A 114124-nucleotide genomic window follows, 5' to 3' on the forward strand; every position below is an offset into this window, starting at 1 on the left:
GCCAGGCGTTGCGGTGACCACGCCGTCTTTCCAGCTACTCGGATTGCGATCGCCTTCGACATTCAGCGGCGCCAGCACTTCGCTGCACAGTTTCGCCGACTCTTCGAGCACGGCCTGCGCGGTGTCGAGGTTCGCATCTTCGAAGCCCGGCAGCGTCGCGATGTGTTCGAGACCGGCCAGTTCTTTCATCACGAACAGCATGTCCTTGATGGGTGCCGTATAGCTCATTTCCGTCTCCTCCCGCCGTTGATATAAAAAAAGGACGCTGGACTTGATCGGTCCCGCGCCCTTCCTGTACTGCAAGACGCCTTTTTTAAGGCGTTACGGCGCTTAACCGAGCTCGCTAACGAGTTCGGGCACGACCGTGAACAGATCGCCCACCAGACCGTAATCGGCGACGCTGAAAATCGGCGCTTCCGGGTCCTTGTTGATCGCGACGATCACTTTGCTGTCTTTCATACCAGCCAGATGCTGGATCGCGCCGGAGATGCCGACCGCCACATACAGTTGCGGCGCGACGATCTTGCCGGTTTGGCCGACCTGATAGTCGTTCGGCACGAAGCCCGCATCGACTGCGGCACGCGATGCGCCCAGCGCTGCGTTCAGCTTGTCGGCCAGCGGTTCGAGCACCTTGGTGTAGTTCTCGCCGTTGCCCAGACCCCGGCCACCCGAGACGATGATCTTCGCCGACGTCAGTTCCGGACGGTCCAGCTTCGTCACTTCACGGCTGACGAACTGCGAGATACCGCTGTCCGCTGCCGCTTCGATCTTCTCCACCGAGGCGCTGCCGCCTTCGGCCGCGACTGCGTCGAAACCGGTCGAGCGCACCGTGATGACCTTGATCGGGTCAGCCGATTGCACTGTCGCGATTGCGTTGCCGGCGTAGATCGGGCGCTCGAACGTATCGGCGCTATCCACTGCCGTGATGTCGCTGATCTGCGCAACATCGAGCTTTGCGGCGATGCGCGGTGCGATGTTCTTGCCGTATGCCGTCGCTGGCGCGAGGATGTGCGTGTAGTTCTTCGCCGGGTCTTTCACAATCGTCAGCACCGTCGCTTCGACGTTTTCTGCCAGGCCCGCTTCGAGTTGCGGTGCGTCGGCCAGCAGCACTTTGGTCACGCCTGCAATCTTCGCTGCCGCATCCGCAGCAGCTTGTGCGTTATGACCGGCCACCAGCACGTGAATATCACCACCAATCTTCTGTGCCGCTGCGATCGTGTTCAGCGTCGCGGCCTTGATCGACGTGTTGTCGTGTTCTGCTATTACCAGATTCGTCATTTGCTCTGTCTCCGCGTTCTACTTAAAGCACCTTGGCTTCGGTCTTCAGCTTCTCGACCAGTGTCTTCACATCCGGCACCTTCACACCGGCGGAGCGCTTCGGCGGCTCGACAACCTTCAACGTTTTCAGGCGCGGCGTGACGTCGACACCGAGATCTTCCGGCTTGATCGTTTCCAGCGGCTTTTTCTTCGCCTTCATGATGTTCGGCAGCGTCACATAGCGCGGCTCGTTCAGGCGCAGGTCGGTCGTGATGACTGCGGGCAGCGTCAGCGACAGCGTTTCAGCGCCGCCATCCACTTCACGCGAAACCGTCGCCTTGCCGTCAGCCACGACAACCTTCGAGGCGAACGTCGCCTGCGGCAATCCGGCCAGCGCCGCCAGCATCTGGCCGGTCTGGTTCGAATCGTCGTCGATAGCCTGCTTGCCGAGAATGATCAACTGCGGCTGTTCCTTGTCCACCAGCGCCTTCAGCAGCTTGGCAACCGCCAGCGGTTGCAGCTCTTCGCCCGACTCGATCAGGATCGCGCGATCCGCGCCGATCGCCAGCGCCGTGCGCAGCGTTTCCTGCGATTGCGTGACGCCCGCCGACACGGCGATCACTTCGGTCGCCACGCCTGCTTCCTTCAGACGCACCGCTTCTTCAACCGCGATTTCATCGAACGGATTCATCGACATCTTCACGTTCGCGATGTCGACGCCCGTGCCGTCCGACTTCACCCGGACTTTCACGTTGTAATCGACCACTCTTTTGACTGGCACCAGGATTTTCATGCACACGCTCCAAAGTTACGAATACGTCAACCCAGCGAGCATTATAACGACTGCCCTCGCGGCAGCCCTGTCGCGGGCGCTTTAGCAGGAGGATATCGCTCCTCAGCGGCGTGACGGCAATATCGAACGGTCGTTCTATTTTAATCTCGAAAAAACCCGGGAGACAACCCCGGGTTCCGACCTACGACTCTAATTTTGCATTGCCGTCCTGTCTTGCTTGTTCCGCAGGCTGCCGGCTCACCACGCGGTGATCACCGACCCGCCGAATTTGCTTTCAACGAACTGCTTCACTTCCGGCGAATGATACGCCGCGACCAGTTTGGCGACCCACGGCTTATTCCTGTCCGCCTCGCGGATCGCGATGACGTTCACATAAGGGCCCTTCGGATCTTCAATCGCGATGGCATCCTGCTTGGGCTTCAGACCCGCTTCCATCGCGAAGTTGGTATTGATCGCGGCAGCGTCCACGTCGTTCAGCGAGCGCGGAATCTGCGCGGCGTCGAGTTCGACGATCTTCAGCTTCTTCGGGTTGTCGACGATGTCGAGCGGCGTCGCCTTCAGCCCCGCATCGGCGCGCAGTTTCAGCAGGCCCTGCTTTTGCAGCAACAGAAGTGCGCGGCCGCCGTTGGTCGGATCGTTCGGCACCGCGATCTTCGCGCCCGACTGCAACTCGGCGAGCGACTTCACTTTCTTCGAGTAGATGCCCATCGGGTACGTCACCGTATCCGCGACGCGGATCAGCTTGTAGCCGCGGTCCTTCACCTGCGCCTGCAGATACGGGTCGTGCTGATAGCTGTTGGCGTCCAGATCGCCGCCGGCGAGCGCGGCGTTCGGCTGCACGTAGTCGGAGAATTCGACGACTTTGATGTTCAGGCCGTTTTTCGCCGCGACCGTTTTCACGACTTCCATGATCTGCGCATGCGGACCGCCGGTGACGCCGACCTTGATCGTGTCTTCAGCGTGAGCCATGCCGGTGGCGAACAGTGACGCGGCGCCGAGTGCGGCGGCCAGTTTCAGAATGAGACGACGTTGCATGTTGGACATTCCCGAATCTATCGATTTTGTTGTTTTACTTATGGCTCAAGCGACGCACGAGCCAATCCCCAAACGACTGCACCAGTTGCACGAAGACGATCAGAATCACCACGACCGTCAACATCACTTCCGGCAGGAAACGCTGATACCCATAGCGAATGCCGAGATCGCCCAGACCGCCGCCGCCGATCGCACCGGCCATTGCCGAATAGCCGACCAGCGAGACGAAGGTGATGGTCAGGCCGGCGACCACGCCCGGCAGCGATTCCGGCAACAACACCTTGAAGACGATCTGGCTGGTGGTCGCGCCCATTGCCTGCGCGGCTTCGATCAACCCTCGATCCACTTCGCGCAGCGCGGTCTCGACCAGACGCGCGATGAACGGCGCGGCGGCGATCGTCAGCGGCACGACGGCGGCCGCCGTACCGATCGACGAACCCACCACGAGGCGCGTGAACGGAATCACGGCCACCAGCAGGATGATGAACGGCGTCGAACGAACCGCATTGACGACCACACCCATCACGCGATTCACCGCGATGTTCTGCAGCACGCCCTGGCGATCCGTCAGATACAGCAGCACACCGAGCGGCAAACCCACCAACGCGCCGACCAGTCCGGAAATGCCCACCATCACGAGCGTTTCCCAGAACGACTGGACGAACATATCCAGCATTTCACTCAACATACGAGAGCTCCTCCACCACCACACCCTGTTCACGCAGATACGTCAATGCCTGCGCCACCTTCGCCGGTTCGCCGCCCGCCAGCACCGCGAGCGAGCCGAACGCCTGCCCCTGGATCTCGTCGATCTGGCCGTGCAGGATGTTGAAGTCGAGTTCGTAACGGCGAATGGTTTCCGACAGGATCGGCTGATCGACGCCGGAGCCGGTGAACGCGAGCCGCAGCAAATGGCCGCTGCCCGTCTTGAGCCGCTCCGCGACGCGTGCCTTCATGGCGGGCGGCAGTTCCTGCGCGATCACGTCGCCGATCAACGCGCGCGTGACTTCATGATGCGGTTGCAGGAACACGTCGATAACCTTGCCCTCTTCGACCACGCGGCCCGCATCCAGCACCGCGACGCGGTCACAGACCTGCTTGATCACGTCCATCTGGTGCGTGATCAGCACGATCGTCAGGTTCAGTTCGCGATTGATACGCCTGAGCAGGTCGAGGATCGAGCGCGTGGTTTCGGGATCGAGCGCGGACGTTGCCTCGTCGGAGAGCAGCACTTTCGGCTTGCTCGCCAGCGCCCGCGCGATACCGACGCGCTGCTTCTGGCCACCGCTGATCTGCGCCGGATAGCGATCCTTCTGCGCCGTCAGGCCGACCAGTTCGAGCAGCGGCAACACGTTCGCTTCGATTTCATCGCGCTTCATGCCGGCCAGTTCGAGCGGCAGCGCGACGTTCCCGTACACCGTGCGCGACGACAGCAGGTTGAAGTGCTGGAAGATCATGCCGATCTCGCGACGCGCCTCGCGCAGCTGGGCGGCCGGCAGCGTTGTCAGATCGCGGCCGTTAACGACGATGTTGCCTTCGCTCGGGCGCGTCAGCAGGTTGATGGTGCGCACGAGCGTACTCTTGCCCGCGCCGCTGCGGCCGATGATGCCGAACACCTCGCCCGCCGGAATTGACAGATTGACGTTGTGCAGCGCCTCGACCGAGCCCCGGGGCCCGGCGAACCGCTGGGAGATATTGCGTATTTCGATCATGGAAAAACGAAACGGCGGAGACTGTCAGCGCGCGTCTTGCGCTCGCGACAAGCGGCCGCCGTTGCTTTTATTGGGATTTGAGCCGGCAATTCTACCGCAGCGCCGACATTCCCTTTAATAATCAATTACGATCTTTTCATAACCGGTTGGAATTAGAGGCCTGCCCGGTGCGAGATGCTCGCGCGCGCGACGGCGCTGCGTCTATGATCGGGCGGAACAAAATCAACATCAGAATCAGGATAAACGGCAGTCATGGAGACATCCCCAGGCAGCATCATGCAGCCCGTCGCGGGCAAGCGGAACGCCGGCGAGCCGCTGCGCTCGTCGGTCACGGCCGGCGACGGCGTGCAATTGCCGCTATACCGCTGGCCGGCCGCCGCGCCGACGCGCGCCACCGTGGCGCTGATCCACGGGCTGGCCGAACACGCCGGCCGATACGCGGCGCTGGCCGGGCGGCTGAACGCGGCCGGCATCGAACTGGTGGCGATCGATCTGCGCGGCCACGGCCACGCGCCCGGCAAGCGGGCCTACGTGAGGCGCTTCGACGACTATCTGCTGGACGCGCAAGCCTTGCTCGATGCCGCGGCGCAAAGTTGCGCGCCGCTCTTCCTGATGGGCCACAGCATGGGCGGCGCCGTGGCCGCGCTGTATGCGATCGAGCGCCTCGAAGCGAGCGGCCGGCGCCTGAACGGCCTGATCCTGTCGAGCCCGGCGCTGGCGCCCGGCCGCGACGTGCCGCGCTGGATGCTCAAGCTAAGCCAGGTGATCAGCCGCCTCTACCCGAGCTTCCCGGCGATGAAAATCGACGCCGCGCTGCTCTCGCGCCTTCAACCCGTGGTGAACGCCAATCGCGCCGATCCGCTCGTGCATCACGGCGCGATTCCCGCGCGCACCGGCGCGGAACTGCTGCTGGCGATGGCGCGCATCGAACGCGGCCGGGCGGGCTTGCGTGTGCCGCTGCTGGTCTATCACGGCACCGCCGACAAGCTCACCGAACCCGAAGGCAGTCGCGACTTCGGTCAGCACGCGGGCTCGCCGGACAAGACGCTCACCCTGCACGAGGGCAGCTATCACGAGACGATGAACGACATGGACCGCGATCGGGTGATCGGGGCGTTGATCGAGTGGATCGAAAAACGGCTGGTGGTTAGAACCTGAACGGCGCCTTGAACGACGCCGCTAGCCTGCGTCCCGTTTCCAGTCGGGCGGCCGTTTGTCAATGAACGCCTGCACACCTTCGAGCGCCGACTCATCCATCATGTTGCAGGCCATCGTCTGGCCGGCGAGCTGGTAAGCCGCTTCGATACCCATCTCCAGTTGCCGGTAGAAGAGACCTTTTCCGGCGCTCACGGCTTCGACGGGTTTCGCGCAGATGCTGGCGGCGAGCCGCGCGAGTTCCGCGTCGAGCGCATCCGCCGGGACCACGCGGTTCACGAGACCTTCCCGCTTCGCGCCCACGGCGTCGATAAAATCGCCGGTGAGCAGCATTTCGAGCGCCGCCTTACGCGACAGGTTGCGCGACAGCGGCACCGACGGCGTCGCGCAGAACAGCCCGAGATTCACACCCGAAACGGCAAAACGCGCCGTGTCGGCCGCGACCGCCAGATCGCACATTGCGACGAGCTGGCAGCCGGCCGCGGTGGCAATGCCTTGCACGCGCGCGATCACCGGTTGCGGCAGGCGCTGGATCGTCATCATGAGCTTCGTGCAGCGGGCGAACAGCGCCTGGTAGTACGCGAGCGACGGCGCCGCGCGCATTTCCTTCAGATCGTGTCCCGCGCAGAACGCCCGGCCCGCGCCGGCGATCACAACCACGCGCGCGTCCGACCGGCCAATCTCGCTCAATGCCGTTTGCAGGTCGTCGAGCAGGGCTTCGGAGAGCGCGTTAAAGGCATCCGGCCGGTTCATCGTCAAACGCACGACGCCCGGCACACCGTACGCGCCGTGTTCGATCTCGACCAGTGAAGCGTTGCGCGCCTCGGCGTTCATGACTCACTCCTCATTGGGTGGATGGCGAGCGCGCGCGGTGCGGCGGCTCAGATCCCGGCCAGCGAGCGCATGTGGGCAACCACGCTGCGCCCGAGCGCGGACAGGTTATAGCCGCCTTCGAGACAACTGACGATCCGCCCGCGCGAATAGCGCTTCGCGATCTCGCGCATCTGATCGGTGATCCACGCGTAATCGTCTTCGACGAGACCCATGTTGCCGAGATCGTCCTCGCGATGCGCGTCGAAGCCGGCCGAGATGAACAGCATCTCCGGCTTGAATTCATGCAGGCGCGGCAGCCACAGCATGTCCACCGCCTCGCGCACCGCCATGCCTTTCGAGCGCGCCGGCAGCGGCACGTTGCACATGTTGGGCGCCTGGTTGTCGGCGCCGGTGAACGGGTAGAACGGATGCTGGAAGAAGCTGCACATCAGCACGCGCGAGTCGCCCGAGAACGCCGCTTCGGTGCCGTTGCCGTGATGCACGTCGAAGTCGATGATCGCGACGCGTCCCAAGCCGTGCACTTCGAGCGCATGACGCGCGGCGATCGCGATATTGTTGAAAAAGCAGAAGCCCATCGCGCGCGCCGGCTCGGCATGGTGACCCGGCGGCCGCACGCTGCAGAACGCGTTGTCGTAACGGCCTTCGATCACCGCATCGGTCGCGGCTACCGCAGCACCCGCCGCACGCAGCGCGGCTTGCAAGGTGTGCGGGTTCATCGTCGTATCGGGATCGATTTCGGCCATGCCTTCAGGCGGTGACCGGCTGCGGATGTAATCGATGTGGGCTTGCGTATGCACGCGCAGCAGCGCGGCTTCGTCGGCAAGCGGTGCCGACTCGCGCTCGATCAGCGAATCGATGCGGCTCGCGATCAATTGGTCTTCGATTGCCTGCAGGCGCGCTGGGCACTCGGGATGCCATTGCCCCATATCGTGCAGCAGACAGTCGGCGTGGGAATAAAAGCCAGTTGCCATGATTCTTTTCTGCGGCGACGCACCTTGTGGCGCGTGCGGCGTGTCTCCATCCAGGGGTGCGCCCCCTCGGCGCGCCAACATTCATCAAGTTACCACACGATGCGGCTGTGACGCGTCAGGCATAGTTTTGCAGGAGGCGTCGGGTATACTGCCCCGATCGGTTTTTTCCCCCGTCTTTCCCTTGTCCCTTACGCACTGCGCCCCTTGCTCACTATGACCGTCAAGCTTGCTCTGTCTGCACGAAACCGGCTACGCACCAGAAGCCTGGCCGCCGCACTGTCCGTCGCATCGTGCATGTTCATGGCAACCAGTCCCGCGATCGCGCAAAGCGTCGGCAAAAAGCCACCTGTGCTGCTCGCGCAAAGCCAGCCGCAACCCGCTGTGCCGCAAGGGCAAACGTTTGAAGAAGAGATCATCCCTCAGCGCTACGCGAACAATCCCAATGTGGACGCGTTCATCAACGACATGACCGCGCGTTACGACTTCGACGAGGCCGCACTGCATGCGCTCTTTGCCGGCGTGAGTTATTCGGCAACCGCGGTCAAGCTCGTAACGCCGTCACCCTCGCCGTCGGTGAAGAACTGGCGCGTGTATCAGTCGCGCTTTCTCGACCAGGTCCGCATCAATGCCGGCGTGCGTTTCTGGCGCGCGAACCAGGCCACGCTGCAGCGTGCCTATGAGGAATTCGGCGTGCCGCCGGAAGTGATCGTCGGCATTATCGGCGTGGAGACGATCTATGGGCGCTTCATGGGCAACTTCCGTGTGCTCGACGCGCTCACCACGCTCAGCTTCGATTATCCGAACACCGCCAATCGCGCGGATCGCCAGGCAACCTTCCGCAAGAATCTCGAAGACTACCTGGTGTGGACGCGCGACTCGCAGATCGACCCGACCTCGGTGCTGGGCTCGTACACCGGCGCGATCGGCATTCCGCAGTTCCTGCCGAGCAGCATCGTGCAATACGCGGTGAGCTACGACGGCAACCGGCAGATCGACCTGCGCACGAGCCAGGCGGACGCGATTGGCAGCGTGGCGAATTATCTGCGTCAGAACGGCTGGGAAAGCGGCCGGCCGGTGGTGTGGAAGATCGGCTCGGACGCCGGCAGCCTGGGCGTCGCGCAAGCAGCCGCCGACGGTCAGCCGGAGCCGCACTGGCCGCTCGATCAATTGCTGCGCGCCGGCTTGCTGCTGAACGAGCCCGGCGTGGATATCGCGTCGGAAGCGGGCACGCCGGTGACGGTAGTGGATCTGCCCTCGCCGGGACGCGGCACCGAGTTCGTGCTCGGCCTGAAGAATTTCTATGTGCTGACGCGCTATAACCGCAGTTTCTTCTATGCGCTCGCGGTCTACCAACTGGGCCAGCGCGTCAAGGCGCAGATGGAAGCAAGCGACGCCGCAAACGCCGGCAACGGCGCGGCAGCGCCGGCTGGCGCATCGCAATAGACGGATCAGACGCTAGCGGGCGCGACGAGCCCGCCTCACGGGTGGACATGAAAAAAGCGCCGGTTGCGAATCGGCGCTTTTTTCATTGACGGACGAGAAACGCCGCAGAGCGTTTAAGCGGGAAACACACCCGTGGACAGATAACGGTCGCCGCGATCGCAAACGATGAACACGATGGTCGCGTTCTCGACCTGCCGCGCGACGCGCAGCGCCACTTCGCACGCGCCGCCCGACGAGATGCCGGCAAAGATGCCCTCCACCGACGCCATACGGCGCGCCATAGCCTCGGCGGCGGCCTGGCTCACGTTCTCCACACGATCCACGCGGCTGCGATCGAAAATCTTCGGCAGATAGGCTTCCGGCCATTTGCGGATGCCCGGAATGCGCGAACCCTCTTCGGGCTGCGCGCCGATGATCTCGATCGCCTGGTTCTGTTCTTTCAGATAGGTGGACACGCCCATGATCGTGCCGGTCGTGCCCATCGACGACACGAAGTGGGTAATGCGCCCTTCGGTATCGCGCCAGATTTCCGGCCCCGTGCCTTCGACGTGCGCGGCCGGATTGTCGGGATTGGCAAACTGGTCGAGGATGATGCCCTTGCCTTCGCGCTGCATCTGCTCGGCCAGATCGCGTGCGTACTCCATGCCGCCCGTGACCGGCGTGAGCACGATCTGCGCACCGTATGCGGCCATGCTCTGACGGCGTTCCACCGACAGATCTTCCGGCATGATCAGCACCATCTTGTAGCCACGGATCGCGGCCGCCATAGCCAGCGCGATGCCGGTGTTGCCGCTGGTCGATTCGATCAGCGTGTCGCCGGGCTTGATGCGCCCGCGCGCTTCCGCTTTCTTGATCATCGACAACGCCGGGCGATCCTTCACCGAACCCGCGGGGTTGTTGCCCTCGAGCTTCGCAAGGATCACGTTGTTGCGGCTGCGGATCTCGTCGTCGGGGAGCCGGACGAGCTGCACGAGCGGCGTATTGCCGATCGTGTCTTCAATCGTTTTGTAAGCCATATCGGTTCGGGTGCTGTCGGTGCGCGAAGTCTTGATCCGTCGATTCTAAACCACCGTGCCCGCACCTGCCGCGCGGCCCTTCTGTGCGCATGGATGCAGGCGCCCGTCAGCGAGCGCCCGCAACGCAAAAAGCCCGCGGCTGAGAACCGCGGGAGCCAGTCATCTGCATGACAGCTGAAGGAGTGTTCGTGACGACTCCGACCATGAAGGAAAACTGCACGGCGGAGCGGGCGCGCGACTATCCGGCCCACGCGCCCGCTCCGTGTCAGGCTATTTCTTCACCGCCACCGTTGCACTGTTCTTCGGCGCGTTGGCCGGAACGGCCGCGCCTTTGGTCTGTGCAGACGCCGCAGCCTGCGCGTTAGCAGCCGCGCCAGCCGGACCGACAGCGAGACCCTCCGCCTGCAGGCGCTCGACGGTATGCCCGCCCATGCCCTTGACGCGCTTGCCGAGATCGGCCGGGTCCTTGAACGGACCATGCGCCGCACGCTCGTCGAGAATGGCTTTCGCTTTGGCAGGACCGATGCCCTTGATGCCGCGCAGCGCGTCCTCATTAGCCGTGTTGACGTCGACCGCCGCATAAGCGTGGCCGAAAGCGGCGAGCATGGCCGCGGTAACCAGAATTTTTCGAAACATATGGAATCTCCCTCGTACAACCGGTTGGCGACCATCACCAACCGGGAGATTCCAGTTTAAAGAGGGATCCGAATTATTTACACCTGGCCGAACAGCCAACGTACGTAACGATCGACACCTTCCTGTACGCTCAGGAACGGCGCGTCGTAGCCGGCCGCGCGCAACTTCGACTGATCCGCCTGCGTGAAGCACTGGTATTTGCCGCGCAACGCATCGGGGAACGAAATGTATTCGATCAGCCCGCGCTGCACCTGTTCCGCGAGCGACAGCGCCGGTTCGTTGTTCAGCGAGCGCAGCGTGTTGACCACCGTGCTGGCGATGTCGTTGAACGGTTGCGCGCGGCCGCTGCCCAGGTTGAAGATGCCCGACTTGTCCGGATTGTCGAAGAAGAACAGGTTGACCTTCACCACGTCTTCAACCGAAACGAAGTCGCGCGTCTGCTCGCCCGCCGCGTAGCCGTTGTATTCGCCGAACAGCTTGACCTTGCCCTCGGCGCGGAACTGGTTGAAGTTGTGAAACGCCACCGACGCCATGCGCGCCTTATGCGTTTCGCGCGGCCCGTACACGTTGAAATAACGGAAGCCGGCAATCTGGCTCTTCGCCGTGGGCAGCACGCGGCGGATCACCTGATCGAACAGGAATTTCGAGTAGCCGTACACGTTCAGCGGCTGCTCGACTTCGCGCTCTTCGACGAAACGGCTCGACCCGCCGTACGTCGCCGCCGAGGATGCATACAGGAACTGGATGTTCTGCGCGAGGCAGACGTCGAGCACCTCGCGGCTATAGCGGAAGTTGTTGTCCATCATGTAGCGGCCGTCGGTTTCCATCGTGTCCGAACAGGCGCCTTCGTGGAAAATCGCGCGCACCTTACCGAAGTCGCCGCGCCTGAAGCGTTCGACGAACTCGGTCTTGTCGAGATAGTCGTCGATCTCGCAGTCGACGAGGTTTTTGAATTTGTCCGCGCGCGTCAGATTGTCCACCGCGATGATGCGCTGTTCACCGCGCTCGTTGAGCGCCTTCACGAGATTGCTGCCGATGAAACCGGCCGCGCCGGTGACGATGAGGGTCATGATTGATGATCCTGCGGTAGTGAGCTTTGCATGGGATCGGAGTCGGCGCTCTGTGCCGACTCCGATCGACAGGTTCAGTTGACGTTCCGCGGATCCCTCTGCACGCCGTTCATGACTCAAGCGCAGCGAGAGACCCGGCGGTTCGCGTCAATGAAAAAGTTCGTCGTAGTCGACGGTGGCGGTGCCGAGTTTGCCGACCACGATGCCGGCCGCGCGATTCGCGAGCGCAACCGCCTCGACCAGCGTGAGACCCGCGCCGAGCATGGCGGCGAGCGTGGCGATCACGGTGTCGCCGGCGCCCGAGACATCATACACTTCGCGTGCGACAGCCGAAGCGTGCAGGACGCCGTCGTCCGAGAAGAGCGTCATGCCCTCTTCCGAACGCGTCAGCAGCAGCGCCTTGAACTGCAGTTCGGCGCGTAGCTTCGTCACGCGCGCGAGCAGATCTTCTTCCGATTTCCAGTGCCCGACCACCTCGCGCAACTCGGCGCGGTTCGGGGTGATCAGAGTGGCGCCGCGATAGCGTTCCCAGTCGTCGCCCTTCGGATCGACCAGCACCGGCTTGCCCGCCGCATGGGCCTTCGAGATCATCTGCGTGACGTGGGTCAGGCCGCCCTTCGCGTAATCGGACATCAGGATCACGTCGTGCGATGGCAGCAGTTCGTCGAATCGCGCGAGACCCGCGAGCAGCACTTCGTGCGCCGGCGAGTTTTCGAAGTCGACGCGCAGCAACTGTTGCTGGCGTGACAGCACACGCAGCTTGATCGTGGTGAGGAGCGCCGGATCGCGTTCGAGATGCGGCTTTACGCCGCTCTCGTTCAGCAACTGCACGATGCGCTCGCCGGGCTCGTCATGGCCGACCACGCATAGCAGGCCTGCTTGCGCACCCAGCGCGACCGCATTGCGCGCGACGTTCGCCGCGCCGCCGAGGCGGTCTTCCTGACGCTGCACCAGCACGACCGGCACGGGCGCTTCCGGCGAAATGCGGTCCACGTCGCCGAACCAGTAGCGATCGAGCATCACGTCGCCCACCACCAGCACGCGCGCCGCGGCGAGCTGTTCGCGCGGCACGCTGGTGAGCTGCGGCGCGGGCGTGGACGGAGCGGCGCCGGGCGCGATCTCAGACATCGGCCGGAAGTTCAGAGGGTTGGGCATAAGGGCGTCCAATCGAGTGATAGTCGATGCCGAGCTCGGTCATCGCGTCCGGTTCATACAGGTTGCGTCCGTCGAAAATCAGCGGCGATTTCAGCACCGATTTCAGATGGACGAAGTCCGGGCTCTTGAATTCTTTCCATTCGGTCACGATCACGAGGGCGTCGGCGCCCGTGAGCGTTTCGTCCTGCGTGGTCGCGAAGGTGAGACGCGCGAACTGCTCCGGTGCGTCATGCAGGTCGATGGCGAATACGCGGCGCGCTTCGGTCACCGCGACCGGATCGTACGCGCGCACATGCGCGCCGCGCGCCAGCAGTTCCGCGATCAGGCGGCGGCTCGGCGCCTCGCGCATGTCGTCGGTATTGGGCTTGAACGCGAGACCCCACACCGCGAACGTGCGGCCGCTCAGATCGTTGCCGAGCTTGCTCGTGATCTTGTGCACCAGCACGTCTTTCTGCCTGTCGTTCACTTCTTCGACCGCTTCGAGAATGCGCAGATTGTGGCCGCTTTCGCTGGCCGTGCGGATCAGCGCCTGGACGTCTTTGGGGAAGCACGAGCCGCCATAGCCGCAACCGGCATACAGGAAGTGATAGCCGATCCGTGGATCGGAACCGATGCCGCGGCGCACCGCCTCGATATCCGCGCCGACGCGGTCCGCCAGATTCGACATTTCGTTCATGAACGAGATGCGGGTGGCGAGCATCGCATTCGCCGCGTATTTCGTGAATTCGGCCGAGCGCACGTCCATGTACAGCGTGCGTTCGTGATTGCGGTTGAACGGCGCGTACAGACGCTTCATCAGTTCGCGCGCGCGCGAGCCGGCTTCGTCTTCGTCGAGGCCGATCACGATGCGGTCGGGGCGCATGAAGTCGTCGACCGCCGCGCCTTCCTTCAGGAATTCGGGATTGGACACCACCGAGAAGCCGTGTTGCGCGCTGCCGGCAAGTCCGCGTTTGGCCAGCTCTTCTTCGACCACCGCGCGCACGCGCTGCGCGGTGCCGACCGGCACCGTCGATTTGTCGACGATCACCTTGAAGCCGTTCATGGTGCGGCCGATGTTGCGGGCCGCTTCGAGCACATATTGCAGATCGGCCGAACCGTCTTCGTCCGGCGGCGTGCCGACGGCGATGAACTGCACGTCGCCGTGCGCGACGCCGGCTTCGACATCGGTGGAAAACGTGATGCGGCGCGCCGCGCGTGTGCGGGCGATCATCTCCTGCAAGCCCGGCTCGTGAATCGGCACGCCGCCGTTATTGAGGATTTCGATCTTGCGCGGATCGACGTCCAGACAGAAGACGTCGTGGCCGATCTCGGCGAGACACGCGCCAGTGACGAGACCCACGTAGCCCGTGCCGATAATGGTGATTTTCATACGCTATCCGGTAGAGGGTTCCGGTGATGATTCCCGGCGATGAAGCCGGTCACGAACATGTTGCAAATTCCGCCCGCGCAGGGGCAGTTGCCGTGCGCGGCGCAACCGCGCGGCCGAAGCCGGCGTCGCCGCGCGCGTCAGTTCGATGCGGTGATCGGCTCGACGCGGCGCGGCGCATAGGTTTCCCAACCGCTGCAACCCGGGCACTGCCAATAGAAAAGCCGCGCCCTGAAGCCGCAATTCTGGCACGTATACCGTGGCAGATTTTTGGTGCGCTGGCGAATCAGCGTGCGCATCAATTCGAGTTCGCTGCGCCGCGGTTCTTCCGCGACGGCTTCCTGCGCCTCCAGCAGCCGCGTCATGCCCGCCAGATTCGGCGACTTCTGCATTTGCGAACGCGCCAGCGTATGCGCGGCCTCGGGTCCGCGCAGAGATGCGACGTGCTGATAGGCGACATCGAGCAGATCGTTGGTCGGATAGCGGTCCACCCACGTGGTAAGCAGATCGGCGCCATCTTGCGGGCGGCCGAGCGCCTCGTAGGCTTTCATCAGCTTTTCGGCGACCAGCGGAAGATACGCCGGGTTCTGCTCCTCCACGCGCCGCCATTGGGCAATCGCAGCTTCCGGCGCGCCGCCGGCCGCGTCGACGTCGCCGAACAGGATCGTGGCGCGCACGTTGGTCGGGTTCGCCTTCAGGGCGAAGCCCAGTTGGCGGCGGGCCTCGTCCGGCTTCTTCTGCTGTAGCGCTTCCTGCGCGAGTTCGCAGTGGAACTGTGCGATTTCCTTGTCGAGCGACTCCGCGCCCATCGTTTCCAGATGACGGGCCGTGTCGATCGACTTGACCCAGTCCTTCTCGATCTCGTAGATGGTGAGCAGCGCGCGCTGCGCGCCCAACGCGTAGTCACCGGTTTCGAGCGAGCGGAAGGTTTCCTCCGCGCGATCGAGCAGACCCGCTTTCAGGAAGTCCTGCCCCAACTCGTAAAGCGCGTGATCGCGCTCGCTGACCGGCAGATCGGCGCGGCTCAACAGATTCTGATGCACGCGAATCGCGCGGTCGGTTTCACCGCGGCGACGGAACAGATTGCCCAGCGCGAAGTGCAACTCGACCGTTTCGGGATCGAGCTTGACCACTTCGATGAACGCATCGATCGCCTGGTCCGGCTGTTCGTTGAGCAGGAAATTCAGGCCGCGAAAATACGAGCGCGGCAGATTGGCGCTTTCGGACAGCAGCGTCTTGAGGTCGTAGCGCGCGGCCATCCAGCCGAACGCAAAAGCGACGGGTATGACAAGCAGCCACCAGAAGTCTAGATCCATGCGATTAATGCAAATGTGCGCGAAAGCGAAAACGGGAAGCCACGCTCAAAATGCGCGGCAGGAGAAATTCAGATCAGCGGCGGCATGGGCGGTTGTTCGACCACGACTGGGGTTTCGCGCGCCACGCGCAATTCGCGCTTGAGCCGGCCATTTTCCATACGCAAGCGCAGCATAGCCGGCACCGACGACACCAGCCCCGCCAGCAACCCGACCACGAAGAAAACGAGGCCGATCAGGATCAAGGGCTGCGACCACGTGTAACCACCGGGGAATCTCAGCGTAGCAGGATCTGTGTTGGAAAGCGCCAGCACCAGCAGCAGCACGAACACCAGCACCCGGATCAGCCAGACGATAAATTTCATGAATAGGTCTCTTGACGGCAGTTGCGGGGTGACGCCGGCTTGATGACGCGTCGCGCCACGGTGTTGCCCGCGCCGAAGTGACCCGTATTGTAATTGAAGCCTTCGCGGCTGGGCAGGAACTGGCGGATTGCGGGCGGCCGCCGCTGTGTCGCGCCGCATCTTGCCGCAAGCGGAGACGCGGGCGGACACGTCGGTTTTCCACGGTTCGCTGTTATGTAAGCCGGGCTGTGCGGGTATGCGCCGCGTCGATGGGGGCGAAAACACGCAAAACAAAACACGCAAACGACAGGCGAAAAAAAAGCGCCCGAAGGCGCTTTTTCTGGTCTTTTGCCGACTGGCTTTGGCCGCTGACGCTACCTATGCCACACTGCAAACGGCACAGCGAAGCATTTACAGGTCGTCATCCGGATCTTCGGCCTTCAGCGGCTCGCCCGCGCGACGATCTACCCGCTCACGCAATTCCTTGCCTGGCTTGAAGTGCGGTACGTACTTCTCAGGTACCAACACCTTCTCGCCCGACTTCGGATTACGCCCGACGCGGGAGGGACGGCGGTTAAGGCCGAAGCTGCCGAAGCCGCGAATTTCAATGCGATGACCGTTGGCAAGCGCCTCCGACATCGCATCAAGCATCGTCTTCACCGCGAAATCCGCATCTTTAAGAACAAGTTGCGGAAATCGCGTAGCCAGCTGGGCGACCAATTCCGATTTGGTCATACTGCAGCAGACCTCTCAAGAAAACGCCGGGCCGCCCCCAAGTTTTCCTGGCCCCCTTGGGGGGCCTGGCGCGAAGCGACAGGTTTGGGGGCGCTCCTCAATTACTGGTTCTGGCCGTCGAGCTTGGCCTTCAGCAGCGCGCCGAGGTTCGTCGTGCCGGTGGCAGCCGAGCTCGAGTCCGACGAAGCCAGGCCGCGGATCGCTTCCTGTTGCTCAGCCGAATCCTTGGCCTTGATCGACAGGTTGATACCGCGCGACTTGCGATCGATGTTGATGATCATCGCATTGACCTTGTCGCCGTCCTTCAGCACGTTGCGAGCGTCTTCCACGCGGTCTTGTGCGATTTCCGAAGCGCGCAGGTAGCCTTCGACTTCAGCCGACAGCTGAACCACGGCGCCCTTCGCGTCCACCGTCTTGACCACGCCGTCGACGATCGAACCCTTGTCGTTCATGGCAACGAAGTTGCTGAACGGGTCGCCTTCGAGCTGCTTGATGCCCAGCGAAATGCGTTCCTTCTCGACGTCGATGCCGAGAACGATCGCTTCCACTTCGTCGCCCTTCTTGTACTTGCGAACCGCTTCTTCGCCCGTTTCCGACCACGACAGGTCCGACAGGTGAACCAGACCGTCGATACCGCCCGGCAGACCAATGAAGACGCCGAAGTCGGTGATCGACTTGATTGCGCCTTGCAGCTTGTCGCCCTTCTTGAAGTTGCGGCTGAAGTCGTCCCAGGGGTTCGGCTTGCATTGCTTCATGCCGAGGCTGATACGGCGGCGGTCTTCGTCGATTTCGAGAACCATGACTTCGACTTCGTCGCCCAGTTGCACAACCTTCGACGGTGCAACGTTCTTGTTCGTCCAGTCCATTTCCGACACGTGAACCAGGCCTTCGATGCCCGATTCGACTTCGACGAATGCGCCGTAGTCGGTGATGTTGGTGACCTTACCGAACAGGCGCGTGCCCGACGGGTAACGGCGCGAGATACCTTCCCACGGATCGTCGCCCAGTTGCTTGATGCCCAGCGAAACGCGGTTCTTTTCTTGATCGAACTTGAGGATCTTAGCGGTGACTTCCTGGCCAACCGACAGCACTTCGCTCGGGTGACGCACACGACGCCATGCGATATCGGTGATGTGCAGCAGGCCGTCGATACCGCCGAGGTCCACGAACGCGCCGTAATCGGTGATGTTCTTCACCACGCCTTCCACGATCGCGCCTTCCTTCAGCGTTTCGAGCAGCTTTGCGCGCTCTTCGCCTTGGGTCGCTTCGATCACGGCACGGCGCGACAGCACGACGTTGTTACGTTTGCGGTCGAGCTTGATGACGCGGAATTCCAGCGTCTTGCCTTCGTACGGGGTCGTGTCCTTGACCGGACGCGTGTCGACCAGCGAACCCGGCAGGAACGCGCGGATGCCGTTGACCATGACGGTCATGCCGCCCTTGACCTTGCCCGTGATCGTGCCGGTCACGAGTTCGTTGTTGTCGAGAGCCTTTTCCAGCGACAGCCACGAAGCGAGGCGCTTCGCCTTGTCGCGCGACAGGATCGTGTCGCCATAGCCGTTTTCCAGCGCGTCGATCGCGACGGAAACGAAGTCGCCCGCCTGCACTTCTACCTCGCCCGCGTCGTTCAGGAACTCTTCGAGCGGGATGTAGGCTTCGGACTTGAGACCAGCGTTGACGACCACGAAGTTGTGGTCAACACGCACGACTTCGGCGGAGATCACTTCGCCGGCGCGCATGTCTTGCTTGGTCAGCGACTCTTCGAACAGAGCCGCAAAAGATTCGGTATTCGGGGTAGAGGTTTGCAGGTCGGACATAAAAATCAAAATTTGCATGGTTCTCGCGGTGCCCGGCTGGCCGGACGGTCAGCAATATCGGCAAGAATGCGAATGCCACGCGGGGTTAAGGGGTTAACACAACGCCTCGCGACGACGCGCGAAGCACCTACTGACAACGAACTTCTACTGCGCCCGCCGCTGATGCACAACCAGTACTTTCATCAGGCATGCGGGACTAAAGCTTCATACCATTGCACCACCTGCTCGACCGCCTGGTCGACCGACAATGCGGAGGTATCGAGCAGCTTTGCATCCGCTGCAGGCTTGAGCGGCGCGGCTACGCGCTGACTGTCACGCTCGTCGCGCTCACGCAAATCCCGGAGCAAGTCATCTATATTAGCAGAAAATCCTTTTTGGATCAATTGCTTATGCCGCCGCGCCGCGCGGGCCTCGACGCTGGCAGTCATGAACACCTTCAGCACGGCATCCTGGAAGATGACCGTGCCCATGTCGCGGCCGTCGGCAACCAGCCCCGGTTCCTTACGGAACGCCCGCTGGCGCGCCACCAGCGCGGCGCGCACGGGCGCGTGCACGGCGATCGCCGAGGCGCGGCTGCCCACTTCCTCGGCGCGAATTTCGGCCGACACGTCGACGCCGTCGAGTTGCGCCAGCCCTTCGCGAAAAGTGATATGCAGATCGTCGATCAGCTTTACAAGGGCGTCGACGTCGTGCGCCTCAATGGTGTAGCGCAGGCTGGCAAGCGCGGCGAGACGGTACAGCGCGCCGCTGTCCAGCAAATGGAAGCCGAGGCTCGCGGCAACCAGCGCGGCCACGGTGCCTTTGCCGGAGGCACTCGGGCCGTCGATCGTGATGACGGGCGTCTGGTGAAAGGGACGGGTCGGTTTCATCGAAAAAGTCGCACGTCGGTCGATTCGGGGTCGAATCAGGGTTGAGCAAGCGCAATGAAGCGCTCGAAATAATCGGGAAAAGTCTTGCCGACGCACTTCGGGTCGTTGATACGGACCGGTACGCCGCCGAGACTCACCAGCGAGAAGCACATGGCCATGCGGTGATCGTCGTAGGTGTCGATGGCGGCGTTCGGAATCAGCTTTTCAGGCGGCTCGATGATGATGAAGTCCTCGCCTTCCTTCACCTTGGCGCCGACCTTGCGCAGTTCGGTCGCCATTGCGGCGAGCCGGTCGGTTTCCTTCACGCGCCAACTGGCGATATTGCGCAGCGTGGTGGCGCCGTCCGCGAACAGGGCCGCGACAGCGATCGTCATTGCAGCGTCGGGAATCAGGTTGCAGTCCATGTCGATCGGCTCGAGCTTGCCGCTGTCGTGGCCGACGCCGCGCACCTCGATCCAGTCGTCGCCCATCTGCAGGTTCGCGCCCATCCTGATGAGCGCATCGGCAAAGCCGACGTCGCCCTGGATGCTGGCCCGGCCGACGCCCTCCACTTTCAGCGGCCCGCCGCCGAGCGCGCCGGCCGCGAGGAAATACGAAGCGGACGACGCGTCGCCCTCCACCATGATGCTGCCCGGCGACTGATAGCGCTGCCCCGCCGGCACGACGAACTGATGCCAGCCGTGGCGTTCGACCTTGATGCCGAAGCGCTCCATCAGCTTGAGGGTGATCTCGATGTACGGCTTCGAGATCAGTTCGCCGTCCACCTGCACGGTGCTCACGCCGCTTCCGGTCCGCACGAGCGGCAGCGTCATGAGAAGCGAGGTCAGGAACTGGCTCGACACGTCGCCGCGCACGGTGATCGGCGCGTCGGCATTGATCTGCCCGGGGCGAATCCGCAGCGGCGGATAGCCTTCGTTCTCTTCGTAGTCGATCTTCGCGCCGAGTTGGCGCAGGCCGTCGACCAGATCGCCGATCGGCCGCTCGTGCATGCGCGGCACGCCGTGAATCCGATAGTCGCCACCATTGACCGCCAGCGCCGCCGTCAGCGGACGCACCGCCGTGCCGGCGTTGCCGAGAAACAGATCCGCCGTGCGCGCCGTGAATGCGCCGCGCGTGCCGGTCACGACGCAGGTGTCGCCGTCGCGCTTCAGACGCACACCGAGTTTTTCGAGCGCGTCGAGCATCACGCGGGTGTCGTCGGAGTCGAGCAGGTTCGTGATCGTCGTTTCGCCTTCGGCGAGCGCCGCGAGCAGCAGCACCCGGTTCGAGATGCTCTTCGAGCCAGGCAGACGAATCGTGCCGGACGCGCGAGAGAACGGTCCGAGATCGAGGAATTCCATGATTGAGTCCAGTTTCCGGTTATTTCGACGCGTCGCCATTGGCGACGCCGCCAGCGCGCTGTTCCTGCCATTCGGTGCGCGCCACGCGCGAGCGTGCGAACACGGTTTCGAGAGCGGCGCCGTCGGCGGCTTCGATTGCCGCGCGCAGGCGGGCAAGTACCGCCGTATACGCATCGAGTTCGTCGAGCAGCGCGACCCGATTGGCCACGCAGACGTCGCGCCACATTTCCGGGCTCGACGCGGCTATGCGCGTGAAGTCGCGGAAGCCGCCCGCCGCGAACGAAAATTTCAGCGCCGCATCGGGTGAATTGAGAATCTGCTCGACCAGCGCGAACGAGAGCAGGTGCGGCAAATGGCTGACCGATGCGAACACGCGGTCGTGCTGCCCGGGCGCCATGTCTCGCACGAGCGCGCCGGTGGCCCGCCACATGGCCGCGACGCGCTCCACGGCTGCCGGCGCGTTCTCCGGCAGCGGACACAACACGACATTGCGGCCAACATACAGGTCGGGCAAGGCTGCCTCCACGCCGCTTGCTTCGCGGCCGGCAATCGGATGCCCTGGCACGAACTGGCCGATACGCGCGCCGAGCGCCGCACGCGCGGCGGCGACCACGTCCGACTTGGTGCTGCCCGCGTCGGTGACGATCGTGGCCGGATCGAGAAACGGCGCGATGCGTTCGAGCAGCGGCTGTGTCTGCGCGACGGGCGCGGCCAGCAGCACCAAGTCGGCGCCGGACAAGGCTTCGCGCAGCGAGGCGGCGTCGTTCAGCGCCGCCGAGCCGTCGATCACACCCAGCTCCAGAGCACGCCCGGTCGAGGCGGATGAACGTCCGACGCCGATCACCGTACGCGCACCCTCAGTCCCGCTCCGTTCGCGCAACGCGCGCGCAAGCGATCCGCCGATCAGGCCGACACCGAAAATTACCAGTTTGTCAAAAGAAAACGCGGCCACGTCGGTCACAAATAGAGCGCGCCTGTCATGCCGACGAGGCGCGCGGGTCAAGGGTTACCGCTTACACGGTGGCGAGCGCTTTTTCGAGCGCCGCAACGAATGCTTCGTTTTCTTCCGGCAGGCCGATCGTGACGCGCAGCCATTGCGGCAAGCCGTAGTTGCCGACCGGCCGCACGATCACGCCCTGCTTCAGCAACGCCAGGTTGACGCGGTTGCCCGCTGCGTCGTCGTTGCCGACACGTACCAGCACGAAGTTGCCGTCCGAAGGCACATATTCCAGACCGAGCTTGTCGAACGCTTCGGTCAAACGGCGATAGCCTTGCGCGTTCAACACGGCGCTCTTCTCCAGAAACGCCCTGTCGTTCAGCGCGGCGATCGCCGCGGCTTGCGCCAGCGTGTTCACGTTGAACGGCTGACGCAGACGATTCAGCAGATCGGTCAATTCAGGCTGTGCGATCGCGAAACCCACGCGCAAACCGGCAAGGCCGAACGCCTTCGAAAAGGTTCGCGACACCAGCAGATTCGGATAGCGGCGCACCCACGCGATCGAGTCGTAGCGCTTCTCCTGCGGCAGATATTCCGTGTATGCCTCGTCGAGCACGACGACCACGTTGCGCGGCACCTTGTCGAGAAACGCTTCGAGCTTCGCGCCTTCGATGAACGTACCGGTCGGGTTGTTCGGATTGGCGACGAAAATCAGGCGCGTGTCGTCGGTGATCGCCGCGAGCATGGCGCCGAGGTCATGACCGTACCCGACAGCCGGCACGACGATCGCGCGAGCGCCCAGACCTTGCGTGGCCAACGCGTAAACCGCGAACGAGTACTGTGCATAGACGATCGACTGGTCCTTTTCCACAAACGCGTGTGCGGCGATTTCGAGGATGTCGTTGCTGCCGTTGCCGAGCGTGATCCAGTCGGCCGGCACGCCGTAGCGCTTGCTCAGCGCGGCCTTCAGTTCGAACGCGTTGGCGTCGGGGTAGCGGCCCAGTTCGCTGGCGGCCTGCGCCATCGCGCGCTGCGCCGATTCCGGCATGCCGAGCGGATTCTCGTTCGAGGCCAGTTTCACGATGGTCTTTTCGTCCAGATCGAATTCGCGAGCCACTTCCGAAATCGGTTTACCCGCGACGTAAGGCGCAATGGCACGCACGTAGGAAGGACCGAAAGACGCTGTCATGAGAATCTCCGAACGACTATGAGTAATGGGATGTGCGGCTGGCGCGCCCGGTACAGCGTGCCGCCGCTTGAATATCATCAGCGGGCGCGCGGATACGAGCCCAGAATCTTCAGGAACGCAGCCTTCTCGCCGAGTTCGGCGAGCGCGGCCGCAACCGCCGGATCGTCGCGATGGCCTTCGAGGTCGATGTAGAAGTAATACTCCCACGTGCCGACGCGCGCCGGACGCGATTCGAAGCGCGTCATGGATACGCTGTGGCGTGCCAGCGGTTCGAGCAGCTTGAATACGGCGCCAGGCTCGTTATGCACGGAGACGATCAGCGACGTCTGGTCATAACCGCTCGGGCCGGCGGGCTGCTTGCCAATCATCACGAAACGCGTGCGGTTGTGCGGATCGTCCTGAATCAGCGCATACGCCACCTGCAAGCCGTAGTGCGTCGCGGCGCGATCGCCGGCGATGGCTGCCACGGTCGGGTCTTCCGCCGCCATGCGCGCCGCTTCCGCATTGCTCGACACTGCCTGGCGCTCCAGATGCGGCGCGTTGGTCGACAGCCAGCGCTGGCACTGCGCAAGCGCCTGCGCATGCGCGCACACGCGCGTCACGCCGGTGAGGCCGCCATTCAGCGTCAACAGATTGTGGTGGATCGGCAAAGCCAGTTCGCCGCCGATCGTGAGTTGCGTTTGCAGCAGCAGATCGAGCGTGCGCGACACTGCGCCTTCGGTCGAATTCTCGACCGGCACGACGCCGAATTCCGCGGCGCCGGCCTCGACCGACCGGAACACTTCGTCGATCGACGAACACGGCAGGCCTTCGATCGACTGACCGAAGTACTCGTGCATTGCCTGTTCGCTGTAGGTGCCGACCGGGCCGAGATAAGCGGCCTTGATGGTCTTTTCGAGCGCGCGGCTCGCGGCCATGATCTCGCGCCAGATCGCGCTGATATGCTCGCTCGCGAGCGGCCCTTCGCTCATGTCCTGCAGACGCGCGATCACCTGCTGTTCGCGCTCCGGCCGAAACACCGGCGCGTTGAAATGCTTCTTGACCTCGCCCACTTCGAGCGCTACCGCGGCGCGTTGATTGAGGAGCGCGATCAACTGCGCGTCGAGGGCGTCGATGCGCTCGCGAAGAGGTTTGAGTCGGGTATTGAGTTCGTCGTCCATGCGTGAAAACGGCCTTGCCGGTGGCTGCTGCACAAATGCGTGCTGGAAAGGATGCACGCGCCGTGATGACTCAGGCGCTGCGCTGTTCGAATTCCTTCATGTATTCGACAAGCGCTTTGACGCCCTCGAGCGGGACGGCGTTATAAATCGACGCCCGCATGCCGCCGACGGACTTGTGGCCCTTTAGCTGCACCATTCCCCGCGCTTTCGCGCCGGCCAGGAAATCTTCGTTGCGGGACTCGTCGGCGAGGAAGAACGGCACGTTCATCCGCGAGCGCGAACCGCGTTCGACCTTGTTCAGATAGAAGCTGCTCGCGTCGATCGCGTCGTACAGCAGCTTCGACTTTTCGAGGTTACGCGCTTCCATCGCGGCAAGGCCGCCCTGCTTCTTCAACCACTTGAACACCAGCCCGGCGATGTAGATCGCGTAAGTGGGCGGCGTGTTGTACATCGAATTGTTCTCGGCGACGATCTTCCATTCGAACGCCGACGGGCAGATCGGCTGCGCGCGATCGAGCATGTCTTCGCGCACGACCACCACCGTCACGCCCGCCATGCCGATGTTCTTCTGCGCGCCGCCGAACAGCACGCCGTATTTGGCGATGTCCATAGGACGCGACAGGATGTGCGACGAGGCATCCGCCACGAGCGGAATATCGCCGAGATCGGGGATCTCGAATGTCTCGACGCCGTGGATCGTCTCGTTCGTGCACAGATGCACGTAAGCCGGGTCGTCCGACAGTTGCCATTCCGAGCGGGCGGGCGCGCGGGTGAAACCATCGGCTGTCTGACCGCTCGCCGCCAGATGCACGGTGCCGTACTTCTGCGCTTCCCTGAACGACTTCTGCGACCACGAACCCGTCACGACGAAATCCGCGCGCGGCTTGGCGCCCATCAGGTTCATCGGCACGATTGCGTTCTCGCCCAAACCGCCACCTTGCAGGAACAGGATGCGGTGACTCGCCGGCACCTGAAGCAGGTCGCGCAGATCGACGAGCGCTTCCTCATGGATCGACATGAACTCTTTCCCGCGATGGCTCATTTCCATCACGCTCATGCCGCTGCCTTGCCAATCGAGCATTTCGTCGGCAGCTTGACGCAGAACTTCTTCGGGCATGGCCGCTGGGCCGGCGGAGAAATTAAAGACGCGCATCGTGAGATCCTGGAAGCGGGCGCGAAAAATGAAGATCGCGCAAAAATCGGCGAAGCTGACAGCCGGGCCGGCATTGACCGTGAAGATGACAACGCGATTGTGCCGGCGCGATTTTCTGACGCGGGTTTCGGACCATTTCGCGCCGAAAAAGAAAATGGCCGTCTGCGCGTGTGCGCAAACAGCCATTATCGCATTGTCACAGCCAAGCCGCCAAACCCGGCACGCCATGCAGCCAGTGAGGCGGGCTCAGCGGGCGGCGGCTGGCGCGATATCCACGCAGCCCGAAGGCGTTGGCTTACTTTGCCGGCTTGACCGAAGCGACTTCCTTGTCGGCCTGGTCACGCGTTGCCTTGATCGATTGCGGCATGTACTTCTGCATCAAGCCGTTCACGACGTCACGGCCAACCTGGTCTTGCACCTGGATGAACTTGCGGCCGGTCGGGCTCTTGTAGAACGTAGTCAGATCCTTGATTTCCGACGTGCTGTAGTACTTCGCGTAGGCGTCGTACTGAGCTTGCATGGCGTCCTGGCGGAAGCTGTCCGTTGCGAACACCTGGCCTGCGCCGTCAACCAGCTTCGGCACTGCGTTCTTTTGCAGCGTCGGCACGGAAGCCTGCTTCTGCTTGTCCGTCATTGTCTTGTTTTCGCTCAGCGCGTCCGACAGGATGGCCGGAACCAGCTGCTTGGCTTGCATCTGGGCGCTGTTGCCGATCGCGCCGACGAGCTTCTGCGCGTCGATTGCGTCCAACAGGTCCTTGATTGCAGCCTGCTTGGCCGGATCAACCGGTGCCGCGGCAGCAGCCGGAGCCGCCGGAGCCTGGCTCTGAAGCGCTTGAGCCATAGCGAAGGTCGGCACGAGGGCAGCCAGCAACATCAGTTGTTTGAATCGTTTTTGCATCATTACTCCCTAATAGAAATGAACTTGAACAGCAAGCTGCGCGAGATACGTATCAGCCCGACACGCCATTATTCCCGGCACAGCTTTCAACCAGTCACTGAGTCTGTAAGACGCTGACACGAATCAGGCCGCACCGCCCTCTTCGCCGCCGTTGTCACCCGCGTTGTTACCTTCAGCGGGACCTTCGGCGTCGCTTTCCGCATCACCTTCCGCTTCCGCCTCAGCAACCTGTTGCAGACCTGAAAGCTTGGTCCCTTCGTCAAGGCTGATGAGTGTAACACCTTGGGTTGCACGTCCCATTTCCCGAATTTCCGACACCCGCGTACGGATCAGCACGCCGGTATTGGTGATCAGCATGATCTGCGCTTCCTGATCCACCAGCGTGGCGGCAACGACCTTGCCGTTACGCTCCGAGGTCTGGATCGCGATCATGCCCTTCGTACCGCGGCCATGACGGGTGTACTCGATGATCGGCGTACGCTTGCCAAAACCGTTTTCCGTGGCGGTGAGCACCGACTGCTGCTCGTCGCCGGCTACCAGCAACGCGATCACGTTCTGGCCGTCTTCGAGTTGCATGCCGCGTACACCGCGCGCCTCGCGGCCCATTGGACGCACGTCGTTTTCGTCGAAGCGGACCGCCTTGCCCGAATCCGAGAACAGCATCACGTCGTGCTGACCGTCGGTAATGGCGGCGCCGATCAGGTAGTCTCCGTCATCCAGACCGACCGCAATAATACCCTTGCGCAACACGCGGCCGAAGGCTTCCAGCGGCGTCTTTTTTACGGTTCCTAACGCGGTGCCCATGAAGACGAATTTGTCAGCCGAGAATTCCTTGACCGGCAGGACAACCGTAATCTTTTCGCCTTCCTGAAGCGGGAAGATATTGATGATCGGACGGCCGCGCGAGTTCCGCGAACCTTGCGGCACTTCATAGACCTTCACGCTGTAAACGCGGCCGCGATTGGAGAAGCACAGAATGTGATCGTGCGTGTTCGCGATGAACAGCGTGTCGATCCAATCGTCTTCTTTCATGGCCGTGGCCTGCTTGCCGCGACCGCCGCGCTTCTGCGCGCTGTACTCGGACAGCGGCTGCGATTTCACATAGCCCGCGTGCGACATGGTCACGACCATCTCTTGCGGCGTGATCAGATCTTCCGTGTTCAGCTCGGTTGCGTTCAGCTCGATTTTCGAGCGGCGCGCGTCGCCGAATTCGGCTTTGATCGACGTGAGTTCCTCGACGATGATCGCCGTAATGCGTTCCGGGCGAGCCAGAATGTCCAGCAGGTCGGCGATCTGCGCCATGACTTCGCGGTACTCGCCGATGATCTTGTCCTGCTCCAGACCGGTCAGGCGCTGCAGACGCATCTGCAGAATTTCCTGAGCCTGGGTGTCGGACAGACGGTAAAGGCCGTCGGACTGCATACCGAACGACGGATTCAATCCGTCAGGACGGTAGGCTTCGCGACCACCCGCCGTTGCGTTTTCCGTCTCGGCGCGCGACAACATTTCGCGCACCAGCGACGAATCCCACGCACGCGCCATCAATTCCTGCTTGGCGATCGGCGGAGTCGGCGCGGCTTTGATGATGGCGATGAACTCGTCGATATTGGCGAGCGCGACCGCCAGACCTTCGAGCACGTGGCCGCGTTCGCGCGCCTTGCGCAGTTCGTATACGGTGCGCCGCGTCAGCACTTCCCGGCGATGCGACAGGAAGCACGACAGCATTTCCTTCAGGTTCAGCAGCTTCGGCTGGCCGTCGACCAGCGCGACCATGTTCATGCCGAAGGTGTCCTGAAGCTGGGTTGCCTTGTACAGATTGTTGAGCACGACTTCCGGCACTTCGCCGCGCTTCAGTTCGATCACGACCCGCATGCCGCTCTTGTCGGACTCGTCGCGGATGTCGGAGATGCCTTCGAGCTTCTTTTCGTTGACCAGTTCGGCGATGCGCTCCAGAAGTGAGCGCTTGTTCACCTGGTACGGCAGTTCGTCGACGATGATCGCCATGCGCTGGCCGCGGTCGATTTCCTCAAAGTGCGTGAGCGCGCGCATCACCACGCGGCCGCGGCCCGTGCGATAGCCGTCGCGCACGCCCGCCACGCCGTAGATGATGCCGGCGGTCGGGAAGTCGGGCGCCGGAACGATCTCGATCAGTTCGTCGATCGTGGCTTCCGGGTTCTTGAGCAGATGCTGGCAGGCGTCGACAACTTCATTGAGGTTGTGCGGCGGAATGTTGGTTGCCATGCCGACCGCGATACCGGACGAACCATTGATCAGCAGATTGGGAATGCGCGCCGGCAGGATGGCCGGTTCGTTTTCGCTGCCGTCGTAGTTCGGCGTGAAGTCGACCGTTTCCTTGTCGATGTCGGCCAGCAACTCATGGCCGATCTTCGCCATGCGGATTTCGGTGTACCGCATGGCCGCGGCATTGTCGCCGTCGACCGAGCCGAAGTTGCCCTGGCCGTCCACCAGCATGTAGCGCAGCGAGAAGTCTTGCGCCATCCGGACGATGGTGTCGTAAACAGCCGTGTCGCCGTGCGGGTGATACTTACCGATAACGTCGCCGACAATACGCGCCGACTTCTTGTAAGCCCGGTTCCAGTCGTTGTTCAGTTCGTGCATCGCGTACAGCACGCGCCGGTGCACCGGCTTCAGGCCGTCGCGAACATCGGGAAGCGCACGCCCTACGATCACGCTCATCGCGTAATCGAGATACGAACGGCGCATTTCCTCCTCTAGGGAGATTGGCAGAGTCTCTTTGGCGAATTGATCCATTATCCGTATCTTTTACGTGCCAAGACGACGGCTTGGCTACATTTCGCCGCGTCTTCGCGTAAGCATTGCAGGCGCAACGCATCACGCGATTCTAACATGCCGTGAATCCGCGCCGACGAAGGTACGTATACCTATTAGGCAGCGAATGCGGGGCCCGCCTCGACGCCCCATTTTTGAGACAGGGCAGGCTCGATTCGTGCGTGGGGCAATTCGCCGCTGAGCCATGACTGGCGGCCCCTCCGGGCGATTACTTCTGTTGCGCATGCACCACAATTGGAAGGTGATTTGATGGGGGGCAGATTTTTTTATCGTTGGAAGGGAACGATATGGCAAAATGCCAACGCACAAAGAGTTAGACACTGCTCGAAGTCTACACAGCACGTTTTTTGTTCTACACCGATGTTATACTTCGAGCAATGTATGACTTGTCTTCGTCAACAGGCTCGCAGTAAACCTGCGGTAATCTCAATTTCGAGAGGAGAAATATGAATAAACTTTCAAAGCTCGCGTTCATTGCAGCTACCGCAGTTATGGCTGCATCCGCCATGGCGCAATCGGTGCCGGCGTCGCGACAAGCCACGAACGACAACTGGGTGAATGGTACCGGCGAATACGTGTGGATGAACGGCACGAACGAGCTTTGCTGGCGCGATGCATTCTGGACGCCGGCAACGGCCAACGCAAAGTGCGATGGCGCCCTGGTTGCCCAGGCTCCGACCCCGCCGGCTCCGGTCGCACCTGCACCGGCTATCACAAGCCAAAAGATTACGTATCAAGCTGACGCGCTGTTCGACTTCGACAAGGCAATCCTGAAGCCGGGCGGTAAGGAAAAGCTGGACGATCTGGCATCGAAGATCGGCTCGCTGAACCTCGAAGTCGTCGTCGCAACGGGTTACACGGACCGTATCGGTTCGGACAAGTACAACGACCGTCTGTCGCTGCGCCGTGCTCAAGCTGTGAAGGCATACCTGGTCAGCAAGGGCATCGAATCCAACCGTATCTATACGGAAGGCAAGGGCAAGCGCAACCCGGTCACGACCGGTTGCAACCAGAAGAACCGCAAGCAACTTATCGCCTGCCTCGCACCGGATCGTCGCGTGGAAGTCGAAGTTGTCGGTACTTCGAAGCAATAAGCTGCACATTACCGCAGTATCAAAGCCCCGCTTCGGCGGGGCTTTTTTTATGTCCGGCCGCTTGCCGACGCCGCACAACGGACGGCAGCCGACCCGCGAGGGAGCGGCATTTTGCCGCCCCGTCTCTCGACCTATATACTCAGGGTTTATCCTCGAGCGCCCCCTCACCGCTCTCTTCGAGGCAGCTTCCGCCATGACCAACGCCGATCCCCACGAACTGCAGAAATTTAGCGACCTTGCACATCGTTGGTGGGACCCGAACGCCGAATTCAAGCCGCTGCACGAGCTCAACCCGATTCGCCTGAGCTGGATCGACGCGCACGCGCATCTCACGGGCAAAACCGTGCTGGATATCGGCTGCGGCGGCGGCATTCTGTCCGAGTCGATGGCCAGCCTCGGCGCGCACGTCAAAGGCATCGATCTGTCGACCCAGGCGCTGGGCGTCGCCGATCTTCACAGCCTTGAAAGCGGTGTAACCGTAGATTACGAAGAAATCGCTGCCGAGGCGCTCGCCGCCCGCGAACCGGGTACGTACGACGTGGTGACCTGCATGGAAATGCTGGAGCACGTGCCTCAACCCGCTGCCATTGTCGAAGCATGCAGGACGCTGGTGAAACCCGGCGGCTGGGTGTTCTTTTCCACGCTAAACCGCAATGTGAAGTCGTACCTGTTCGCCGTGATCGGTGCCGAATACATCGCGCAAATGCTGCCCAAGGGCACGCACGACTACGCGCGGTTCATCCGGCCGTCGGAATTGGCGAGCTTCGCACGCGCCACCAACCTGCGTACGGCCGATATCAAAGGCATCGTCTATAACCCGCTCAGCAAGCATTTCACGCTGTCCGCCGACACGAGCGTGAATTACATGCTCGCCTGCCGCCGCGACGCCTGATCCGCCCCGACCTGCCGAACCTACCGAATCAATGAGCGATCCCACGCCCCTGCCCCAACGCGAAGATAACGAAGACGCACTCGGTCTTTGCCTGGCTGTGCTGTTCGACCTGGACGGCACGCTGGCCGACACGGCGCCCGACCTCGCGGCCGCCGTCAACAAAATGCGCCACGATCGCGGGCTCGAAATGGTGCCGCTCGAAGATCTGCGCCCACTGGCGTCCGCGGGCGCGCGCGGGTTGATCGGCGGCGCTTTCGGGATCGGCCCCGACAGTCACGAGTTCGCGTCGATGCGCGAGGAGTTTCTCGCCAACTACGAAGCGGACCTGTGCATCGAGACCACGCTATTTCCCGGCATTCCCGAGATTCTCGACGAGCTCGACGCTCGCGGCGTGCGCTGGGGCATCGTCACCAACAAGGTGGCGAGGCTCACCGAGCCGCTGATTGCGCAACTCGGACTGGAAGAGCGCGCCGGCTGCATCGTGAGCGGCGACACCACGCCGCACTCGAAACCGCACCCGGCACCCTTGCTGCACGCCGCGTGCGAACTGGCCGTGGCGCCGGAGCGCATCGTCTATGTCGGCGACGATCTGCGCGATGTGCAGGCCGGATTCGCCGCTGGCATGAAGACGGTCGCGGCGGCGTACGGCTATTGCGGCAACGATATTCCGCCCACGCAATGGCACGCGCAACACGTCGTCCAATCGACGGCCGAATTGCAGAGACTATTGCGCGACCTCGGCTGAAGCGCGGTCAACCCGCACGCCGAAGCCGAAGCCGGCGCACCGCTGCGGCGGCCACATCAATGAGTCAGGACGTGGCTGTCAATCTATTGTAAAATCTACGCTGGCTCAGAAAGTTTGAGCAACGAACCGCGGGGGCGACCTGGTTTCGACAGGGGTTGCGAAGCGGCTAGGGCATGTCGAGGACCCGTCACCTCGTTAATCAATGGGAAAAACGTAACTGCAAACGACGATACGTTCGCACTGGCAGCCTAAGGGCCGCCGTCCTCTGCCTAGTTTACTGACGGGCTAGAGTCGCAAGACCGGTAGCAATACCGACAGAGGTCATATACGTCAGTTAAGCCTTGGTGGTGTCACGACATCCGGGTCGAAAATCTAGTGAATCGCCGTAGTGCAGCGTGTTCGTCCGCGTCGCTACGGTTAAATCAAATGACAGAACTAAACATGTAGAACTGGTCGTAGAGTGCTTCTGGACGCGGGTTCGATTCCCGCCGCCTCCACCAGAACACGTTTCAGACAGTACCTTCAAGTCTCACCCGGAACCCGTAAGCGGCCTGCTGCTTGCGGGTTTTTTGTCGTCCGGCGCCTCCTCTGCCCAACTCGCGCGCTCGCCCTTCCCTGACGGCCCGATCCGATCGGCTTACGACGAGCGTAACTGGAATAAACGCATCCGCTCAATCGTTTAATCCTCACGCGCGCGCACGCCGCGTCTCGCGCGAAACCACACCAGAATCAGGAGCCGACATCATGCGCAAAACTCTCTTCTGCCTCGCTCTCCTCGCGCTGCAACAAAGCGCTTTCGCCGAAGCGCCGAAAATCGTCGATGGGCGCTTCGTCACAGCGGACGGCATGACGCTCTACACCTTCGACAAAGACACCACGCCCGGTGTGAGCGCCTGCACCGGCGGCTGTCTGAACAACTGGCCGGCAGCCACCGCCGGCGCGTCGGACAAACCGTCCGGCGACTGGACGTTGATCGCCGGCGCGGACGGCAAGCAGCAATGGGCGTACAAAGGCCATCCGCTCTACCGCTACGCGGCGGACAAGCAGGCGGGAGACATGAAGGGAGACGGCTTCAAGGACATGTGGCACACGGCCAAACCATAAGCGTCTGCCATACCCAAGGCAATGGCAACGCCCGGGCCACGAAACCTGACGACCAGACGAAAAACGCCGGCAGAACGCCGGCGCCGCACTTCCAACGGACGCGTGCGTCCGGTTACTCGTCTTTAGGGCACTGCAGATTGCAGCCATTCGGATCGCCCATATCGCCGCGCTTGCGCATGGCGGATTTTTTGCTGCTCTGGTATTTATCGGACGGCGCCGACGCCGCAAACGGCATTTGCGGATGCTCGGCGAGACGAAACTGATCTTGCAGGATACCGCCCGGCACACCCGGCGAATTCTGTGCGACAGCAACCGAAGCGGTGGCGAGCAACACACCGGCCGTCGCCAGCGCGGCACATGCGTTAAAAATAAATTTCATATCGATCGGCGCGACGTAACGCGCGGTTAAGGCGGAAGCGGAAGCTTAAAGAGTATCCCAAACGGGCGCCATGCGCAGCGCCGAACACAGCTCGATGTTTACGGCTGCTTACGCCGTCGTTTCGCCAAGACCTTCTTCGAGATCGACCACCTCGCCGCAGTCCTGCGGATCATAGCCTTCGAGCTGATCGACGCTCTCGCGAAACGCGCTGCCGCGCAGCAAGCCGATCACGGCCGCAAGCGGCGCGCGCTCGAGGCGCGCACGGTCGCAGGCGAAATAATAGTCTTCGTCGACGACTGGAATGAAGTCGAGACCGAAGTGATGCGCCGCGGGCTCCACGCCGAAGCCCACGTCCGCCATGCCGCTCGCGACGAACGCCGCAATCGCCGAATGCGTAAGTTCCGTCGACGCATAACCATTGACCCGATCCGGATCCACGCCGACTTTCCGTAGTGCGAGATCCAGCAACATGCGCGTGCCGGAGCCGGGTTGCCGGTTGACGAAGCGAATGTCGTCGCGCGCGAGATCACTCAGACCCACGATTCCTCTGGGATTGCCCTTGCCGAGAAAGAGTCCCTGTTTGCGCCGCGTCAGATGCACGAGCACATGACGCTGCGGATCGAGCCAGCGCCGGTACGTATCGGCGCACACCGCGCGAAACTCGCCGAGCGGCAAATGGAAGCCGGCCAGGTCGCATTCGCCGCGCGCAAGCGCGCTCACGGCGTCGGCGCTGTCCCGATACTTGATGTCGACCGGCAGATCGTTGGCGACCAACGCGGTGACGAGCGCGGCCACGGCATAACCGTGCGACGCGAAGATGCGCACGTCGTCGGCGGGCGGTGCGAGCCAGCGGTTCAGATCGCTCGCCACTTCGCTGGCGAGCGCCTGCATATTGCCGTCGAGCCGTTCCCCGCACAGACGCTGCGCGCGCAATACCGCTTGCCCGAGTTCGGACAGCACCGAGCCGCGGCCACGCTCTTTCGCGATCAGCGGACCGCCCAGACGCTCTTCGATGCTGCGCAGCAAACCCCACGCATGACGGTAGGACAAACCCTTAAGCGTCGCCGCCTGCGCGATGCTGCCTGATTCATCCACCAGCGCCAGCAACGGCACGACGTCCGACAGGCTTGCCTCGCGGCCATCCGGACTCTTCACCACCAGTTGCGCCTGGCACTCGATTCTGATCATATATGCTCAACTTTTTCCTATTGCGCCGGCCGAATCACCCGCCTATTGTTCGGCTATCCCATATCGAATATACGAAGCATAAGTGCACGCATTATGAATGACAAGTGCATATATGACTTTGGAGGAGCCCCCACTTGGACGATTCCATCGCCATCGCGCCGGATCAGCTCGTGCAACGTCACGCGCAACCGGGCATGTCGCTGCTAGCGGTCTTGCACGCGATTCAGGACGAACTCGGTTACGTTCCGCCCGCTGCGGTCGCGCCGCTTGCGCGCGCCTTGAACCTGTCGCGCGCGGAAGTGCACGGCGTCATCACCTACTACCACCACTTCCGCACGCAGCCGGCCGCGCAGGTCACGGTGCAGTTGTGCCGCGCGGAAGCTTGCCGCAGCATGGGCACCGAAGCGCTGGCCCGCCATATCGAGACGCACACCGGCTGCCGCTTCGACGCCGAACATCAGCATGGCGCGACCGTGGAGCTGGAGTCGGTGTATTGCCTCGGCCAATGCGCACTCTCGCCGGCGCTGATGCTCAACGGCACGCTGCACGCCAGGATCACGCCGCAAAAGTTCGACGCGATCTTCGCGGCCGCCAGCAAGTGTGTGGAGGTGACGGCATGACGCGCATCTATGTTCCCCGCGATTCGTCGGCACTGGCGCTCGGCGCTGACGCGCTCGCTCAGGCGATCGAAGCCGAAGCCGCGCGCCGCGGCCTCGCTGTCGAACTCGTTCGAAACGGCTCGCGCGGTTTGTTATGGCTTGAACCGCTCGTTGAAGTTCAGACGCGTGAAGGCCGCATCGGCTACGCGAATGTCGAAGCGAGCGACGTCGCCGCGCTGTTCGATGCCGGCTTACCTGAAGGCGGGGCGCACCCGAAGCGCGTCGGCGTGGTCGACGAGATTCCGTATCTGAAGAAGCAGCAGCGCCTGACGTTCGCGCGCATCGGCATCACGGACCCGCTTTCCATCGACGACTACATCGCCCACGGCGGCCTCGAAGGCTTGCGCCAGGCTCTGCAAACCGACGGCGACGCCGCCTGCGAAGCGCTGATCGAATCCGGCCTGCGCGGCCGGGGCGGCGCGGCCTTCCCCGCCGGCATCAAATGGCGCACGGTGCGCGGCGCGAAGGCGGCGCAGAAGTACATCGTCTGCAATGCGGACGAAGGCGATTCCGGCACCTTCTCCGATCGTCTCGTGATGGAAAGCGATCCGTACGTGCTGATCGAAGGGATGATCATCGCGGGCGTCGTGACGGGCGCGACGGTGGGCCACATCTACGTGCGCAGCGAGTATCCCCATTCGATCGCGACGCTCGAAGCGGCCATCGCGAAAGCACGCGCTGCCGGCTGGCTCGGCGATAGCGTGCTCGGCTCGACGGAACACCGCTTCGAACTGTTCGTGGCGAAAGGCGCCGGCGCATATGTGTGCGGCGAGGAAACGGCGCTGCTCGAATCGCTCGAAGGCAAGCGCGGCATTGTGCGCGCCAAGCCGCCGGTGCCGGCGCTCGTCGGCCTGTTCGGCCAGCCGACCGTGATCAACAACGTCATCACGCTGGCAACGGTGCCGATCATTTTCGCGCGCGGCGCGGCGTTCTACAAAGACTTCGGCATGGGCCGCTCGCGCGGCACGCTGCCGTTCCAGCTGGCGGGCAATGTGAAGCAAGGCGGCCTGGTCGAACTCGCGTTCGGCGTGACGCTGCGCGAATTGCTCTACGAGTACGGCGGCGGCACGGCGAGCGGCCGCCCCGCGCGCGCGGTGCAGGTGGGCGGCCCGCTCGGCACGTATCTGCCGGAAAGCCAGTGGGACATTCCGATGGACTACGAGGCGTATGCGGCAGTCGGCGCGGTAGTGGGTCACGGCGGCCTCGTGGTCCATGACGACACGTCGAATCTCGCCGAACTCGCGCAATACGCCATGCACTTTTGCGCGCTCGAATCATGCGGCAAATGCACGCCGTGCCGGATCGGCTCGACGCGCGGCGTCGAAGTGATCGGGCGGATTCGCAACGGCGATACGTCCACCCGGCAAGTGCAATTGCTGCGCGATCTGTGCGACACGATGGTGTCCGGGTCGCTCTGCGCGATGGGCGGCATGACGCCGTTCCCGGTGCTGTCCGCGCTCGATCATTTCCCCGAAGACTTCGGTCTCGCCAACGTGTCTGAACACGCGCCGAAAGCGGCCTGACCCAGGAGCCCACCATGTCCGACATGCTCAACTCATCCACTGGCGGCTGCGGCTCCGGCAACTGCGCGTGCAAGGCGCAAGCCCAGCAGCAGCGCTCGCCCCGTTCCTTCTTCGACGACACGGACTACGGCACGCCCGAGCGTCACGCCGACATCGACGTCACGCTGGAAATCGACGGCCAGTCCGTCACCGTGCCGGCCGGCACCTCCGTCATGCGCGCCGCCGTCGAAGCGGGCGTCAACGTGCCGAAGCTCTGCGCGACCGATTCGCTGGAACCGTTCGGCTCGTGCCGCCTGTGTCTCGTGGAAATCGAAGGCAAGCGCGGCTATCCCGCGTCATGCACGACGCCGGTCGAAGCCGGCATGAAGGTGCGCACGCAGACCGATCGTCTGCAGTCGCTGCGCCGCAACGTGATGGAGCTGTACATCTCCGATCACCCGCTCGACTGCCTGACCTGCCCCGCCAACGGCGACTGCGAACTGCAGGACATGGCGGGCGTCACGGGCTTGCGCGAAGTGCGCTACGGCTTCGACGGCGCGAATCACCTGAAGGATAAGAAAGACGAGTCGAACCCGTACTTCACCTACGACGCGTCGAAGTGCATCGTCTGCAATCGCTGCGTGCGCGCGTGCGAGGAAACGCAAGGTACGTTCGCGCTGACCATCGCCGGGCGCGGTTTCGAATCGCGCGTGGCGGCCAGCGAAAACGTGCCGTTCATGGAATCGGAGTGCGTGTCGTGCGGCGCGTGCGTGGCCGCATGCCCGACCGCGACCTTGCAGGAAAAGACCGTCATCATGCTTGGCCAGGCCGAGCATTCGGTCGTGACCACGTGCGCGTATTGCGGCGTCGGCTGCTCGTTCAAGGCGGAGATGAAGGGCAACCAGGTCGTGCGGATGGTGCCGCACAAGAACGGCCAGGCCAACGAAGGCCACGCCTGCGTGAAGGGCCGCTTTGCGTGGGGCTACGCGACGCACAAGGACCGCATCACCAGGCCGATGATCCGTGCAAAGATCACCGATCCGTGGCGCGAAGTGAGTTGGGAAGAAGCGCTCACGTATGCAGCGTCGGAATTCCGCCGCATTCAGGCGAAGCACGGGCGCGATTCGATCGGCGGCATTACGTCGTCGCGTTGCACGAACGAAGAAACGTATCTGGTGCAAAAGCTCGTGCGCGCCGCGTTCGGCAACAACAACGTCGACACCTGCGCGCGCGTGTGCCACTCGCCGACCGGCTATGGACTGAAGACCACGCTCGGCGAATCGGCGGGCACGCAGACGTTCGCCTCGGTCGATAAAGCCGACGTGATCATGGTGATCGGCGCGAATCCGACCGACGGCCACCCGGTGTTCGGCTCACGTCTGAAACGCCGCGTGCGCGAAGGCGCGAAGCTGATCGTGGTCGATCCGCGCCGCATCGATATCGTCGATACGCCGCATGTGAAGGCGTCGCATCATCTGCAATTGCGCCCGGGCACCAACGTGGCAGTGGTAAACGCGCTGGCGCATGTGATCGTCACCGAAGGGCTGGTGAACGAAGCGTTCGTTGCCGAGCGTTGCGAAACGCGCGCGTTCGAGCAATGGCGCGATTTCGTCGCGCTGCCGGAAAACGCGCCGGAGGCGACCGAGGCGGCGACCGGCGTGCCGGCTCAAGCCGTGCGCGAAGCCGCCCGCATCTATGCGACCGGCGGCAACGCCGCGATCTACTACGGTCTGGGCGTCACCGAACACGCGCAAGGCTCGACGATGGTGATGGGCATCGCCAACCTCGCAATGGCGACGGGCAACATCGGCCGCGAAGGTGTGGGCGTGAATCCGCTGCGCGGCCAGAACAACGTGCAGGGTTCGTGCGACATGGGCTCGTTCCCGCACGAGCTGCCAGGCTATCGCCACATCAGCGACACGGTCACGCGCACGCTGTTCGAGGAAGCGTGGAACGTCACGCTGCAACCCGAACCCGGTCTGCGCATTCCGAACATGTTCGACGCCGCCGTGCACGGCACCTTCAAGGGTCTGTACTGCCAGGGCGAAGACATCGTGCAGTCGGATCCGAATACGCACCACGTGTCCGCGGCGCTGTCGGCGATGGAATGCATTGTCGTGCAGGACATTTTCCTGAACGAGACCGCCAAGTATGCGCACGTGCTGCTGCCTGGTTCGTCGTTCCTCGAAAAGGACGGCACGTTCACCAACGCGGAGCGCCGCATCTCGCGCGTGCGCAAGGTCATGCCGCCGGTACCGGGTTACGCCGACTGGGAAGTCACGGTGCTGCTCGCGCGCGCGCTCGGCTATGAAATGGACTACACGCATCCGTCGCAGATCATGGACGAGATCGCGCGTCTCACGCCGACCTTCCACGGCGTCTCGTACAAAAAGCTCGACGAACTCGGCAGCATCCAGTGGCCGTGCAACGAGAATGCGCCGGACGGTACGCCGACCATGCATATCGACACCTTCGTGCGCGGCAAGGGCAAGTTCGTGATCACGAAGTTCATCGCGACGCCGGAGAAAGTCACGCGCAAATTCCCGCTGCTGCTCACCACGGGCCGCATCCTGTCGCAATACAACGTGGGCGCGCAGACGCGCCGCACCGAGAACTCGCGCTGGCACGACGAGGACCGGCTGGAAATCCATCCGCACGACGCCGAAGAACGCGGCATCAGGACGGACGATTGGGTCGGCATTGAATCGCGCGCGGGACAGACCGTGCTGCGCGCCAAGGTGACCGAGCGCATGCAGCCGGGCGTCGTTTATACGACGTTCCACTTCCCCGAATCGGGCGCGAACGTGATCACCACCGATAGCTCGGACTGGGCGACCAACTGTCCGGAATACAAGGTGACCGCGGTGCAGGTGATGCCGGTCGAACAGCCGTCGCAATGGCAGAGAGACTATTCGCGTTTCAACACCGAACAGCTCGATCTGCTGAAGCAGCGCGAGCTGGCCAACGCAACATCGGGCAAGTGAGGCCGGGCATGGACAATCAGAACCTGATCGACATGGCCAACCGGATCGGCGACTTTTTCGATTCGATGCCGGACCGCGAGGAAGCGCTCGCCGGCATCGCCGATCATATTCGCCGCTTCTGGGAGCCGCGCATGCGGCGCGCGTTGCTGGCGGCGCTCGATGAGCCCGATGCGAGCGGCATTGAAATGTCGGCCATCGTCCGGGAAGCGCTCATCAAACATCGCGAGCAACTGACGCCCGCTGCACCGGCAACGGTGTAAGCCGGGCCGCGCTCGCCGGATTCACCACCCGCGCGACTCAGGCGGCCCGCGTCACAAGGCCGCCTGCTCCGGTATCTCTCCGCTCACCGCGAACCACGCTTCGCAATGCCGCAACAGGCCGTGCAGGTCGGAGCCGGTGCGCCCGCGCGCGCTGATGTAGCCGTCCGGTCGCACGAGATAGAACGACGGCCGCGTGCGGCCATACGATTCGGCAAGCGCCGGTCCACCGTCGCCGGTGGTATCCGTAATGCGCCAGATGCGCACCGCGCCCGGCAGCAATCTCTCGACTTCCGCTGCCACGCGCTCCAGTTCCGCGTCCGGCGGCGGCGCATGCTTCGCCGCGGGATCCAGCGGTTTTTCGTCGACGGGCAGCGGCGGCACCAGCAGGAACAGCGAGAAGAACGCCGGATCGTGCAGATCGAACACGCAGCCGACGCCGGGCGCACGGCCGAGCGGTCCGTCGACCACATGCACCAGCGCGTCCGGTGCGCGCTCGCCGGCGCGCGGTCCGCCGTCGAGCACCCGTTCGAGCGTCAACGGACTGCGCCGGTACTGGATCGACAACTCGCTGATGGCCAGGCGCGCGGCGTCGCGCAGCGGACCCAGCGCGGCGAGCACCGGCATCACCCGTTCGCGCAGCAGCTTCAGCGGCCCGTGATCGGCCTCCGCCATCTGCGTGATGAAACCCGTCTGACGCAGCACGTCACGTTCGATAGGATGGCGTTCGAGGTGATAGGTGTCGAGCAGACGATCCGGCGCCGCGCCTTTCAGCACGCGCGCGAGCTTCCAGCCGAGATTGAACGCTTCCTGAATGCCTGTGTTCATGCCCTGCGCGCCGGCCGGGCTGTGCACATGCGCGGCGTCGCCCGCAAGGAAGATGCGGCCGACGCGCAGCCGGTCCACCATGCGGCTATTCACATGAAAATACGAGGACCACGCGAGATCCGACACGTCGACCCGCTCGCGCACGCGCCGCGCGATCAGCGCCTTGCATTCTTCCAGCGAAGGCGGCGGCACCCTGTTCAGCGGTGGCTCGCCCAGCACCGCCGGCGTTTCGGCCGGCGCGACGCCGGCAGGCTCGACGGCATGATCCGCGATCAGACGATGCCTGCCGTGGCCCATCGGAAACAGCGCGACCAGTCCTTCGCCCGACGCGAAAATATGGAACTCGTCTTCGGGCCAATCGGTTTCTGCGTGCAGGTCGGCGAGCAGGAAAGTCTGCTCGAAGGTCTTGCCCTCGAAGTTCAAACCGAGCCGGTGACGGATCGCGCTATGTGCGCCGTCGGCGGCGATCATGTACGACGGACGCATGGTCTCCGTGTGGCCGTCCGCGCGGCGCAGCGTCGCCTGAATGCTGGCGGCGCCTTGCGCGAACATCGTGAGCTCGACGCCCCGTTCGATCGTCACGCCGAACGTCGCGAGATGCTCGGTCAGCAGGCGCTCGGTCACGGACTGATCGAGAAACAGCAGATACGGATAGCGCGTGTGCAACGGATCGAAATCCAGCTGCGCGAGACGCATGCCGTTCGAAAACAGATTGGCGATGCGCGCGCGATGGCCGAGCTCGAGAAACGGCTCGACCAGCCGATGCTGCTCGAGCAACTCGAGCGTGCGCGCCTGGATGCCGATGGCCCGCGAATACGGGTTCGGCTGCATGGCCTTGTCGATCAGACGCACGGGGATGTGGGCACGCGCGAGACTCATCGCTGCGGCGAGCCCGGTGGGACCCGCCCCGACGATCAGCACCGGCGACGCATCGTTTGCGGCAGCGTCCATGCGGAACTCCGGAGACAACAATGCGTTCTAGTGTACGCCCGCGGGAAGTCACCTTGGGAGCGCCGCCGACAACCGGCCGGGCGGTTGCGTTGCATCAATCGCGGCACCGGCGTGGCATCGTGGTGACCATGTGGTGACCGCGTTGTGCCGGTGCCGTGACTTGCCGCGCGTCCCGCCCAGCTTCAATGCGCGTGCGACGCATGATCCATCGCGCAGCGGTGGTCTGTGGTGCCGAGGTCGACTTGCAGCGTCGCATGCTGCATCGAAAAACGTTCGCGCAGCGTGACGACGATACCGTCGAGCGACTCGTCGCCGGGATGGCCCGCCGGCATCACCAGATGCGCGCTGAGCGCATTGCCGGTGGTCGACAAGGCCCACACGTGCAGATCGTGCACGTCGACCACGCCGGGCTGCCCCGCCAGATAGTCGCGGATGCCTTGCAGATCGACGCCGGGCGGCACGGCGTCGAGCGCGAGGCGCACCGAGTCGCGCAGCAGGCCCCAGGTGCCGGCCACCACGACCGCCACCACGAGCAGGCTCATCACCGGGTCGAGCCACGTCCAGCTGGTATAGAGGATCACGAGACCACTCACCGCGACCGCTGCGGAGATGCCGGCATCGGCCGCCATGTGCAGGAACGCGCCGCGGATGTTCAGGTCCTCCTGCTGCCCGCGCATGAAAAGCCACGCGGAAATGCCGTTGACGACCACGCCGCCCATTGCCACGACGAACACCGCGAGCCCCGCCACAGGCGCCGGGTTGATCAGCCGCCCGATTGCTTCAGCGACGATCACGCCGCACGCGAACAGCAACAGCCCGGCATTGACGAGCGAGGCCAGGATCGACGAGCTGCCATAACCGAACGTATAGCGCGCCGACGGACGGCGCGTGGCAAGCCAGGCCGCGCCCCAGGCGAGCAGCAGGCCGAGGACGTCGGAGAGATTGTGGCCGGCGTCGGCGAGCAGCGCGGTGGAATGGGCGATCACGCCGTAGACCGCCTGGGCCACCACGATGGCGATGTTCAACACGACGGCGAGAGCGAACGAGCGGCCGTGGCCTGCGACAGGGGCGTGAGCGTGGTGATGGCCGGCGTGGTTGTGACTGCCGTGGTTGTGACTGCCGTGGTTGTGGTCAATGTGGCCATGACTGCTGTGATCCTGACCGCAGCCGCCCGACGCCCGATCGCGCTCGTGCCCGGCGGGCGCGTGCTCGTGATCTGCTGCGGTTCCGTTCGGGATATCCGGTTTATTCATGACGCGTCCTGGGAATCGTTGCCGGCCGGTTCGGCCACGTGTTCGAGCATGCCCGCCAGCATCGCGCTGATATGGCGATCGGCGGCGAGATAGAAAACCTGCTTGCCCTGCCGCTCCGCGCGAACGATCCGCGCCGCGCGCAGCAGCCGCAAATGATGGCTCACCAGCGACGACGACAACCCCAGCGCCTCCGCGATCGCCCCGACCGCGCGCCGCTCGTCGAGACACGCCAGCACGATGCGCAACCGCGTGGGGTCGCCGAGCAGGCGAAACAGGTCGGCCAGCGGCACGATGGTGTCGACCGGAAGATCGTCGTAGCCGGCAACCGAGGTGGACGAAGCGAGGGAAGAAGCCATGACGAAGAGCGACAAGAAAGTACATATGAACATGTACTCACACATTATAGATATCGGGACATCCGGTCAAATCGGAGCGCGCTGCGGCGAGTGTGGGAAAATGCGGCCTCTGCCTCACCCGAATGCCATCCCCCGTCATGCAACCTGTATTTGACCGCGCTTTCGCGGCGCATCGTGACGGCCGCCTCGAAGACGCCGAACGCGGCTACCGCGCGACGCTCGACGGCAACCCCGCGCATGTCGATGCGTTGCACCTGCTGGGCGTCCTGCGCCACCAGCAGGGCCAGCACGCCGAAGCCGCCGAGCTCGTGCGGCGCGCGGTGAACCTGCGCCCGGAAGACGCCGCGCTGCAACTGAACCTGGGCAACGCGCTGAAGGCGCTGGGCCAGATCGACGACGCCATCGAGCAGTTCCGCAATGCGCTGACGCTGGCGCCGTCGTTCCCGATGGCGCACTACAACCTCGGCAACGCCTACGCGGCGGCGGGCCGTCACGAAGACGCCGCCGACGCGTTCGAGAAATCGTTGCGCCTGCAACCGAACGACGCCTCGTCGCACAACAACCTCGGCAACGCGCTGCACGCGCTCGGCCGCCACACGGAAGCGATCGCCGCGTTCCGGCGCACTCTCGAACTGCGTCCCGGTCACGCCGGCGCGCTCAACAACATGGGCATGTCGCTGAACGCGCTCGGCCGCGCGGCAGAAGCGATCCCGTGTTTCCAGACGGCATTGGCGGCCGAGCCGCGCTTCGTCGCCGCGCACTTCAATCTCGCCAATACGTTCGACGCCACCGGCCGCCATGCGGACGCGGTCGCATCGTTCCGGGCCGCATTGAGCTTGCAGCCGAACCTGCCGCCGGCCATCTTCGGCATGGGCAATGCGCTCGCGGCGCTGGGGCGCCACGCGGAAGCGCTGCCCTATCTCGAACGCGCGGTCGGTCTCGATCCGCAGTTCGCGCTCGCCTGGCTGAGTCTGGGCACCGCGCACCAGGCGCTGGGCGCGCATGGCCCCGCCGTGCGCGCATTCGACCAGGCGCTGCGCCTGCGCCCCGACCTCGCCTCCGCGCATATGAACCGCGCGCTGGCCTGGCTCGCACTGCGCGATTTCGCGCGCGGGCTGCCGGAGTACGAGTGGCGTCTGCAAACCGTGGCGCAGCCTGTGATTCAGACGCTGCCACGCTGGCACGGCGAGCCGATCGCACAACGTACGTTGCTGGTCCATGCCGAGCAAGGGTTCGGCGACACGCTGCAATTCGTGCGCTTCGTGCCGCTCGTCACGCAGCGCGCGGCGCGCGTCATACTCGAAGTGCAGCCGCAACTGCTGCCGTTGCTGGCGCCTGCCGCGCAAGCCTGGCGCGTGACGCTGATCGCCCAGGGCACGCCGCGCCCCGCCGCCGATCTGCAATGCCCGTTACTGAGCCTGCCGCTTGCACTCGGCACCACTTACGACACCATTCCCGCGCGCACGCCCTACCTCGACGTGCCGCCCGCTTATGGCCGCAAGTGGCGCGGCTCGCTCGGCGGCCAGGCAAAACGCAAGATCGGCATTGCGTGGTCGGGACGCATCCAGCAAAACGAAACGCGTTCGATGCCGCTTGCCATGCTCGACCCGCTGTTCGCGCTCGAAGGCATCGACTGGATCGTGCTGCAACCGGAGTTGAGCGCCGACGAACGCGCGGCGCTCGACACGCATCCGCGCGCGGCGTCGATTCATCGTTTCGACGGCCGGATCGGCGACTTCGCGGACACCGCGGCGATCATCGAACGGCTCGACGCGGTGGTGTCGATCGATACAGCCATCGCGCACCTTGCCGGCGCGCTTCGCAAGCCGCTCTGGCTGATGCTGCCGTTCGCCGCGGATTGGCGCTGGTTTGCCGGCGAAACGCGCAGCTCCTGGTATCCGGGCGCGACGCTGGTGCGCCAGTCGCAACCGGGCGCGTGGAGTGAAGTCATGGAAGCCGTGGCGAACGAATTGCGCAAGCAGTGAGCGGATTCAACGCAGCGAATGGCTGCATGGACCCCGCGCCAAAAACAAAGCCTCCGCGTTCGTGAGAACGCGCGGGCTTTTTACTTGACCGGCAGGCCGGTGACCGGCTGAAGTCAGGCCGTCCGGTACTGGTCGCGCGATTCAGGCGTGCGGTACAGCACCAGCGTCGCAATCAACCCGCAAATCGCCGCCACGCCCAGGAACAGACCCGGCGCCGCCTTGTTGCCGGTGGTATGAATCAGCAACGTGGAGATAGCCGGCGTGAAGCCGCCGATCGTCGTAGCCAGGCTGTAGGCGAGCGAGAAGCCGGCGGTCCGCACTTCGACCGGCATGACCTCGGTCAGCGCGACGACCATCGCGCCGTTATAGCTGCCGTACAGGAACGACAGCCACAATTCGACTGCCAGCAGACGCGCAAACGACGGATCCGCCACCAGCCATTGCAGCGCCGGATACGCGGTAATGATGGTCAGAATCGTAAAGGCCAGCAGCACCGGACGGCGGCCGACACGGTCCGACAACGCACCCGCGAGCGGCAGCCAGATCAGATTCGACAGACCGATACAGACCGTGACGACGAGCGTATCGATCGACGACAGTTTCAGCACTTCCTTGCCGAAGGTCGGCGTGTAGGCCGTGATCATATAGAACGACACCGTGGTCATGATCACCATGCCCATGCCGCCCAGCACGATGCCCCAGTTCGCGGCCATCGTCTTCATGATCTCGCCCATCTTCGGATGGTGCTTGCGCGCCTTGAATTCCTCGGTTTCCTGCAGCGAACGGCGGATCAGGAACAGGAACGGCACGATCAGGCAGCCGATCAGGAACGGCACGCGCCAGCCCCAGGCGCCCATCTGGTCGGCGGGCAGCAGCTTGTTCAGGAACACGCCGATCAGCGCGGCGAACACCACGGCAACCTGCTGGCTGCCCGACTGCCACGCGCAATAGAAGCCCTTGTTTCCCTTGGTGGCGATCTCCGACAGATACACCGAGACGCCGCCCAGTTCGACCCCGGCCGAGAAGCCCTGCAACAGCCGGCCGAACAGCACGAGCGCCGGCGCGAGTACGCCGATCGTCGCGTAACCCGGAATTGCCGCCACCGTAAGCGTGCCGAGCGCCATCAGGCCGAGCGTGAGGATCAGGCCTTTGCGCCGGCCGTGATGGTCGATGTAGGCGCCGAGCACGATCGCACCGAGCGGCCGCATCAGGAAGCCCGCGCCGAACACCGACAGCGACAGCATCAGCGAGGCAAACTCGTTGCCGCTCGGGAAATAGGTTTTGGCGATCGCCGAAGCGTAATAGCCATAGACCATGAAGTCGTACATCTCAAGAAAGTTGCCGCTGACCACGCGGAATACTGTCTTGACCTTGGATTCTTCCGATGAGGAAGTAGCGTGTGACGCAGTAGACATGACATTCTCTGATGGACCTGCTGCCACGAAAGAAACAGTGACGCGCAGGCAGTTGAAACGATCCACTGGGTTCGGCGGGCGGATGCCTCGGACGGATAGAAGAACGCGCCGGGGGCGCTGCATTTTCATGCTGAACGCACTCGCACGGTATCAGGGTAAACGTTGTGAATCATGCGGTGCTCGCTCCACGTAATGTTACCGTTGATGGCGCTGTCGCGTAATGCATACAGTTTCATTACAAAGGGTGTCACCTGTCGTCGGGTAACATTTTGCAGTCAGGCATTTCGTTGATCACTACCGATGCGAACCACCCCCGCTCTTTCGCTGCGCCCCGCCACGCTCGCGGATGCCGCGCTCATTGCTTCGATCCACAGCAGCAGTTGGCAGGCCACCTATCGCGGTCTGCTGCCCGACGCCTTTCTCGACGGCGAAGTCGCGCGCGAACGCGCCGCTTACTGGGAAGCGCGCCTGAGCGCGCCCGGCGGCGAACGCCGTATCGTGCTGATTGCCGAGCTCGCGGGCGAGCCGGCCGGCTTTGTCTGCGCTGAACGTCAGCCGGAGTCCGCATGGGGTGTGCTGCTCGATAACCTGCACGCGCGGCCTGCGTATCAGGGTCTCGGCGTCGGCAAGCTGCTGATGCAGGCCGCCGAGGACTGGGCGCGCGCGCAAGGCGAGTTGCAGCTCTATCTCTATGTGCTCGAAGGCAATACGCCGGCAATCGGCTTTTACGAACGGCAAGGCTGGCAATTTGTCGGCGCCGAACCCGACCATATGGGTGGCGTGGATATTACGGCGTTGCGCTACGTGTACAGACTCGACCGATAGAACGGGGGCGGCTCGCCTGTCCGTCGTCGAGGTTTCGCACCATCCCGCACGATTCAGCACCATATTTCGGAACCGTCCGATCGTCAGGCTGGCGGCTTCCAGACATCATCTTCCGCACTCCGATGGCTTCATGGCGACGCGCCCATGTGTCCTTGTGCCCATGTGTCCATTCGCTCGCCGCGAACATGACGCCGGTGCGCGGCGTCGACGCAGCACGTGTATGGAAGGCGTTCACGCGCATCGCTCCGAGGCCTGAGTCCCCGCAGACCACGGGAACGCCGAGCGGCGTTCCCCTTACGAGGCGCTGGAAAAGACCGATGTCTACCATTCCTTTCACCCCGATCGAAGGCTCTCTGGCGCTACCGCGCCTCCGCCCGCTCGGTCACGTGCCGGCGCCCTTCGGCCGGGACTGGGCGCTCCTTCCGCCGGGCTACAGTTTGCGGGCGGAACTCAAGGCGCTCTATGCAGCCATGCTGCGCACGTTCTGCCTGAGCGATCAGGCCATTCGCTCTCTTTGCCGGTGGTCGCCGCTGGGTGAACAACGCGCGGGCGCGGTTGCGGGCGCAGTTGCGGTTGCGGCTCAGTCCGGGTCAGCCGCAACGGCGCAGGCAGCGGTTTTCGCCGCGTCGCCCGAGGCCGCGAGGCAAACGGCTGTTGAAACGCCTGTTGCCCCTGCTGTCCCGCCCGCCGTCGGGCCCGGGCCCGCGTATGTCACGGCGGCGCGTGGTTATGGCAACCATTGGGGCGCGTTAGCCGGCGGCGCGTGCGTACTCGGCGGCGCCGCAGTACTGGCGTGGATTGGATTCGACCATCTGGCGCATCGCCAGGTGGCCACTCCTGTCGCTGGTAGCGTATCGGCTCATCGGAGCTCGCAGGTGTCGGATCTTCGATCGCCTGTTACGGCGAGCGACCTCGCGGTTGGCAGCGGTGTGGTAAACGCGCCCGTCACAGTTGCGGCCTCTGCGCCCGAGCTCCCGCGCATGGCGCCAACCTTCACGCCTGCATCTAACCCGACGTCGGCAACGGTGTCTACAACCGCTTCGGCTCGCGCTCCCGCTCAGGCATTGCCCGCTGCTCCCACGCACATCTCCACTGACAAGACGGGCGCGCGCCGCTATCACCGCGCTCGGGAGACAAGCGGTACGCAACGGCAACAAAACCGCCCGCCCATCACGCGGTACGCCACCGCAAACCAGTCGTCGCACTCAGCGGTCAATGCCGGCGACTTGCCGCAGATCGCAATCCGGAGCGTTGCGGCAGGTTCGACAACAAGGCCTTCCGCTGCGGGATCCTATTCGCCTCTCGCGCCGACTCGACTCGGCGTCGACGAATACGCGGGTGTGACACTGTCCGCATCCACGCATCTGCGCGATATGCCGCCATCGCACGCCGGTTCGTCGAACAATGCGTCCGGCGGCACGGCAACGGAATGGATGAGCCGTCTTTCACAGCGGCGCGTGACCGAGATCCCCGATCAATTCGCGAAGTAGCCGCGCTGCAATCCCAGCGGCGTGGCATAAAAAAAGCCCGGTCATTCACTCACGAATGGCCGGGCTTTTTTACACTCCCGCTATTACTTCTGGGTCGGCAATCCCATTTCCGTTTGCCGCTGCAGTTGCATCACTTCGCCCTGCACCTGGCGCAACTGTGCCTGCGCCCTTTCCTTCTCCGCATGCAGCGCGGCCGCTTCGCCTTGCGTTTGACGCTGATAGTCGTTGACCTTGGCCTGCTGCGTGCGAGCCACGTCGAGATCGGCCTGCAGGCGTTTGGCGCGATCTTCGGATAACACGATGATGTCTTCGATGTACGCCTTCTGCGCCTGCAACTGCGTGCGGCGAATCTCGACGTCCGCAAGCTGCGCGGTCTGCTGGGCAAAGCCCGCATAGATTGCTTCCGCGCGCGCCACGTCTTCGGACTTGATCACCCGCCAGAAATGTTTGTCCTGAAACAGCGCGACGTAATACGTCATTTCCTGCGGATAGAAAAACAGACTGGCGCCGTAGCTGCCGTTATAGGTGGTGCGCAGTTCGCTCAGTTTCGCGCCGTGAATCATCTGCATCAATTCGGCGACGTTGCCTTGCGCGTCGGCAGGCGTGGACGGCGTGGCTGACGCGTTGCGCAGCGCGTCAGCCACGGGCTGCGGCGTCAGGGTACTGATAGCCGGCCTTGTGCCGACCATGGGCGCGGCCTCGTCGCCTTGCGCCGCCAGCACGAGACCGCCCTGCTGCAGCAGCGCACACGAAGTCGCGAGCAGCATGGCGCGCCGTACAATTAAGGGGTACTTCATACGTGCTTGCTCCATGCGAATCCAAAACAGCCGCAGATTATCGCGCGGATTGGCCTTTAAGCGAAGCATTCAAATGTCGCGTAGACCGACTTTAAATCGAGATAAATGGCGGGCGACTGATCTGGTCGAATCACCCGGCAATCACACTGGAAACGGGTTCATATAAGACGAAAATGCAACCTTCCGCCTCACTCAGATAATTCTCAAATCACGTTCGATTCGCGCGAATCCAACAACAAGCAGGTCAAGATATGGAGATAGAGTGCCGGCTGGCAGAGACATGCACTGCGGCCACCCAATAACTCGCATTCCTGAATATCCATCTCGATAACGAAACCTCTACGATTTCAGAAGCCAGGAACTGCCGCCGACCGCGCCACCCCGACCGGCGCGTAACGCGTATCGAAGCGCGTATCGAAGCGCGACGGGAGCCCAAAAAATCCCAAGGAATCCCCAAGAATCCCCAGGAAAGCAAGCCCGTTGCCGATCAGGAACGCAACAGGAACACCGCCCCAAAACCATGAGGCGCACCCTTGCAAACAGCAGTGGTGCGCCTCGAACAAACCCGCCTGGAAAACTCAACCTTCGGTCCGTGCCGCCCAAGGCGCGCACTCGACACCGGGCGGCCGCCTTAAAAACGCCGCCCTAAAAACGCGTTTCCCGCGCCACACGCAGGAATGTATCGAGCAATGGCGTACAGTCGAGCAACTCCGCGCCGCCCGCCCGATGAAACTCCGGATGCCATTGCACGCCCATCACGAACGGCGCGCGCCGGTAGCGCACGGCCTCGATGATGCCGTCGGACGCCGACACGGCTTCGATGTTGAGATCCCGGCCGAGCGTCTTGACCGCCTGGTGGTGAATCGAGTTCACGATCGCATCGCGCTGGCCCGGGAACATATTGGCGAGTGTCGAACCGTCGGGGAAGTGAATCCCGTGCCGATGCTGATCGTAGTTCTCGTTGACGTGGGCGCCCGCGGTCGGCACATCGGTGGCGATGTCCTGATACAAGGTGCCGCCGAACGCCACATTGATCAGTTGACAGCCACGGCACACGCCGAGCACCGGCTTGCCCGACTCGATGAACTCATGCAGCAGTTCGAGCTCGTACATGTCGCGCACGCGGTCGCCGGGCCACTCGTGGCTGGTCGCCTGTTCCGCGTAAGACTGCGGCGAAACGTCGGCGCCGCCTTGCAGCAGCAGGCCGTCCAGATGCTTTGCATAATCGCGCAGGCGGATATTGCTAGGGTGCAGCATGCCCTGATGCCCGACCGTGGGAATCATGAACACCAGCACGTCGCGCGACATCACCCAATGCGCAATCGATTCCTCGAGATACTGCAGGGTCTTGCCGCGCAATCCCTTCGCACCCGGCTCCGGATGGAAGATACGCGCCGACACGCCGATGCGCAGCGTGCGCTGCGTGATCCGCTGGCCGGCGCGATCGAACAACTGGCGGGCGCGCGCCGCGATGATGCGGCCGAACACGGTCCACGCCGAATCGTTGTGCTTCAGATAGCGCGGTGGCGACGGCGGCAATGCGTTGGGCGGCGGCGGATTGGACGCGCTGAAGTCGGGCGCCGCGCCGAAACCGGGCGGCGGCGAACCGGCCTGGCGCCCGGCGGAGGCCTGAACCTCATCGACTACGGCGGCGTCTTCCACTGAAGTAACCAGTTCGGCATCGACAGGTTCGCTGCTCGCGAAAGTCGGCGAGGATTTGGGAGCCGGTCTCGCCGCGTACGTTCCGGTGCGGCGCGCCGCCTTTTCATGAACCTCGGCTTCCTGCTGCGCCGTGGACGCGGCAGCCGAACTGCGCGCCTCGGCCGCGTCGCGTTGCCGCGCCGTTTGCGGATCAACGGGCGTGACGGCCGACGCGCTGTCGGGATCGTCGGTCGACGATCGCACGGCCGCCTCGCCGGCAGCCGGCGGGGTTGCCGCTTCAGCGGGCGCATGGACCGGCGGCGTTACCGCGTCCTTGACCGGCGACTGGATGGCATCTTCATGCGAGAGAGGTAGCGAGGTGGCCGGTTCATCCGGCGCAAAGCCGGGTAGCGACGCGCCGGGCGCTGCGCCGGAGGGCGCAGGCGACGCCGAAGGCGGCGTGGGATCGCCGGGCTTGCCGGCGTTTTCAGGTTTGTTTTCGCTCATGACAGTCAGACAGGCGCCTTCCACGCGAACGAATGAATATGCCCTGATTATCCGCTAGCGCGCCAAGCCCCGCAAACCCGCACACAATTGCTCACATTGTTGCCGCACCCCGAAACAAGACCCTTTGCGAGGCCGCGACGCGAGTCTGTCTGACGAGTGAGTGAGCCTATCTGACTCAAGGATCCGGCTGTTCGTCGAAACTCTCGCGCAAGGCGATCTGCATTGCCGCATGGATTTTCACGCACCAGCGCCACACCAGCGCCAGCAGCAACGCCGCGCAGACGAGCACCGCGGCGAGCAGGCCGGTCGGCGGCAGAATGCCGCCAGACAGCGCCGCCACCAGCAGGAACACGCCGACCATCGAAACCACCGGCACCAGATCGGAAATCGCGTAACGGATCGCGCTCGTGAAGCGCCCTGCCGTCGCCGGCTGCACGCTGACCTCGGCGAGCAGCAACGCGAGCGACTTGGTCTTGCGATACACGGCCACCAGAAACGGCATCGACACGACCAGCGCCACGCTCCACAGCACGACGCGCTGCATCGGCTCGGAACCGAGCCAGTGCGCGAGCAGCGAACTGGTATAAGGCGCGCTATACGACACGATCAGAAAGATCGCGGCGACCAGCGCCAGATTGACGGCAATCTGCAGAATGATCCGCCGCGTCATGCTGAACAGCGTCGGCTCGCCGGTTTTCGTGCTCAGACTGTCCAGCCATTGCCCGTACATGCCGAACACGTTCGCGAGTGTGCGCGGCATGGCGTGACTGAGGCGCTGGGTCAGCGGATCGGCCGCGCGGATCAGATACGGCGTGAACAGCGTGGTCATGGCGGACACCGCCACCGCGATCGGATAGAGAAACGCACTCGTCACCTTGAGCGTCAAGCCGAGCGAGGCGATGATGAACGAGAACTCGCCGATCTGCGAGACCGTCATGCCGACGCGCATCGCCGTGCGGCCGTCCTTGCCGGCGAGAAAGGTGCCGAGCCCGCACGACACGATCTTGCCGACGATCACCGCCACTGTGATCACCGCGATCGGCCACGCGTAGTCGACCAGCACGGCCGGGTTCAGCATGAGGCCGATCGTCACGAAAAAGATCGCGGAAAAGGCGTCGCGCAACGGCGCGATCAGATGCTCGATCCGGTGCAGATGGCGCGATTCGGCCATGATCGCGCCGATCAGGAACGCGCCGAGCGCGATGCTGTAGTCGAGCTTCACGACCAGCAGACAGAAGCCGAAGCAGAAGCCGAGCACGGAGACGAGCAGCATCTCGTCGCTCTTCGCGCGCGCCACGTAGTTCAACGCGCGCGGCACCACCAGAATGCCGACCACCAGCGACACCGTCATGAACAGCAGCAGCTTGCCGAGCGTGACCACGGCGACACCCGCGCTCAACTGCCCGGTCTGCGCGATGCCCGACAGCAGGACCAGCATCGCAATGGCGAGAATGTCCTCGACGATCAGAATGCCGAATACCAGTTGCGCGAAGCTCTCGCGCTTCAGCCCCAGTTCGGAGAGCGCCTTGACGATGATCGTGGTCGACGAGATCGCGAGGATCGCGCCGAGGAACAGCGAATCCATCGGGCTCCAGCCGAACGCGCTGCCGATTTCGTAACCGAGCCACAGCATCAGCACGATCTCGGAGAGCGCCGCGACGATCGCCGTCGCGCCGACCTTGAAGAGCTTGCGCAGACTGAATTCGAGGCCGAGCGAAAACATCAGGAACACCACGCCGAGTTCGCCGAGCGTCTGAATGGTCTGCTCGTCGTGGATCAGCTGGAACGGCGGCGTGTACGGCCCGATGATCACGCCGGCGGCAATGTAGCCGAGCACCACCGGCTGTTTCAGACGATGGAACAGCACGGTGACGACGCCGGCGAGCGCCATCACGACCGCCAGGTCCTGAATGAAGCCAATGCCGTGGTGCATGAAAACGTCCCTTACAAAAAGTAATTTTCCAGAAGCGCAGTGTAACAAACCAATACGGCTCGCCGGATGGCGCGAACCTCCGGGGCGCGCCGGATTGCGGCCGGCGCTCGCCCCCTTGCCTGCGGCGCACCCGCCAGGGCACGACAGCGCGCCGCGCACGCAAAACCTTGCTCTACAATGCGGACGACATGACCCCGCATGTAAGCGTCCCACTCCCCGGCTTCACCCGGTCCAACCGGATTCCTACCGACATCATGGCCACTGAATTCACGCCCTTCCCGCCGTTAGCCCAACTTGCCGCCGACCTCGCCGCCGGGCGCACCACGAGCCGCGCGCTCGTCGAGACGGCGCTCGACCGGATCGCCGATCCGGCCGGCCAGGGCGCGGCCGTCTTCATGCACGTCGACGCCGACAGCGCCCGCGCCGCCGCCGACGCGCACGACCGCCTGCGCGCCGCCGGCACCGTGCTCTCGCCGCTCGCCGGGATTCCGGTGTCGTTGAAGGATCTGTTCGATATCGAAGGCCAGCCGAGCCGCGCCGGTTCCATCGTGCTCGCCGACGCCCCCGCCGCCAAGGCGGACGCCGTCGCGGTCGCGCGCCTGAAGCGGGCCGGCGCCGTGCTCGTCGGCCGGACCAATATGAGCGAGTTCGCGTTTTCCGGACTTGGCCTGAACCCGCACTACGGCAATCCGCTATCGCCGTATCGGCGCGGCGTGAAGGGCGACGAGCGGATTTCGGGCGGCTCGTCGTCGGGCGCGGCGGCCTCCGTTGCGGACGGCATGGCGGCGATTGCGCTCGGCACCGATACCGGCGGCTCGATCCGCATTCCAGCTGCGCTGTGCGGCCTGACCGGCTTCAAACCAACCGCCGACCGCATCCCGAAACAGGGCGGCGTGCCGCTTTCGTCGACGCTCGATTCGTTCGGGCCGATCGGCGTTTCCGTGGCGTGCTGCGCGCTGGTCGACCGCATGCTGGCCGGGCTCGAGCCGCGCATTCCGGCCGCCCGCCCGCTCGAAGGCGTACGCCTCGGCGTGCTGACCAATTTCGTCACCGACGGCGTGGAGCCGGCCGTCGCCGCGGCGGTCGACACGGCGCTCAAGCACCTGGAAGCGGCCGGCGCGATTGTCAGCGAAGTGCGTTTCGCACCGCTCGACCGTCTGCCGGCAATCAACCGCTTCGGGTTCTCGCCGATCGAGGCGTATGCGTGGCATCGTCCGTTGCTGGAAAAGCATCGCGACCAATACGATCCGCGCGTGCTGGTGCGCATTCTGAAAGGCCAGCCCGCCAGCGCCGCCGACTATCTGGATCTGCTCGCCGAACGCGAGGCGATGCTGGCCGAGGCCGCCCGCACGCTGTGGCAGCGCTTCGACGCCGTCGTGGCGCCGACGGTGCCGGTCGTGCCGCCACGCGTCGCCGACCTGGTCGATGACGATGACGCCTTTGGCCGCACCAACGCGCTGATCCTGCGCAACCCGAGCGCGTTCAACTTCCTCGATACCTGCGCGCTGTCGCTGCCGTGCCATCTGCGCGGCGACGCGCCGGTAGGCCTGATGCTGGCCGGCGCACCGCACGCGGACGACGCGCTGCTGGCGATCGGCCGCGGCGCCGAAGCGGTGCTCAACGCGATCCGCTGATCGGAAAATACGTCGTAAAAGCAGGATAAGCGGCAGGGCGGGGGTTCGCGCTAGAATCGCGGGCACCCGCCCTTTCCGTTTCCAGAGACAGCCACACGATCCATGAATAACGACACTGCGATGCTGCGCCGCGAGCGCTCCCTGCTGGTTCTGCTGGCCCTGATCTGCCTCGCCCTCGTGGGCGGCGCGCTGTATCTGCAGTACTTCCTGCACGAAGACCCTTGCCCGCTGTGCATCATCCAGCGGTATTTCTTCCTGCTGATTGCGATCTTCGCGTTCCTCGGCGCGCGCTTCAATAGCTGGCGCGGCGTGCGTCTGCTGGAAGTGCTGGCGGCGCTGTCGGCGCTCGGCGGCATCGTAACGGCCGCGCGCCACGTCTATGTTCAGGCGAATCCGGGCTTTAGCTGCGGCTTCGACGCGCTGCAGCCGCTGGTGGACAGCTTGCCGCCCGCGCATTGGCTGCCGGGCGTGTTCAAGGTCGCCGGCCTGTGCGAAACCGCCTATCCGCCGATTCTCGGCCTGACGTTGCCGCAATGGTCGCTGGTCGCATTCGTGATCGCGTTCATTCCACTGGCGCTGAGCCTGGTGCGCAACCGTCGCCGGATCGCCTGATCAGGCGGCTGTTCTCCCGTTGCCCTCACCGGCTTTGGCCGCAGGGAATAGCGCCGGACGTTGCGCCGCCATGCACAGTGGCCGAAGTCCGGCGTTTTTTCGCCCGCAACTCCCGCATCTGGCGGCTGATTGACCGCCCGTTTTCCCCCGGTTGCGCCCCGACCGGCTGGTTTCCCATTCTCCGCTGCGTCGCGCGCAACTTCCCGCCGTCCCGCGAATCGTACTTATCTCATGACCGCTTCCGAATAAGCTTCATGCGATATGGGAAATATTTTTGGGACAAGGTAATGCTATCTTCGGATCTGGATGGCGATCTACGTGCGCGAGGCCGGCTTTAGCGCGACCCCATGCGTAACGCGCGCCCGGTCCGCACTGTCTTTCGGATTCGCCATGACAACGCAAACCATCCGCTTTTATCACCAGGGGTCCATCCGTGAGGTCGCGGACGTCCCTGCGTCGCGCACCGTGCTCCAGCACCTGCGCGAAGATCTGCATTGCACCGGCACCAAGGAAGGCTGCGCGGAAGGCGACTGCGGCGCCTGCACGGTCGTCGTCGGCGAACTGGATGCGCACGGCGGCCTCGCGCTGAAAGCGGTCAATGCCTGCATCCAGTTCCTGCCCACCCTCGACGGCAAGGCGCTCTTCACCGTGGAAGACCTGCGTGCCGCCGACGGCGCGCTGCATCCCGTCCAGCAGGCGCTCGTCGACTGCCACGGTTCGCAGTGCGGCTTCTGCACGCCTGGTTTCGTGATGTCGATGTGGGCGCTGTACGAAAACCAGCCGGCCGCCGCCGGCCTGCCCACACGCGATGAAATCAACGCCGCGCTCTCCGGCAACCTGTGCCGCTGCACCGGCTACCGGCCGATCGTCGACGCCTCGCAGAAGATGTTCGACTATCCGCAATATCCGCGCGTGACGCTCGACCGCCAGGCCGTGGCGAATCAGCTGCGCGAACTGCAACGGCGCGACACCTTCGAATACCGCGCGCCCGACACACGCGGCGCCGCGTTCGGTTCGCCCACCTTTTATGCGCCGGTCTCGCTCGATGCATTCGCGAAACTGCGCGCCGGGCATCCGCAAGCACGGCTGCTCGCCGGCAGCACCGACGTCGGCCTGTGGGTCACCAAGCAGTTCCGCGATCTCGGCGACATTCTGTATATCGGCAACGTCGCCGAATTGAAGACGGTCGAGCGCGATACGCAGACGCTGACGATCGGCGCCGCCGTCACGCTCGAAGACGCTTACGCGGCACTCGCCGTCGACTATCCCGAACTCGCCGAACTGTGGACGCGTTTTGCTTCGCTGCCGATCCGCAACACGGGCACGCTCGGCGGCAACGTCGCGAACGGCTCGCCGATCGGCGATTCGATGCCGGCGCTGCTCGCGCTCGGCGCCGAAGTCGTGCTGCGCCACGGCCCGAAAACGCGCACGCTGCCGCTCGACGCGTTCTACCTCGGCTATCAGAAGACCGCACTCGCCGCCGGCGAATTCGTCGCGGCGCTGCGCGTGCCACGGCCGGCGGGCAATCTGCGCTTTCGCACCTACAAGGTGTCGAAGCGCTACGACCAGGACATCTCGGCGGTGTGCGCGGCGTTCGCGCTGCACGTCGACGAAAACGGCGCGATCCGGCAAGCGCGCATCGCGTTCGGCGGCATGGCCGCCACGCCGAAGCGGGCCGCGCAAACCGAAGCGGCCTTGACTGGCGCAACATGGAACGACAGCACCGCGCGGCAGGCCATGAATGCGCTCGCCGCCGATTACCAGCCGCTCACCGACATGCGCGCTTCGAGCGCCTATCGACTGAAGGTGGCGCGCAATCTGTTGTGGCGCTTCCACCTCGAAACACGCAATGACGCGCCGCTCGCCCTCTTCGACGTGAATGCGTTCGCGTTCGAAGCCGGCGCACCAGACGCCGCCGTTGCGAAGGAGCCGTCGTGATGAACCGGACCGATGCTTTCGTCGAACCCGCCGCCACGCACGCCGCCGCTCATGAAAGCGAGGCGTCGATCGGCGTTTCGCTGCCGCATGAATCGGCCGCGCTGCATGTGAGCGGCGAAGCCACCTACACGGACGACGTGCCTGAGTTGCAAGGCACGCTGCACGCGGCGCTCGGCCTGTCGCGCCATGCGCACGCGCGCATCGTATCGATGGATCTGGACGCCGTGAGAAACGCGCCGGGCGTGATCGCCGTGCTCACCGCCGAAGACATTCCCGGCGAGAACAATTGCGGCCCGGTGCTGCACGACGACCCGATTCTCGCCGTTGAAGAAGTGCTGTATCTCGGCCAGCCGGTGTTCGCCGTGATCGCCGAAAGCCACGAACTCGCCCGCCGTGCCGCGGCGCTCGCAAAGAGCGACGACGTGATCCGCTACGAACCGCTCGAAGCCATCCTCACGCCCGCCGAAGCTAAAGCCCGCCAGCAGTTCGTGCTGCCGCCGCTGCATCTGAAACGCGGCGAACCGGCTGCGAAGATCGCCGCCGCGCCGAACCGCATCAGCGGCACGTTCGAAGTCGGCGGCCAGGAGCAGTTCTATCTGGAAGGCCAGATCGCGTACGCAGTGCCGAAAGAAATGGACGGCATGCTCGTCTATAGTTCGACCCAGCATCCGAGCGAAATGCAGCAGGTGGTCGCGCATATGCTCGACTGGCCGGCGCATAACGTGGTGTGCGAATGCCGGCGCATGGGCGGCGGCTTCGGCGGCAAGGAATCGCAATCGGCGCTGTTCGCCTGCGTGGCTTCGCTGGCGGCAAAGCGGCTGCGCCGGCCGGTCAAACTGCGCGCCGACCGCGACGACGATTTCATGATCACCGGCAAGCGCCACGACGCCATCTACGAGTACGAAGCGGGCTTCGACGACAGCGGCCGCATTCTCGGCGCGCGCGTCGAAATCGCGTTGCGCGCGGGCTATTCCGCCGACCTGTCCGGCGCCGTCGCCACGCGCGCCGTCTGCCACTTCGACAACGCGTACTACCTTTCCGATGTCGATATCGTGGCGCTGTGCTGCAAGACCAATACGCAATCGAACACCGCGTTTCGCGGCTTCGGCGGTCCGCAAGGCGCGCTCGTCATGGAAGTGATGCTCGACAGCATCGCGCGTCAGTTGAACTGCGATCCGCTCGACGTGCGCCTCGCCAACTACTACGGCATCGGCGAGCGCGATACGACGCCCTATGGGCAGCGTGTCGAGGACAACATCATCGCGCCGCTGACCGACGAGCTGCTCGGCACCAGCGACTATCGCGCGCGCCGCACGGCAATCGCGGCCTTCAATGCAAACAGTCCGGTCCTCAAGCGCGGCCTCGCCTTTTCGCCGGTGAAGTTCGGCATCTCGTTCAACGTGCCGTTTCTGAATCAGGCCGGCGCGCTGGTGCATGTGTACAAGGACGGCTCGGTGCTCGTCAATCACGGCGGCACCGAAATGGGCCAGGGGCTCAATACCAAGGTCGCGCAAGTGGTCGCCAACCAGTTCGGTTTGCCGCTCTCGCGCGTGCGGGTCACGGCAACCGATACATCCAAGATCGCGAATACGTCGGCAACCGCGGCTTCCACCGGCAGCGACCTGAACGGCAAGGCCGCCGAAGCCGCGGCGAGAACCATTCGCGAAAGGCTCGCCGAACTCGCGGCCAGACAACTCGGCGGCAGCGCCGGTGACGCGCAATTCGCCAACGGCCAGGTGTCGGTGAACGGCGGTGCGATGCCGTTCGAACAACTGGTCGGCGCGGCGTATCTGGCGCGCGTGCAGTTGTGGTCGGACGGTTTCTACACCACGCCGAAAGTGCATTGGGACGCGAAAACGCTGACCGGTCACCCGTTTTATTACTTCGCCTATGGCGCGGCGGTGTCGGAAGTCGTGATCGACACGCTGACCGGCGAATGGAAACTGGTGCGCGCGGACGTGCTGCACGACGCCGGCCAGTCGATCAATCCGGCCATCGACATCGGCCAGGTGGAAGGCGGCTTCATTCAGGGCATGGGCTGGCTCACCACGGAGGAACTGTGGTGGAACTGCGATGGCCGTCTGATGACACACGCGCCGTCCACGTACAAGATTCCCGCGGTGAGCGACACGCCCGCCGCGTTCCACGTGCAGCTCTACCAGAACCACAACGCCGAGCCGACCGTGTTCCGCTCGAAGGCCGTAGGCGAGCCGCCGTTGCTGTTGCCGTTCTCGGTATTCCTCGCGATTCGCGACGCAATCGCGGCCGCGGTGCCGGATGCGCGTGAGGCGCCGCCGTTGCGCGCACCGGCCACGCCCGAAGCGATTCTCGACGCGCTGGATGCATTGCAGCCGCAGCGCGCGCCGCAACCGGCAACGGAGCCCGCGACGACCGACACGGCCGCGTGAAAAGATCACCCCGCGGCCCGACGCGACACGAACGCGCCGGACCACAGTCAACCGGCCGCACGGACACCCCGCGCAGCCACGTATGGAGAACGCCGGATGCAGCCCTGGCTACCTGACCTGCAACAACTGCTCGCGCACGGCGACGCCGCCGTGCTGGTGACGGTCGCGCGCGTCGAAGGTTCGGCGCCTCGCGAGGCCGGTACCAAGATGATCGTCACGCGCGACTCGGCGAAACACACCATCGGCGGCGGACACCTCGAATGGAAAGCCATCGAGACCGCGCGCCAGGTACTGCGCGACGGCATGCGCTCGCCGCACATGCGCCGGCTGGAGCGCTTCGCGCTCGGCCCGAGCCTCGGCCAGTGCTGCGGCGGCGCGGTGATTCTCGCGTTCGAGCGGCTCGACGTGGGCGACCTCGGCTGGATCACGTCGCTCGCCAAACGCGTGGCGGCGGGGCTTTCGACGGTGCGTAGCGTATCATTCGGCCCCGCACCGGATGCCGTGATGCTGTCCGACCCCGAGCCGGGCGTCGACGCCGCGGACTGCCTGCTGTGGGACGGCGCCGGTTTCGACGACAGCGGCGCGCTGCTCACCGAAACCATCGCGCCAGGCGACTTCGCGGTCGTGCTGTTCGGCGCCGGCCATGTGGGCGCCGCGCTGGTTCGCGTGCTGGCCACGCTGCCCTGCGCGGTCCGCTGGGTGGATGAGCGCGACGCGCAGTTTCCGCCCGCGGAAACGCTGCATGCGTCGAACGTGAAGATCGATCCGAACGACGCCCCCGACGAAGCCGTCGACCAGGCCGCGCCGAACACGTACTTCATCGTGATGACGCACAACCATGCGCTCGATCTCGAGTTGGCGGAGCGCATTCTGCGACGCGGCGACTTCGCGTTCTTCGGCATGATCGGCTCGCACAGCAAGCGCAAGCAGTTCGAGCACCGGCTGGCCGCGCGCGGTCTCGATCCGGCGCTGATCGCGCGGATGAAGTGTCCGCTCGGCGTGGATGGCATCGTCGACAAGTCGCCGGAGATCATTGCGATCTCGGCGGCGGCGCAGGTGCTGCAGGCCGTCGAGGCGAACGCGGGCACGACGCACCGCACCACGCAGACAGTGTGAAGCACGGCGGCGCGGAACATCGCCATCGCCCATTGTCTCCGGCTCGAAACCACTCCAATAAACTTCTGACCGACCATGACTACAACGACCGTTACCTCCACGCCGCTGGCCGAAAAAACCGTGCTGGCACCCAAGGCCGAACTGCATATTCATATTGAAGGCTCGCTCGAGCCCGAACTGATTTTCGCGCTCGCCGAGCGCAACGGCGTGAAGCTCGCCTACGACTCGATCGACGCGTTGCGTGCCGCGTACGCGTTCACCGATCTGCAATCGTTTCTCGACATCTACTATGCGGGCGCGAGCGTGCTGCTGCACGAGCAGGACTTCTACGACATGACGATGGCGTACGTTGAACGGTGCCTGGCGGACAACGTGGTTCACAGCGAAATCTTCTTCGACCCGCAGACGCACACCGAACGCGGCGTGCCGATCGCGACCGTCGTGGCCGGCATCGAGCGCGCACTCGCGGACGCTGAGCAGCGCGGCATGTCGAGCAAGCTGATTCTGTGCTTCCTGCGCCATCTGTCCGAAGAAGACGCGCTCGCCACCTTCGAAGAAGCGCGGCCTTTGTTCGAGCAGTACAGGCACCGTCTGATCGGCGTGGGTCTCGATTCGTCGGAGCGCGGCCATCCGCCTTCGAAGTTCGAGCGCGTCTTCGCGAAGGCGCGCTCGCTCGGCCTGAAACTCGTCGCGCATGCGGGCGAAGAAGGCCCGCCCTCGTATATCTACGAAGCGCTCGATCTGCTGAAAGTGGACCGCGTCGATCACGGCGTGCGCAGCATCGAGGATCCGGCGCTGGTCACGCGTCTGGCCGATTCGCGCGTGGCGTTGACGGTGTGTCCGCTGTCGAACCTGAAGCTCTGCGTGTTCGACGACCTGACCAAACACACGCTGAAGGACCTGCTCGATCGCGGCGTGGCCGTGACGGTGAATTCCGACGATCCGGCTTATTTCGGCGGCTACGTGAACGCCAACTATCTCGCCACCATCGACGCGTTGAAGCTCAACGATGCCGAGGTCTACACGATCATCCGCAACAGCTTCGAAGCGTCGTTCGTCACGCCCGGGCAACGCAGCGAACTGATCGCGAAGCTCGACGCGCACTGGCACCCAGGCGGCCCGCACTGACGGGCCGACGTATCGCAGCCGGCGGCGGCGCGGGTTCGCCTGAGAGCCCGGGATCGACCCGTCGTCCGCGCTGTTCTGCTTCTCACATTCGGAGACGGTTTTTCCATGACTCAATCGGCTAAGGCAGCCCAATCGGCATTCCGCGCGCAACTGCTGACCTTCAACGGCGATCCCGCGCAATCACCCAACGCGGCGGTCTTCAACGAGGACGGCCTGCTGATCGTCGAAGACGGCCATGTCGTCGCGGCGGGCGCCTATGCCGCGCTCGCGCCGCAACTCGCGCCCGGCACCCAGGTCGTGGAGATGCGCGACAAGCTGATCGTGCCGGGCTTCATCGACACGCACATTCATTATCCGCAGACGGACATGATCGCGTCGCCCGCGCCGGGTTTGTTGCCGTGGCTCGAGACGTACACGTTCCCGACCGAGCGCCGCTTCGCCGACCCGGCGTATGCGCGCGACACGGCGAGCTTTTTCGTCGAGGAACTGCTGGCGTGCGGCACGACCACCGCGCTCGTGTATTGCACGGTCCATAAGGAATCGGCCGACGCGCTCTTCACCGAGAGCGAAGCGCGCAATCTGCGCATGGTGGCCGGCAAGGTGCTGATGGACCGCAACTGCCCCGAATTCCTGCGCGACACCGCGCAATCGGGCTACGACGACAGCGCCGAGCTGATCGGCCGCTGGCACAATCGCGGCCGCCAGATGTACGCGCTCACGCCGCGTTTCGCGCCGACTTCGACCGAAGCGCAACTGGAAGCGTGCGGCGTGCTGGCGGGCAAGCATCCGGACATCTTCATCCAGAGCCACGTCGCGGAAAATCACGATGAAGTGAAATGGGTGGCCGATCTGTTCCCCGGCCACCGCAGCTATCTGGACATCTACGATCACTATGGCCTGCTGCGCCGCCGTGCCGTGTACGGGCATTGCATCCACCTCGACGAGGAAGACCGCAAGCGTATGGCGCAAACCGGCACGGTCGCCTCGCACTGCCCGACTTCGAACCTGTTCCTCGGCAGCGGCCTGTTCGACTTCGACAAGGCGGATAAAGCCGGCATGCCGATCGCACTGGCAACGGACGTCGGCGGCGGCACCTCGTTCTCGATGCTGCAGACCATGAACGAAGCGCACAAGGTCGCGCGTCTGACCGGCCATCATCTGACGGCTACGCGCATGTTCTATCTGGCGACCGCCGGCGCCGCCGAAGCGCTCGATCTCGCGGACAAGGTCGGCACGTTGAAGCCGAAGTCGGAAGCGGATTTCGTCGTGCTCGATCCGCGCGCAACGCCGCTGCTCGCGCGCCGCACCGGGCGCACCGAATCGCTGGAGGAACTGCTGTTCGCGTTCGCGCTGCTCGGCGACGATCGCGCGATCTATGAAACGTATGCGGCCGGCAAGCGCGTGCACCGCCGCGACGACGTGCGGCAATATGCATCGGGCGCGGAGAGAGTCGCGGCTTGAATTTGCGTGATTCACACGGCTGAATAGAAAACGGCGCTTCGATTTCGAAGCGCCGTTTTCATTTGCCCACACCTTGCAGCAATATGCATCAACGATGCGTGCACACCTCGTGCAACGCATTCAGCCGCCGCACCGGATCGGCGACATACGGATTCGACTCGTCCCACGCATAACCCGCCAGCACCGCGCTGATCATGCGGCGGATCGACGGCGCCTGTTCCGGATAGAAAATGATGTCCTGCAACGCGCCCGAGTACCAGCGTTCGACGAAAGCGCGGAACGTATCGATGCCCTTGCGCAACGGCACGTCGTAATCCGCCGACCAGTCCACCTGTTCGCCGTCCAGTTGCCGGTTCAACGTCTGCACCGCGAGATGCGCGGAGCGCAGCGCGATCGTCACACCGGATGAAAACACCGGATCGAGAAACTCGCCCGCATTGCCGAGCAGCGCGTAACCCGGTCCATGCAAACGCTCCACGTTGGCCGCATAACCGCCGATGTGGCGCACCGGCATCAGGAACGGCGCGCTGCCGATCAAACGGTTCAACGTCGGCTCCTGCTGGATCAGCGCGCGCAGTTTCGCATCGCGCGCCGCTTCCGGCACGTCGAGAAAACTCGCCTCGGCAACGCAACCCACCGACGAGCGGCCGCCCGCCAACGGAATCATCCAGAACCACACGTCGCGGTGCTCCGGATGCGTGGCCACACAGATCTTGTTGCGATCGGTCATGCCGGCCGGAATGCCGTCCTGCACGTGCGTGAAGATCGCCGCGCGCGTGGGCATGCGCGTCGGTGCTTCGAGGTTCAGCAAACGCGGCAGCACACGGCCAAAGCCGCTCGCGTCGAACACGAAACGCGCTTCGATCTGATACGCGTGGTCCGCTTCGTCGACCACGTCGACCAAAGGCATGGCGCCCGTCTGAACCGCGCGCACCGTGTGCCCGAAGCGCGCGTCGGCGCCCTGCTGCGCGGCGCAGCGAATCAGGATGTCGTCGAACACCGCGCGTTCGACCTGATACGTCGTGCCCCAACCCGGCGAATGCTTGTCACGGAAATCGAACGCCGACGACTTGTCGCGATAGATGAAATGCGCGCCGTTCTTGTACTGGAAACCGGCTTCTACCACGGCCTGCAGCATACCGGCTTCTTCGAGGTAGGCCATGCTTTGCGGCAGCAGGCTCTCGCCGATGGAAAAGCGCGGAAAGTGCTGGCGCTCCAGCACCACCACGGAGCGCCCGGCCTTGCGCAGCAGCGCCGCCGCAACCGCGCCTGCCGGTCCGGCACCGATGATCACGACATCGACGGTCGTGCGCGTTGACGAATGTGTACTCAAATTTGCCTCAATCGTTTGGGCTTGCCCGGAGCAGCGATTCGCTGCATCCTTACATCTCGTTGCAATTACACTCTGACAACAACAACGCCATTTCGCCGGGGAGCCCAGCGTGTCGCCATCCGAAACATCCAGCGTGCCCTACGTGCCGGAAACGGCGTTCGGGATCTGGTTCCTGCGTACCTACACCTGGAAGCACCACGTGTTGCGGGTCGCGATCAACGACCTCAAACGCCTCATCGACACGCCGTTGCCCGAGGCGCCGGTAATCGTCGACGCCGGCTGCGGCCAGGGCCTGTCGTTCCGTCTGCTCGCCGAGGCATTCAGGCCGCGGCGCATTGTCGGCATCGACTTCCACGAGCCGTCGCTGACGCTCGCCTCGCAAGCGGCCGCCGCCTGCCGCGACACGCTCGCCGATATCGAACTGCTGCACGGCGACTGCGCGCAATTGCCGCTGCCCGACGCAAGCGCCGATATCGTCTTCTGCCATCAGACCTTCCATCATCTCGTCGAGCAGGATCGTGCACTCGCCGAGTTCCGCCGCGTGCTCAAACCCGGCGGCGTGCTGCTGTTCGCCGAGTCCACGGACGCGTACATCAAATCGTGGGTGATCCGGCTGCTGTTCCGTCATCCAATGCAGGTGCAAAAGAGCGCCGACGGCTACCTCGACATGATCCGGCGCGGCGGCTTCGGCTTCAGCGAGCGCAATGTTTCATTGCCCTACCTGTGGTGGAGCCGCGCGAAAGACTTCGGTCTTCTGGAACGGCTCGGCCTCTCTCACCCGCAACCGGGCAAGCGTCGTGAAACGCTGGTCAATGTCGCGGCGATTAAAACCGGTTGATCCGCAACACAGCCACACAGCAAGCATCAAGCAGCAAGCCGCGAGCCTGGCGCGGCAAAACAGCGCGAGGCGGCGGCGACTTCGCCGCCTTTCCTGCGGTGCTCGCGCGGATCCGCACCGACCCGCGCTCATTTGCGCTCACTTGCGCATAATTGCCCTTACTTGCGCAGCGTCACGACTTCGCCGGTCAACGCCACGCCGGCGATCACCGCGCCCGCGCCACAGGTGTACTCGGTTGCGCTTTCACGCAATTCGTTCTTGTAGTTGCTCTTGATGTTGATCACCGCATTGCCGCCTTCCTTGCGCGCGCGTTCCTGCAATTCGATCACCGCCGAGAGGAAAACGTGCTGGCAGGCCTGCAAATCGCTCTTGCCGAACGCGTTGGTCTTCTTGTTGGTCGCGAATTCGCCCATCGTCTTGACGACAGCCGGATGGTGCTGACCCGCGAAATACAGCGCGACGTCGTCGCTCACTTTGCCGGGTTCGCTTTGCAAGGCCTGATCGACCGGATAGTAGTTGACCGTATCGCGGGCAAAAGCCGGCGCGGCACTCAGCGTGGCGAACGAAGCAAACAATGCGGCAAACAGCACTTGGCGTTTCATTGAGACTCCTTGGTGGTTGTTGTTGCTCTGGTGAGTTCTATTTTCGATCCGGCTCAATTCGATTCCAGCACGACGAGTTGTCCCTTCACGGCAATCGCGGCGGCGCTGGGGCTGACCCCGCATGTGAATTCGGCCGACGAATTGCTCTCGGTGCTGTGAAAGCGCGTCGACACATCGATTACAGCGTTGGCGTGGCGTTCGTTCGCCGCCGCGCGCAACTTCTGCACCGCTTCGGCGAGTGCTTCGTGGCAAGCGTCGTCGGGACCGGCGACCTTGCGCGCGATCCGCACCGAGTACGACACGTCGCCTAGTCGAGTCCTGACCGCCGGGTGGTCCTGCTGGCCGAAATACACCGGCACGCCGCCGCGCGATTCGCCGGCGGCTGCCGCGAGCGGCAACGACTTCACCTGGGTGGCGCATCCCGCCTGCGTCAACACCACCACCGCCAGTGCGCCCAATGCAGCTGTTTTTTTCATTTTTCTTACCCTCGTTTTTTTTAAAGTCGCGGCCGTTTCAGCCGCCCTGCCATGCTTCGAACACCAGGCTCGCGCAACTGCCGCCGAACCCGAATGAAACCGACATCGCCGTGTCGATACGCGCCTCACGCGTGACGCGCACGAGCGGCATGCCGTCGACGGCCGGCTCCGGCGTGTCGATGCCCGCCGTGCCAGCAATGAAGCCGTCACGCATCATCAGCAGCGTGTAGATCGCCTCGTGCGCGCCGCAAGCGCCGAGCGGATGCCCCGTCATCCCCTTGGTCGATGAAAACGCCGGCACGCGACGATCGAACGCCGCGCCGAACACTTCGCTCAACGCGCGCAATTCCTCCGTATCGCCGAGCGGTGTCGACGGTGCGTGCGTGTTGACGTAATCGGGCCGCTTGCCCGCTTCATGCAGCGCGCCGCGCATGGCGCGCGCGATCCCCGCCGCGCGCGGCGCGACCATGCCGGCGCTGTCCGTGCAGTCGCCGAATCCGGTGAGTTCCGCGTAGATGCGCGCGCCGCGTGCGAGCGCGTACTCGAGCGATTCGAGCACCAGCACGCCGCCACCCGACGCGATCACGAAGCCGTCGCGCTCCGTGTCATAAGGACGCGATGCGCGCTGCGGCGTGTCGTTGAAGCGGCGCGACAGCGCGCCCATTGCGTCGAACATGAGCGTCATGTTGTCGTGCAGCGACTCGCTGCCGCCGGCCAGCACGATCTGCTGGCGGCCGGTCTGGATCAGCTGCATCGCCTGCCCGATCGCGAGCGCCGAGGTCGTACACGCCGATGACGGCGAATAGCTGACGCCTTCGAGCCCGAACACCTGCGCGACGTTCGCCGACGCGGTGCTGCTCATCGCATGCGGCACCGTGTACGGCGGCACCTTGTCGACACCGCGAGCGTGCGCGGTTGCCATCGCCGCGTCGTAAGTGGACATCGTGCCGACGCCCGAACCGATCACCGTGCCGGCGCGCGGCGAGCGCAACGCCGCGGCATCGAGCCCGGCGTCGCTGATCGCGTTGCGCGCGGCGTGACAGGCGAACCGCGCCGTGTCGCCCATGAAGCGTTCGAGCTTGCGCTCAAACGGCGGTTCGTGCGCAACCGACGCAACGCCCGCCACCTGGGAAGCGAAGCCGCGCTCTCGCCAGGCGTCGATCCGCTGAATGCGCGAGCGGCCCGCGCGCAACGCCGAGGCAACTTCGTCGAGCGTATTGCCGAGACACGACACGATCCCCATACCGGTCACGACCACGCGTTGCAGCGCCATGCTCATCGAACGCGCCTGAAAATCAGCGACGTGTTGATGCCGCCGAACGCGAAGTTGTTGCTCATCACGTATTCGGCATCGATCTGCCGGCCCGTGCCGGCGATGTAATCGAGCGGCGCGCAGGCCGGATCGACGCGGGTCAGGTTCAAGGTCGGCGCATACCAGTTGCGCTTCATCATCTCGATGGTCCACCAGGCTTCGAGCGCGCCGCACGCGCCGAGCGTATGGCCGACATAGCTCTTGAGCGAACTGATCGGCATGTGCGCGCCGAAGGTCTGCGCGGTCGCGTGGCTTTCGGCAATATCGCCGCGATCCGTCGAGGTGCCGTGCGCATTCACGTAGGCAATCGCTTCAGGCGCGAGCTGAGCATCCCTGAGCGCGAGTTGCATCGCGAGCGCCATTGTTTCGGCGGTCGGCTGCGTCATATGCGCGCCGTCCGAATTGCAGCCGAAGCCGACGATCTCCGCGTGAATCCGCGCACCGCGCGCCACCGCGTGCCCGTATTCTTCGAGCACCAGGGTGGCCGCGCCTTCGCCGACCACGAGGCCGTCGCGCGCGGCGTCGAACGGACGCGGCGTCAGATGCGGCTCGTCGTTGCGCGTGCTGGTGGCGTACAGCGTATCGAACACGGCGACCGCCGGGCCCGACAGTTCCTCCGCGCCGCCCGCCAGCATCAGCGTCTGCTTGCCGGTCTGGATCGCTTCATACGCATAGCCGATTGCCTGGCTGCCCGAGGCGCACGCGCACGAGGTCGGAATGATCCGCCCTTTCAGATCCCAGAACAGGCTGACGTTGACCGCGGTGGTGTGCGGCATCATCTGCACGTAGCTGTTGGAGGTGACGTCGCTCATCGAGCCGGTTTCGAGCATCGTGCCGAAAGCGCGGATCGGCTGCACCGAGCCCGACGACGAACCGTACGCGACGCCCATGCGGCCGTCCTTGATGGTGGCGTCGTCGGCGAGGCCCGCGTCGGCGAGCGCCAGTTCGCTCGCGCGCACCGAGTACATCGAGACCGGTCCCATCGAGCGGGTCTTCTTGCGCGGATAATGCGCGGGCATCGTGAACCCCGGCAGCGGACACGCAAGCCGCGTATGCAGCGACTCGAAGTAGTCCCATTCGGGCATGCGCCGCACGGCGTTCACGCCGCTCCTCAGACGCGTTTCGATCACGTCCCAGCTGTCGCCCAATGCCGTGACGCCGCCCATGCCGGTAATGACGACGCGCTTCATCAGATCATCCCGCCGTTCACGCCGATCACCTGGCGCGTGACATACGAGGCCGCATCCGACATCAGGAAGCTGACCACGGAGGCCACCTCGGCGGGCTGGCCGACGCGGTTCATCGGCACCGTCTTCAACACCTGTTCGAGCGGCAGCTCGTCGAGCATGCCGGTTTCGATCAAACCCGGCGCGACACAATTGACGGTGATGTTGCGCGTCGCCAGTTCGACGGCGAGCGCCTTGGTCGCGCCGATCAGGCCGGCTTTCGCCGCGCTGTAGTTCACCTGCCCGCGATTGCCCATTACGCCGGACACCGAAGCGATCGTGACGATACGGCCGCCCTGGCGGGCCCGCACCATCGGCATGGTCAACGGATGGACGACGTTGTAGAACGAGTCGAGTCCGGTTTCGATCACCACGTCCCAGTCTTCCCCGCTGAGCGCGGGGAACGCCGCGTCGCGGGTCACGCCCGCGCTGCACACGATGCCGTAATACGGGCCGTTCGCCGCGACGTCGGCTTCGAGCACTTCGCGGCACACGGCGCGCTCGCGCACGTCGAACTGCAACACGCGCGCCGTGCCGCCCTGCGCGGCGATACCCGTGGCAACCGCGTCGGCCTCGCTGCGCCCCGTGCGGCAATGCACGGAGACCGCGAAGCCGTCGGCGGCCAACTTGTACGCAATCGCGCGGCCAATGCCACGGCTTGCGCCGGTAACGAGAACACGCCGGCTCATGAACTGAAACTCCCTTCGATGAATGACTGAAAATCAGCTGGTTGAAAAACCTTAATGACGGCTTCCGCGCAGTCCGCGCCGCCATGCCGGATCGTGCATTCGTAGGCGCCGTGGCCTTCTTCGCTGCGCAGCAGTTCCATCACGTGGATCGACAACTGCGCGCCGGCGGCGAACGACGGTTGCAATGCCTTGTAGCTGCGCGAGCCGAGCAGCACGCCCGGCCGCGCGCGGCCGCCGCCGCGCATGGCCAGCAGCGCGACGTGCGCGGCGATCGCCTGTGCCATCAGTTCGATGCCGATCCACGCGGGCATGGCGCCTTCGGCGTCGGCATACCAGGCGTCGGCGCGCACGGTGGCGCGCGCGCTCAGCGTCTGTTCGTCGAACGTTTCCACGGCGTCGATCAGCAGCATGGTGCCGCGATGCGGGATGATCGCCTCGATCGGCTGCCGGACCAGTTCCTGAACGGTGCGCGTCGGGTTCATGGCGTGGCTCATCGGGCAAGAATCAGGCTGACGTTGCTGCCGCCGAAAGCAAATGAATTGCTCATTGCGTACTGCGCGCCGCCTTGCGGCAAAAACCGCTCGCTTTCCACGAGATCCAGCGGCGGCAATGCCGGATCGGCTTCACCGTCCCACAGATGACGCGGCAACGGCACGTTCTCACGCGCCAGCGTCAGCCAGGCGAAGCCGAGTTCGGTCGCGCCCGCCGCGCCGAGCTGGTGGCCGGTCAACGGCTTGGTGCCGCTGGTCGGCACGCCGCCGGGAAAGACGCGCGACATCAGGTGGGCTTCCATCTCGTCGTTCTTGCGCGTGGCGGTGGCGTGCAGATTCACGTAGCCGATCGCCGCCGATTCGACACCCGCATCCGCGAGCGCCGCGCGCAGCGCGAGTTCGCCGCCCACGCCCTGCGGGTCCGGCGAGGAAATGTGATGCGCGTCGCTCGATTCGCCCACGCCCGCGACGCGCACCATCGCCTCGTCGCGGCTCATGAGGAACACGGCCGCGCCTTCGCCGACATTGATCCCGCAACGATTGCGGCTCATCGGATTGCTGCGCACGTTGCTGGTCGATTCGAGCGATGCGAAACCCTGCACCGTGAGCTCGCACAGCGAATCGACACCGCCCACCACGACCGCATCGCATAGTTGCAACTGCAACAGCCGGCGTGCCGACGCAAAGGCTTTCGCGCTCGATGTGCACGCGGTCGAAATGGTGAACGCCGGACCGTGCAGGCCGAGCGCGGCGGCGGCGAACGGCGCGGCGGTGCCGATTTCCATCTGCCGGTAGTTGAAGTTCGCGGGAAGATCGCCGGCCTGCGCCTGATAGACGAACGCGGCTTCAGCGGCCTCGATGCCCGACGTGCTGGTGCCGAGCACCACGCCGACGCGATGCGCGCCGTAACGTTCGCGCGCCGCTTCAACAGCGGGCGCGATCTGCGCCAGCGCGGCGAGCAGCAAGCGGTTATTGCGGCAGTCGTAGCGGGCGAGTTCGGCGCGCGGCGCCAGCTCCAGCGGCGCGAGCACGCTGCCGACGAACGCCTCGCCGATCCCCGTATGCGCGTTCGCCATACCCGGCGAACGGCCGGCGGCAAGCGCCGGGACAATGCTGTCGAGGTCGCCGCCGAGCGCGTTGATCATGCCGAGCGCGTGCAAATAAACTGATGGCGCCTTCATGCGGCCCTCCTTGATTCCGATGGCATGCCGATCGGCGCGAGCAGCACCGAGACCGCGATGCCGAGCGCGAGCGTCGCGCCAAAACTTTTCAGCGCGGGCATGGCGCTCATGCCGAGCATGCCGAACGACAACAGCGTGGTGGCCGCCGACAACAACACGCCGGTCCACACCGCGCCGAGGTCGGCGTCCGCGCGCAGGCAGCCTTCACGCAGGAATACGGCATAGTTTGCGCCTACGCCGAGCACGAGCATCAGCGCGAGCCAGTTGAACAGATTGAGCGGCACGTGAACGTAGCCGAATACGGCGAGCGTGACGCCCACGGCAAGCAGCACCGGCAAAGCCACGGCGATGCCGCCGCGCACGCGGTAACGCAGCATCAGCAGAACGAGCACGGTGGCCAGCGCGCCGCCGAGCCACCAGCCGCTATCCACGCGATATGCGCCGAACAGTTTCGACACGCTGGCGGCCTTGTCGACGAACACGACGCCGGGCAAGCCTTGCGCCAACGCGATCAACGCGGGTTCGTTCCGCGGCGTCACGCCTTGCGGAATGACGACCGCGGCATAGGCCTTCGTGGATGCATCGACTTCGCCGAGCCAAAGGTGTTTGTACGGTTGCGACCACGGCGCCGCGAGCCACGTATCGACCGTCAGCGGTGCTTGCGGTTTCGCGTACGCGGCGAGCCAGGCGTCGGCGACTTCGTCCTTGAAGCCGGCTTGCAGGAGCGTGGCGCGCAACGCGGCACGGTCGCCGAACACGTGCTGCGCGAGCAACGCGCGGTCCTCATTCTGCTGTTTCGCCGACGGCACGAATTGCGCAACCGACTGATAACTGCCGACCTTGTTCGCTGTTCCGTTCAATGCATCCAGCTTCGTCCCCAACGCTTCGGCGCGTTGCAGCACGCGTTCCGGCGTCTCGCCGCGCACCACGAAAAACTGCGCGCTGTTATCCACGCCGACCGCCGCGCGCACCTTGTCTTCCTGCGCGACGAGCACGGCATCGCGCTGGATCAGCAGATGGATGTCGTCGTCGCTGCTCAAACGCAGCCAGCCGGGAATCGCCAGCAACAGCAGCAGCGCCGCGACAAACCACGCCCGCTTGCCGCCGATCGTGCGATGCCATACCGCCAGCACACGCGCCGCGCCTGCAAACACGCGCTGCGGGCTGCGTTCAGGCGCGCGCGTGAGCAACGCGGGCAGCAGCCACAGCACGGAGGCGAACGCCGTCGTGATCCCTGCAATCGCGAAGCAGGCAATCTGCTTGAGCGCGGGAAACGGCACCCATGTGAGAATCGCGTAGCCGAGCAGGCTCGTCGCCAGCGCCACGCTCAGCGCGGGACGCACGGCGCGCGCGCCGCGCCGTGCGTCCCAGTCGCGCTGCGCGCCGAGATACACCACGAAGTACTGGATCGAATAGTCGACCGCCTCGCCGATCAGGCTGGCGCCGAACACGAGCGTCAACAGATGCAGCTTGCCGAAAATCAGCATCGTCACCGCGAGCGCGCAAACTATGCCGAGCGCGGTCGATACGAAGCCGAGCAATAGCAGACGCGGCGAACGGAACACCCACATCATCAGCAGCGCGATACCGCACAGCGATGCAATGCCGATCAGATGCACCTCATGTTCCGATGCACTGCGCGCCGCTTCCGCGTAAAACACGGCGCCTGTTCTCGCCACAGAGACATCGGGGAACGACTGCTTCAAGGCGCTTTCGCTTTCGGCCAGCGCCGCGAGCACGGCGTGCTGCGTTTTCGTTTCGTACGCCGAACCCGGCAGCGTCGCGACGATCAGCACACTGGTGGCGGCGCCGTGATGCGAAACCAGCATGTTGTCTTCGAGTTCGAGATTCGAGGTGGCCAGCGGCAGGCCGCCGAGCCAGTGTTCGAGCCAGCCGAACGGATCGTCGGCGAGCGGCGTGGTGAGGCCGCCGCGCAACGGGCTGTAGATGCGCTGCGCGAGCGTGTCCCGCAACGTGCTGCCCGCCGCGCCATTGGCCAATGCCGTGCGGTCCGCCGGCGCCAGCAGGCCGAAGCGGTACGGCATGTACAGCGCCGCGATTTGCGACAGATCGAACGGCGGCAATTCCGCCGTCACCGAACCGAACGCGCCGCTCTTTTGCAGCGACGCACCCAGCTGTTTCGCGGCCGCCTTCGCGTGCGCGTCGTCGTTGCTGGTGACCAGAAAAACCGTGCGGTCGCCAAGCGCGCTCGCCAGCGTATCCACGGCCTGTTCGGCGACCGGATCGGCCTCGGTCGCGGGTAATAGCGCGAGCAGATTGGTTTGCAGCGGCGACGGTCCGGCGAAACGCCAGCCGCAATACAGCGCCGCCACGAGCGCGAGCAGCAGCCACGCGGCGCGCACGCTCCACACCTGTTTCGGCGACCGCTGTTGCAGCATCTCCATTACGGCGCCCCGAGCAGGCCGCGCTCAGCCGCGCTGAGTTCGGTCACGGCCGCGCTCTTCGTGAAGTCGAGTTGGGTGACGTCGCCATTTGCTAACGTGATGCGCAGGCTCTGCAGATAGTCGCCGCCGCTCATTGCCAGACCTTTGATCGACTGCGCGATCTGCGGCTGGTTCGGCGTGAGCTGCATGCGCCATTGCGCGGCGTTACCCTGGGCTTCCACGTCGAATTGCGAGTACAGCGCCGACAGATCGCCGCCGAGCATCGCGCGCATCATCTTCGAGACTTGCGCGACGCCGCGCGTACCCTGGGCGCTGTGCGCCGCGACGCGCTGGCCGTTGGCATCGACTTCCACCACGCCGGCGTCGGTGATTACATAGGTGGTCTTGTATGGCTTGTCGATCTGCCAGATCACACCGCGCTCGCGGAAGAACAACAGCGAGCCGGTGCTGACGAGCGGCTGCTTCATCGCTGCCAGCGTTTGCGTCTGCGTGAATTGGGCGCGCACGCCCCGCGCCTGCGCGAGATGCGCGGCGATCTGCGAGACGAGTGCGGGGTTGCCGGGCGCGGCTTCTTTCGCCGATACCGACGGCGCGGCCGATGCGGCCTGCGTCCATACGACTGTCGCGGCTAGCACACTCGCCACACTCAGCGTGCTCAATGTACCCACGATCACCGCGCGCAAATTCACCGTCCCCATACGCGCTCCAGCTTGTCGAACACGACCGGCGGTGAGACGAACTGCAACTCCTGGGTAGCGGCATCGACCGCGACCTGGATCGTATAGCCCTTGGTCAGGCGCGTGCCGGACGCGCAATCGACGATTTCATAGCCTATTTTCAGGCGGTTTTCGTGTTCGAGCAGTTGCGAGCGCACTTCGATCTGCTGACCGTAGGTAGCCGGCCGCACGTATTTCAGATGCGCTTCGACGATCGGCCACAGGTAGCCGGAAGCCTGCATCTCGCGATAGTCGTAGTCGAAAGCGCGCAGCAGCGCCGCGCGGCCAATCTCGAAGTACTTCAGATAGTGCCCATGCCAGCACACGTTCATCGCATCGACATCGTGGAACGGCACTTCCACCGTCGCGCTCGCGCTCAGCACTTTGCGGGAACCTGTCATGCGTCCGGTCCTCCGCGATAGTCCCGCAGCAGATCGCACGCGGCAATGCGCGCGGTCAGGGCGCGCAGTTCGTGTTCGAGCGCGCGGTCTTCGTCCACGAACGGCGACTGCGCGCTCACGCTCTCCATGAACGTTCGCAGCGGCGCGGGAACCGGTGTTCCGCTATCGATCTTCAATCGCAGACGGGCAGCTTGCACGGTTGCGAGCGTATGCGCTGCCGCCACCTGTTCGGTCAGTTCCAGCACGCGCAGGCAGTCGCGCGCGGCGATCGTGCCCATGCTGACCTTGTCCTGGTTGTGCGCCTCGGTGGAGCGCGAGAAAACGCTGGCGGGCATGGTGTTCTTCAATGCTTCGGCGGTCCATGCGGATGAGGAAATCTGCACCGCCTTGAACCCGTGATTGATCGCGGCGCGCGCGGACGTAGCGCCCGACAGATTGCGCGGCAAGCCGTTATTGAAATTGACGTCGACGAGAAGCGCCAGTTGCCGGTCCATCAGATCGGCGAGGTTGGCGACCGCGACCTTCAGCGAGTCCATCGCGAAAGCGATATGACCGCCGTAGAAGTTGCCGCCGTGCAGCACGCGTTCGTTGTCCGGATCGATCAGCGGGTTGTCGTTCGCGCTGTTCAGTTCGTTCTCGATGTCGCGGCGTACCCACGAAAGCGCGTCGCGCGCCACGCCGATCACGTGCGGCGCGCAGCGAATCGAATAGCGGTCCTGCAAACGGTGGCCCGGCGTGTCGTCGCGCCCGGCCAGGTCGTCGCGGATCCATGCCGCCGCTTCGGCCTGGCCGGCGTGCGGCTTCACCTCGAACAGCATTGCGTCGAAATGCGCGGCACGGCCGTCGAGCGCGACCGTGCACAGCGCCGTCAGGCGCGCGGTGAGCCGCGTGAGATGATCGGCGCGCGCAAACGCGAGACAGGCGAGACCCGTCATCACGGCGGTGCCGTTCATCAGCGCAAGCCCTTCTTTCGGCGCGAGCGTGAGCGGCGTTTGACCGAGTTCGGTCCACACCTCGCGCACGTTGCGCAACTGCCCTTCGAACATTACGTCGCGCTCACCGGCGAGCGCGGCGGCCACATACGAAAGCGGCGTGAGATCGCCGCTCGCGCCGACCGAGCCTTCCGACGGAATGCGCGGCAACACGCGATGATTGACCAGATCGGCGAGACGTTCGAGCAACACCGGACGCACGCCCGAAAAACCGTATGCGAGCGAGTTGAGCCGCGCGGCGATCACCGCGAGCGTTTGCGCTTCGTCGAGATACTGGCCCATGCCGCAGCCGTGATAGCGCGTGAGTTGCAGCGGCAGTGCTTCGACCAGTTCCATCGGCACGTCGACCACGCAGGCATCGCCGTAACCGGTGTTGACGCCGTACACGGTCGCGCCCGCGGCCAGATGCCGGCGCAGAAAATCCGCGCCGCGCTGGATGCGCGCGCGCCATGCCGGATCGGCGCTCAAGGCGACCGGCGCGCGGTGCCGCGCAATCGCGACGACCTCTTCGATCGTCAGCTTGCGCCCGCCTATTACCACGGCTGCCGTGTTCACGTTTGCGCCCGCCTCCGGTACATCGATCAGATCATGTTCGGCCATTCGCGCCTCGCTTGGGGCTGGCCCAGAAATCGAAGAAGTTGAACCATTGATAAGGTGCCTTGCGGCAATAGTGTTCGAGACGCACGGCGTAACGCTGCGCCCACGCGGCAAGATGCTGCGCGCGTTCGCGGCGCGGCAGTTCGATGCGCTCCGCGAACGGTTCGAAATAAAGACGGTAGCCGTCGCGCTCTTTCAGGCAGAAGAACAGATAGACCGGGCAGCCCAATGCATGCGCGAGCACATACGGGCCTTGCGCGAACGGCGCGGTAGAGCCGAGAAATCGTGCTTCAGTCGTGCGGCCTGCTTCGTGTGCGGGCACACGGTCGCCGACGATCACCAGCAGCTCGCCGGCATCGACGCGCTCCTGCATCATCATCGCGGTCTCGGGTCCGAAGTCGCGCACTTCGAGCAAATGCCGCGCGAACTCGCTATTGGCCGAAGCCAGCACGCTATTGAAGCGGCGCGCGTGTTCCGTATAGACGACCGCCGTGACCTTCGCGTAAGCGCCCTGCGCGGCGAGCGCGCGGGTCATCTCCAGATTGCCGAGATGCGCGCCGATCACGAGCGCGCCCTTGCCGCTCGCCACCAATGCTTCGAACGCCGAAGGATCTTCGAACTCGACGTCGGCGTTGTTGACGCGGCCCGACCAGGCCGCGAGCTTGTCGAAGCCCGATTGCGCGAACGCCAGCATATGGCGATACGCGGAGAGCCAGCCCGGACGCGGCGTACCGTCTTGCGGCGCGGCTTCGCCGAGATGCCTGAAGTAGTTGCCGGAGGCCTCGCGCGCGGCGCGCCCCGTCAGCAGAAAATACGCGACGATCGGATGCAGCCAGAGCGCGGTGAAGCGCCGGCCGAACAGCTTGCAACTGAGCGCGAGCAGCGACATGCCCAGGTGGCTGCCGCGTTCGGCGATACGCCACCAGTCCTGTTCGTTGTCTTTGGCCGGCGCATCCGCAAGTGCGGAACGACGCGGCATCACCTTATGCGCGAGCAGCATGGGCAGACGCCACAGCATGCCGAACACGAGCCGCGTATGACTGCGGCTGATGCGCACGTTGTCCCACAGCACGTCGAAATGCGAGACGCCGTCAGTCGCATAGGTGACGCGTGTCGGAATCGAGCGGAACGCGGCGCGCCGCCAGTACAGACGCACGAGAATTTCGATGTCGAAGTCCATGCGCGTGGGCAGCCGCACGCTATCGATCAGATTGCAGGCCAGCGCCAGCGGATAAAGGCGAAAGCCGCACATCGAATCGCGGATCGTCAGCGAAAGCGTTTCGATCCATACCCACACGTGCGTCAGGTAGCGGCCGTAGAGACGCGCTTTCGGCCCGCTCTCGTCGTAGACCGGGCGGCCGAGAATCACTGCGCCCGGTTCGGCGCGCGCCGCTTCGATGAAACGCGGTACGTCGGTGGCGTCGTGCTGGCCGTCGGCGTCGATCTGCAACGCGTGCGTGTAGCCCGCCTTGCGCGCGGCGCGCAGCCCCGCCATCACCGCCGCGCCTTTACCGCCGTTGCGCGGCAGGCGCAGCAGCGTGAGCTGTCCCGCGTACTGCTGCGCGAGCACGGCGAGCACCTGCTGGGTGGCCTCGTCGCTGCCGTCGTCGACGACGAAAAACGGCAGGCCGTGAACCGCGAGATGAGCGACGGTCGCGCTGATCGCGTCCTTATGGTTGTAGATCGGAATGACGATGCATGGGGAGAAGGTCTTCACGCCGGCGCCCCGTAGACGATCACACCGGACGCGCAATCGCGGCCGTTCACGCGATACGCGAACTGCACGCGCCGGCGCGCCGCGTCGTGAGCGAGCGTGAGCTTGAGCACGGCGCCCGGCGGCACCGGCGCCATGAACTTCAGACGATCGATCGACGCCAGCGCGCGCACGGCCGGCAAGTGGTCGGCGGCGAGGCGCATCGCCCAGTCGATCTGAACGACGCCGGGCAGAATCGGCAGGCCGGGAAAATGCCCGGCGAAATGCACGAGCGTGGGCGGCACGCGCAACTCGTAATGCAGCGTATCGCCGCTGCGCGCTTCGGCCAGCACTTCGACACCTTCGCTGCGCGGCTCGAACGCGGCCGCCACGGCGGCCACCGGCAGTTTGCCGCGCGCGTCGAACGGCAGCGTGACGCGAAAACGCCAATGGCGCGGCAGCACCACGACGTCGAAATATTCGGCGAGGTGCCGGCGCAACATTTTTGCGAGCGCCACGCGGCCTTCGTCGCGCAATGCCGCGCCGCCCGCTTCGGTGAGCGCCACGACGGCGCCGACGCGCTCGCGCGAGGCGCCCGTCAGCGGCACGATCGCCGCTTGCGCCACATACGGATGCAGCGCGAGGCGCGCTTCCAGTTCCGGCAACGACACGCGTTTGCCGTCGAGCTTGAGCACGCGGTCGAGCCGGCCTTGCAGGCGGAAACGGCCGTCGGCGTCGAAAGCGATCCTGTCGTCGGTGCGATGCCAGCCCGTGTGATCGAGGTGCGGCGAGCGGACGTTCAGCGCGCCGTCTTCGTCGCGGCGCACGTCGATTCCGGCCACCGGTTGCCAGGCGTCGCTCTGATCCTGGCGCCGCCATGCGATGCCGCCGGTTTCCGTGCTGCCGTAAATTTCGAGCGGCGCCGCGCCATAGGCTGCGGCGTATTCCTGCGCGGCTTCAGGCGCCAGCGGGCCGCCCGACGAAAAGAACGCGCGCGGCGCCGGCGTCAGGTCGGCAAAGCCGGGCAACGCGGGCCAGCGCGACAGTTGCGCGGGCGTCGAGACGATCACCACCGCGCCGCATTGTTCGATCTGCGCTTGCAGATGCAATGGCTCGATGCTGACCGCACGGTCGAAGGCACGGCCGGCGGCAAGCGGCCACAGCACGCGAAACAGCAAACCGTAGATGTGGTGATGCGGCACGCTCGCGAGCATCGTCGCGTCGCCGACCAGCGCGCCCCATTGTTTTTCCAGTGTGTGCACTTCGGCGTTGAATTGCGCGAGCGTTTTGCGGATCGGCTTGGGGCGGCCGCTGCTGCCGGATGTGTAAAGCGTAAGCGGGGCGTGGCGGGCGATCGGGTAAGCGGCGTTCGATGCGTACGCCGAGGCTGCCTCGGCGTTTCCAGTATCGGTGTCGACTCCTGCGTTGCCTGCCGCTGCTGCGCTGACGCCGACTTCGACACCCGTGTCGAGGCCGGTATCGGCATGGATGACTGCGTTGACTTCAGCTTCGGCGTCGACACTAACGTTGGCTTTAGCAGCAAACTCGAACGGCGGCAAATCCGCATCGGTCAACACCGCGTCATAAGCATCCGCGAGATCGGCCAGATAGCCCGGCGTCGCATTGGCCGGAATCACCGGCTCCTTGCCGCACGCGAACAATGCGAACAGCGCGCAGGCGAAATCGAACGGATCGTCGATACAGAGTGCGTAGCGTTGCGCGGCCCGCGTTTGCACGAGCGCGATCAAGGCGGCGACGCGCGCGCGAAACGCCGCGCGATCGAGCACCGTGCCACCCTCCCGGCAAACGGGTGTGCGCAGCGCGGCGCTCTCATGAACCACCGACAACAGATCATGCAGCGCGATCATGCCGCCTCCGAACGCGCGGCGCGCGGCAGCACGACCAGATAACGCCAGACGACTTCGGCCGCCAGCAGCACGCCGATCAGCCCATAAGCGATCGCGCCGTTATAGAGCGACCAGTTCGCACGGCTCCAGGACAGCGCCGTATAAGCGGAAAACACGCCGTTCAGCGCGAAGAACCCACACCACACCTGGGTCACGCGCCGCGTATGGCGCACCGCGCCCGGCGCCAGGTCGGGATTGCCGAGGCGTGCGAATTTTTCGATCATGGACGGCCCGCGCACGAGCGTCGCACCGAATGCGATCAGCAAACCCAGATTGACGAGCGACGGATAAAGACGCAACAGCAGTTCGCTATTGGTGAGCACGATGGCCGCGGACGCGCAGCTCAGCAAGCCAACCACGCTCCAGTCGATCGTGGAGAGCCGACGCAGCGAGGTCGCGACCGGGCCGCTGCCGGCCCAGCGTTGCAGCCACAGGATCGCGAACAGCATGCAGCCCACATAGCGCGGCGTGTCCCAGCGCCACGCGCACAGGATCAGCGCGGGATACGCGAGCTTCAGCAGCACCTGCACGACGGTTTTGCCCAGGCGGCGCCCGGTGCCGGGCGAGGCATCGGCGGCCTGCTGCGGCGCCGCTTGCGTGCGCGAGCGCGCGGCGCACATCAGCCTTGTGCCGCCAGCAGGGACTCGACCGCACCGATCACGTCGCCGACGGTGCGCACCGACTTGAACTCTTCCGGCTTGATGCGGCGTCCGGTCATTTCCTGCAGTTTGATCGCGAGGTCGACGGCGTCGATGCTGTCGAGATCGAGGTCTTCGAACAGATGCGCTTCGGGCGTGACACGCTCGGGCTCGATCGCGAAGTTCTCTTTGAAGATGGCGCGGATGCGCTCCAGAATCTCTGCCTCGGACACGATTTATTCCCCTTTTCTGGTTGTTTCGTTCACGGCGTGCGCCGCTTCGCGCTGGCTCGCCACCAGCGCTGCGAGCGTGTTGATCGAGCGGAAGTGTTCGCGCGTGCGCTCGTCGTTCGCCGCGATGGTCAGTTGGTATTGTTTGCGCAGGACGATGCCGATTTCGAGCGCGTCGATCGAATCGAGACCGATGCCGTCGGTGTCGAACAACGGCGCATCGTCGTCGATATCGGCCGGGCTCAGGTCTTCCAGATCGAGCGCTTCGATCAGAAGCTGTTTAATTTCCAGTTTTAAAGAATCCATAATCGAACAGGTGCTGAGTAATGTGTGCTTCGACGGCGCTCGTCACGCTGCGCGCCGCAAGAGCCGGTGGAATGTCATGGGCCGCAAGCTGGTCGACGCCGAGCGGTTCGAGTACGTTCACGCGGATTCTGAACGCGCGCGCCGGCACGTCGTACCAGCGCATCTGCTTGGTGAAGGCGGGCGGATCACAATCCATCAGCACCGGGACGATGGGTGCGCCGGCTTTCAGCGCCATGTGCGCGAAACCGCGCGAAAAAGCATGCAGCCGGTTCGGCGCGGGACTGCGCGAGCCTTCCGGAAAGATGATCATCGTATAGCCCGCCGCCAGTTGCTTCGCGCCGGCCTCGACGAGCTCCGCCGGGTCGGCATTGCTGACGTATTCCGCCGAGCGCACGATGCCCCAGAAACACGGGTTGCTCCAGTGCGCATTTTTCACCACGCAACAGGCGTGCGGCGTGAGCGACAGCAGCACCATCACATCGAGATAGGTCGGGTGGTTGGCAACCACGATCGCCGGGCCGTCCGCGCGCAATGCGTGCATGCCCGACACTTCGAGTTCCATCACGCCGATGCGCTGCAACACCGCGACCAGCGCGCGGAAAAACCAGTGGATCACGCTCGTCACCGCGAACTGCCGCGACGCACGGTGCGGCCACACCCATGCAAGCGGAAACACCACCACCGAAAACAGCACGCCGCACACGCCGAAGACCACGAAGGCCATGCCGGTCGCATAGAACCGCCAGCAATAATCAAGCCGCGCGGTCATGCCAACTCCAATGCCAACTGGCGTCGGCACCTTGCCAGGCGGCAGGCAGGCCGGTTTCCAGGCTGTGCAGGAGCGCCTGGCTCTGGGTCGCGAAGAAGCCTGGCGAGCCGGCGCCGTGCTCGCGGCCGGCATGGCTCGCGCTGGCTTCGCGCACCGGTGCGGGCTCCCGCGCGCCCGCGCGGCAGACCATGCACACCAGCTCGGCCGGCGCCGTTTCGCTATCGAGCAGGATCGCGATCGCGCCGCCCGGCACTTCGTCTTCGATCGTGCCGTACGCGGCGTCGGCCGGTTCGTCGGCATAGACCAGCAGCAGCGGCGAATCGGGCTGCGTGGCGTATTGCGCGTGCGCTTCCAGCAGCGCGTAGCCGAGCGTTTCGGCGCCGGCGGAAATCGCGCTCGCCGCCGACCGGTCGCCGCGCGCAATGCCGAACACGCCGGTCATCGCATTGAGCACCGACAGGCTGAAGGCGGTCGGCGACACCGGTTCGCCGGCGCTGATGGCGCGCAGGATCTCCGTGGTGCGCCGCAGTTCCCCGTGGCGCGAAGCGAACACGACCCGCGCCGCGTCCCGGGCGACACAATCGTGCGCAACCTTGAGCGCCACTCGCGACAGAGTGCTCAGACGACGCCGCACGATCGGCTCGACGAAGCCAATATCAGGTGCGGCAGATGCGGCGGCAGGCCAGCTAGACCAGCGAGCGACCGGAATGGTCCAGTGCAGATCGGGCATATCGGTGTTCGCGCGTAGAAGCGAGGAGGCTGAAGCGCCTGACGGAATACGGCACCGTCACAGCGTGTACGCGCCGCGCGGACCGGCAATCTCCAGCCGGGGTCGATCCAATCTTCTTATCTTATATAGGGTTCAGCGAATTAACGGCACTTGGCCCCGATTATTTAGGCACCCTCGCCAGTTTGTCTGGAGAATCGTATCGGGCTCCCTATGGTCGCCGGAATCATACTGAATATTCTGGGATAAATCAGCCACAAAAGACGTATCCATCTGTATCCGTATCTCTCATGCGACGTTCGGCGAAAAAGCCGTCACGCGGGCCGCCGACGCGATTTTCCCCCAAGCGCATAAACGCAGAACCCACTGGCGGCGGGATTTGCAGTCGATACGGACATGGAAGCTTTTCCTCTGCACACGCCCATACTTTCATTTAACTTTCTGAAAAAGTGTTTCAGATTGCCGGGCTTTGGCGCCATTTTCGCCCTGGTTTCCAAATGGCCGACGCAAAGCGTCTCACGTCCACAGTTTTGTGCGATGCGACGGCGCGCGCGGCCGACGCAATCCATTATCAGGCGCGGCCACGCCTGTTATACTCCGTCCCTCATTGGGGAGTAGCCGCCTCGCGGCACGTCCGCACCGCTGTCATCGGGTGCGTCGCACGTGCGGTTCGCGGGGGCGCCTGTCAACAGACTTGGCCTGTACGGCCGTGGCAGCCGCAGCCTCTGGCCTGGCGAGACCGATGATCCACACACCGCCGCAACAGGGCCCGGCTGTGTCGTGGGTCGTCGCTCGTTCATATCTCGGCCCGGGGAATCAACACACCGTGGATCACGCTTTTCTCATTTCGACCGGAGCGGTCGCGCTCGCCGAGATCGGCGACAAGACGCAATTGCTTTCGCTCGTCCTCGCGGCCCGCTACCGCAAGCCGCTGCCGATCATTCTGGGCGTGCTCGCCGCCACGCTCGTGAATCACGCCTGCGCGGGCGCGCTCGGCGCGTGGCTCGGCTCGCTGCTCACGCCGACCATCATGCGCTGGGCATTGGCCGCGTCGTTCATCGGCATGGGGTTGTGGATTCTCGTTCCGGACAAACTCGACGACGAAGACGCCAATACCAGCCGCACGCACTTCGGCGTGTTCGGCGCGACCGTGGTGACGTTCTTTCTCGCGGAAATGGGCGACAAGACGCAGATCGCCACGGTGGCCCTCGCCGCGCGTTTCCACGATTTCTTCGGCGTAGTGGCGGGTACCACGCTCGGCATGATGATCGCCAACGTGCCGGCGATCCTGCTCGGCGACCGCTTTGCTCATCGGCTGCCGACCAGCCTCGTGCATGGCATCGCAGCGGTGATGTTTGTCGTTCTCGGGACGATGGCGCTGTTCGGCGTGGGCCTTTAGGGCAAGGTCGCCAGCCGATCGGGTGGGTAGCGCAAGGCGATACGGCAAGGAATTAGCGGCTGCGTCCGCTGGGTCACTCGGCACTCAGGCAGCGCACGGTCAGCATCCGGTCGCCGTGCGCGGCGCGGCTCGCTTGCGGGTCCGCTCGCGCGGCGATTGATTCGGGCGCCGTAATGCTTCATCGGGCTCGATCCGGTGTCAGCAAAACAAACGGCCCGGCAAGGATGAGTTGCCGGGCCGTCTGTTTTCTCTGCAGCCCCCGCGCGCGTTAGCGCGCGCCGCCAGTCGCGTGACCTACTGAACGATTTTCGCACCGGAAGCCGGCGCCGGCGCAGCGGCAGGCGCAGCGCCGGTAGCGGCTATTTCGTTCGATGCCCCGCCGTTCCTGTCGACCGGAATCTTCACGGTGTGGACCACGCCGTTGCCGAGCGGGAAATCGGCCAGCGCGCTACGCGCCAGATACGGCATGGCCCGGACCAGCGACGATTCGCCGCCCGAATTGCGCGCCGTCACGTTGTAGACCTCCTTGCCGGTTGCCCGCTCCGTGATCCGTATACCCAACAGATGCGTGAAGATCGGATAGCTCTGGTTCACGTACGTGGCGGGGAATCCACCCCAAGGCCCCCACGGATCGAACGGCCGGCCCCAGCCCCAATACGGCGCCGGCCACGGGTTGTAATACACCGGCTCCGAGACCGTCACCATGTCCGAACGGATTCCGTACGAGAGTCCGACCAGATAGCGCGCCTGCGCGCTGTCGACCTGGCGGAACGAATGCGTGGCGAGTTCGTTCGCGACCAAACGCTCGTAGGTGCTGAGCTCGAGATTGCTCTGCTGGTTCGCCGCCCGCGTGAACGCATAGGTGCGGGTGGCGTCGCTACCGCTCCAGTCGGAGAAAGCCGTGACCTGCGTGGTGACGTAGGTCGTACAGCCTGAAAGCAGCACCGCCAGCCCAGCTAGCAGCAGCGTGGCGCGGCGGGTCCATCGATCGATTTTCATGGTCTACCTCGTGAAGCTTCTCAATGTCTCTGTATTGTCCATCATGACCGGCCCGTCCGGCGCGCAGGCTTTTTTACCGGGCGGGCGCCCGATAATACGCTGACTGGCGGGTTCGGTAAAAAGTTCGCTCCGCACGATTCGCCGAGGCTTTGTACAATGGTTCGACATGCCCGGCTCGTGCGTCAGAAGCGCGCGCGCCGACTCGAGTTCCAACACTACAGAACGTCATGGCCGATACCGCAACGCCCAATGTGATTCGCCGCGCCGACTACGCGCCGCCCGCCTTCCTGATCGACACCGTCGCGCTGGAGTTCGATCTGGTTCCTGAACGCACGGTGGTCCGCAACACGATGCGCGTGCGCCGCAATCCGGAAGCCGCGCGCGCCGCGCATCTGGAACTGATGGGCGAACAGCTGGAGTTCGTCAGCGCCGCGATCGACGGCAAGCCGTTCGCCAATGCTCATGCGCACGACCACGGCCTGCTGCTCGACAACGTGCCGGACCAGTTCGAACTGACGCTCACGAGCATCTGCAATCCGGCTGCGAACACCACGCTGTCGGGCCTGTACGTGTCGGGCGGCAACTTCTTCACGCAGTGCGAGGCCGAGGGCTTTCGCCGTATCACTTACTTCCTCGACCGCCCGGACGTGATGGCGACCTTCACGGTCACGCTGCGCGCCAGCAAGGCCGATTATCCGGTGCTGCTGTCGAACGGCAATCTGCTCGAAGAAGGCGATTTGCCGGACGGCCGCCACTTCGCGCGCTGGGAAGATCCGTTCCGCAAGCCGAGCTACCTGTTCGCGCTGGTCGCCGGCAAGCTGGTCGCGCTGGAAGAACGCGTGAAGAGCGGCTCGGGCAAGGAAAAGCTGCTGCAGGTGTGGGTCGAGCCGCACGATCTGGACAAGACCCGTCACGCAATGGATTCGCTGATCCATTCGATCCGCTGGGACGAGGAACGCTTCGGGCTCGAACTCGATCTGGACCGCTTCATGATCGTCGCGGTGAGCGACTTCAACATGGGCGCGATGGAGAACAAGGGGCTCAACATCTTCAACACGAAGTACGTGCTGGCGAATCCCGAAACGGCAACGGACACCGACTTCGCGAACATCGAGGCCGTGGTCGGCCACGAATATTTCCACAACTGGACCGGCAATCGCGTGACGTGCCGCGACTGGTTCCAGTTGAGCCTGAAAGAAGGCCTGACGGTATTCCGCGACCAGGAGTTCTCGGCCGACATGGCCGGCGGCGCGACTGACGAAGCCGCGCGCGCCACCAAGCGCATCGAGGACGTGCGCGTGCTGCGCCAGATGCAGTTCGCCGAAGACGCGGGGCCGATGGCGCACCCGGTGCGCCCGGAAAGCTACGTCGAGATCAACAACTTCTACACGATGACCGTCTACGAGAAAGGCTCGGAAGTCGTGCGGATGTATCAGACGCTGTTCGGCCGCGACGGCTTCCGCAAGGGCATGGACCTGTACTTCAGGCGCCACGACGGCCAGGCCGTGACCTGCGACGATTTCCGTCACGCGCTCGCCGACGCGAACGGCCGCGATCTCGCGCAGTTCGAGCGCTGGTATAGCCAGGCCGGCACGCCGCGGGTGTCCGTGCGCACGCAATACGACGCCGCGCAGCAACGCTACAGCGTGACGCTCACGCAAGGCTACGGCGAAGCCGCGCCGGCCGCGCGCGAAACGCAGAAGGGTCCACTGCTGATTCCGTTCGCGATCGGTTTGATCGGCAAGGACGGCCGTGACCTGCCGCTGCAACTGGAAGGCGAAGCGCAGGCCGGCAAGGCGACCACGCGCGTGCTCGAATTCACGCAGACCGAACAGACCTTCACATTCGTCAACGTGGCGCAGGAACCGCTGCCTTCGCTGCTGCGCAATTTTTCGGCGCCGGTGATCGTCGAATACGACTACTCGGCGCAACAGCTGGCATTCCTGCTTGCCCACGACAGCGACCCGTTCAACCGCTGGGAAGCCGGCCAGCGGCTCGCCACGCGCGAACTGCTCACGCTCGCCGGGCGCGCCGCCACGGGTGTGCCGCTGCAACTCGACGATTCCGTGGTCGCCGCGTTCGCACGCGTGCTGACCGACGAAACGCTCTCGCCTGCGTTCCGCGAACTCGCGTTGATGTTACCTTCGGAAGCGTATCTGGCCGAGCAGATGGCCGAATCGAATCCGGCGGCCGTGCACGCCGCGCGGCAGTTCGTGCGCAAGCGTCTTGCCAATGCGCTCAGAAGCGACTGGCTCAACGTGTACGAGCAGCATCGCACGCCGGGGGCGTACGAGGCCACGCCTGAAGCGTCCGGTCATCGCGCGCTGAAGAATCTCGCGCTGTCGTATCTCGCCGAACTGGACGATCCAGCAGAGGCCGTGCGTCTCGCGTCCGCGCAATACGATGCGGCGAACAACATGACCGACCGCTCGGCGGCACTGTCCGTGCTGCTCAATGCGTCGGCGGCCAACGGCGGCAGCGCCGAGGCGCAGCAGGCGCTGGACGACTTCTACCGGCGCTTCGAAAAGGAACCGCTCGTGATCGACAAGTGGTTTGCCTTGCAGGCCACGCAGCGCGGCAGCGCGCAACGTCCGGTGATCGACGTCGTGCGCAGGCTGATGACTCACCCGGCTTTCAACCTGAAGAACCCGAATCGCGCGCGCTCGCTGATTTTCAGCTTCTGCGCGGCGAACCCGGCGCAGTTCCATGCCGAAGACGGCTCGGGCTATGCGTTCTGGGCCGATCAGGTGATCGCGCTCGACGCCATCAATCCGCAAGTGGCCGCCCGCCTCGCCCGCTCGCTGGAATTGTGGCGCCGCTTCACGCCGGCGCTGCGCGACGGCATGCGCGCGGCACTGGAGAAAGTGGCCGCGCAGGTCAAATCGCGCGACGTGCGCGAGATCGTGGAGAAAGCGTTGGCGTGAAGTCCGCCTGAGCGCTGTTGTCGCATCGGAAAGCCGGCACGCGTTGCCGGCTTTTTTTCGCCCTGCGTTTGCTGGCGCGGTGGCGCGCGGCTCCAACGTTGGCCATCTGGACGACTGGTCGGCTCGCGCCGGCGGGGTGAAAGTAAACGCATTCATTTAACGGTTTACGTTTAACGCTATGCGTTATATCATCCCATGATCACGACATTCGGCGACAAAGCTACGGCGAGAATTTTTCAAGGCAGGTTCGTGTACTCACTGCCGCTTCACATGCAAACGCTCGCGCACCGCAAGCTGCTGCTGATCGACGCTGCGGAGTCCGTTTGCGATCTGCACGCGCCGCCGGGCAACCGGCTGGAAGCGTTGCAAGGCCAGCGCAGCTGGACAATGGAGTATCCGGATCAATGCGCAATGGCGCATCTGTTTTCATTTCGTCGACGGGGAGGCGCTGAATGTCGAGATTGTCGACTATCACTGATTATTGGGAGACCGGCATGGTCATCAAACGCTCCGATCTGGACAGCATCGATTTCTCGGGCATCGACTCCGGCAACAGCATCCCGGAAATCCATCCGGGCGAAATTCTGCGCAGCGAGTTTCTCGAACCGCTCGGCATGTCCGTCAATGCGCTCGCGCTCGCGCTGCGCGTGCCGGCGCCGCGCATCAACGACGTCGTGCGCGGCAGGCGCGCCGTCTCGGCGGACACCGCGCTGCGGCTCGAACGCTATTTCGGCGCGAGCGCGCAGTTCTGGCTCAACCTGCAGATCGCTTACGACCTGCGCGTCGCCACGGCGGCGGCCGGTGAACAGATCGAACGTGAAATCGAACCCATGCCGAAGGCGGAGCGCCCGAAACTGCCGAAGGTTTCGAGCGATCACGCGCGGGCCGCGGCGCTCGCGGCGAGCGTGAGCGGCAAGATCGCGGCGGGCAAGGCGCGCCGCAAAACCTGAATTTCGCCACGCGTCGGTGTGTCCGGCGGGTGTGTCCGGCGGCGTTGCCGTGCACGGTGCCCACGCAAAAGCACGGAGCCGACACAACGAACGGTTAAAATCCGAATATTCCTCAAGCCTCCCGGAGTACAGCAATGGCTTTGCAACGTCGTACCACTCTCACGAAGTACCTGATCGAGCAGCAGCGCGAGACCAACAATCTGCCGGCCGATCTGCGCCTTTTGATCGAAGTCGTCGCGCGTGCGTGCAAGGCGATCAGCTACCACGTCAGCAAGGGCGCGCTGGGCGACGCGCTCGGCACGGCGGGCAGCGAGAACGTTCAAGGCGAAGTGCAGAAGAAGCTCGACATCCTGTCGAACGAAATCCTGCTCGAAGCGAATGAATGGGGTGGCAACCTCGCGGGCATGGCGTCCGAGGAAATGGAACAGTTCTTCCCGATCCCGGCGAACTATCCGAAGGGCGAATACCTGCTCGTGTTCGATCCGCTCGACGGCTCGTCGAACATCGACGTCAATGTTTCGATCGGCACGATCTTCTCGGTGTTGCGCTGCCCGGACGGCCAGCAGCCTACCGAACAGTCATTCCTGCAACCGGGCACGCAGCAGGTTGCCGCGGGTTATGCGGTATATGGTCCGCAAACCGTGCTGGTGCTGACCACCGGCAACGGTGTGAACTGCTTCACGCTCGACCGCGAACTCGGCTCGTGGGTGCTCACGCAGAGCGACATGCGCATTCCTGTCGAAACGCGTGAATATGCGATCAACGCTTCGAACGAACGTCACTGGTATCCGCCTGTTCAGCAATACATCGGCGAGTTGAAGGACGGCAAGGAAGGTTCGCGCCAAAGCGACTTCAACATGCGCTGGATCGCGTCGATGGTGGCGGACGTGCACCGCATTCTGAATCGCGGCGGCATCTTCATGTATCCGGCCGACAAGCGCACGCCGGACAAACCGGGCAAGCTGCGCCTGATGTACGAAGCCAATCCGATGGCCTTTATTGTCGAGCAGGCAGGCGGTGCCGCGACCAATGGCGAGAAGCGCATTCTGGACATCCAGCCGAAAAGCCTGCATGAACGCGTGGCGGTATTCCTCGGTTCGAAGAACGAGGTCGACCGGGTTACCCGCTACCATCTCGAAACAAAAAAGTGAGTTCAGGGGCTTGCCAAGCTGATAAAGAAGTCCCTATAATCTCGTTTCTCCTGATGCCGGAATAGCTCAGACGGTAGAGCAGCGCATTCGTAATGCGAAGGTCGGGGGTTCGATTCCTCTTTCCGGCACCATCAAGATTCAAGCAAAAGCCCAGTCGTCACGACTGGGCTTTTTGTTTTCTGCGTCTGCTTTCCGCTTCTGCAAGCACTACTGCGAAAGGCGTAAGCAAACGGCAGCGCCGTCTCACCCACCCAACTCCGGCCGGTCGAATTGCGCCGTGACGAAAAGGTTACGCGCCACGACCGTATCTTCCACGCGCACTTCCACGCGCGCCGGTTCAACCCGCTGCGTGCCGTACGCCGCGACCACTTCCTGCGGCGCCGAAGAAAACCACAGAATCCGGCCGGCGCACTCGATTCCGACCTGACGACCTTTCCAGTACACAGCGTTTTCCATGGCGCAACTCTCTGAAGGAAGAAGACTGCCATCTTCCGCGCCTGTAGTTGCGCGTCCGTTATCCACCGCACTCTCGGCCGCAGATAGCTGCTTCAATGATAGACGGTGATGCCTGGTTGACGGCTTCCGCGCGGATTACGCATGCGTCTTGCGCGCCGACCTCACCTTCACTGGCATCATCGCCATTTCATCGGGCATATTCCGTGCAACCTCACAAGCGTTCTTCCGCTTCGCGCGGCCACGCTTATCCGTTACTCATCGATATGGACGCCATCCGCAACAAGCCCCGCTCGACACCGCCCGCACCTGGCGCGAACACATTCACCGGCTTCGTGCGCGTGCGCGGCGCGCGCGAGCACAATCTGAAAAACGTCGACGTGCAGATTCCGCGCGACGCGCTTGTCGTGTTCACCGGCGTGTCCGGCTCGGGCAAATCGTCGCTGGCATTCGGCACGCTGTACGCGGAAGCGCAGCGGCGCTATTTCGAATCGGTTGCGCCGTATGCGAGACGCCTGATCGACCAGGTCGGCGTGCCTGAAGTCGACGCAATCGAAGGCCTGCCGCCCGCGGTCGCCTTGCAGCAGCAACGCGGCACGCCGAGCGCGCGCTCGTCGGTGGGCAGCGTGACAACGCTGTCGAGCCTCGTGCGCATGCTGTATTCGCGCACCGGCGACTATCCGCCGAAGCAACCCATGCTGTTCGCCGAAGATTTCTCGCCGAACACGGTGCAAGGCGCCTGTCCGACTTGCCACGGACTCGGTCGCGTGTATGAGGTCACCGAAAAATCGATGGTGCCCGACGACTCGCTGACCATTCGCGAGCGCGCGATCGCCGCATGGCCGCCCGCATGGCACGGCCAGAATCTGCGCGACATTCTGGTCACGCTCGGCTACGACGTCGATACGCCGTGGCGCGACTTGCCGAAGAAAGACCGCGACTGGATTCTCTTCACGGACGAACAACCGACCGCGCCCGTCTACGCCGGCCTTACGCCGAAGGAAACGCGCGCCGCGCTCAAGCGCAAGGACGAGCCGAGCTATCAGGGCACCTTCACCGGCGCGCGGCGCTACGTGCTGCACACGTTCGCCAACACCCAAAGCGCGCTGATGAAAAAACGCGTCTCGCAGTTCATGATTGGCAGCGTCTGCCCGGCCTGTCATGGCAAGCGGCTCAAGAAAGAAGCGCTCTCGGTGAAGTTCGCCGGGCTCGACATCGGCGAATTTTCGCAGTTGCCGCTCGCCAGACTTACCGCGATGCTCGAACCGATCGCACGCGGCGAATGGCCGGAAACGGCCGACGCGAATTCGGGCAACGGCGCCGGCAAAACCACCGGCAAAGGCGGCGTGCTCAGCAGAAGCGCCATGCGCGATGCCGTCGACAAACGGGTCGCAGCGGGCGGCTCCGCGCACAAAGCCTCGCCCGACGTGCGGCGCACGCCCAACCTGTCCGAGGAAAAGCGCGTCGCCGCGCAACGCATCGCGGCCGAGCTGCTCGAACGGCTGACGACGCTGGTCGATCTGGGCCTGGGTTATCTCGCGCTGGAGCGCAGCACGCCCACGCTGTCGTCCGGCGAATTGCAGCGCCTGCGGCTCGCCACGCAGTTGTCGTCGCAGTTGTTCGGCGTCGTGTACGTGCTCGATGAGCCGTCGGCCGGTCTGCATCCCGCCGACGGCGAAGCGCTCTTCAGCGCGCTGCAAGGACTGAAGGCGGCGGGCAATTCGCTGTTTGTGGTCGAACACGATTTGCAGATGATGCGGCGCGCCGACTGGCTGGTCGACGTCGGTCCCGCGGCGGGCGAAGCCGGCGGCCATGTAGTCTATAGCGGGCCGCCCGCCGGACTCGCGAAGGTGGAGGCGTCGCAAACGCGCCGGCATCTGTTCGCGCCGCCCGCGCCCGTCGACCGCACGCCGCGCGAACCTGCCGGCTGGCTGCGGCTCGCCGGGATCACGCGCAACAACCTGCACGGGCTGGACGCGGCGTTTCCGCTCGGCTGCCTGACCGCGGTCACCGGCGTATCCGGCTCGGGCAAATCGAGCCTCGTGAGTCAGGCGCTGCCCGAGCTGGTGGCAAGCCACCTCGGTCGCGCTTTCGAAAACCCCGACGACGACGAGCAAGACTCGTTGCTCGCCGCCGCGACCGCGCCGACCGGCGGCCATATCGCCGAAGGCATGGATGCCGTGCGGCGGCTCGTGCGCGTCGATCAGAAACCGATCGGCCGCACGCCGCGCTCGAACCTCGCCACGTACACCGGCCTGTTCGACCATGTGCGCAAGCTGTTCGCTGACACGCCGCTCGCCCGTAAGCGCCGCTACGGCGCGGGCCGCTTTTCGTTCAATGTGGCGCAAGGCCGTTGCCCGACTTGCGAAGGCGAGGGTTTTGTCAGCGTCGAACTGCTGTTTCTGCCGAGCGTCTACGCGCCCTGCTCGACGTGTCACGGCACGCGCTACAACCCGCAGACGCTGGAAATCACATGGCGTGATAAAAACATTGCCGAAGTGCTCGGCCTGACCGTCGACGCCGCCTGCGAATTCTTCGCCGACGAGGCCAGCGTGATGCGCGCGTTGAAAGTGCTCCGCGACATCGGCCTCGGTTATCTGCGGCTCGGCCAGCCGGCCACCGAATTGTCCGGCGGCGAAGCCCAGCGCATCAAACTCGCCACCGAACTGCAGCGCGCGCAACGCGGCGAGACGCTGTATATCCTCGACGAACCGACCACCGGCCTGCATCCCGCCGACGTCGACCGGCTCATGGTGCAACTCCAGGGACTCGTGGATGCCGGCAATACGGTGGTGGTCGTCGAGCACGACATGCGGGTGGCCGCGCAAAGCGACTGGGTCATCGACGTCGGCCCCGGCGCCGGAGACGCCGGCGGCAACATCGTCGCGAGCGGGACACCGGCCCACGTCGCGCGTGCGAAGGAAAGCCGCACCGCCGGGTATCTGCGGCAACAGCTCGTAGCGTGATCGCGAAGGAAGAAAGCGCGGATGCACGGACAGGTCGAGCTACTGACAAATCAGCAACCTACTCCGCGCCGATGAAAATCCCGGGCGCCTGCAGCTTGAAAATGACGGCCAACAAAGGCCCACCGTTCGCGTCGCAACGGTGGGCCTTTTTATTCACGCACGAATCAAGAAAAGTGTTTTCCTCGTCAACGAATCGCGCAGACCGATCGTTTACGAAACAATGGGGGCTGAATGCCCAGACTGAAATGGTCGGTAATTAACGAACGTTCGCCCTTTAAGAAGAAAATCCTGCCGATGCGGCACCGCACAAAATCCACGCAGATTGACTGATAATAAGTCAATAAAGCGGGTGGTGTGCAAGCGCAGAGGGCGACGTGCTGAATGACCCGCAGAACAAGGCTCGGAACGGCACGGAAGAAATATGGGACTGCCTTGACTCGCGAAAAGCGCAAACAGGCAACCGATAAATTCTATTCAAACATTCCGTTCCATTGTTGGCCTGTGCCGTTAAAGCAACAAACAACCTGTGACCCACATCAGGCTCTGGTGTAAAACGGGGACCGAGGCAGATAATCGGTTTGTAAAGGAGAAAGATCATGGATGCCAAACCACCGAAAGTTCCGACCCCGGATAAAGTCTTTTGCCCGGATCCGGAACCCGCTGGCGTCGAGTTTCTGGGTGCCGAACTGCCTGAGCATGTTCGTGCCTTTTTCGACGAACAACGCAAGTCGTGCGATTCGAAGTAACTGTGCAGTTGCGCGATGCAGCATCGGCGCCCGCGCGTCCGGCGCGCGGCGCATGTTGGCACACGCCCCGATTTTCGTGTTCAAACCGATTTGTGATACGAGGTGAATCGGTCTGAATTGCACAACGCCTGGCCGTGCGGCCGGCGTATGTTTCTGCGCGCCTCAAGAAGAAGCCCGCGTGGAAGTTTTCCCGCGCACCGTTCGCTTCCCGTGAAAACGAAGATGCTGCATGCTCAGCGCATCGTCTATTCTTCTGGTTTTTCTTCCGCGGCTGCCCGGCCACTGCCACCTCCATGAATCGTTCGTACCGCTTCGGCGCGTCATGCGCGCTCGCGCTCTTCGCTACCCTCGTTTTCACGCCAGTTCCCGCTGTTGCGGATGGTGACGACACCGCCCTCACCAATCTGATCGCGCTGACTTCGCAGCGTCTCGCGCTCGCGGAACCGGTGGCACGCTGGAAGTGGGCCAACCATCAGGACATCACCGACACGCCGCGCGAGAACGCCCTCCTCGCCGATGTCGAAAAGCGCGCCGCTGCGGCGAACGTCGACCCGGCATTCGCCCGCGCCTTCTTCCAGGATCAGATCGATGCGAGCAAGGACGTGCAAAACGCGCTGTTCGCCACCTGGCGCAGCACGCAGGCGCCGCAAGGACCCGCGCCCGATCTTGCGACCAGCACGAGACCGCAGCTGGACCGGTTGACGCAATCGCTGGTGGCCGGCCTCGCACGCGTGCAGCCGCTGCGTGCCGCGCCGGATTGTCCGTCGCGCGTCGCGCAATCGCTTGCAAGCTGGAAATCGCTGACCCGATACGATTCGCTTCGTTCGAGCGCGCTGACACGCGCGCTTGGGCACGTGTGCGAAACGGGTGGCGTGGGTGCGACCGGCTGATTGGGCCGGCAACAAGCGCTGAGCGTGCGCGGCAGTCGGCCCGAAGGCTGAATGCGCGCGTTGACCTGCGTTGGGCGGCGAGTTATCGGGCAGGAATAGCGGCTGGAAACAGAGGCGGGCCGCAGAAAGGCCAAAAACAAAGCCGCCAAATGCCAAGCAGTCGGACTTCGTCAAGCGACCTTCGCCACGGGCGTTCCGCTCGACACGTTCAACGGCATCACCCGCAGGCCGCGGGCAAGATGGCTCTGCAAAATGCGATACGTCGACAGTTCGAATGCTCCCGCAACACTCGACGCATGCAACCCGGCAGCCTCAGCGAGCGACGCCGCATGGCCCACGTAGCGCCAGCGGTCGACGACATGAAACGCGCGGGCCTGCGAGGCCTCCTCGCGCTCCTCGAATACGATCGGCCCCTCGAACGGCCAGGGCGCGTCCGCCGGATCGCTCTTCGCGACACGCGGCACCCGGTTGTGGCCGGGGCGCAGCGCCGCGATCCACTGTGCCTCCGCGAGCATCGCGCCCAATTCGCCGCCGGTGGCCCGCCACTCGACGCGCCGCACCTGTTGCGCAAGCCGGATATCTTTGGCCGAGCGCCGCTCGCCGGTCAGATGTGAACGCAGTCGCTGACGCACGCGCACGCTTCGCCCGACATACAGAGGCAAGTCCTGCTCTCCATAGAACGCATACACGCCACAGCCCGCGGGCGCGGTGTCGAGCAGATCTTCCGTGATGTCACCGGCAAGCCGGTACCGCCGCGTGGTGCGCTCGATCTGCGCGCGCAGGACGTCGAGCGGCACGAGGCCGTGTAGACGCTGCCAGAACTGCCAGATCAGGTCGGCGTCGGCGAGCGCGCGGTGACGATCGGACGGCACGAGCGTATGACGTTCGACCAAAGCGTCGAGACCGTGGCGTTTTTCCGCCGGGAACAGCGCGCGCGACAAACGCACCGTGCACAACACGTCGGGATCGAACGCCAGTCCCGCCCGGCGAAACTCGCCGCGCAGAAAGCCGCGATCGAAACTGGCGTTATGCGCCACGAACAGTTTGCCGTTCAGACGCTCGAAAAGAGCGGGGGCGATGGCCTCGAAAGTCGGCGCGCCCCGCACCATCGCATTCGTGATACCGGTGAGTTGCTGGATGAAGGAGGGAATGGGCTGCTGAGGGTCGACCAGACTGCTCCAGCGCGACACGCCGGCCGGTCCGACTTCGACCACCCCGACCTCGGTGATGCGATGCTCGGCAGTCGAGCCGCCGGTCGTTTCAAGGTCGACGAAAACAATCGGACCATCCAGGGCCGGTTCGGACAAAAACTGTTCAGACATGGAAAAGAATACTTTGGACGCGTGGCTTTGCGGCAAGTATGCACCAGTTGCCCGTGGTGCACTCGAACAGCCTGCATTACGGCAGCCTCACCAGGGCGCAACAGCCCCGTTTTCGCGCGGGCAAACGGCATGCTTAAAACCACGAATCGTTATGTTTCGCCGCGGCCGGCGACATCTCAAGGCTGCATGGTTTTAGCGAATGTTTGCATCCATTCAAATCATTCCGAACCAGATAGTTAAATCAATTTTCCGCAGTCGAATAACAACTGGCATAAAAAAGCCCTCGCGTTTTGCGAAGGCTTTCGCGCGTTCCGCTGCCCGGCCCAGCACATCGCAGCATCGACTGACTATTACAGCGGCTGGATGTTTGCCGCCTGCTTGCCCTTCGGGCCCGCCTTGACGTCGAACGAGACGCGCTGGTTTTCCTTCAGCGATTTGAAGCCGTCGGCGCGAATCTCCGAAAAGTGCGCGAACAGATCTTCGCCGCCCGAATCCGATGTAATGAAGCCAAAGCCTTTAGCATCGTTGAACCATTTGACGATACCAGTTTCCATTTTTCCAGTTTCCCTCAATGAATTATCAAAATCGGGCATTGCCCTCGAACCGGATATCACCAGTCTACGCAGCGGGATCTGCGAGGTGACATCTGGAATTGCCGTTATACGGGGAACGAAGAAATGGCGTCAAGTGAATTCTGGATATGCGTTTAGCGCGTGAACCGATATAGCCGCTAAAGGATTCTCAATGCATTATTCAGCGTCAGCCGAATAAGCAGCAAGTCAATATTACTTCCCTATTTGCGAAATAATGCGAGCGAGCGGGAAAAATTTCAGCAGATTGCGGAGAATGTAACAAAAGATGTTTTCAGTAAGTGTTTGTCCGACTTGCTGCATCGCATCCATGCCGCGATGATTGGAATCAGTAGTTGGTAGTAACGCTTCAGGAGATTGCCATGCTGTTCAATGAAATCCGCCGTCTCGTCGCCTGGCTGACTCACCCGCGTACTGATACGGCTTCCGCCCCACCCGCGGCGCCCGCCGAAACGCCCTCCGCATTCGAATTCGATCCCATGTGGCATGGGGATCACTGGCAGAACCTGCTGTCGTGTCCGATGGACGCGCGCCGCTACGTGATGGAAGACTGGAGCGTCTCCGTCACGGAGAACTGGAACGAAGCGGACGGTGCGGCACCCGCGCACTGACCGTATTCGCCAATTACCGGCCGGCAGACGAAAAAAAAGCGCGACCGGAAAGTCGCGCCGACAAAGGTTTGGAGATCTTTTCCGTCAACGAAAAAGTCTGCTTCGGAAAGCAGAACTTTCAGTATAGCGGCTCTGCTCATTTCGATTATTCACACAAATAACAATCATCTATTGCAGTAACAACAACAATCCTCTATTACGTTTTATTGCGTTGTTTTTTTGCATCGATTAGTGTCGCAAATCAGCAACGCAAGATCACCACTGCACCTTTCCAATCTCCGCAAAACTGCCGAAAGCCTTTGTTTATAGGGCTTAAGCGGCATTCGCATATCGTTTCCGAACGCGTAATACTTTATTGCGGAAATCGGAACCTCCACTTTGCGGAGTGTCTCTCTACACTCTGCCTAACCGGAAACCGGCGCGGTTTGTTCAGCGCGCTTCTCACTCGGATTACGCCTCTCGCAGCGCCCCGCGTGAAGGTCTCCTAAGCCTGGGTTTAATGCCCACTCTCGCTCTCGGAGTTACAAGATGAAAAAGACACTCATGGTCGCGGCCCTTACGGGCGTTTTTGCAACGGCGGCACATGCCCAAAGCAGCGTCACGCTGTACGGCTTGATCGACGCCGGCATCACCTATACGAACAACCAGCACGGTCATAGCAACTGGCAGGAAACGAGCGGCTCGGTGAACGGCAGCCGCTGGGGCCTGCGCGGTTCTGAAGATCTGGGCGGCGGACTGAAGGCCATCTTCACGTTGGAAAACGGCTTCGGCATCAATGACGGCACGCTCAAGCAAGGCGGCCGCGAATTCGGCCGTCAAGCCTTCGTGGGCCTGACGAGCGACCAGTTCGGCGCCGTCACCCTTGGCCGTCAATACGACAGCATGGTCGACTATGTCGGCCCGCTGGCCCTGACCGGCACGCAATACGGCGGCACGCAGTTCGCGCACCCGTTCGACAATGACAACCTGAACAACTCGTTCCGCGTCAACAACTCGGTCAAGTACCAGAGCGTGAACTACGGCGGCTTCAAGTTCGGTGCGTTGTATGGCTTCTCGAACCAGGCCGACGGCTTCGCGAACAACCGCGCATACAGCGCGGGCGCGTCGTACAACTGGGGCGGCCTGAACCTCGCCGCCGCTTACCTGCAACTGAACAGCAACGGCGCGAGCGGCGCGGCGGCGGCGTTCAATTCGGGCGGCGCGGTGTCGAGCGACAACACGTTCTTTGCCGGCCGTCAGCAAACGTGGGGCGCCGGTGCAAACTACGCGTTCGGCCCGGCAACGGTTGGCCTCGTGTACTCGCAAACGAACCTGTCGAGCCTGGCCGGTATCGGCGCGGGTGCATCCGGTCAAACCGGCGGTATCGGCTTCGCCAACAACAGCGCTCACTTCCAGAACTTCGAAGCGAACGCCCGCTATGCGCTCACGCCGGCGGTCAGCATTGCCGGTTCGTACACCTACACCCGTGCAAGCCTGGCTGGCACGCGTCCGCACTGGAACCAGTTCAACCTGCAAACCGCATACGCGCTGTCCAAGCGTACCGATGTGTATCTGCAAGGCGAGTATCAGCAAGTCAACGACAACGCCGTCGTGGATGCCGATATCAACGGTCTGGCCGCTTCGGGCAACAACAAGCAGGTCGCTGTGACCGCAGGTCTGCGTCACCGCTTCTAAAGCTGCCTGACGTAACCGCAGTCTCGAAGGCGCCGTTCGCGGCGCCTTTTTTTATGCCGCGTCGCCCGAGGTGTCGAGCAGGAACAGGATGGACTGCTTATTTGATGACGGCCTAACTGCCGGCTTCAGGCGACGGATATTTGACATCCAGTATGTCGATCGGCTGCGGGCCGGCGGGGGTGTACAACGTGACCGTATCGCCGATTTTCGCCTTGAGCAGCGCACGCGCAATCGGCGAAATCCAGCTCACGTGCGCGATATCCAGATCGACCTCGTCGATGCCGACAATCGTCACGGTATGCACCTCGCCGTCTTCGGTCGCGTACTCGACGGTTGCGCCGAAGAAAACCTGATCGACGTTCTCCTGCTTGCTGCTGTCGACGATTTCAGCGAGATCGAGGCGTTTGGTGAGAAAGCGGATGCGCCGATCGATCTCGCGCAAGCGGCGCTTGCCGTAGATGTAATCGCCATTTTCAGAGCGATCGCCATTGGAAGCGGCCCACGACACCAGCCTGACCACTTCCGGCCGCTCCACGTCGATCAGATGCAGCAGTTCGTCGCGCATACGCCGGTAGCCGGCGGGCGTGATGTAGTTTTTCGTGCCAGCGGGAATGTCCGGCTGGGCGACGTCGAGGTCGTCGTCGTTCTCTTCGCTCGACTCTTTGACAAAGGCCTTGTTCATGATGATCCGGTAACTGCAGCAAGCGACTGCCTATCAAGGGTACACGATCACGACTATGGGACAAATCGCACCTACGCGCTTCCTTTTTTCAAAACCTTTGCTATAATCTCGTTTCTGCGTGCGGCTGTAGCTCAGTTGGATAGAGTACTTGGCTACGAACCAAGGGGTCGTGGGTTCGAATCCTGCCAGCCGCACCACTTATTCGAGGGCCTCCTCCGGGGAGGCCCTCACGTTTTGCCCCAGTTTCACTGCAGTGTGTATCACCCGTTTAGCGTGCGGCTGTAGCTCAGTTGGATAGAGTACTTGGCTACGAACCAAGGGGTCGTGGGTTCGAATCCTGCCAGCCGCACCACCTATGAAGGGCCTTCCGATCGGAAGGCCCTTTGTTTTTATCCCGTGCGTTTTTTGTGCCGCGCGTTTTTGTCCGGCCCTTCCTGCCTCACAGCACCTCGCCTGAAGGCCGGGCGCCGGCACAAACTGTCAACGTGGCGGCGACTGAATATCTCCGATCTGCCCGTCCGGGCTGGGAATATCTCCGAACGAATTTACCGCTGCCTGATCGCCGGCAATCTCCCGCTCGCCGATCGGTTGCGCCCGGTCGCCCGTCAGCGCCTGCGCTTCATGCAGCACGTCGTCCACGGTATCGCCAAAGCGGCTTTCGACGAACGCCCGCAGCAGCGCGACCCGCAAGGAATCGCCCCGCCCTTCCACGGTTCGGTGCCCGCCTTCGAACTCCGCGATGCAGTGCGCCGAACCCTGGTGAGTGCGCTCGCGCACTTCCAACCGCTGCGCGCGTTCCAGCACCGCTGCCGCGGCCTCCCATGACGTGGACGGCGTAAAACGGCCGTCCCACGGACGGCCACGGTCGTTGCCGCGAATCGAGACAGTTTCGCCGCTATCGGTAAAGTGGATTTCGCGCACGAAGTCGTGCAGGCTGCGGGCGACCCAATAATCGAGCGCCAGTCCGGTAAGGTCAGCTACATTCACAAGCGTTCTCCCTGAGTTTCAGTTGAGACTCGCGCGTAGCCGGTGCGTTCAGATTCGGACGAACAGATAAGAAACGCCCCGAGGCTGACTCAGGGCCGCCGCAGCCGATCAGTAGTCCGCCCGCTCGCGGTCGATCCGCATCCCGCCCTCGTGACGGTGATGGCCTTCCTCGCTCGGCCGTTCGCGTGCAATGCGCATGACGTCCGGGTTCGTGCGCACACGGCGCATCACGTTGGCCAGATGGACGCGGTCGCTGACCTGAATCACGAAGCGCAACACCGTGGATTCCTGCGACAGATCTTCGTCCATTGCAATGTGGACGATGTTGGCATCCGCCGACGTAATATCCGCCGCCACGCGCGCAAACACGCCCTTGGTGTTCTTGACCAGCACCTTCACGGCGACGTCGAACAGACGCCCCGGTTGCGGCGCCCAGGCAACGTCGATCCAGCGGCCCGGATCGCGCCGGTGGATACGCTGCGCGACGCGGCAATCCGTGGTGTGAATGGCCATGCCGAGGCCGATGCCGATATAGCCCATGATGTCGTCGCCCGGAATCGGACGGCAGCATGCGGACAGTTGCACCGACATGCCCTCCGTACCGGTGATGACCACCGGCGGCGCATGCGGCGCGTTGCTGTCGGAGCGCGAGCCGTCGTCGTCGGCGTCGCGGCCGCTCATCAGCACTTCGATGCGCTTGGCCATGACCGCCGCGACACGCCGGCCAAGGCCGATGTCCGCGAAAATTTCCTGGCGGTTCTTGTTGCCCGTCCACTGCACGAGCTTTTCCCACGCTTCCGGCGTGACGTCCGAGAGCGCCAGCCCATAACCCTTCAGCGCCTGATCGACCAGACGCTCACCAAGCTGAACGGACTCGTTCAGGCGCATGGTCTTCAGATAATGGCGGATCGCCGACCGCGCCTTGCCGGTGCGCACGAATCCGAGCCACGCTGGATTCGGCTTCGAATACGGCGCCGTGATGACTTCGACGATATCGCCGCTCTTCAGCTCGGTGCGCAGCGGCAGCAGTTCATTGTTTATCTTCACCGCGACACACTGGTTGCCCAGGTCGCTGTGGATCGAATACGCGAAGTCGAGCGCCGTGGCGCCGCGCGGCAGCGCCATGATCTTCGACTTCGGCGTGAACACGTACACCGCGTCCGGGAACAGATCGATCTTGACGTGCTCGAGGAATTCGCTCGAATCGCCTGCTTCGCTCTGAATGTCGAGCAGCGACTTCAGCCATTGGTGCGCGCGCTTCTGCACGTCGTTCAGATCGGCGCCGCCGTTCTTGTACAGCCAGTGCGCGGCCACGCCCGCTTCGGCGATTTCGTGCATCTTGCGCGTGCGCACCTGAAACTCGATCGGCGCGCCGAACGGGCCGACCAGCGTGGTGTGCAGCGACTGGTAGCCGTTCACCTTCGGGATGGCGATGTAATCCTTGAACTTGCCCGGCACCGGCTTGTACAACGCATGCAGCGCGCCGATGCAGGTGTAGCACTCCAGCGCGCTTTCCACCACGACGCGAAAGCCATACACGTCGAGCACCTGCGAGAACGACAACTGCTTGTCGCGCATCTTCTTGTAGATGCTGAAGATGGTTTTTTCGCGGCCGGTGACTTCGGCGTCGAGCTTCGCGTCGGCAATCGCGCGCTGCACCGACTCGAGAATCTTGCCGACCACTTCGCGCCGGTTGCCGCGCGCCGCCTTGACGGCTTTTTCGAGCGTGGCGTACCGGTGCGGATTGAAGTTCGCGAAGCTCAGGTCCTGCAACTCGCGATACGTATTGTTCAGGCCCAGCCGGTGAGCGATCGGCGCATAGATATCCAGCGTTTCGCGCGCCACGCGGCGGCGTTTTTCGGCCGGCACGGCACCCAGCGTGCGCATGTTGTGCAGCCGGTCGGCGAGCTTCACCAGAATCACGCGGACGTCGCGCGCCATTGCGAGCAGCATCTTGCGGAAGTTTTCCGCCTGCGCTTCCTCGCGATTGCGAAACTCCATCTTGTCGAGCTTGGACAAGCCGTCGACCAGTTCCGCGACCTTCGCGCCGAAACGCTCGGCGAGTTCGGCCTTGGTCACGCCCTGGTCTTCCATCACGTCATGCAGCAGCGCCGCCATGATCGACTGGGCGTCGAGATTCCAGCCGGCGCAGATTTCCGCGACGGCAACCGGATGCGTGATGTAAGGCTCGCCGCTCTGGCGGTACTGGCCGAGGTGGGCTTCGTCGCTGAAATGGAAGGCCGCCTTGACTTCCTTGATCTCTTCCGGCTGCAGATAGCCGGATAAGGCGGAGGTCAGCTTGGCAATGGAGACTACGTCATGCCGGCGCGGTTGCTCCGGCGTGGCGGTGGGGCCGAACAGATGGCGAAACGACTGTTCGAGGACCGCGTCGATGTACTTGCGTGCAGACGAGGGCGAGTCGGCGTCGTGTTCCACTTCCGTGGCGGTGGGCGGGGTCGTGCTCATGTTCGCCTCCGTATCGGTTAGGGTTGGACGCCGGTCTGCACGTTGATCAATTACAGGTGTGGCAAATGCGCAATCGAAAACGGAACAGTGCGCCTTAAACAGGCACCTTCTTCAGCATTTCGACGCCGACCTGACCGGCCGCGATCTCGCGCAGCGCGACGACCGTGGGCTTGTCGCGGCTTTCGATCTTCGGCGTGTGGCCTTGCGCGAGCTGACGCGCGCGATAGGTTGCGGCAAGCGCGAGTTCGAAACGGTTCGGGATCTGTTTGAGGCAGTCTTCGACGGTAATGCGGGCCATGTTGGGTTCCTTCTCAGTATGTTGCTTATTCTACCTTATGTGCTCGATACACCGCCGCGCTTACGCGTGTGGCAGATGAATGCCGAGTTGCACGAAAAGCTGCGTGTGGCGCGCGTATTGCGAGGCGAAGCGCGAACGCGTCGCCGCCACCAGGCATTGCAGTTCGCTGAGCGCGCGATCGAAGTTCTCGTTGATCACCACGTACTCCGCTTCCGCCGCGTGCGCCATCTCGCTGCCGGCCGCGAGCAGCCGGCGTGTGATCACGTTCGGCTCGTCCTGGCCGCGCTTCTTCAGACGCTCTTCGAGCGCTTCGAGCGACGGCGGCAAAATGAAGATTTCGACCGCGTTGTGAAACTGCTTTTTCACCTGCTGCGCACCCTGCCAGTCGATTTCGAGCAGCACGTCATGGCCGCTTTTCATCTGGTCCTCGATCCACACGCGCGAGGTGCCGTAGTAGTTGCCGTGCACTTCCGCGCTTTCCAGAAACTCGCCGGCATCGTGACGCTTCATGAAATCGTCGACGGTGGTGAAGTGGTAGTGCTCGCCGTCCAGCTCCTTCGGACGCGGCGGGCGCGTCGTGTACGAAATCGACAGACGGATCGCGTCGTCGCCGGCGAGCAGCGCGTTCACGAGCGTCGACTTGCCCGCGCCCGAAGGCGCGACGACCATGAACAGGTTGCCGGGGTAAGCACCGGCGTACGGATTGCGCGGCGTTTCGCGTGTGTGGTGGTCGGTCATTTTTGTGGTGCTCCAGCCTTATTCCAGATTCTGTACCTGTTCGCGCATCTGTTCGATGAGCAGCTTCAGGGTCATCGACGAATCCGCCAGTTCCTTCGCGGCCGCCTTCGAACCAAGCGTGTTCGCTTCGCGATTGAGCTCCTGCATCATGAAGTCGAGGCGCTTGCCGACCTTGCCGCCCTTCTGGATCACGTGACGCGTTTCGTTCAGGTGTGCCGTGAGGCGCGACAGTTCTTCGGCGATGTCGATACGGATGCCGTACATCGTCACTTCCTGGCGAATCCGTTCATTGATTTCTTCGCGCGAGACGCTCGTCGCCGCCGTATCCGGCGCGGCGATACCGAGCGCTTCCTGCAAGCGCTCGACAATCTTCTGCTGGTGCTTGGCGATCAGTTCCGGCACGAGCGGCGTGATCTTCGTGACGATCGCTTCCATTTCGGTGACGTTGGCGAGCAGCATGGTCGCCAGTTGCGCACCTTCGCGGGCGCGCACGTCGATCAGGTCCGTAATGGCCTGCTTGCCGCACGCGAGCACGGCGTCGCGCAGCACTTCGGGCGCCACGCCGCTTTCCGCAAGAATGCCGGGCCAGCGCAGAATTTCGCCGGTACGCAGCCGCCCCGCTTCCGGAAACGTGGAGAGCACCGTGCGTTCGAGCAGCGCGAGTTGCGCCAGTGCTTCGCGATTGATCGAGCCCGCGTTGGCGGACTGCTCGCTGCGTTGCAGATTGATACGGATATCGACCTTGCCGCGCGACAGCTTGTTCATCAACATTTCGCGCAGCGTGGGTTCGCTCACGCGCACGTCTTCCGGCATGCGGAAGTTCAGATCGAGAAAGCGCGAGTTCACCGTGCGCAGTTCGACCGATACGCTCACGCCGCCTGTGCCTGAGGCCCCGACGAGTTCGCGCGTGGCGCTCGCATAGCCAGTCATGCTGTAGATCATCGTATTTCTCGCGATTGTGGCCATGCGTTCGACGATGGCCGGAGAGTCGAATCGCCCGGCGTGTACGAGACGCGGGGCGGGGAAACGGCATTATCCCATTTTTGGCGACGGCCCCCTCGGAGAGCCAAGGTAGATGCGGGCAGCCGCCGTGCCCGATCGGCTGTAAAATCGCGCTTTCCCTCCCGCTTTTTTCCTGACCGATTCCAACATGACCAACAACACCCAACGCCCGAGCGGCCGCCAGGCCGACCAGCTGCGCGACGTGCGCATTACGCGCCACTACACGAAGCACGCGGAGGGCTCGGTGCTGGTCGAATTCGGCGACACGAAAGTGATCTGCACCGCGAGCATCGCCGAGAGCGTGCCGTCGTTTCTGCGCGACCGCGGCCAGGGCTGGCTCACTGCCGAATATGGCATGCTGCCGCGCGCCACGCACACCCGCAGCGACCGCGAGGCCGCGCGCGGCAAACAGACCGGCCGCACCCAGGAAATCCAGCGGTTGATCGGCCGCGCGCTGCGCTCGGTGTTCGATCTCGAGAAGCTCGGCGCGCGCACATTGCATATCGACTGCGACGTGATCCAGGCCGACGGCGGCACGCGCACGGCCAGCATTACCGGCGCGTTCGTGGCCGCGCATGACGCGGTAGCCAGACTGCTGGCCACGGGCCGCATCGAGAGCTCGCCCATTACCGATTACGTCGCGGCGATTTCGGTCGGCGTGTACGACGGACTGCCGGTGCTGGACCTCGACTACGACGAAGATTCGCAGTGCGACACCGACATGAACGTGGTGATGACAGGCGCCGGCGGCTTCGTCGAAATTCAGGGCACCGCCGAAGGCGTGCCTTTCTCGCGCGACGAAATGAACGCGCTGCTGGATCTGGCGAGCGACGGCATCAATACGCTGATCGCGAAGCAGAAGGCGGCGCTGGAGCAAAAGGGTGAATGAGGTGAAGCAGGTCAACGGCGCGGCCGCATCCGGTTCGCCGTTGAAAAAAGTCGTGCTGGCGTCGAACAACGCGGGCAAGCTGCGCGAGTTCGCGGCGTTGCTCGGCGCCGCGGGCATCGAACTGATTGCGCAAGGCGAGCTGAACGTGCCGGAAGCCGAAGAGCCGCATCCCACGTTCGTTGAAAACGCACTGGCCAAGGCGCGCCACGCGGCGAAGCTGACCGGCCTGCCCGCGCTTGCCGACGACTCCGGGCTCTGCGTGCGCGCGCTGGGCGGCGCACCGGGCGTCTATTCGGCGCGCTACGCGCAACTTGCCGGCGGCGAAAAGAGCGACGCGGCGAATAACGCCCATCTCATGTCGGCGTTGCGCGGCGAAACCGACCGGCGCGCGTATTACTTCTGCGTGCTGGCCCTGGTGCGTCACGCCGACGATCCCGAGCCGCTGATCGCCGAAGGCCGTTGGCACGGCGAAATGCTCGATGCGCCGCGCGGCACGCATGGTTTCGGTTACGACCCGTACTTCTTTTTGCCCGCGCTGAATGCGAGCGCCGCCGAACTCGATCCAGCGGTGAAAAACGCCGGCAGCCATCGCGCGATTGCATTGCGGCAACTGCTCGCGCGCCTGACGGAGGAAGCGTGATTCCGATCAAGCCCGCGCCCGCCGATATCGGCAATGGCGTCATCAAGGCGTTCACGTCGCCGGGCAGCATCCGGCTGACGTCGCTGCCGCCGTTGGCGTTGTACGTGCATTTCCCGTGGTGCGTGCGCAAGTGTCCGTATTGCGACTTCAATTCGCACGAATGGAAAGGCGACACGTTCCCGGAAACCGAATATCTCGATGCCTTGCGCGCCGATCTGGAAATGGCGCTGCCGCTCGTCTGGGGACGCCAGGTGCATACGGTGTTCATCGGCGGGGGCACGCCCAGCCTGCTGTCGGCGGCCGGGCTCGATCGCATGCTGTCGGACGTGCGCGCGCTGCTGCCGCTCGACGCCGACGCGGAAATCACGCTCGAAGCCAACCCCGGCACGTTCGAAGCCGACAAATTCGCGCAGTTTCGCGCGAGTGGTGTGAGCCGGCTCTCGGTGGGTATTCAGAGTTTCAACGAAGCGCATCTGAAGGCGCTCGGCCGCATTCATGATTCGGCGCAGGCGCGCCATGCCGTTGAGGTGGCGTCAACCACCTTCGACAACTTCAATCTCGACCTGATGTTCGCGCTGCCGGGGCAAACGCTCGCCGAATGCCAGGCCGATGTCGAGATGGCGTTGTCGTTCGCGCCGCCGCATCTGTCGCTGTACCACCTGACGCTCGAACCGAACACGCTGTTCGCAAAGTTCCCGCCCGCCCTGCCCGACGACGATGCCTCCGCCGACATGCAGGACTGGATTCACGAGCGCACCTCAGCCGCGGGTTATGAACGGTATGAGGTGTCGGCGTATGCGCGGCCGCATCGGCAGAGCAGGCACAATCTGAACTACTGGCGCTTCGGCGACTATCTCGGCATTGGTGCGGGGGCGCATACCAAGCTCTCGTTTCCGAATCGCGTGCTGCGTCAGGCGCGTTACAAGCATCCCACCACCTTCATCGAGCAGGCTAAGGCCGGCACGGCGGTGCAGGAAGAGCATGAAGTCGGGACGCGCGATCTGCCGTTCGAGTTCATGCTAAACGCGCTGCGGCTGGTGGAAGGGTTTCCGGTGCATCGGTTCATCGAGCGCACGGGAATGTCGATGACGTCGATCGAACCGGCGTTGCAAGAAGCCGAACGGCGCAAGCTGATTACGCGCGACCACGAAAAGATTGCGCCGACGCCGCTTGGCCAGGCGTTCCTGAACGATCTGCAGGAGCTGTTTCTGAAAGATCCGCAGTGATTGCGGATCGCGCAGCATGCCGCAACGAGGTTTTTTCAGGTTACAATTTAGGGCTTGGAGGTGTGGCCGAGTGGTTTAAGGCACCGGTCTTGAAAACCGGCGAAGGAGCAATCTTTCCGTGAGTTCGAATCTCACCGCCTCCGCCAGAACAGACCGGCGCCGAGCTTTCGGCGTCTTGCAGAAAAGACGGCCTCGGCGCTGCAGCCGCTGAACTTCGCCGCCAGACTTCATATGACATCCCTTGAGCCCGCCACAAGCGGGCTTTCGCGCATCAGGCTTTTGAAATGGAGATGCGCAAAAAGCCACCACGCGATCAGGATGCCAGGCTCACCACCTAAACCAGCGCCGTCGCCTCGACCTCGATCCTGAAGCCGTAGTGCAGTTGAGGAACCGGCACGACGGCGCGCGCCGGCCGAGCTTCGCCCGCCCACCGCGCATAGATCTGGTTGAAGCTCATCCAATGCTCGACATCGACAATGTAGACGCGCACCTGCACCAGTTGCGCGACGCTACTGCCCGCACTTTCGAGCGCCGCCTGCACATTGGCCAGCACCTGTTCGGCCTGAACCTCGAACGACGCCTCGGACAGCTTGCCGCCTTGCGGGGTAATCGGCAGTTGTCCCGAGACGAACACAAAGCCATTCGCAATCGCGACGTGACTATAGTGGCCACCCGGCTTCGAAAGCGTGGCAGGATTTTCTGTACGCGGCAGATGCGAGCCGTGCTGACTGTCAGCCATGAATACCACTCCAGATGTGACAACGCATGACGCTGCACGCGAGTCGTTCGCGCGGCTGCATCCCGTTGCGCATAAGCGATGAAGCGACCACGCGAACCATCATGCAACGCGCGAGCCTTGCCCACTCCAGACAAAACGCCGCACGCAACCGGCTTGCTTGAACGGTGAGGCGCCCGACTGCGCGCCGCACGCCTCACACGCCAAGCATCTCAAGCTTTTCACGCGCATCCGCGCAACGGCGATTCAGGTCGCGATGCATCAACTGACTGTCGAGCAGCGCCGATACATCAGACAAGCCGTAATCAAAGCGCAAGACGTATTCGATGTCCGTGTAATCGTGATAGGCGCCGCTGTCTGCCAGCTTCTGCGCTTCAGCGAAAGCAGCGTGTTGCCGTTCGCCATTCATCAAATCTCTGATCGCCATGATTGCCGCTCCGAGGAACAGTGGCTCCATCATAGCAATGCAAATTGAGACGCACGGTCGCGTGCGCGCAACACCTGGTGTTTTTTCCGTAGACGCCGCGCGGCTTGCGCCTCACCAGGCTTTAAACGACAGCAACGGGCGCCCTGGTTCCGTGCCACCTGACGACCAGAATCCGGCCGAGATAACAGAGCAGGCCCGCCGCGCCCACCACCACGCCCATACCTTTGGGCGAGCCATCCTGCCAGAGTCCGACCGCGAGGCTCGACAGCGCGCCGAGCGCCAGCTGCACGGCGCCGAACACCGCAGCCGCAGCACCGGCATTCACCGGATAGCGATGCATCAGATCGGTCGTGCAGTTGGCGGACAGAAGACCCACCACACCGACCACGAAAAACAGGCCGAACACGATCGACCACAGACCGCCCCAACCGGTCAGCGATACGAGACAGACGAACAGCGAGGCAATGCAACTCACGGTTGCGGCAAAAGAAATGAGCGGCAGCGGGCCAAGCCGGCCGACAAGCCGCGTATTCATGAAGTTGCCGAACATGATGCCGACGATATTCAACGCGAACAGGAAGCCGTAATGCTGCGCCGACACATGGAAATACTCGATGTAGACGAACGGCGTTGCCGTGATGTACGCGAACATCGACGCGAACGCCATGCCGCCGCACAGCATGTGCCCCCACGCAACCGGATCGCGCAACAACTTGCCGTATGCGCCGAACGATTTCAGCAGCGCCGACTGCGCGCGCTTCTCGCGCGGCCACGTTTCCGGCACCTTGAGAAACGCGGTGACCGCACACACCGTACCGAACAGCGTCAGCACGATGAAGACGACGCGCCAGCCGCCGAGCAGCAGCAACTGCCCCCCGATCAGCGGCGCAAGCAAAGGCCCGATCGATGTGACGATGGCGAGCATGGACAGCACGCGGGCGGCGTCGGCCGGTCCGTGGGCGTCGCGTGCAATGGCGCGCGCCAGCACCGAAGCCGCGCCCGCGCCCAGCGCCTGCACGAACCGGAATATCACCAGCGAGCCGATCGAGAACGACAACGCACAGGCCACGCTGGCCAGCGCATACATGACGATCCCGCCGAGCAGCACCGGCCGGCGGCCATAGGTATCCGACAGCGGACCATACAGCAGCATACCGATCGAAAAGCCGAACATGAAACTGGTGAGCGTGGTCTGCGCAGCGCCGGTGCTGATAGCGAACGCCTGCGCGATGGTCGGCAGGCTCGGCAGATACATATCGATCGAAATCGGCCCGCATGCGGCGAGCGCACCGAGCAACAGAATCAGCCGGCCATCGGGCCGGCTTCTGGTGACGTGAGACATGGGAATCCAGATGAAGCGCCGCGCCGCCATCGGCAGCGGAACAGGTGAAACGGGGAAAGCAGCAACCTGACAGTTTCAATTGTACTCGACGGTTAATGCGCTCGCGGACTTCGACTTCGTACAGGTTGGCGACGGTGATCACGAAGCGGCCCGAACGACATCGACGATGCACGGCAGGCGCGCCGCTGATCGGTTAAGCTGCCGCCAGAACGCTTGCGGCTACGCATGAACTGTTCGCGGCGCTGTTCGAGGTGCCCTTCCCAACCATCACGTGTCGATCTTGCGATGACCGCATTCCTGTTGATCTGGAGCCCCAGGAAATGGCCCTGGCCCGAGTTGCCCGACGTGGCCAAACGCGTCGCCACCGGTGTCGCGGTGACTGACGTGTGGGGCTGCGGATTCGCGCGCGGCATCCTGCCTGGCGATCGCGTCTTCCTGCATCGTGTCGCGCAGGAACCGAAGGGCATTTTCGGCTCCGGGTATGTGACCCGTGCGCCGTACGAAGTCCCGGACGCAGCGACGAAGCGAGGCTACCGTTTATGCATCGACTTCGTGTACGACTGGCTGGTCGATGCCCATGAAGGCGTGGTGATTCCACGCGAGATGTTGCGCACGCATCCATTTTCCGTGCAGACGTGGGACGCGCAGAGTTCGGGAACGGTGATCAAGCCGATCGCCGAAGGCGCGCTGGAAAAGCGCTGGGCGGAACTCACCGGCAAGCGCAAGCCGCCCAGGCTCGATGCGCAGCCGGGCCCCACGCGTTCGAGCAAGGTCACGGCGCACGCCGCGGCAAAAAAGCACGCAGCCGCGAAAGGCGTGCGCAAAAACTGAGCGGGCGGCCCGCTCCGCCGGGTTACGCGCAAAGCCTCTTCACGCTGACTCCGGTACAATTTCCCCACCTATCCCAGCGCCGCGCGAACCGCCCACGGGCAACCCGCGCCGCTGCGCAACCCACATTCCGGTCATCGCCATGTCCAAAAACGAAACCCTCTTTGAGCGCGCACAACGCACCATTCCCGGCGGCGTGAACTCGCCGGTCCGCGCTTTCCGCTCGGTCGGCGGCACGCCGCGTTTCATCGAACGGGCGCAGGGTGCCTACTTCTGGGATGCGGACGGCCAGCGTTATATCGACTACATCGGCTCATGGGGCCCGATGATCCTCGGCCACGTCCATCCGGAGGTGCTCGAGGCCGTGCAGCGCGTGCTGGGCAACGGCTTCTCGTTCGGTGCGCCGACCGAATCGGAAGTGGAGATCGCCGAAGAAATCTGCAAGCTGGTGCCCTCCATCGAACAGGTGCGCATGGTGTCGAGCGGCACCGAAGCGACCATGAGCGCGCTGCGTCTGGCTCGCGGCTTCACGAACCGCACCCGTATCGTCAAGTTCGAGGGCTGCTATCACGGCCACGCGGACAGCCTGCTGGTCAAGGCCGGTTCGGGCCTGCTCACCTTCGGCAATCCGACTTCGGCTGGCGTGCCCGCCGATATTGCGAAGCACACCACCGTGCTCGAGTACAACAACGTCGCCGAACTCGAAGAAGCGTTCAAGGCGTTCGGCAACGAGATCGCCTCGGTGATCGTCGAGCCGGTGGCCGGCAATATGAACCTCGTGCGCGCCACGCCCGAATTCCTGCAAGCATTGCGGCGCCTGTGCAGCGAGTACGGCTCGGTGCTGATTTTCGACGAAGTGATGTGCGGCTTCCGCGTCGCGTTGGGCGGGGCGCAAGAGGTCTATGGCATCACGCCGGATCTGACGTGTCTCGGCAAGGTGATCGGCGGCGGCATGCCGGCGGCGGCCTTTGGCGGACGGCGCGACATCATGGCTCACCTCGCGCCGCTCGGCGGCGTCTATCAGGCGGGCACGCTGTCGGGCAACCCGATCGCCGTCGCGGCCGGTCTGAAAACGCTGCAGCTGATCCAGGCGCCCGGCTTTTACGACACACTCGCCGCGCGCACCACGCGCCTCGCACAAGGTCTCGCGAATGTCGCGCGTGAAGCCAGGGTGCCGTTCGCGGCCGACTCGCTCGGCGGCATGTTCGGCCTCTATTTCACGGAGTCGATCCCGACCAGCTTCGCCGAAGTCACGCAAAGCGACGTGCCGCGTTTCAATGCGTTCTTCCACAAGATGCTGGATGCCGGCGTGTACTTTGCGCCCTCGGCCTATGAAGCAGGCTTTGTCTCGATCGTTCACGACGACGCGATCATCGACGCGACGATCGACGCCGCGCGCGGCGCATTCGCCTCGCTCGCGGCCTGAAACCGCCGAGACCACACACCGTCAGGACTGACGCTCATTACAGCCTGGCCACCGTACCCAACCGGACACCGATGTTTTCGCAAACCGATTTCGTCCATATGGAACGCGCGCTCGCGTTGGCCAGGCGCGGCATGTATACCAC

General features: G+C 63.8%; 103 protein-coding genes, 4 tRNA genes, 1 other RNA gene, 1 pseudogene and 1 riboswitch (2 of these 110 running past the window's edge). Of the genes and pseudogenes, 43 read left to right on the top strand and 66 right to left on the bottom strand.

Features of this window, described 5'->3' with window-relative positions:
* From BXE_RS16955 to BXE_RS16980, 6 genes are all read right to left on the bottom strand, one after another.
* Positions 1-228, bottom strand: the 5' portion of a protein-coding gene (locus tag BXE_RS16955; protein ID WP_011489463.1) for an acyl-CoA dehydrogenase. The gene continues 1563 nt to the left of window position 1, outside the view; 228 of the gene's 1791 nt are visible here — the first part of the coding sequence; the start codon lies at positions 226-228; its stop codon lies beyond the left edge, outside the window.
* Between the two features lie 102 nt (positions 229-330).
* A complete protein-coding gene (locus BXE_RS16960; RefSeq protein ID WP_011489464.1) occupies positions 331-1278 on the bottom strand; it encodes an electron transfer flavoprotein subunit alpha/FixB family protein in 948 nt (315 codons plus the stop codon).
* 22 nt (positions 1279-1300) lie between these two features.
* A complete protein-coding gene (locus BXE_RS16965) occupies positions 1301-2050 on the bottom strand; it encodes an electron transfer flavoprotein subunit beta/FixA family protein (protein WP_011489465.1) in 750 nt (249 codons plus the stop codon).
* Positions 2051-2287: 237 nt separating this feature from the next.
* Positions 2288-3085, bottom strand: a complete 798-nt coding sequence (locus BXE_RS16970; RefSeq protein ID WP_011489466.1) for a MetQ/NlpA family ABC transporter substrate-binding protein — start codon at positions 3083-3085, stop codon at positions 2288-2290.
* A gap of 34 nt (positions 3086-3119) precedes the next feature.
* On the bottom strand, positions 3120-3773 hold the full coding sequence (locus BXE_RS16975; RefSeq protein WP_007180902.1) for a methionine ABC transporter permease: 654 nt from the start codon (positions 3771-3773) through the stop codon (positions 3120-3122).
* Positions 3763-4797, bottom strand: a complete 1035-nt coding sequence (locus BXE_RS16980) for a methionine ABC transporter ATP-binding protein (RefSeq protein WP_011489467.1) — start codon at positions 4795-4797, stop codon at positions 3763-3765. Before BXE_RS16980 ends, BXE_RS16975 begins: the two co-directional genes overlap by 11 nt.
* Positions 4798-5049: 252 nt before the next feature.
* On the opposite strand from BXE_RS16980, the gene BXE_RS16985 reads away from it, so the two are divergent.
* The gene (locus BXE_RS16985; RefSeq protein ID WP_011489468.1) at positions 5050-5955 is read left to right on the top strand and encodes an alpha/beta hydrolase; all 906 of its coding nucleotides are present in this window, start codon (positions 5050-5052) and stop codon (positions 5953-5955) included.
* 21 nt (positions 5956-5976) lie between these two features.
* On the opposite strand, the gene BXE_RS16990 is transcribed toward BXE_RS16985, so the two are convergent.
* Together BXE_RS16990 and BXE_RS16995 are read right to left on the bottom strand one after the other, a co-directional pair.
* A complete protein-coding gene (locus tag BXE_RS16990) occupies positions 5977-6786 on the bottom strand; it encodes an enoyl-CoA hydratase (RefSeq protein ID WP_011489469.1) in 810 nt (269 codons plus the stop codon).
* Positions 6787-6833: 47 nt separating this feature from the next.
* Positions 6834-7757, bottom strand: a complete 924-nt coding sequence (locus BXE_RS16995; RefSeq protein WP_038457477.1) for a histone deacetylase family protein — start codon at positions 7755-7757, stop codon at positions 6834-6836.
* A 294-nt stretch (positions 7758-8051) separates the two neighbouring features.
* On the opposite strand from BXE_RS16995, the gene mltB reads away from it, so the two are divergent.
* Positions 8052-9200 (top strand): lytic murein transglycosylase B, encoded by a 1149-nt coding sequence (gene mltB, locus BXE_RS17000; RefSeq protein WP_038457474.1) that lies wholly within the window; start codon positions 8052-8054, stop codon positions 9198-9200.
* 113 nt (positions 9201-9313) lie between these two features.
* Here the strand turns inward: mltB and cysM are convergent, their stop codons facing one another.
* The 15 genes from cysM to serC form a co-directional block, all read right to left on the bottom strand.
* Positions 9314-10216, bottom strand: coding sequence for a cysteine synthase CysM (gene cysM / locus BXE_RS17005; protein WP_007180896.1), 903 nt, complete (start codon positions 10214-10216; stop codon positions 9314-9316).
* A 270-nt stretch (positions 10217-10486) separates the two neighbouring features.
* On the bottom strand, positions 10487-10852 hold the full coding sequence (locus BXE_RS17010) for a ComEA family DNA-binding protein (RefSeq protein ID WP_011489472.1): 366 nt from the start codon (positions 10850-10852) through the stop codon (positions 10487-10489).
* A 77-nt stretch (positions 10853-10929) separates the two neighbouring features.
* Positions 10930-11922, bottom strand: a complete 993-nt coding sequence (rfaD, locus tag BXE_RS17015; RefSeq protein WP_011489473.1) for an ADP-glyceromanno-heptose 6-epimerase — start codon at positions 11920-11922, stop codon at positions 10930-10932.
* A 147-nt stretch (positions 11923-12069) separates the two neighbouring features.
* A complete protein-coding gene (rfaE1, locus tag BXE_RS17020) occupies positions 12070-13077 on the bottom strand; it encodes a D-glycero-beta-D-manno-heptose-7-phosphate kinase (RefSeq protein WP_081435538.1) in 1008 nt (335 codons plus the stop codon).
* Positions 13043-14446 carry a UDP-glucose dehydrogenase family protein gene (locus BXE_RS17025; protein WP_011489475.1) on the bottom strand — a complete coding sequence of 468 codons (1404 nt, stop codon included), beginning with the start codon at positions 14444-14446 and terminating at the stop codon, positions 13043-13045. The genes rfaE1 and BXE_RS17025 overlap by 35 nt, the downstream gene beginning before the upstream one ends.
* 137 nt (positions 14447-14583) lie before the next feature.
* Complete coding sequence (gene lapB, locus BXE_RS17030; protein WP_011489476.1) at positions 14584-15759, bottom strand: lipopolysaccharide assembly protein LapB; 1176 nt, start codon at positions 15757-15759, stop codon at positions 14584-14586.
* A gap of 68 nt (positions 15760-15827) precedes the next feature.
* Entirely contained in the window at positions 15828-16121 is a 294-nt protein-coding gene (locus BXE_RS17035) for a LapA family protein (RefSeq protein WP_011489477.1), read from the bottom strand.
* Between the two features lie 390 nt (positions 16122-16511).
* Positions 16512-16835 carry an integration host factor subunit beta gene (locus tag BXE_RS17040; protein ID WP_011489478.1) on the bottom strand — a complete coding sequence of 108 codons (324 nt, stop codon included), beginning with the start codon at positions 16833-16835 and terminating at the stop codon, positions 16512-16514.
* A 101-nt stretch (positions 16836-16936) separates the two neighbouring features.
* Positions 16937-18670, bottom strand: coding sequence for a 30S ribosomal protein S1 (gene rpsA, locus BXE_RS17045; protein WP_012433974.1), 1734 nt, complete (start codon positions 18668-18670; stop codon positions 16937-16939).
* A 164-nt stretch (positions 18671-18834) separates the two neighbouring features.
* Positions 18835-19521, bottom strand: a complete 687-nt coding sequence (gene cmk / locus BXE_RS17050; RefSeq protein WP_011489480.1) for a (d)CMP kinase — start codon at positions 19519-19521, stop codon at positions 18835-18837.
* 35 nt (positions 19522-19556) lie between these two features.
* Positions 19557-20861, bottom strand: coding sequence for a 3-phosphoshikimate 1-carboxyvinyltransferase (gene aroA, locus BXE_RS17055; RefSeq protein WP_011489481.1), 1305 nt, complete (start codon positions 20859-20861; stop codon positions 19557-19559).
* A gap of 19 nt (positions 20862-20880) precedes the next feature.
* Complete coding sequence (locus tag BXE_RS17060; protein WP_038457466.1) at positions 20881-21822, bottom strand: prephenate dehydrogenase; 942 nt, start codon at positions 21820-21822, stop codon at positions 20881-20883.
* 52 nt (positions 21823-21874) lie between these two features.
* A complete protein-coding gene (hisC, locus tag BXE_RS17065; protein ID WP_011489483.1) occupies positions 21875-22987 on the bottom strand; it encodes a histidinol-phosphate transaminase in 1113 nt (370 codons plus the stop codon).
* Between the two features lie 77 nt (positions 22988-23064).
* The gene (pheA, locus tag BXE_RS17070; protein ID WP_011489484.1) at positions 23065-24147 is read right to left on the bottom strand and encodes a prephenate dehydratase; all 1083 of its coding nucleotides are present in this window, start codon (positions 24145-24147) and stop codon (positions 23065-23067) included.
* Between the two features lie 70 nt (positions 24148-24217).
* Positions 24218-25264 (bottom strand): 3-phosphoserine/phosphohydroxythreonine transaminase, encoded by a 1047-nt coding sequence (serC, locus tag BXE_RS17075; RefSeq protein ID WP_233518768.1) that lies wholly within the window; start codon positions 25262-25264, stop codon positions 24218-24220.
* On the opposite strand from serC, the gene BXE_RS45900 reads away from it, so the two are divergent.
* Complete coding sequence (locus tag BXE_RS45900) at positions 25154-25612, top strand: hypothetical protein (protein WP_233518866.1); 459 nt, start codon at positions 25154-25156, stop codon at positions 25610-25612. The two genes, serC and BXE_RS45900, sit on opposite strands and share 111 nt — an antisense overlap.
* Here BXE_RS45900 and BXE_RS17080 read toward each other — a convergent pair.
* Positions 25596-26198, bottom strand: a complete 603-nt coding sequence (locus BXE_RS17080) for a DUF2059 domain-containing protein (protein ID WP_011489486.1) — start codon at positions 26196-26198, stop codon at positions 25596-25598. The genes BXE_RS45900 and BXE_RS17080 overlap by 17 nt on opposite strands.
* A 123-nt stretch (positions 26199-26321) precedes the next feature.
* A complete protein-coding gene (gene gyrA, locus BXE_RS17085) occupies positions 26322-28970 on the bottom strand; it encodes a DNA gyrase subunit A (RefSeq protein WP_011489487.1) in 2649 nt (882 codons plus the stop codon).
* A gap of 485 nt (positions 28971-29455) precedes the next feature.
* Between gyrA and ompA the strand changes: the two genes are divergently transcribed.
* The 5 genes from ompA (at position 29456) to BXE_RS17105 (ending at position 32844) form a co-directional block, all read left to right on the top strand.
* Positions 29456-30103, top strand: a complete 648-nt coding sequence (gene ompA / locus BXE_RS17090; RefSeq protein ID WP_011489488.1) for an outer membrane protein OmpA — start codon at positions 29456-29458, stop codon at positions 30101-30103.
* Positions 30104-30296: 193 nt separating this feature from the next.
* Positions 30297-30995, top strand: a complete 699-nt coding sequence (ubiG, locus tag BXE_RS17095; RefSeq protein WP_011489489.1) for a bifunctional 2-polyprenyl-6-hydroxyphenol methylase/3-demethylubiquinol 3-O-methyltransferase UbiG — start codon at positions 30297-30299, stop codon at positions 30993-30995.
* Positions 30996-31026: 31 nt separating this feature from the next.
* On the top strand, positions 31027-31740 hold the full coding sequence (gene gph / locus BXE_RS17100; RefSeq protein ID WP_011489490.1) for a phosphoglycolate phosphatase: 714 nt from the start codon (positions 31027-31029) through the stop codon (positions 31738-31740).
* Positions 31741-31870: 130 nt separating this feature from the next.
* Positions 31871-32240, top strand: a transfer-messenger RNA (tmRNA) gene (gene ssrA / locus BXE_RS43680).
* Between the two features lie 244 nt (positions 32241-32484).
* Positions 32485-32844, top strand: a complete 360-nt coding sequence (locus BXE_RS17105) for a COG4315 family predicted lipoprotein (protein ID WP_011489491.1) — start codon at positions 32485-32487, stop codon at positions 32842-32844.
* Positions 32845-32956: 112 nt separating this feature from the next.
* Here the strand turns inward: BXE_RS17105 and BXE_RS17110 are convergent, their stop codons facing one another.
* Both BXE_RS17110 and BXE_RS17115 read right to left on the bottom strand, forming a co-directional pair.
* Positions 32957-33223: a hypothetical protein gene (locus BXE_RS17110; protein WP_011489492.1), complete on the bottom strand. Its 267-nt coding sequence runs from the start codon at positions 33221-33223 to the stop codon at positions 32957-32959.
* A gap of 108 nt (positions 33224-33331) precedes the next feature.
* A complete protein-coding gene (locus tag BXE_RS17115; protein WP_011489493.1) occupies positions 33332-34411 on the bottom strand; it encodes a substrate-binding domain-containing protein in 1080 nt (359 codons plus the stop codon).
* A gap of 134 nt (positions 34412-34545) precedes the next feature.
* On the opposite strand from BXE_RS17115, the gene BXE_RS17120 reads away from it, so the two are divergent.
* From BXE_RS17120 to BXE_RS17135, 4 genes are read left to right on the top strand one after another with little or no spacing between them, the layout of a single operon-like run.
* Positions 34546-35031, top strand: a complete 486-nt coding sequence (locus tag BXE_RS17120) for an NAD(P)H-dependent oxidoreductase subunit E (protein ID WP_011489494.1) — start codon at positions 34546-34548, stop codon at positions 35029-35031.
* Positions 35028-36593: a formate dehydrogenase beta subunit gene (locus tag BXE_RS17125; protein WP_011489495.1), complete on the top strand. Its 1566-nt coding sequence runs from the start codon at positions 35028-35030 to the stop codon at positions 36591-36593. The genes BXE_RS17120 and BXE_RS17125 overlap by 4 nt, the downstream gene beginning before the upstream one ends.
* 14 nt (positions 36594-36607) lie before the next feature.
* On the top strand, positions 36608-39556 hold the full coding sequence (fdhF, locus tag BXE_RS17130; protein WP_011489496.1) for a formate dehydrogenase subunit alpha: 2949 nt from the start codon (positions 36608-36610) through the stop codon (positions 39554-39556).
* Positions 39557-39564: 8 nt separating this feature from the next.
* Positions 39565-39816 (top strand): formate dehydrogenase subunit delta, encoded by a 252-nt coding sequence (locus tag BXE_RS17135; protein WP_007180865.1) that lies wholly within the window; start codon positions 39565-39567, stop codon positions 39814-39816.
* A gap of 51 nt (positions 39817-39867) precedes the next feature.
* On the opposite strand, the gene BXE_RS17140 is transcribed toward BXE_RS17135, so the two are convergent.
* From BXE_RS17140 to BXE_RS17150, 3 genes are all read right to left on the bottom strand, one after another.
* The gene (locus BXE_RS17140) at positions 39868-41592 is read right to left on the bottom strand and encodes an FAD-dependent monooxygenase (protein WP_011489497.1); all 1725 of its coding nucleotides are present in this window, start codon (positions 41590-41592) and stop codon (positions 39868-39870) included.
* 182 nt (positions 41593-41774) lie between these two features.
* Positions 41775-42845, bottom strand: coding sequence for a cation diffusion facilitator family transporter (locus BXE_RS17145; RefSeq protein ID WP_011489498.1), 1071 nt, complete (start codon positions 42843-42845; stop codon positions 41775-41777).
* The gene (locus tag BXE_RS17150) at positions 42842-43201 is read right to left on the bottom strand and encodes an ArsR/SmtB family transcription factor (protein ID WP_038458578.1); all 360 of its coding nucleotides are present in this window, start codon (positions 43199-43201) and stop codon (positions 42842-42844) included. The genes BXE_RS17145 and BXE_RS17150 overlap by 4 nt, the downstream gene beginning before the upstream one ends.
* A gap of 137 nt (positions 43202-43338) precedes the next feature.
* Here BXE_RS17150 and BXE_RS17155 point away from each other — a divergent pair, with 137 nt between their 5' ends.
* Positions 43339-45186 carry a tetratricopeptide repeat protein gene (locus tag BXE_RS17155; protein ID WP_038457459.1) on the top strand — a complete coding sequence of 616 codons (1848 nt, stop codon included), beginning with the start codon at positions 43339-43341 and terminating at the stop codon, positions 45184-45186.
* Positions 45187-45299: 113 nt separating this feature from the next.
* Here the strand turns inward: BXE_RS17155 and BXE_RS17160 are convergent, their stop codons facing one another.
* Complete coding sequence (locus BXE_RS17160; protein WP_011489501.1) at positions 45300-46601, bottom strand: MFS transporter; 1302 nt, start codon at positions 46599-46601, stop codon at positions 45300-45302.
* Between the two features lie 300 nt (positions 46602-46901).
* On the opposite strand from BXE_RS17160, the gene BXE_RS17165 reads away from it, so the two are divergent.
* Positions 46902-47426, top strand: a complete 525-nt coding sequence (locus BXE_RS17165) for a GNAT family N-acetyltransferase (protein ID WP_011489502.1) — start codon at positions 46902-46904, stop codon at positions 47424-47426.
* A 317-nt stretch (positions 47427-47743) separates the two neighbouring features.
* The gene (locus BXE_RS17170; RefSeq protein ID WP_038457456.1) at positions 47744-48916 is read left to right on the top strand and encodes a hypothetical protein; all 1173 of its coding nucleotides are present in this window, start codon (positions 47744-47746) and stop codon (positions 48914-48916) included.
* Positions 48917-48999: 83 nt separating this feature from the next.
* On the opposite strand, the gene BXE_RS17175 is transcribed toward BXE_RS17170, so the two are convergent.
* The 3 genes from BXE_RS17175 to BXE_RS17185 all read right to left on the bottom strand — a co-directional run bounded on the left by BXE_RS17175 (position 49000) and on the right by BXE_RS17185 (position 53794).
* Positions 49000-49713, bottom strand: a complete 714-nt coding sequence (locus BXE_RS17175; RefSeq protein WP_011489504.1) for a DUF2968 domain-containing protein — start codon at positions 49711-49713, stop codon at positions 49000-49002.
* Positions 49714-50358: 645 nt separating this feature from the next.
* The gene (locus BXE_RS17180) at positions 50359-51861 is read right to left on the bottom strand and encodes a gamma-glutamyl-gamma-aminobutyrate hydrolase family protein (protein ID WP_038457453.1); all 1503 of its coding nucleotides are present in this window, start codon (positions 51859-51861) and stop codon (positions 50359-50361) included.
* A 175-nt stretch (positions 51862-52036) separates the two neighbouring features.
* Positions 52037-53794 (bottom strand): cation:proton antiporter, encoded by a 1758-nt coding sequence (locus BXE_RS17185; protein WP_011489506.1) that lies wholly within the window; start codon positions 53792-53794, stop codon positions 52037-52039.
* Between the two features lie 254 nt (positions 53795-54048).
* Between BXE_RS17185 and BXE_RS17190 the strand changes: the two genes are divergently transcribed.
* The 7 genes from BXE_RS17190 (at position 54049) to guaD (ending at position 64091) form a co-directional block, all read left to right on the top strand.
* Entirely contained in the window at positions 54049-55428 is a 1380-nt protein-coding gene (locus BXE_RS17190) for an amidase (protein WP_038457451.1), read from the top strand.
* Between the two features lie 102 nt (positions 55429-55530).
* Positions 55531-56040, top strand: coding sequence for a disulfide bond formation protein B (locus BXE_RS17195; RefSeq protein ID WP_007180849.1), 510 nt, complete (start codon positions 55531-55533; stop codon positions 56038-56040).
* Positions 56041-56430: 390 nt separating this feature from the next.
* Positions 56431-57978: a xanthine dehydrogenase small subunit gene (gene xdhA / locus BXE_RS17200; RefSeq protein WP_081435559.1), complete on the top strand. Its 1548-nt coding sequence runs from the start codon at positions 56431-56433 to the stop codon at positions 57976-57978.
* Positions 57978-60386, top strand: a complete 2409-nt coding sequence (xdhB, locus tag BXE_RS17205; protein ID WP_011489509.1) for a xanthine dehydrogenase molybdopterin binding subunit — start codon at positions 57978-57980, stop codon at positions 60384-60386. Before xdhA ends, xdhB begins: the two co-directional genes overlap by 1 nt.
* Positions 60387-60482: 96 nt before the next feature.
* On the top strand, positions 60483-61502 hold the full coding sequence (xdhC, locus tag BXE_RS17210; protein ID WP_011489510.1) for a xanthine dehydrogenase accessory protein XdhC: 1020 nt from the start codon (positions 60483-60485) through the stop codon (positions 61500-61502).
* A gap of 75 nt (positions 61503-61577) precedes the next feature.
* Positions 61578-62630, top strand: a complete 1053-nt coding sequence (locus tag BXE_RS17215) for an adenosine deaminase (protein WP_011489511.1) — start codon at positions 61578-61580, stop codon at positions 62628-62630.
* 105 nt (positions 62631-62735) lie between these two features.
* Positions 62736-64091, top strand: coding sequence for a guanine deaminase (gene guaD, locus BXE_RS17220; RefSeq protein ID WP_011489512.1), 1356 nt, complete (start codon positions 62736-62738; stop codon positions 64089-64091).
* A gap of 88 nt (positions 64092-64179) precedes the next feature.
* Here guaD and BXE_RS17225 read toward each other — a convergent pair whose 3' ends face one another.
* A complete protein-coding gene (locus BXE_RS17225; RefSeq protein WP_011489513.1) occupies positions 64180-65424 on the bottom strand; it encodes an NAD(P)/FAD-dependent oxidoreductase in 1245 nt (414 codons plus the stop codon).
* A gap of 109 nt (positions 65425-65533) precedes the next feature.
* On the opposite strand from BXE_RS17225, the gene BXE_RS17230 reads away from it, so the two are divergent.
* Entirely contained in the window at positions 65534-66262 is a 729-nt protein-coding gene (locus BXE_RS17230) for a class I SAM-dependent methyltransferase (protein ID WP_011489514.1), read from the top strand.
* A gap of 158 nt (positions 66263-66420) precedes the next feature.
* Here BXE_RS17230 and BXE_RS17235 read toward each other — a convergent pair whose 3' ends face one another.
* From BXE_RS17235 to BXE_RS17320, 18 genes are read right to left on the bottom strand one after another with little or no spacing between them, the layout of a single operon-like run.
* Positions 66421-66864 carry an excinuclease ABC subunit A gene (locus tag BXE_RS17235; protein ID WP_011489515.1) on the bottom strand — a complete coding sequence of 148 codons (444 nt, stop codon included), beginning with the start codon at positions 66862-66864 and terminating at the stop codon, positions 66421-66423.
* Positions 66865-66917: 53 nt separating this feature from the next.
* Positions 66918-67340 carry a hypothetical protein gene (locus BXE_RS17240; RefSeq protein WP_011489516.1) on the bottom strand — a complete coding sequence of 141 codons (423 nt, stop codon included), beginning with the start codon at positions 67338-67340 and terminating at the stop codon, positions 66918-66920.
* Between the two features lie 37 nt (positions 67341-67377).
* Positions 67378-68619, bottom strand: coding sequence for a beta-ketoacyl-[acyl-carrier-protein] synthase family protein (locus BXE_RS17245; protein WP_011489517.1), 1242 nt, complete (start codon positions 68617-68619; stop codon positions 67378-67380).
* On the bottom strand, positions 68616-69842 hold the full coding sequence (locus BXE_RS17250; protein ID WP_011489518.1) for a beta-ketoacyl-ACP synthase: 1227 nt from the start codon (positions 69840-69842) through the stop codon (positions 68616-68618). The genes BXE_RS17245 and BXE_RS17250 overlap by 4 nt, the downstream gene beginning before the upstream one ends.
* Positions 69842-70567, bottom strand: a complete 726-nt coding sequence (locus BXE_RS17255; protein WP_011489519.1) for a 3-ketoacyl-ACP reductase FabG2 — start codon at positions 70565-70567, stop codon at positions 69842-69844. Before BXE_RS17255 ends, BXE_RS17250 begins: the two co-directional genes overlap by 1 nt.
* The gene (locus BXE_RS17260) at positions 70564-71049 is read right to left on the bottom strand and encodes a hotdog family protein (RefSeq protein WP_038457447.1); all 486 of its coding nucleotides are present in this window, start codon (positions 71047-71049) and stop codon (positions 70564-70566) included. Before BXE_RS17260 ends, BXE_RS17255 begins: the two co-directional genes overlap by 4 nt.
* 8 nt (positions 71050-71057) lie before the next feature.
* A complete protein-coding gene (locus BXE_RS17265; protein ID WP_011489521.1) occupies positions 71058-72239 on the bottom strand; it encodes a beta-ketoacyl-[acyl-carrier-protein] synthase family protein in 1182 nt (393 codons plus the stop codon).
* A complete protein-coding gene (locus BXE_RS17270; protein WP_011489522.1) occupies positions 72236-74644 on the bottom strand; it encodes an MMPL family transporter in 2409 nt (802 codons plus the stop codon). The genes BXE_RS17265 and BXE_RS17270 overlap by 4 nt, the downstream gene beginning before the upstream one ends.
* Positions 74644-75342 (bottom strand): outer membrane lipoprotein carrier protein LolA, encoded by a 699-nt coding sequence (locus tag BXE_RS17275; protein WP_011489523.1) that lies wholly within the window; start codon positions 75340-75342, stop codon positions 74644-74646. Before BXE_RS17275 ends, BXE_RS17270 begins: the two co-directional genes overlap by 1 nt.
* On the bottom strand, positions 75330-75761 hold the full coding sequence (locus tag BXE_RS17280) for an acyl-CoA thioesterase (protein ID WP_011489524.1): 432 nt from the start codon (positions 75759-75761) through the stop codon (positions 75330-75332). Before BXE_RS17280 ends, BXE_RS17275 begins: the two co-directional genes overlap by 13 nt.
* Positions 75758-77353: an HAL/PAL/TAL family ammonia-lyase gene (hutH, locus tag BXE_RS17285; protein WP_011489525.1), complete on the bottom strand. Its 1596-nt coding sequence runs from the start codon at positions 77351-77353 to the stop codon at positions 75758-75760. The genes BXE_RS17280 and hutH overlap by 4 nt, the downstream gene beginning before the upstream one ends.
* A complete protein-coding gene (locus BXE_RS17290) occupies positions 77340-79067 on the bottom strand; it encodes a glycosyltransferase family 2 protein (protein ID WP_011489526.1) in 1728 nt (575 codons plus the stop codon). Before BXE_RS17290 ends, hutH begins: the two co-directional genes overlap by 14 nt.
* On the bottom strand, positions 79064-80911 hold the full coding sequence (locus tag BXE_RS17295; protein WP_011489527.1) for an AMP-binding protein: 1848 nt from the start codon (positions 80909-80911) through the stop codon (positions 79064-79066). The genes BXE_RS17290 and BXE_RS17295 overlap by 4 nt, the downstream gene beginning before the upstream one ends.
* Complete coding sequence (locus tag BXE_RS17300; RefSeq protein ID WP_011489528.1) at positions 80908-81570, bottom strand: membrane protein; 663 nt, start codon at positions 81568-81570, stop codon at positions 80908-80910. Before BXE_RS17300 ends, BXE_RS17295 begins: the two co-directional genes overlap by 4 nt.
* Positions 81570-81821, bottom strand: coding sequence for an acyl carrier protein (locus BXE_RS17305; protein WP_007180827.1), 252 nt, complete (start codon positions 81819-81821; stop codon positions 81570-81572). Before BXE_RS17305 ends, BXE_RS17300 begins: the two co-directional genes overlap by 1 nt.
* A 3-nt stretch (positions 81822-81824) precedes the next feature.
* Positions 81825-82124 (bottom strand): phosphopantetheine-binding protein, encoded by a 300-nt coding sequence (locus BXE_RS17310; RefSeq protein ID WP_011489529.1) that lies wholly within the window; start codon positions 82122-82124, stop codon positions 81825-81827.
* Positions 82099-82893: a lysophospholipid acyltransferase family protein gene (locus BXE_RS17315; RefSeq protein ID WP_011489530.1), complete on the bottom strand. Its 795-nt coding sequence runs from the start codon at positions 82891-82893 to the stop codon at positions 82099-82101. Before BXE_RS17315 ends, BXE_RS17310 begins: the two co-directional genes overlap by 26 nt.
* On the bottom strand, positions 82877-83623 hold the full coding sequence (locus BXE_RS17320) for a beta-ketoacyl synthase chain length factor (RefSeq protein WP_011489531.1): 747 nt from the start codon (positions 83621-83623) through the stop codon (positions 82877-82879). The genes BXE_RS17315 and BXE_RS17320 overlap by 17 nt, the downstream gene beginning before the upstream one ends.
* Before the next feature lie 594 nt (positions 83624-84217).
* Positions 84218-84437: riboswitch (yybP-ykoY riboswitch) on the top strand.
* Between the two features lie 9 nt (positions 84438-84446).
* Here BXE_RS17320 and BXE_RS17325 point away from each other — a divergent pair.
* Positions 84447-85019, top strand: coding sequence for a TMEM165/GDT1 family protein (locus BXE_RS17325; protein WP_011489532.1), 573 nt, complete (start codon positions 84447-84449; stop codon positions 85017-85019).
* A gap of 294 nt (positions 85020-85313) precedes the next feature.
* Here BXE_RS17325 and BXE_RS17330 read toward each other — a convergent pair whose 3' ends face one another.
* On the bottom strand, positions 85314-86018 hold the full coding sequence (locus tag BXE_RS17330) for a DUF4136 domain-containing protein (RefSeq protein WP_011489533.1): 705 nt from the start codon (positions 86016-86018) through the stop codon (positions 85314-85316).
* A 227-nt stretch (positions 86019-86245) separates the two neighbouring features.
* Here BXE_RS17330 and pepN point away from each other — a divergent pair, with 227 nt between their 5' ends.
* From pepN to BXE_RS17350, 5 genes and pseudogenes are all read left to right on the top strand, one after another.
* Complete coding sequence (gene pepN / locus BXE_RS17335; RefSeq protein WP_011489534.1) at positions 86246-88942, top strand: aminopeptidase N; 2697 nt, start codon at positions 86246-86248, stop codon at positions 88940-88942.
* Between the two features lie 195 nt (positions 88943-89137).
* Positions 89138-89420 (top strand): annotated as a pseudogene (locus tag BXE_RS44375) (type II toxin-antitoxin system RelE/ParE family toxin).
* Between the two features lie 16 nt (positions 89421-89436).
* Positions 89437-89892, top strand: a complete 456-nt coding sequence (locus tag BXE_RS17340; RefSeq protein WP_011489535.1) for a HigA family addiction module antitoxin — start codon at positions 89437-89439, stop codon at positions 89890-89892.
* Between the two features lie 134 nt (positions 89893-90026).
* Positions 90027-91043 carry a class 1 fructose-bisphosphatase gene (locus BXE_RS17345; RefSeq protein WP_007180818.1) on the top strand — a complete coding sequence of 339 codons (1017 nt, stop codon included), beginning with the start codon at positions 90027-90029 and terminating at the stop codon, positions 91041-91043.
* 55 nt (positions 91044-91098) lie between these two features.
* A tRNA-Thr gene (locus BXE_RS17350) sits at positions 91099-91174 on the top strand.
* Positions 91175-91286: 112 nt separating this feature from the next.
* On the opposite strand, the gene BXE_RS17355 is transcribed toward BXE_RS17350, so the two are convergent.
* Entirely contained in the window at positions 91287-91499 is a 213-nt protein-coding gene (locus BXE_RS17355; protein WP_038457444.1) for a hypothetical protein, read from the bottom strand.
* 263 nt (positions 91500-91762) lie between these two features.
* Here BXE_RS17355 and BXE_RS17360 point away from each other — a divergent pair, with 263 nt between their 5' ends.
* The 3 genes from BXE_RS17360 (at position 91763) to BXE_RS17370 (ending at position 96098) form a co-directional block, all read left to right on the top strand.
* Positions 91763-94462 (top strand): excinuclease ABC subunit UvrA, encoded by a 2700-nt coding sequence (locus tag BXE_RS17360; protein WP_011489537.1) that lies wholly within the window; start codon positions 91763-91765, stop codon positions 94460-94462.
* 596 nt (positions 94463-95058) lie between these two features.
* Positions 95059-95208: a hypothetical protein gene (locus BXE_RS46580; RefSeq protein ID WP_007180815.1), complete on the top strand. Its 150-nt coding sequence runs from the start codon at positions 95059-95061 to the stop codon at positions 95206-95208.
* Between the two features lie 293 nt (positions 95209-95501).
* Entirely contained in the window at positions 95502-96098 is a 597-nt protein-coding gene (locus BXE_RS17370; protein WP_011489540.1) for a chorismate mutase, read from the top strand.
* 170 nt (positions 96099-96268) lie between these two features.
* Here the strand turns inward: BXE_RS17370 and BXE_RS17375 are convergent, their stop codons facing one another.
* Together BXE_RS17375 and BXE_RS17380 are read right to left on the bottom strand one after the other, a co-directional pair.
* On the bottom strand, positions 96269-97420 hold the full coding sequence (locus tag BXE_RS17375; RefSeq protein WP_038457441.1) for an exonuclease domain-containing protein: 1152 nt from the start codon (positions 97418-97420) through the stop codon (positions 96269-96271).
* Positions 97421-97770: 350 nt separating this feature from the next.
* Positions 97771-97974, bottom strand: a complete 204-nt coding sequence (locus tag BXE_RS17380) for a cold-shock protein (RefSeq protein WP_007180812.1) — start codon at positions 97972-97974, stop codon at positions 97771-97773.
* Between the two features lie 398 nt (positions 97975-98372).
* Between BXE_RS17380 and BXE_RS17385 the strand changes: the two genes are divergently transcribed.
* A complete protein-coding gene (locus BXE_RS17385) occupies positions 98373-98621 on the top strand; it encodes a hypothetical protein (RefSeq protein ID WP_011489542.1) in 249 nt (82 codons plus the stop codon).
* A gap of 528 nt (positions 98622-99149) precedes the next feature.
* A complete protein-coding gene (locus BXE_RS17390) occupies positions 99150-100295 on the top strand; it encodes a porin (RefSeq protein ID WP_011489544.1) in 1146 nt (381 codons plus the stop codon).
* A gap of 112 nt (positions 100296-100407) precedes the next feature.
* Here BXE_RS17390 and greB read toward each other — a convergent pair whose 3' ends face one another.
* The gene (greB, locus tag BXE_RS17395) at positions 100408-100977 is read right to left on the bottom strand and encodes a transcription elongation factor GreB (protein ID WP_011489545.1); all 570 of its coding nucleotides are present in this window, start codon (positions 100975-100977) and stop codon (positions 100408-100410) included.
* A gap of 120 nt (positions 100978-101097) precedes the next feature.
* Here greB and BXE_RS17400 point away from each other — a divergent pair.
* Positions 101098-101174, top strand: a tRNA-Arg gene (locus BXE_RS17400).
* Between the two features lie 78 nt (positions 101175-101252).
* Positions 101253-101329: transfer RNA gene (locus BXE_RS17405), tRNA-Arg, on the top strand.
* Positions 101330-101457: 128 nt separating this feature from the next.
* Here the strand turns inward: BXE_RS17405 and BXE_RS17410 are convergent.
* The 5 genes from BXE_RS17410 to BXE_RS17430 form a co-directional block, all read right to left on the bottom strand.
* A complete protein-coding gene (locus BXE_RS17410) occupies positions 101458-101964 on the bottom strand; it encodes a phage protein NinX family protein (protein ID WP_011489546.1) in 507 nt (168 codons plus the stop codon).
* Between the two features lie 108 nt (positions 101965-102072).
* Positions 102073-104430, bottom strand: coding sequence for a RelA/SpoT family protein (locus BXE_RS17415; RefSeq protein ID WP_007180807.1), 2358 nt, complete (start codon positions 104428-104430; stop codon positions 102073-102075).
* A 94-nt stretch (positions 104431-104524) separates the two neighbouring features.
* Positions 104525-104728, bottom strand: a complete 204-nt coding sequence (gene rpoZ, locus BXE_RS17420; protein ID WP_006025620.1) for a DNA-directed RNA polymerase subunit omega — start codon at positions 104726-104728, stop codon at positions 104525-104527.
* 60 nt (positions 104729-104788) lie between these two features.
* Positions 104789-105466 carry a guanylate kinase gene (gmk, locus tag BXE_RS17425; RefSeq protein WP_011489547.1) on the bottom strand — a complete coding sequence of 226 codons (678 nt, stop codon included), beginning with the start codon at positions 105464-105466 and terminating at the stop codon, positions 104789-104791.
* 18 nt (positions 105467-105484) lie between these two features.
* Positions 105485-106408 carry a YicC/YloC family endoribonuclease gene (locus tag BXE_RS17430; protein WP_038457434.1) on the bottom strand — a complete coding sequence of 308 codons (924 nt, stop codon included), beginning with the start codon at positions 106406-106408 and terminating at the stop codon, positions 105485-105487.
* A 208-nt stretch (positions 106409-106616) separates the two neighbouring features.
* On the opposite strand from BXE_RS17430, the gene rph reads away from it, so the two are divergent.
* From rph to BXE_RS17450, 4 genes are all read left to right on the top strand, one after another.
* Complete coding sequence (rph, locus tag BXE_RS17435) at positions 106617-107357, top strand: ribonuclease PH (RefSeq protein ID WP_011489549.1); 741 nt, start codon at positions 106617-106619, stop codon at positions 107355-107357.
* Positions 107350-107997, top strand: coding sequence for an RdgB/HAM1 family non-canonical purine NTP pyrophosphatase (rdgB, locus tag BXE_RS17440; protein ID WP_011489550.1), 648 nt, complete (start codon positions 107350-107352; stop codon positions 107995-107997). The genes rph and rdgB overlap by 8 nt, the downstream gene beginning before the upstream one ends.
* A complete protein-coding gene (gene hemW / locus BXE_RS17445) occupies positions 107994-109223 on the top strand; it encodes a radical SAM family heme chaperone HemW (protein WP_011489551.1) in 1230 nt (409 codons plus the stop codon). Before rdgB ends, hemW begins: the two co-directional genes overlap by 4 nt.
* Before the next feature lie 56 nt (positions 109224-109279).
* Positions 109280-109369, top strand: a tRNA-Ser gene (locus BXE_RS17450).
* Between the two features lie 188 nt (positions 109370-109557).
* Here the strand turns inward: BXE_RS17450 and BXE_RS17455 are convergent.
* The 3 genes from BXE_RS17455 to BXE_RS17465 form a co-directional block, all read right to left on the bottom strand.
* Positions 109558-109962 (bottom strand): RidA family protein, encoded by a 405-nt coding sequence (locus tag BXE_RS17455; protein ID WP_011489552.1) that lies wholly within the window; start codon positions 109960-109962, stop codon positions 109558-109560.
* A gap of 193 nt (positions 109963-110155) precedes the next feature.
* Positions 110156-110386, bottom strand: coding sequence for a hypothetical protein (locus BXE_RS17460; RefSeq protein WP_038457419.1), 231 nt, complete (start codon positions 110384-110386; stop codon positions 110156-110158).
* Positions 110387-110507: 121 nt separating this feature from the next.
* Positions 110508-111728, bottom strand: a complete 1221-nt coding sequence (locus tag BXE_RS17465) for a Bcr/CflA family multidrug efflux MFS transporter (RefSeq protein WP_038458574.1) — start codon at positions 111726-111728, stop codon at positions 110508-110510.
* A 285-nt stretch (positions 111729-112013) separates the two neighbouring features.
* On the opposite strand from BXE_RS17465, the gene BXE_RS17470 reads away from it, so the two are divergent.
* The 3 genes from BXE_RS17470 to ribD all read left to right on the top strand — a co-directional run.
* The gene (locus tag BXE_RS17470) at positions 112014-112559 is read left to right on the top strand and encodes a hypothetical protein (protein ID WP_011489555.1); all 546 of its coding nucleotides are present in this window, start codon (positions 112014-112016) and stop codon (positions 112557-112559) included.
* A gap of 139 nt (positions 112560-112698) precedes the next feature.
* Entirely contained in the window at positions 112699-113982 is a 1284-nt protein-coding gene (gene hemL, locus BXE_RS17475; RefSeq protein WP_011489556.1) for a glutamate-1-semialdehyde 2,1-aminomutase, read from the top strand.
* Positions 113983-114053: 71 nt separating this feature from the next.
* On the top strand, positions 114054-114124 hold the 5' end (the start) of the coding sequence (gene ribD, locus BXE_RS17480) for a bifunctional diaminohydroxyphosphoribosylaminopyrimidine deaminase/5-amino-6-(5-phosphoribosylamino)uracil reductase RibD (protein ID WP_011489557.1). Its footprint extends 1099 nt past the window's final position; the window shows 71 of its 1170 coding nt (coding positions 1-71); it begins with the start codon at positions 114054-114056; the stop codon falls past the right edge of the window.

The sequence above is a fragment of the Paraburkholderia xenovorans LB400 genome, from assembly GCF_000013645.1.
In the GTDB taxonomy this organism is placed as follows: Bacteria; Pseudomonadota; Gammaproteobacteria; order Burkholderiales; family Burkholderiaceae; genus Paraburkholderia; species Paraburkholderia xenovorans.

Excerpts from the sequence above, each read along its gene's own strand:
- BXE_RS16960 (WP_011489464.1), bottom strand. The coding sequence starts at position 1,278 with ATGACGAATCTGGTAATAGCAGAACACGACAACACGTCGATCAAGGCC.
- BXE_RS16965 (WP_011489465.1), bottom strand. The coding sequence starts at position 2,050 with ATGAAAATCCTGGTGCCAGTCAAAAGAGTGGTCGATTACAACGTGAAA.
- BXE_RS16970 (WP_011489466.1), bottom strand. The coding sequence starts at position 3,085 with ATGCAACGTCGTCTCATTCTGAAACTGGCCGCCGCACTCGGCGCCGCG.
- BXE_RS16975 (WP_007180902.1), bottom strand. The coding sequence starts at position 3,773 with ATGTTGAGTGAAATGCTGGATATGTTCGTCCAGTCGTTCTGGGAAACG.
- BXE_RS16980 (WP_011489467.1), bottom strand. The coding sequence starts at position 4,797 with ATGATCGAAATACGCAATATCTCCCAGCGGTTCGCCGGGCCCCGGGGC.
- BXE_RS16985 (WP_011489468.1), top strand. The coding sequence starts at position 5,050 with ATGGAGACATCCCCAGGCAGCATCATGCAGCCCGTCGCGGGCAAGCGG.
- BXE_RS16990 (WP_011489469.1), bottom strand. The coding sequence starts at position 6,786 with ATGAACGCCGAGGCGCGCAACGCTTCACTGGTCGAGATCGAACACGGC.
- BXE_RS16995 (WP_038457477.1), bottom strand. The coding sequence starts at position 7,757 with ATGGCAACTGGCTTTTATTCCCACGCCGACTGTCTGCTGCACGATATG.
- mltB (WP_038457474.1), top strand. The coding sequence starts at position 8,052 with ATGTTCATGGCAACCAGTCCCGCGATCGCGCAAAGCGTCGGCAAAAAG.
- cysM (WP_007180896.1), bottom strand. The coding sequence starts at position 10,216 with ATGGCTTACAAAACGATTGAAGACACGATCGGCAATACGCCGCTCGTG.
- BXE_RS17010 (WP_011489472.1), bottom strand. The coding sequence starts at position 10,852 with ATGTTTCGAAAAATTCTGGTTACCGCGGCCATGCTCGCCGCTTTCGGC.
- rfaD (WP_011489473.1), bottom strand. The coding sequence starts at position 11,922 with ATGACCCTCATCGTCACCGGCGCGGCCGGTTTCATCGGCAGCAATCTC.
- rfaE1 (WP_081435538.1), bottom strand. The coding sequence starts at position 13,077 with ATGCCCAACCCTCTGAACTTCCGGCCGATGTCTGAGATCGCGCCCGGC.
- BXE_RS17025 (WP_011489475.1), bottom strand. The coding sequence starts at position 14,446 with ATGAAAATCACCATTATCGGCACGGGCTACGTGGGTCTCGTCACTGGC.
- lapB (WP_011489476.1), bottom strand. The coding sequence starts at position 15,759 with ATGGATCTAGACTTCTGGTGGCTGCTTGTCATACCCGTCGCTTTTGCG.
- BXE_RS17035 (WP_011489477.1), bottom strand. The coding sequence starts at position 16,121 with ATGAAATTTATCGTCTGGCTGATCCGGGTGCTGGTGTTCGTGCTGCTG.
- BXE_RS17040 (WP_011489478.1), bottom strand. The coding sequence starts at position 16,835 with ATGACCAAATCGGAATTGGTCGCCCAGCTGGCTACGCGATTTCCGCAA.
- rpsA (WP_012433974.1), bottom strand. The coding sequence starts at position 18,670 with ATGCAAATTTTGATTTTTATGTCCGACCTGCAAACCTCTACCCCGAAT.
- cmk (WP_011489480.1), bottom strand. The coding sequence starts at position 19,521 with ATGAAACCGACCCGTCCCTTTCACCAGACGCCCGTCATCACGATCGAC.
- aroA (WP_011489481.1), bottom strand. The coding sequence starts at position 20,861 with ATGGAATTCCTCGATCTCGGACCGTTCTCTCGCGCGTCCGGCACGATT.
- hisC (WP_011489483.1), bottom strand. The coding sequence starts at position 22,987 with ATGACAGCGTCTTTCGGTCCTTCCTACGTGCGTGCCATTGCGCCTTAC.
- pheA (WP_011489484.1), bottom strand. The coding sequence starts at position 24,147 with ATGGACGACGAACTCAATACCCGACTCAAACCTCTTCGCGAGCGCATC.
- BXE_RS45900 (WP_233518866.1), top strand. The coding sequence starts at position 25,154 with ATGGATCGACATGAACTCTTTCCCGCGATGGCTCATTTCCATCACGCT.
- serC (WP_233518768.1), bottom strand. The coding sequence starts at position 25,264 with ATGCCCGAAGAAGTTCTGCGTCAAGCTGCCGACGAAATGCTCGATTGG.
- BXE_RS17080 (WP_011489486.1), bottom strand. The coding sequence starts at position 26,198 with ATGCAAAAACGATTCAAACAACTGATGTTGCTGGCTGCCCTCGTGCCG.
- gyrA (WP_011489487.1), bottom strand. The coding sequence starts at position 28,970 with ATGGATCAATTCGCCAAAGAGACTCTGCCAATCTCCCTAGAGGAGGAA.
- ompA (WP_011489488.1), top strand. The coding sequence starts at position 29,456 with ATGAATAAACTTTCAAAGCTCGCGTTCATTGCAGCTACCGCAGTTATG.
- ubiG (WP_011489489.1), top strand. The coding sequence starts at position 30,297 with ATGACCAACGCCGATCCCCACGAACTGCAGAAATTTAGCGACCTTGCA.
- gph (WP_011489490.1), top strand. The coding sequence starts at position 31,027 with ATGAGCGATCCCACGCCCCTGCCCCAACGCGAAGATAACGAAGACGCA.
- BXE_RS17105 (WP_011489491.1), top strand. The coding sequence starts at position 32,485 with ATGCGCAAAACTCTCTTCTGCCTCGCTCTCCTCGCGCTGCAACAAAGC.
- BXE_RS17110 (WP_011489492.1), bottom strand. The coding sequence starts at position 33,223 with ATGAAATTTATTTTTAACGCATGTGCCGCGCTGGCGACGGCCGGTGTG.
- BXE_RS17115 (WP_011489493.1), bottom strand. The coding sequence starts at position 34,411 with ATGATCAGAATCGAGTGCCAGGCGCAACTGGTGGTGAAGAGTCCGGAT.
- BXE_RS17125 (WP_011489495.1), top strand. The coding sequence starts at position 35,028 with ATGACGCGCATCTATGTTCCCCGCGATTCGTCGGCACTGGCGCTCGGC.
- fdhF (WP_011489496.1), top strand. The coding sequence starts at position 36,608 with ATGTCCGACATGCTCAACTCATCCACTGGCGGCTGCGGCTCCGGCAAC.
- BXE_RS17135 (WP_007180865.1), top strand. The coding sequence starts at position 39,565 with ATGGACAATCAGAACCTGATCGACATGGCCAACCGGATCGGCGACTTT.
- BXE_RS17140 (WP_011489497.1), bottom strand. The coding sequence starts at position 41,592 with ATGGACGCTGCCGCAAACGATGCGTCGCCGGTGCTGATCGTCGGGGCG.
- BXE_RS17145 (WP_011489498.1), bottom strand. The coding sequence starts at position 42,845 with ATGAATAAACCGGATATCCCGAACGGAACCGCAGCAGATCACGAGCAC.
- BXE_RS17150 (WP_038458578.1), bottom strand. The coding sequence starts at position 43,201 with ATGGCTTCTTCCCTCGCTTCGTCCACCTCGGTTGCCGGCTACGACGAT.
- BXE_RS17155 (WP_038457459.1), top strand. The coding sequence starts at position 43,339 with ATGCAACCTGTATTTGACCGCGCTTTCGCGGCGCATCGTGACGGCCGC.
- BXE_RS17160 (WP_011489501.1), bottom strand. The coding sequence starts at position 46,601 with ATGTCTACTGCGTCACACGCTACTTCCTCATCGGAAGAATCCAAGGTC.
- BXE_RS17165 (WP_011489502.1), top strand. The coding sequence starts at position 46,902 with ATGCGAACCACCCCCGCTCTTTCGCTGCGCCCCGCCACGCTCGCGGAT.
- BXE_RS17170 (WP_038457456.1), top strand. The coding sequence starts at position 47,744 with ATGTCTACCATTCCTTTCACCCCGATCGAAGGCTCTCTGGCGCTACCG.
- BXE_RS17175 (WP_011489504.1), bottom strand. The coding sequence starts at position 49,713 with ATGAAGTACCCCTTAATTGTACGGCGCGCCATGCTGCTCGCGACTTCG.
- BXE_RS17180 (WP_038457453.1), bottom strand. The coding sequence starts at position 51,861 with ATGAGCGAAAACAAACCTGAAAACGCCGGCAAGCCCGGCGATCCCACG.
- BXE_RS17185 (WP_011489506.1), bottom strand. The coding sequence starts at position 53,794 with ATGCACCACGGCATTGGCTTCATTCAGGACCTGGCGGTCGTGATGGCG.
- BXE_RS17190 (WP_038457451.1), top strand. The coding sequence starts at position 54,049 with ATGGCCACTGAATTCACGCCCTTCCCGCCGTTAGCCCAACTTGCCGCC.
- BXE_RS17195 (WP_007180849.1), top strand. The coding sequence starts at position 55,531 with ATGAATAACGACACTGCGATGCTGCGCCGCGAGCGCTCCCTGCTGGTT.
- xdhA (WP_081435559.1), top strand. The coding sequence starts at position 56,431 with ATGACAACGCAAACCATCCGCTTTTATCACCAGGGGTCCATCCGTGAG.
- xdhB (WP_011489509.1), top strand. The coding sequence starts at position 57,978 with ATGAACCGGACCGATGCTTTCGTCGAACCCGCCGCCACGCACGCCGCC.
- xdhC (WP_011489510.1), top strand. The coding sequence starts at position 60,483 with ATGCAGCCCTGGCTACCTGACCTGCAACAACTGCTCGCGCACGGCGAC.
- BXE_RS17215 (WP_011489511.1), top strand. The coding sequence starts at position 61,578 with ATGACTACAACGACCGTTACCTCCACGCCGCTGGCCGAAAAAACCGTG.
- guaD (WP_011489512.1), top strand. The coding sequence starts at position 62,736 with ATGACTCAATCGGCTAAGGCAGCCCAATCGGCATTCCGCGCGCAACTG.
- BXE_RS17235 (WP_011489515.1), bottom strand. The coding sequence starts at position 66,864 with ATGAAACGCCAAGTGCTGTTTGCCGCATTGTTTGCTTCGTTCGCCACG.
- BXE_RS17240 (WP_011489516.1), bottom strand. The coding sequence starts at position 67,340 with ATGAAAAAAACAGCTGCATTGGGCGCACTGGCGGTGGTGGTGTTGACG.
- BXE_RS17245 (WP_011489517.1), bottom strand. The coding sequence starts at position 68,619 with ATGAGCATGGCGCTGCAACGCGTGGTCGTGACCGGTATGGGGATCGTG.
- BXE_RS17250 (WP_011489518.1), bottom strand. The coding sequence starts at position 69,842 with ATGAAGCGCGTCGTCATTACCGGCATGGGCGGCGTCACGGCATTGGGC.
- BXE_RS17255 (WP_011489519.1), bottom strand. The coding sequence starts at position 70,567 with ATGAGCCGGCGTGTTCTCGTTACCGGCGCAAGCCGTGGCATTGGCCGC.
- BXE_RS17260 (WP_038457447.1), bottom strand. The coding sequence starts at position 71,049 with ATGAACCCGACGCGCACCGTTCAGGAACTGGTCCGGCAGCCGATCGAG.
- BXE_RS17265 (WP_011489521.1), bottom strand. The coding sequence starts at position 72,239 with ATGAAGGCGCCATCAGTTTATTTGCACGCGCTCGGCATGATCAACGCG.
- BXE_RS17270 (WP_011489522.1), bottom strand. The coding sequence starts at position 74,644 with ATGGAGATGCTGCAACAGCGGTCGCCGAAACAGGTGTGGAGCGTGCGC.
- BXE_RS17275 (WP_011489523.1), bottom strand. The coding sequence starts at position 75,342 with ATGGGGACGGTGAATTTGCGCGCGGTGATCGTGGGTACATTGAGCACG.
- BXE_RS17280 (WP_011489524.1), bottom strand. The coding sequence starts at position 75,761 with ATGACAGGTTCCCGCAAAGTGCTGAGCGCGAGCGCGACGGTGGAAGTG.
- hutH (WP_011489525.1), bottom strand. The coding sequence starts at position 77,353 with ATGGCCGAACATGATCTGATCGATGTACCGGAGGCGGGCGCAAACGTG.
- BXE_RS17295 (WP_011489527.1), bottom strand. The coding sequence starts at position 80,911 with ATGATCGCGCTGCATGATCTGTTGTCGGTGGTTCATGAGAGCGCCGCG.
- BXE_RS17300 (WP_011489528.1), bottom strand. The coding sequence starts at position 81,570 with ATGTGCGCCGCGCGCTCGCGCACGCAAGCGGCGCCGCAGCAGGCCGCC.
- BXE_RS17310 (WP_011489529.1), bottom strand. The coding sequence starts at position 82,124 with ATGGATTCTTTAAAACTGGAAATTAAACAGCTTCTGATCGAAGCGCTC.
- BXE_RS17315 (WP_011489530.1), bottom strand. The coding sequence starts at position 82,893 with ATGACCGCGCGGCTTGATTATTGCTGGCGGTTCTATGCGACCGGCATG.
- BXE_RS17320 (WP_011489531.1), bottom strand. The coding sequence starts at position 83,623 with ATGCCCGATCTGCACTGGACCATTCCGGTCGCTCGCTGGTCTAGCTGG.
- BXE_RS17330 (WP_011489533.1), bottom strand. The coding sequence starts at position 86,018 with ATGAAAATCGATCGATGGACCCGCCGCGCCACGCTGCTGCTAGCTGGG.
- pepN (WP_011489534.1), top strand. The coding sequence starts at position 86,246 with ATGGCCGATACCGCAACGCCCAATGTGATTCGCCGCGCCGACTACGCG.
- BXE_RS17340 (WP_011489535.1), top strand. The coding sequence starts at position 89,437 with ATGGTCATCAAACGCTCCGATCTGGACAGCATCGATTTCTCGGGCATC.
- BXE_RS17345 (WP_007180818.1), top strand. The coding sequence starts at position 90,027 with ATGGCTTTGCAACGTCGTACCACTCTCACGAAGTACCTGATCGAGCAG.
- BXE_RS17355 (WP_038457444.1), bottom strand. The coding sequence starts at position 91,499 with ATGGAAAACGCTGTGTACTGGAAAGGTCGTCAGGTCGGAATCGAGTGC.
- BXE_RS17360 (WP_011489537.1), top strand. The coding sequence starts at position 91,763 with ATGGACGCCATCCGCAACAAGCCCCGCTCGACACCGCCCGCACCTGGC.
- BXE_RS46580 (WP_007180815.1), top strand. The coding sequence starts at position 95,059 with ATGGATGCCAAACCACCGAAAGTTCCGACCCCGGATAAAGTCTTTTGC.
- BXE_RS17370 (WP_011489540.1), top strand. The coding sequence starts at position 95,502 with ATGAATCGTTCGTACCGCTTCGGCGCGTCATGCGCGCTCGCGCTCTTC.
- BXE_RS17375 (WP_038457441.1), bottom strand. The coding sequence starts at position 97,420 with ATGTCTGAACAGTTTTTGTCCGAACCGGCCCTGGATGGTCCGATTGTT.
- BXE_RS17380 (WP_007180812.1), bottom strand. The coding sequence starts at position 97,974 with ATGGAAACTGGTATCGTCAAATGGTTCAACGATGCTAAAGGCTTTGGC.
- BXE_RS17385 (WP_011489542.1), top strand. The coding sequence starts at position 98,373 with ATGCTGTTCAATGAAATCCGCCGTCTCGTCGCCTGGCTGACTCACCCG.
- BXE_RS17390 (WP_011489544.1), top strand. The coding sequence starts at position 99,150 with ATGAAAAAGACACTCATGGTCGCGGCCCTTACGGGCGTTTTTGCAACG.
- greB (WP_011489545.1), bottom strand. The coding sequence starts at position 100,977 with ATGAACAAGGCCTTTGTCAAAGAGTCGAGCGAAGAGAACGACGACGAC.
- BXE_RS17415 (WP_007180807.1), bottom strand. The coding sequence starts at position 104,430 with ATGAGCACGACCCCGCCCACCGCCACGGAAGTGGAACACGACGCCGAC.
- rpoZ (WP_006025620.1), bottom strand. The coding sequence starts at position 104,728 with ATGGCCCGCATTACCGTCGAAGACTGCCTCAAACAGATCCCGAACCGT.
- gmk (WP_011489547.1), bottom strand. The coding sequence starts at position 105,466 with ATGACCGACCACCACACACGCGAAACGCCGCGCAATCCGTACGCCGGT.
- BXE_RS17430 (WP_038457434.1), bottom strand. The coding sequence starts at position 106,408 with ATGATCTACAGCATGACTGGCTATGCGAGCGCCACGCGCGAACTCGTC.
- rph (WP_011489549.1), top strand. The coding sequence starts at position 106,617 with ATGACCAACAACACCCAACGCCCGAGCGGCCGCCAGGCCGACCAGCTG.
- BXE_RS17455 (WP_011489552.1), bottom strand. The coding sequence starts at position 109,962 with ATGGCTGACAGTCAGCACGGCTCGCATCTGCCGCGTACAGAAAATCCT.
- BXE_RS17460 (WP_038457419.1), bottom strand. The coding sequence starts at position 110,386 with ATGGCGATCAGAGATTTGATGAATGGCGAACGGCAACACGCTGCTTTC.
- BXE_RS17465 (WP_038458574.1), bottom strand. The coding sequence starts at position 111,728 with ATGTCTCACGTCACCAGAAGCCGGCCCGATGGCCGGCTGATTCTGTTG.
- BXE_RS17470 (WP_011489555.1), top strand. The coding sequence starts at position 112,014 with ATGACCGCATTCCTGTTGATCTGGAGCCCCAGGAAATGGCCCTGGCCC.
- hemL (WP_011489556.1), top strand. The coding sequence starts at position 112,699 with ATGTCCAAAAACGAAACCCTCTTTGAGCGCGCACAACGCACCATTCCC.